Here is a 110,650-nt window from a genome sequence, read left to right on the forward strand (position 1 = left end):
CCCCGAGGGGTCGGTGGCGACCGGGCGCGGGCGGTCGAGCGGCAGGTCGATGAGCCCGGGCAGTCCGGCGAGCGCGGTGTGCCAGTGGTCCAGCTGCTCGCGCAGCACACTGCCGGGGGCGTCCGGGTCCCCCAGGACGGCCTGCTGCCACAGGGTGTAGTCGGCGTACTGGAGTCCGTGGCCGGCCTCGGGCTCCCGCCCGGCGAGGCGCGCCCGGTAGGCGTCGCCCAGGTGGCGGGCGAGCGGGGCGAGGGACCAGCCGTCGCCCGCGATGTGGTGCAGGACCAGGACGAGGACGTGGCGGCCGGGCGCGGTGCGCAGCAGCCTGACCCGCAGCGGCGGATCCCCGGCCACGTCGAACGGCTCGTCCACGGCGGCCGTGACGGCCGCGTCCAGCCAGGCCGGGGCCGTGCTCTCGACGGGCAGCCGGGGCGCGACGGCATCGGCGGGCAGCACCAACTGTCGCGGCACACCGTCCCGTTCGGGGAAGACGGTGCGCAGCGCCTCGTGCCGCTCCACGACGTCCCGGAGGGCGGCGCGCAGGGCGTCGGTGTCCAGCGGCCCGGCGATGTCGAGCACCAGCGGGATGTGGTACGAGGAGCTGGGCCCGTCGAGCCGGTTCAGGAACCAGAGGCGTTGCTGCGCGTACGACAGGGGCATCGGGTCGGGCCGCTCGGCCACGGGCAGCACCGGCGGGCGGGAGCGCCCCCGGGGGTCCAGAGCCCGGGCGAGCCCGGCGACGGTCGGGTGCTCGAACAGGGTGCGTACGGCGAGGTCGGCGCCGAGGACCGTGCGGACCCGGCTGACGACGCGCATCGCGAGGAGCGAGTGCCCGCCCAGGTCGAAGAAGCTGTCGTGCGGTCCGACGCCGGGGCGGCCCAGCACTTCGGCGAAGATCCCGGCGAGCAGGTCCTCGCGGGGGCCGAGCGCGCCTGCGCTGTCCCCCGTTTCCTCCTCCGGCCGGGGCAGGGCGCGCCGGTCGGTCTTGCCGTTGGGCAGGAGCGGCAGCTCGTCCAGGACGACGATCGCGGCGGGCACCATGTAGTGCGGCAGCGCCTCGGCGAGGGCGTCGCGCAGGGCGGCCGGGCGCGGGCCCTGGTCCGTGGTGACGGCGTAGGCGACGAGCCGGCGCTCCCCCGGCGCGTCTTCCCGGATCACCGCGCAGGCGGCGGTGACCCCGGGGCGGGCGAGCAGCGCGGCCTCGATCTCGCCGGGTTCGATGCGGAAGCCCCGCAGCTTGACCTGGTCGTCGGCGCGGGACACGTAGTCGAGCAGCCCGGCCGCGTTCCATCGGACGAGGTCGCCGGTCCGGTACATGCGGACGCCGGTGCCCCCGAAAGGGTCGGCGACGAAGCGGGCGGCGGTCAGCCCGGGCCGGTCCAGGTAGCCGCGGGCGAGGTTGGGGCCCGAGAGGTAGAGCTCACCGGTGACCCCGGGCGGCACGGGCCGCAGCCGGTGGTCCAGGACGTAGGCGCGCATGGTGTCGACGGGCCGGCCGATCGGCACCGTCTCGTACGGGGTGTCGGGCGTGGCGGGGACGCGGTGGGCGGTCGCGTCGATGGTGGCCTCGGTCGGTCCGTAGAGGTTGTGCACCTCCGTCCGCCACAGGGCGGCCGTCTCCTCGGCGAGGGCGCGCGGCAGGGGCTCCCCGCCGCACAGGACGGCGCGCAGAGCGGGCACGGGCGCGGCGTGGGCCGCCTCGGACAGGACGAGGGCGAGGTGCGAGGGCACGAACTGGGCGACGGTGACGCCGAATCGGCTCATCCAGGAGACCAGCGCGTCCGGCTCCGTGTTGGCGCCGGAGGGCAGTACGCACACCTCGGCGCCGTACATCAGCGGAAGCCACACCTCCCACACGGAGGCGTCGAAGCTGGTTGAGGTCCGGGCGAGGACCCGGTCCTCCTGAGTGATCGTCAGGTGTCCGGCCATCCAGGCCATGTGGTTGGCCAGGGCGCCGTGGGTGACGACCACGCCCTTGGGGCGGCCGGTGGACCCGGAGGTGTGGATGATGTACGCGGGATCCGCCGGGTGGGGTGTGTACGGCAGCGGAGTGGCGGGGTTCACGTGCGGGGCGTCGACGGCCAGCCGGGGGATGTCCCCGGTGGGCACGTCCCCGGCGGTGAGGACGAGGACGGGGCGGGCGTCGTCCAGCATGTGGCGGATGCGGGCGTGCGGGTAGGCCGGGTCGACCGGCAGGTACGCGGCGCCGGACCGCAGCACGGCCAGCATGGCGACGACGGTGTGCACGGAGGGCGGCGCGGCGATGGCGACCCAGGTCTCCCGGCCCGCACCGCGCTCGCGCAGCGCGTGGGCGAGCGCGTCGGCCCGGGCGTCGAGCTCGGCGTAGGTGAGGTGGGTGTGCGCGTCGCGCACGGCGACGGCTCCCGGCGTACGCAGGGCCTGTTCCCGGACCGCTTCGGGGGCGGTGAGCACCGGCAGGGGCCAGGGCTCGCCGTGCCCCCGGGCGAGGAGGCCGTCCCGCTCGGCCGGGGTGAGGGGGTCCAGGTCGCCGATGGGGCGGCCGGGGTCGCCGACGGCCTGGGTGAGGATGCGGGCGAAGCGGGCGCAGAGGGCGCGGGCGGTGCCGGCGTCGAAGAGGTCGGTGGCGTACTCCAGATAGCCGCCGATGCCCCCGGGGCCTTCCGGGCCCCCCTCGGTCTCGGTCAGCGAGAAGGTGAGGTCGAACTTGCTGCCGCCCTGGTGCCGGGACCGGTCGCGGACGGTGATGCCGGGCAGCTCCGGTTCGGCCCGGTCCTGGTTCTGGAGGACCAGCATCGTCTGGAAGAGGGGGTGGTGGTCGCCGGACCGCTCCGGGTTGACGGCCTCCACGATCCGTTCGAACGGCAGGTCGCTGTGGCCGAAGGCGGCGATGTCGGACTGCTTGACCCGGTCGAGGAGTTCGCGGAACGTCGGCTCGCCGGAGAGGTCGGTGCGCAGGACGACGGTGTTGACGAAGAAGCCGACCAGCTCGTCGAGTACCTCGTCGGTGCGCCCGGCCACCGCCGTGCCCAGCGGGATGTCGCTGCCCGCGCCATGGGCGCCGAGCGTCACGGCGAGGGCCGCCTGGAGCACCATGAACGGCGTGCACCCGGCGGTGCGGGCGAGCCGGACGAGGGCGGCGTGCGCCGGGGCGGGCAGGTCGAAGGGGACGGACGCGCCCCGGTGGCTGGGCACGGCGGGGCGCGGCCGGTCGAGGGGCAGGGCGAGCAGGCCGGGGGCGCCGCGCAGGGCCTCCTGCCAGAAGGCGGTCTGCCGGGCGGCGAGGCTGTCCGGATCGCCGTCGTCGCCGAGCAGCCGGTGCTGCCAGAGGGTGTAGTCGGCGTACTGCACGCGCAGCGGCGCCCAGTCCGGGGCGCCGGTGCCCTCGGTCCTGGCCACGTAGGCGGCGGAGAGGTCGCGGCAGAGCGGCGCGAGGGACCAGCCGTCGGCGACGATGTGGTGCAGGACGAGGACCAGGACGTGCCGGGCGGGCCCGTGCCGGAGCAGGTGGGCGCGGACGGCGGGGTCCCGGCTCAGGTCGAAGGGGGCGGTGCTCAGCCGGCGTACCGTCTCCGCCTCCCAGGCGTCCGTGTCCCCGTCCGCCGGGGGCTGTTCGACGGTGAGCGGGACGAGCGACGCGGCGGCGTCCGCCGCGATGATCCGCTGGCGGGGGACGCCGTCGCGCTCGGCGAACGTGGTGCGCAGGCTCTCGTGCCGGACGGCCACATCGGCGAGGGCGCCGCGCAGTGCCCCGGTGTCCAGGGGGCCGTCGAGCTCCAGGACGAGCGGGACGTTGTAGGTGTCGCCGGGCGCCTCGGACCGGTTGAGGAACCAGAGGCGCTGCTGCGCGAAGGACAGCGGCAGCTCCTCGGGCCGGGTCTGCGGTACGAGGACGGGGCGGGCGGCGCCCGCGGTGTCCAGGGCGGCGGCCAGGGCGGCGACCGTGGGGTGGTCGAAGAGCGTGGCCAGGGCGAGTTCGACGCCGAGGGCGGCCCTGACCCGGCCGGTGAGCCGGGTGGCGAGCAGCGAGTGACCGCCGAGGGCGAAGAAGCTGTCGTCCACCCCGACCGCGTCCGTGCCCAGCACGTCGGCGAACAGCCCGGCGAGCACTTCCTCGTACGCGGTGCGCGGCGCCCGGCCGGTGCCGGTGGCGGTCCGGGGCGCGGGCAGGGCGCGGCGGTCGACCTTGCCGTTGGGGTTGAGGGGCAGGGCGTCGAGGACGACGAAGGCGGACGGCACCATGTACGCGGGCAGCGTGCGCCCGACGCGGCGGGCCAGTGCGGCGGTGTCCGTGCGGGCTCCGGGGGCGGGCACCACATAGGCGACGAGCCGGCGGTCACCGGGGGTGTCCTCGCGGACCATGACGCAGGCGCCGCGCACGTCCGGGTCGGTGAGCAGGGCGTGCTCGGTCTCGGCCGGTTCGATGCGGAAGCCGCGCAGCTTGACCTGGCCGTCGGCGCGCCCGACGTACTCGATGTCTCCTGCGGCGGTCCAGCGCACGAGGTCGCCGGTGCGGTACATCCGGCTGCCGGGCGGACCGTACGGGTCGGCGACGAAGCGGGCGGCGGTGAGCGCGGGACGGCCCTGATAGCCGCGGGCGACGCCGTGCCCGCTCACGTACAGCTCCCCCACCACGCCGGGCGGCACCAGGTCCAGGGTGCCGTCGAGCACGTACAGGCCCATGCCGTCCAGCGGGCGGCCGATGGGCGGCACACCGGAGGTCTCGGCGGTGACGGGGTGGCGGGTGGCGAAGGTGGTGGTCTCGGTGGGGCCGTACACGTGCAGGACGCGTGTGCGGGGCGAGGCGGCGGCCACCCGTTGCATGAGGTCGGGGCTCGCGGCCTCGCCGCCGACGGCGACCACGCGCAGCCCGGCGAAGACCGCCGGGTCCGCCTCGGCCATCACGTTGAACAGGGCCGTCGTGAGGAACAGCGCGGTGGCGCTGTGCCGTTCCACCGCCTCGCGGACGACGCGCGCCTCCAGGACGCCGCCGGGGGCGACGACCACCCGGCCGCCGTTCAGGAGCGGCACCCAGAGCTCGAAGGTGGAGGCGTCGAAGACGTACGCGGAGTGCATGAGGACCGCGTCGGACACCCCGTCGGTCCAGGTGCTGTCGGCGGCGAGGGCCAGGACGTCGGCGTGGGTGACGCCGACGCCCTTGGGCAGACCGGTGGAGCCGGAGGTGAACATGACGTACGCGAGCCGGTCGGGTCTGCTGATCCGGGGCAGCGGTCCGGGCCGTTCCGGCGCACCGTCGAGCACCCGGCCGCCCCCGTCCACCACGAGGAGCGGCAGGTGGGCGGCGGCCTCGCGGACCCAGGGTTCGCGGGCGGTCCTCTCGTCGGCGATCAGGGCGCGGACGCGGGCGGATTCGGCGACGCGGCCGAGCCGTTCGGCGGGCCAGGCCGCGTCCATCGGGACGTAGGCGGCGCCCGCTGCGACGCTTGCGAGGGTGGCGGCCGGCACGGCGGCCGAGCGCCCGAGGAGCACCCCGACGCCGTCCTCGGCGCCGATCCCCCAGCCGGTCAGCGCGCTCGCGAGGTCATCGGCCACCCGGTCCAGCTGCCGGTACGAGAGGGTGTGCGCGCCGTCCACGACGGCCGGGGCGTCCGGGGTCCGGCGCACCTGCTCCCGGAACGCCTCCGGCAGGGTCCGCGCGAGGGCCTTCTCGGGCAGCTCGGTGCCGAGCCCCTGGGCGTGCAGGGCGGGGGCGGTGGCTCCGTCCACGAGCGGCAGGCCGCGCAGAGGGAGGCCGGGGTCGGCGGCGGCGAGGGCGGAGACGAAGGACACGACGGCCTGCTCGTGGAGCCGCACGTCCTCGGGGCGGTAGAGGTCGGGCCGGGCGTCGAAGCCGATCAACGGGCCCTTGCCCTCGGCCCGTTCGGAGACGAAGAGGGACACGTCGTCCACCTGGCCGACCGACAGCACCCGGGAGGGCGCGGGGATTCCGGCGAAGTCCCGGTCGTAGTCGTAGCCCATGATGTTGACGACGATGCCGGTGAGGCGGTCCGCGTCGTCGCCGGTGTTCAGTTCGCGGGCGAGCTGTTCGCGCGAGAAGCGGCGGTGGCGCAGGGCGCCGCGCATCTCGGCCGCGGCCTCGCGGACGAGGTCGCCGACGGACATGGTGTCGGTGAGGGTCAGGCGCAGGGGCAGGATGTTGGCGGTCATGCCGACGATGTGCCGCAGCCCGCCGTGCCGGCCGTTGGAGGCGAGGCCCACGGTGACCTCGCGGGTGCCGGTGACCCGGGCGGTGTACGCGGCGACCGCGGCGACGAGGACGGCGCTCCATGTGGTGCGGTGGGCGGCGGCGAGCCGGCGCAGGTCCTCGAAGACCTCGGCGGACAGGGATTCGCCGTTGTGCAGCCGCATGCCGGATGTGCCGGTGGCGGCCGGTGCGTCGGGGCCGGCCGGTGCAGGGAGGTCGGTGCGGCGGCGGATGAGCGTCCGGCCGCCGTGCGCGTCGTCGTCCCCGGTCTCGGGGGCCGGGTCGGCGAACTTGTCGGTCCAGTAGGCGCGGTCGGCCTCGTGGCGGCCGGATTCCCGGTAGGCCGTCTCGTCGGCGACGAGTTCGCGCAGGGGCGCGGCGGGCAGCGTGGCCCCGGCGAGGTCCTCGCCCCGCACCGCGCGTCCGTAGAGGTCGGCCACGGCGCGGGTGAAGACGGCGCCGCCGAGGCCGTCGACGGCTATGTGGTGGAAGCGGACGTACCAGTAGGACAGGCCTTCGCCGGCGCGGAGCAGGGCCATGTGGTGGCGGGGGCGGTGCAGGGTGTCGGGCGTGGCCATGTCCGTCGCGAGGTAGCGCTCGACCTCGGCGGCGGGGTCGGCGGCCCGGGACACGTCCACGATCCGGAGCCGGCGGGCGCCGGGCTCGCGGACGATGCGCTGGAGGAGGGTGTCGCCCTCCGTGACGAACTCGAGGTTGAGGCTGTCGCACAGTTCGCAGGCCCGGTCGACGGCGGCGGCGAATAGAGCCTCGTCCAGGTCGCCCCGGATCTCGAAGCATTCACCGATGTTGTATTTCGGGCTGTCGGGGTCGACCAGTTGCCCGTACCAGACGCCCTGCTGGGCTGCGGTCGTCCCGAAGAACTCTTCGGGAGCGGATTCCGGGGTGACAGAGCCGTTTTCGCGCATGCCGGGACACACCTTTGGGGAGAGCTTTCGGGGGGACGAAGAGGGCAGGACGAAGCCGGCCGTGCCGGTGCGGCGTCCATGGCCGACTACGGGCGGGTAAAAGCGAGGAGAACGTCACCGGGCCGGGTCATCGGGCACCACGGGACCGGCTTCCCGGTCCGAAAACCGGGAGCGGGCTCGGTTTTTTCGCTTATCGAGGACAGGCCGATGCGCGGTCCATCAATGCAGTCCATCAATGAGGAAATAAAGCCGCGTGACAGCAGCATGAACATTTCTCACCGTAGCGTGATCGATCACCACTCCGGACTGATCGACTTTGCCCGGATGGGAACGACACCGATCGAATGGGACGCGCAGGCGGGCCGCGGGCCGAGGCGGCCCGCGGGCCCGCGCGCCGCTCTACCCGGCGTCGGCCTCCATCGCCCGCACCAGGCCGGCGGGCCGCATGTCCGTCCACGCGGCCTCGATGGCATCGAGACACTCCTGTCGCGAACCCTCCGGACCGCCGACGCTCCAGCCGCCCGGAATCTCGATGTGCGCCGGCCACAGCGAATACTGGCCCTCGCCGTTCACCAGCGTCACGAACCGGCCCGACTCGTCATCGAAAGGATTGGTCACGACTGTCCCCCCACTTGTTTTCCCACATGCCACCGCATGTTCTTCAGATATATGCGGGCCCGCCGCACGGATTCACCGCTCCCCCGCCACCGGACCGCCCATCCCTACCGCGCAAGTCCGGCCGCACGGGCCGGAGATACGTTACGCCTCGGGATACCGGCGTGACGCCGATGGCCGGCCGGTCATCCGGCTTCGCCCGTTCACGCCAATCACCATAGAGGACCACCGACAGCCCAAGAGTCGAATTCGACCCATTACTTATCAGCCCGTACGGCCACGACATGCGGGAAGGCCGGCCGGAGACATATGCCAGGCCCGCTCCCCCGGAAATTTTCAGCCACTCGATGTCCCGATTGTGCGCATTTCACTGAATACGACCCGCGCACATTCGGATAACCGCCGGCGTACACCCCCTCATCCACGGGCACGCGCCGAACGCATCGCGCTCCCGTGCGCCGGGTGCGCGCCCCATTCGAGATCAATGGCCATTCCTCTCACCCTGCGTGATGCTCTGGTCCGTGACGCGGGCGGCCACCCGGCGGGAGCGGCCGTCCCCGCATGCGATACGAATGCCGGGTGACCGAAGAGACCCCGCCCGCGACAGAGGCCCCGCCCGCGACCGTGCGCGTGTTCATCGCCCTCGCTCCGCCCGACCCGGCGAAGGACGAGCTGGGCCGGGAGCTGCGCCCCGCCTACGCGTCGCACCCGCAGGTGCGGTGGAACCGGGTGGAGGACTGGCACATCACCCTGGCGTTCCTGGGCGCCCTCCCGGTGGACACCGTTCCGCTGCTGCGTCCGCCGCTCGCCGCTCTCGCCGCGTCCCACCCCGCTCCGCGCCTGGCACTGCACGGCGGCGGCACGTTCGACGAGCGGGTGGCGTGGAGCGGGATCGCCGGCGACCTCGACGGACTGCACCAGCTCGCCGACGGTGTGCGAACCGTGGTCCGGGACTGCGGAATCGCCCTGGAGGACCGGCCGCTGCGCCCCCACCTGACCCTCGCCCGGGTGCGCCGGGGCGACCACACGTCGGCCGGGGAGATCGCCGCGCTGCTCACGGAGTTCCGGGGCCGGCCGTGGCCCGCCGAACGGCTGCATCTGGTCGGCAGCAACGCGGGGAACGGCCCCGGGCGGATCCGCTACCGCGACATCGAGGCGTGGCCGCTCGGCACGGCTTGCGGTGTCACCGCGCCGCCCGCACATCCCTGAGGGCGGGGTCCGCCGGGCCGTTACGCCAGCCTGACCGGAGTGGGGCGTGGCTCCGTGTGTTGGTGGGGTTCGGGGGTACCGCTGTGGAACGGTGGGCTGACTTGGGCTCGCACCACACAAGCGGAGAGGGTTGCACTCATGGGACACGGCGGGAACGTGATCGCGGAGCTCACCACGGACCACCGCGAGGTCGACGAACTGTTCGCGAAGATCGAGGCCCAGCCGGTCGGCGACGAGCAGCGCAGGAAGCTCGCCGACGAGCTGACGATCGAGCTGGTCCGGCACTCCGTGGCGGAGGAGATGCACCTCTACCCGGTGGTCCGGCGGTTCGTCGACGACGGCGACGACATGGCCGACGAGGAGCTGGAGGACCACGCGAAGGTGGAGCAGCACCTCAAGGAGCTGGAGGGGCTGCCGGCGGACGACCCGCAGTTCGACCGCCTGGTGGCGCAGCTCAAGCTCGAAGTGACCAAGCATGTGCGTGACGAGGAGAACCGGCTCTTCCCGCTCCTGGCGGCGGCCGTCTCCCCGGAGACCCTGGACCAGCTGGGCGAGAAGGTGCGCGCGGCGAAGAAGACCGCCCCGACGCGTCCGCACCCCTCGATGCCCGACACCCCGCCCGGCAACAAGCTCCTCGGCCCCGGCGCGGGCCTGGTCGACCGGGCCCGCGACCTGCTGAGCGGTCGCGGCAAGGGCTGAAGCACCTACGAGGCGCCGCGAAATCTCAGCAGGCGCGGGCCGGGCCGAGGCGCAGTCGGTCGAGCAGGTCCGCGTGGTGGAGGCGGGCTATCGGCTCCAGCAGGTCGGGGTGGCGCAGCAGTGCGGTGGCGGCCAGGTCGTGCGCGCTGGGCTCGGTGAGCCTGCGGAACTCGGCGGGTCCGGTCACACCGTGCTCGGTCTCTTCGAGCGCCCGCACCGCTTCCCTCGCCGCGTCGGGCGCCGTGAGCAGATGCGCGGCCCAGCTGGCGACGACCTCGTCCACCCAGCTGCGCCAGGCCAGGTCGGCCGGGCCGGCCGCCTCATGGCCCCGTCCGCCGGTGACCTCGTCCAGGCGGGCGGATCCGCCCGGGCCGGTCAGCACCACGAGGGCGGCGTCCAGGTCGGTCGGGTAGCGCAGCCAGGTGGCGACCGTGACGGCCTGCCGGGCCTGCGCCTCGGCGAGGGCGGCGGTGAGCGGGCCCCCGCCGGCCGGGAACGCGCGCGTCAGCCACTGGGTGGTGGCGGCGATGAGCGGGGCAAGGTCTGCGGGCATCGGGGCGTCCCCTCGGGTGCTGGATCGCCGCAGCGTACTGCGCCCCGCCCCGGCCCCCGTATGACGCAGAGCACCTTCCGGCCGTGGTGTGCGTCATGACCGGCGGACATCCCAGGCTCCGAACGATTGGGAGAGCACACGATGAACCACCCCCGCCCTCTTCCGGGGCTGGACGAGTCCTTCTGGATGGACAGCACCGACGCCCCCGAGCACCCGCCGCTGGCGTCGGACACCGATGCGGACGTCGTCGTGATCGGCGGCGGCATCGCGGGCCTGAGCACGGCGTGGGAGCTCAGCCGGGCGGGCCGGAACGTCGTGGTCCTGGAGGCGGACCGCATCGCCTCCGGGGTGACCGGCTATACGACGGCCAAGGTCTCGGCCCTCCAGTCGCTGGTGTACGACCGGCTGCGGCGGACCCGGGGCCTGGACGCGACCCTGCTGTACGCGGCGTCGCAGCTGGACGCGGTGGACCGGGTGGCCGGCATCGTGGAGGAGCTGGGGATCGCGTGCGACCTGGAGCGGGTGAGCGCGTACAGCTACGCGGCCGGGGCGGAGTCCCGGCACCTGATCGAGGCCGAGGCGCGGGCCGCCGCCGACGCGGGGCTCGATGTCGCGTACGTCTCCGAGACGGAACTGCCGTTCGCGATCGGCGGGGCGGTCCGGGCGGACGGCCAGGCCCAGTTCCACCCCCGCAAGTACCTGCTGGCGCTGGCCCGGGATCTGATCGCGCAGGGGGGCCGTGTCTTCGAGCGCAGCCGGGTGACCGGCCTGTCGGAGGGGACGCCGTGCCGGGTGACCGTCGAGTCGGGGCGGAGTGTGACGGCCCGGGACCTGGTCGTCGCCACGCATTACCCGGTCTTCGACCGCGCGATGCTGTTCGCCCGGCTCTCACCCCGCCGGGAGCTGGTCGTCGCCGCGCCCATCCCGGCGGACCTGGCCCCTAAGGGCATGTACATCACGGAGGACGAGGGGAAGCGCTCGGTGCGCTCCACCCCGCTCGATGACGGCCGGCGCCTGCTGATCGTCACCGGGGAGAGTTTCACCCCGGGCACCGGGGACCCCGGCGAGCGGTTCCGGCGGCTGGACGCGTGGATGCACGAGAGGTTCCCGGCGGCGGGTCCGACCGCGTACCGGTGGGCGGCGCAGGACAACGATCCCAGCGATACGGTCCCGCTGATCGGGCCGTTCCACATCGGGGCCCGGCACACCTATGTGGCGACCGGGTTCGGCGGCTGGGGGATGACCGGCGGGGTGCTCGCGGGCCGGCTGCTGACCTCGCTCATCGCGGACGGCGTCCCGCCGCTGCCGTGGGCGGCGTTGTACGACCCCCGGCGGCTCGGGAGCGCGGTGCGCGAGGCGGGGTCGCTGCTGGGTGCGCAGGCGGAGGTGGCGAAGCACTTCGTCGGCGACCGGCTGCGCGTCAGCCACCTGGACGCGGTGAGCCAGGTGGTGCCGGGCACGGGCGCGGTGGTCCGGGTGAAGGGCCGCCGCTGCGCCGTGTACCGGGCGCCGGACGGCTCGGTGCGGGCGGTGTCCGCGCGGTGCACGCATCTGGGGTGCCTGGTGGCGTTCAACGAGGCGGAGACGGCGTGGGAGTGCCCGTGCCACGGTTCGCGTTTCGGGGTCGACGGCTCGGTGCTCCAGGGCCCGGCGGTACGGCCGTTGGAGGCGCTGGACCTGGACGACGAGGGGTGAGAGCTACCGCCGCGCCATGTAGAGGCTGAACGCCTTGTGCAGCACCTTGTTGAGCGGGTAGTCCCACTCGCCGACGTACTCGGCGGCCTGTCCTCCGGTGCCGACCTTGAAGCGGAGCAGCCCGAGCAGGTGGTTGGACTCGTCGAGGGTGTCGGTGGTGCCCCGGAAGTCGTAGACGTGTGCGCCCATGGCGTGGGCGTCGCGGATCATCTGCCACTGGATGGCGTTGTTGGGCTGGACCTCGCGCCTGCGGCCGGTGGACGCCCCGTACGAGTACCAGACGTGCCCGCCGACGGTGAGCATGGTGGCGGCGGCCAGGACCTCGCCGTCGTGCGCGGCGAGGTAGAGCCGCATCCGGTCGGGGTGTTCGGCGGTGAGCGCCTTCCACATGCGCTGGAAGTACGCCAGGGGGCGGGGGATGAACCGGTCGCGCTCGGCGGTCTCGGTGTAGAGCGCGTAGAAGGTGTCCAGGTCGGCGTAGTCGCCCTGGACGACCTTGACTCCGGCCTTCTCCGCCTTCTTGACGTTGCGCCGCCACAGCTGGTTGAACCCGGCCAGGAGGTCGTCGGGCGAGCGGCCGGCGAGGGGGAGCTGGAACACGTAACGCGGCTGTCCGGCGGCGAATCCGTCCTCGCCGTCGCCTCCGGACCGCTGCCAGCCCGTGGTTCGCAGACGTTCCGTCAGCACGAGGGCGCGGGGGTCCTGTTCGGTGGGCGGGACCTCTCCGAGGCGGTGGGCGCCGGGGTCGGCGATGGCTTCCTTGACGGTGGCCGCGTCCCAGCGGCGGGCGATGACGGGCGGGCCCATCTTCACGGTGAACGCGCCCTGCCCCTTGAGGTGTTCCAGGAGCGGGTTCAGCCACCGGTCGAGGTCGTTGTCGTACCAGTCGATGACGGGGCCCTCGGGGAGGTAGGCGAGGTGACGCCTGATCTTCGGCAGCGGCCGGTACAGGACCAGGGCGGTGCCGGTGATCCTGCCCGCGACGTCGAACCAGCCGAGGCTCTCCGCCCGCCAGTCGGGTTTCACGTCGCCCCAGGACGGGACCTGCATGTGGCTCGCGGACGGGAGAGTGCCGACGTACGCCAGGTGCTCTTCCCGGCTGATCGTCCTCAGGCGGAGGTCCATCGGTCTGCTCCTCGTCCACGGGTCGTGATCCTCCGGCAGCCTACTGGCGCTCGCCGCACCCCACGACGCGAGCGGGCGTTCGAGCGAGAGCCCGGCGCCGGGGCAGCAGCGACGCCGGGATCAGCCCGAGTGCGGCGAGCGCCGCCACCGCGGGCAGCGCCTGGCCCAGGGCGGCATCCGTTACGGGGAGGAGCCGGCTCCCCGGGCCGGCGGCGGCCGACGGGGTGAGCGGCATCAGGCCGGCGGCGACGGCGATCCCGAGGGCGGGGCCCACGTTCATGGCGGTCTGTTTGAGGCCGCCGACCACTCCGGCGTACCCGGGTGGCGCGTCCCCGACGACGGTCCCGGTGGCGGTGACCATGACGGCGGTGAAGCCCGCCCCCAGCACCGCGAGGACGAGGCCGGTCTCCCACGCGGGGCCTGGCCGGGAGAGGCCGAGGACGGCGAGGACGACGCACAACTGGCCGGTGACGGCGGTGCGGCGCGGGCCGAACCGGCCGAGCGCGGCCGAGGCCACGGGCGCCCCGGCGATCATGAGCAGGGTCAGCGGCAGGCAGCGCAGCCCGGTGGTGAGCGGATCGAGTCCGAGCCCCTGCTGAAGGAAGAACGTGACGACGAACAGCGCGCCGAACAGGCCGCCGGAGGTGGTGAGGAGCAGCACCATGGACGCCGTCACGGGCACCGAACGCGTCACGGCCGGCGGCACGACCGGCCGGGCGCTGCGGCGTTCGTACGCGACGAGCGCCGCCCCGAGGAGCACGCTCGCCAGCAGCCCGAGCCCCGTCCGGGCGCCGGTCCACCCCTCCTCGGGGATGCCGGCCAGGGTGTGGACGAGGGCGCCGAGCGCGGCGGCGAGGAGGGCGCCGGCGGTGAGGTCGAACCGCCGGTCCGCGGCGGGCGGCACGTCCGGGGTCCGCACGGCGAGGGTGAGCGCGGCGATGGCCAGGGCGGCCGGGATGTTGATCAGGAAGACGGCACGCCAGCCCCAGTGGGTGACGAGGACTCCCCCGAGCACCGGACCGGCCGCCGCGGCCAGCCCGATCGCGCTGGTCCGGAAGGCGACGGCCCGGCCGAGGCGGTCGGCCGGGTAGACCAGCCTGAGCAGGGCGAGTGTCGCCGGTTGCAGGAGCGCCCCGAACACCCCTTGTACGGCGCGCAGGGCGATCACGAGGCCGATGCCCGGGGCGAGGGCGATACCGGCCGACGCGGCGCCGAAGCCGAGCACCCCGACGAAGAGCAGCCGCCGGTGCCCGTACCGGTCCCCGAGCCGGCCGGCGATCACGAGGAGGGCGGCGACCGCGAGGAGGTAGGCGGTGCTCGTCCACTGCACCTCGGTGACGGTCGCCCCGAGGTCGTCGCGCAGGTCCGGCTGGGCGACGAGCAGCACGGTGCCGTCCAGGGCGACGATCATCGCGCCCGCCACCGAGGCAAGGAGCGCGGCGCGGGGCCTTACGGCGGCGAGGGTCATGCGTCCGCCCGGCCGAGGTGGGCGTCGAGCGCCGCCGTGAGGAGTGGGCCGGGCCCTTCACTCGCGCCGGGAAAGGCGAGTTGGAGGCTGCCGTTCGCCCGGAGGACGGCGATGCCGTGCAGGTTGGTCCAGAGGGCGGCGGCGGTCAGGGCCGGTGACGGGGCGGAGTCGTACGAGGGTCCGGTGCCGTGGTCCGTGCGGTGGACGCGGTCCTGGGCGACGAGCTCGACGAGCCGCGCGAACAGCGGGAGGCTCGACTCGCGCAGGCGCGGCCCGGGGGCGTCCGCGTCACTCGCGTGGACCTCGCTGTCGAGCAGGTCGTGGCGGAACATCAGCTCGAACATGCCGCCGTGCTCCGCCGCGTAGTCCAGGAACGCGTCGGCGAGGCTCCGCAGCTGGTCGCGCGGTGTCCCGGCGCCTTCGGTCGCCGCCGCGAACCGGGCGGCGAGACCGGTGAAGCCGCGCCGGGCGATGGCGGAGAGCAGGGCGTGGTGGGTGGGGAAATAGCGGCGCGGGGCGCCGTGGGAGACCCCGGCGCGACGGGCGATCTCGCGAAGGCCGAGCGACGCGGACCCTTCGGTCATGACGAGCTCGACACCTGCGTCGATCAGGCGTTCCCGCACGGAGCCGGCTTGGTGTGCTTGATCCATGGACACTGTCTACCAGCTCTGCGTAGACAGTGTCTACGTCCTGTGTGCGCGGCCACCGCGAGGCACGCACCCCGATGCCCTCGCCCAAGATGCGGGGGCGGCGGGAGTGAGCAGACTGGGTCCCATGGCAGATCAGCGGCGCTCCCAGGCGGGAACCACGAAAACGGCGACCAAGCGGCGCGCCCCGTCCGCACGGGGCCCCGAGCATGCGGCCCGCGCTGCCATCCAGAGCCTGGAGGGTCTCATCGACCACCACGCGGAGGGCGTGTCCGCCGTCCGGCGCACCGACGACGGCTGGTGCGTTGTCGTGGACGTTCTCGAAGTGCCCCGGATTCCGGACACCACGAGCCTCCTCGCCTCCTACGAGGTGCAGCTCGACCGGTCCGGTGAGCTCCTGGAGTACCGCAGGGTCCGCCGGTACCGCCGGGGCGCCGCCGACGAGTGAGCGGCGTCCACTCCCCTGCCGGAAGGACATTCCATGACCGCGACCACCTACTCCGACGAAGTCGTCGCCTGCCCGCCGCGCGCCGGCACCCTGTACGACGTCCTGGAGCTGATCCTCGACCGGGGCATGGTGATCGATGTCTTCATCAGGGTCTCCCTGGTCGGCATCGAGATCCTGAAGATAGACGCGCGCATCGTCGTCGCGAGCGTGGACACGTATCTGCGCTTCGCCGAGGCGTGCAACCGGCTGGACCTCGAACGGGACTCCGGCAGCACCACGGTTCCGGAGCTGATCGGCGGCGGCGCCGCCAAGTCCATCGGCAAGCGGAAGGTGCGCAGGGCCGCCGAGTCGGTGGGCGACACCGTGCGCAAGGCGGTGGGCGGGGACGACGAGGAGGAGCCGGAGGAGCGGCCGAGGAAGCGGCGCGCTCCGGCGCGCGACAGCGAGAGCCGGCGCCGCCGTGTGGAGGCGTGAGCGGTGACAGGCGACGGTGTCTACGTGTACGCGATCACCCCTGCCGGGACCGCGCTCCCGGCCGGGCAGGGCGGTGTGGGCAGCCCGCCCGCACGGCTGCGGACCGTCCGGCGGGGCCGGCTCGCCGCGGTCGTCAGCGACGCTCCCCCGGACCTCCGGGCGCGCCGCCGCGATCTGCTGGCCCACCAGGATCTGCTGCTGCGCCTGATGGACGAGGGGCCCGTGCTGCCCATGCGGTTCGGCATGGTGGCCCCCGACCGGGACACCGTGGAGCGGCAGCTCGCCGCCGGTGAGGAGGGTCATGCGGCGGCCCTGAAGCGGCTCGCCGGATGCCACGAGATCAACGTGAAGGCCCTCGCCGCCGAGGACGCGCTCGCCGATGTGGTCACCGAGGACGGCACCGTACGCAAGTTGCGGGAGGCCGCGCGCCGGCGTCCGGGCTACGAGGCCAGTCTGCGGCTGGGCGAGGCGGTGGCCGCCGCCCTGGCGCGGCGGGCCGCCGAGGCGGGGCGGCGGGTGCTGCGGGAGCTGACGCCGAGGGCCCGGGCGGTGGCGGCGGGCCCGGAGGTCCAGGGGTGCGCGCTCAATGTGTCGTTCCTGGTGGAGCGGGAGGCCGGTGACGCGTTCCTGGCCGAGGCGCGCCGGTTCGCGGGCGAGCACCGCGCTCATGTGGAGCTCCGCCTTGCCGGGCCGCTGCCGTGCTACAGCTTCGTCTCCGCCGAGGCCCGGCCGGTCCCCGTGGGCGGTGGCTGAGATGGGCCTCATCACCGGTCTGCTGACGCTGCCCATCGCACCCGTGCGGGGGGTGGTGTGGGTGGCCGAGAAGCTGAACGACGCCGCCGAGCGGGAACTGCACGACCCCCGCGTGCTGCGGACCCAACTGGCCGTACTCAACCAGGAGTTGGAGGCCGGAGACATCACGATCGAGGAATTCGAACGGGAAGAGGACCGTCTGCTCGACCGGCTGCACGCCGTTCGGGCGGGCCGAGTGCCAAACGATCGAAGGTGACGTGCTCATGGATGACGAGGCCAAGGTAGCGCTCGCAGCCGCGGTGGTCGGCGGCTACGTGCTGGGCCGGACCAAGAAGGGCCGCATGGCCCTGACCGTCGCGACGTATCTGGCGGGCCGGAGATTCGGACTCGAACCCCGCCAGCTCGCCGCCGAGGGCATGCGCCGCCTCGGCGGTGTCCCCCAGGTCGCGGAGCTGCAGGAACAGCTGCGCGGCGAGGTGATGGACGCGGGCCGCAAGGCCGTGACGGCTGCGGCGAACCGCAGCATCGCCTCGCTGGCCGATTCGATCGGCGACCGCACCGCCCGGCTGAGCGCGGGCCGGCGCGAGGAGGACGAGGACCAGGGCGAGTACGACGACGAACCGTACGAGGACGAGTACGAGGACGAGGACGACGCGTACGAAGAGGAGGAGGAACCGGAGGAGGAAGAGGAACCGTACGAGGACGAGGCCTGGGACGAGGCCGAAGGCGAGGAGGACGAGGACGAGGGCGAGGAAGAGCCCCCCGAGCCGCCCGCCAAGAAGGCCCCGCCGAAGAAGGCACCGTCCAAGAAGGCAGCCGCCAAGAAGGCCCCGGCGAAGAAGCAGGCCGCCAAGAAGTCCGCCCCGGCCAAGAAGGCGGCCCCCGCCAGGAAGAGCGCGGAGAAGAAGCCCGCGGCGAAGAAGGCCGCACCCGCGAAGAAGGCCGCCCGGGCCGAGAAGGCGACGCCGAAGAAGTCGGCTCCCGCGAAGAAGGCCGCGGCCAAGAAGACCGCCCCGGCGAAGAAGTCCGCGTCGAAGAAGACGTCGGCGTCCAAGTCGGCGTCCAAGCGGACCGCTTCCAAGCGCACCGACCGTCGGAGGTAGCGAGTCATGGCCAGGACAGATCAGGACGAGTCCGGGACGCAGGAGTCGGGTCTCGACCGGCTCCGCGAGGAGCTGTCGGGCTTCCTCAGCGCGAAGGTGGAGGACCTCGCGGGCAAGGCGAGCGGCAAGCTGACGGATGTCGCGCAGCAGCTCACCGACTCCGCGGGGGACGGCGGCTCCCTGCCCGCCGTGGCCTCCCGGGTCCTCCAGGGCGAATCGCCGCTGAAGTCGTTCGTCTCGGAGAAGGCCAAGGGCGTGAAGGACAACGTCACGGAGAAGGCCAAGGAGGCGTTCGGCGGTGGCAAGGACAAGAGCAAGTCGAGCGGTGGCGGCAAGTCGATGAACATCGTGGAAGTCCTCGACGTCGGCGTGCCCCTGCGTACGGCGTACGACTACTGGACCCAGTACGACCGCTTCAGCAGCTTCGCGAAGGGCGTCCAGGACGTCTCGACGGAGGACGAGGTCACGAGCGACTGGAAGGTCAAGATCGGGCCGTCCTCCCGCAGCTTCAAGGCGACCGTCCAGGAACAGGTCCCCGACGAACGCATCGTCTGGACCTCGGAGGGCTCCAAGGGCACCACGCGCGGTGTCGTCAGCTTCCACGAGCTGACAGCGAATCTGACCCGCATCATGCTGGTGGTCGAGTACTACCCGTCCGGATTCTTCGAGAAGACGGGCAACCTCTGGCGGGCCCAGGGCCGCCGCATCCGCCTGGACTTCAAGCACTTCCAGCGCTACGTCAGCCTCACCGACGAGGAACCCGACGGCTGGCGCGGCGAGATCCGCGACGGCGAGGTCGTCGTCTCCCACGAGGACGCCGTGGCCGAGGAGGAGGAGTCCGAGGGCGACGAGGAACAGCCGGAGGACGAGGAGTACGAGGACGAGGGCGAGGACGAGGAAGGCGACGAGGACGAGTGGGAGGACGACGAGGAACCGGAAGAGGAACCGGAGGAAGAAGAGGGCGAGGACGAGGACGAGGAAGAAGAGGACGACGAGGAGGAGCCCGCCCCGAGCAGGCGGCGCGGGCGGAGGTCCCGTCGTGACTGATCTCGACTTCCGGCAGGACGCCGCCTACGCACCCGCCGGCCCGCACACGACCAACCTCGCCGACATCCTCGAACGCGTCCTGGACAAGGGCATCGTCATCGCCGGTGACATCAAGATCGATCTGCTGGACATCGAGCTGCTCACCATCCGGCTGCGCCTGTTCGTCGCCTCGGTCGACACGGCGAAGAAGGCCGGGATCGACTGGTGGGAGACCGATCCCGCGCTCAGTTCGCACGCGGCGCGCAACGCGCTTCAGGACGAGAACCGGGAGCTGCGGGCCCGCCTCGACGCCCTTGAGTCACAGGCCTCCGAGTCATGACCGAGGAGACCCGCTCGTCCGCGGATGCCCGTGCCGTGTACGTCTACGCCGTGTGCCGCACCGATGGGCGGCCGGACCTCACCGGTCCGGCAGGTGTCACGCGCGAGAGCCCGCTGCGGGCCCTGCCCCTCGGCCCCGCGCTCACCGCGGTCGTCCAGACCGTACGGGCCGCGGACTTCACCGACGAGGCGTGGCAGGCCCGGCTGGCCGACGAGCCCGAACTCGAACGGTACGCACGCGCCCATCACGACGTCGTGTGCGCGATGGCCGCCCGGCACCCGACGGTGCCCCTCCCCCTGGCCACGCTGTACCACGACGAGGAACGGGCCCGGGCGGCGCTGAACAAGGAGGCCCGGCGCCTCCACGCCGCGCTGGAACGTACGGCGCACCACTCCGAGTGGGGTGTGAAGGTGTACGTGGCCGACGCACCGGCCCGGGAGGCGCCCGAGGCCGCCCCGCAGCGGCCCGCGCCCGGCGTCGGCCGCGCCTACCTCGACCGGAAGCGGAATCTGCGGGACCGGCGCGAACGGCACCGGACGGACGGCCTGCGGATCGCCGACGTGGTGGACGCGGACGTGAGCGGCCTGGCCACCGCCTCGCGCCGGCTGCCCTCCCACGGCCCCCGGATGCCGGACGAGCGGCGCACCCAGGTGCTCAACGCCACGTATCTGGTGGCCGAGGACCGGGCGGCGGAGCTGGCGCGGCTGGCGAAGAGCCTCCGCGAGCGGACCGGGGCGCAGGTCGAGCTGTCGGGGCCCTGGGTCCCGTACTCCTTCGTCGGAGAGGTGTAGAGGTGGAGCGCTCCGTCGTTCCGTGGGACGAACCGGAACCGCTGAGCGGGCCGATCGGGGTGCCCCTGGTCGATCTGCTGGACCGGGTGCTTGCAACCGGGGTGGTCATCAGCGGGGACCTGGTCATCGCGATCGCCGATGTGCCTCTCGTACGCCTTTCGCTGCACGCGCTGTTGTCGTCGGTGAGCGAGCGGGTGCCGGCGCCCTGGGCGGACGGGGGGCCGCTGTGACGGACGCGCGGGTCGATCTGGACTCCGGCAAGGTGGGCCAGGACCTCGTCACGCTGGTGCTCACCGTGGTGGAGCTGCTGCGCCAGCTGATGGAACGCCAGGCGATCCGGCGCATCGACGAGGGGGATCTCAGCGACGAGCAGACCGAGGAGATCGGCACGACGCTGATGCTCCTGGAGCAGCGGATGACGGAACTGTGCGCGCAGCACGGGGTGCGGCCCGAGGACCTCAATCTGGACCTCGGACCGCTGGGGTCGCTACTGCCGCGCGACTGAGCCGCCGGGGGTATCGCCGGGTGCGGCGATCACCCGAATGGCGGGGGCGCGGGAGCCGGAGGAGAGTGGGATGAGGGGCGGCACGGCTTCCGCCGGGCAGCCCCTGTCCCACCCCAGCTCTTTCCATGCGAGGAACTCATGGCGACCAACGAAAGCGGCGGCACCCAGTTGGACGGCGGTGCGGCGGGCGGCACACGAGGGACGACGACCATCGCGGACAGCGTGGTCTCGACCATCGCCGGTATCGCGGTACGGGAGACCGACGGGATCTATTCCGTCGGCAAGGGCCCTTCGCGAGCGATCGGAGCCGTCAAGGACAAGGTCTCCCGCTCCAGTGACCCGGGGCGGGGCGTCAAGGTGGAGGTCGGCGAGAAGCAGACCGCCATCGACGTCGACATCGTCGTGGAGTACGGCGCCCCCATCCTGGACACCGCTCGCAGCCTCCGTACCAATGTCACGGACGCCGTCGAGACGATGACCGGTCTCGACGTGGTCGAGATCAACATCAACGTCACCGACGTCCATGTGCCGGGTTCGGACGACGACGAGGACGAGGACGAGTCGTCCACGCGTACGTCGCGCGTCCAGTAGGACAGGTCCCGGTCCGCCGGGACCTGTCTCAGTTCTCGGTGAGGATGCCCTCGCGGAGCTTGCCCAGTATGCGGGCGATCAGCCGTGAGACATGCATCTGGGACAGACCGAGACGTTCACCTATCTGGGACTGTGTCATCTCCTGCCCGAAGCGCATCTGGACGATGGCCCGTTCCCGTTCGTCCAGGGTCTCCAGCAGGGGCGCCAGGGCGTGCAGGTTCTCGACCAGCTCGATCCCCGGGTCGCATTCGCCGGTGATGTCCGCGTGGGTGCGGCTCACCCCGCTGGGGCTGTCGGACTCCGCCCCGTCGAGGGGCACGTCCAGCGAGTGCGCGGTGTAGCCGTTGGAGGCGACCAGACCCTCAATGACGTCCTCCTCGCTGATGCCGAGGCGTTCGGCGAGTTCGGCGACGGTGGCCTCCCGGCCCAGCGAGGTGGCCAGTTCCTCCTTGGCCTTGGCGAGGGTGACCCGGAGTTCCTGGAGCCGGCGGGGCACGTGGACGGACCAGGTGGTGTCCCGGAAGAAACGCTTGATCTCACCGACGATATAGGGAATGGCGAATGAGGTGAATTCGACTTCCCTGCTGAGTTCGAAGCGGTCGATGGCCTTGATCAGGCCGATGGTGCCCACCTGGATGATGTCCTCCATCTGCCCGTTGCCGCGGTTGCGGTACCGGGCCGCGGCGAAGTGGACCAGGGTGAGGTTCATCTCGATGAGCGTATTGCGGGCGTACTGATACTCCGGCGTGCCTTCTTCGAGGGTCTGCAACCGGTCGAAGAACAGCTTGCTGAGTGCCCGGGCGTCCTTGGGTGCGACCTTCAGCGGGTCGGCGATCTCCGGGAGTTCGGCCGGCGCACCTGTCGTGGTCCCCGGCACCTGCGCAGATACGGATGTCGGCATGGCGATCATTCCCTTCCGTCGGACAGCGGCTGCTTACACAGGCGCGAAGCTGCGACTACCCGGAGCCATGCGTTCCACACACGCGTGCGACAAGATCCTTGGCAGGTCTGTCACCTGACACGGTGTCCGCGGCACCCGGGCACCGGCATCGTGGAATCTTCTTCCCGCTCTTCCCCGAGAAAGTCGGGAGTTCTTCAGGAGTACAGGCGGAGGGCCGGGGCATCTGATGCTTCGGAGGTTGATACCCATGGTTCCCGTGATTCTGGTTCTTCTGCTTGCGCTCATTCTCTTCGGGGCGGGTTTCGCCCTGAAGGCCCTGTGGTGGATAGCCATCGCCGTACTGGTGGTGTGGCTGCTGGGGTTCGTCGTCCGCCCGGCGGGCGGCGGTGGAAAGCGAGGCCGCTGGTACCGCTGGTAGATCTGGCCGGGCGATACGTCGCAGCGGCACATAAAGTGAGGGTCGGCCGGGAATTTCCCGGCCGACCCTCACTTTTTCGTATGGCTATGGCTTTCTCTTCAGTGCGCATACATCTGCCGGACGGGTGACAGCCCCCATGACACACTCCCCCACCAGTGACGGCGAACGGCTGATGCACGAGTTCCTGGCGGAGGTGCACGCCACCGCGCCGACCGACCTGCCGGCGCTGGTCAACCGGTATGCCGGTCTGCTGGGTCTGCGCCGGGTGGAGATCTACATCGTCGACCTCCAGCAGCAGCGCCTCTCCCCGCTCTCGGGCGAGGCGCAACTCCATGTCGACGCGTCCCTGGCCGGTTCGGCCTTCCGCTCGCTCGCGCTGCGCGTCGAGACGACGGACACCGAGACCCTGATCGCCTGGCTGCCGCTGGTGGACGGGGTGGAGCGGTTGGGGGTCATCGGCGTGCAGGTGGACGCGCTGGACCGGACGCTTCTCGAACGGTGCGCGAGTCTGGCGTCCGTCCTGGCGATGGCGATCACGTCGAAGCGCGCGTTCAGCGACCGGTTCGTGCAGCGGGCGCGTACGGAGACGATGACGCTGCCCGCCGAGATGGTGCGGGCCCTGCTCCCGCCGCGCGCGGTCGGTGAGGACCGGGCGCTGTCCACGGCGGTGCTGGAACCGGCGTACGAACTGGGCGGCGACGCCTTCGACCACTCGCTGACGGAGTCGACGCTGCACGCGGTCATCCTCGACGCGATGGGCCACAACCTGGCGTCCGGGCTGACCAGTGCGATCGCGGTGGCCGGCTGCCGCAGCGCCCGGCGCAAGGGGTCGGGGCTGCGGGAGCTCGTCAGGACGGTGGACGATGCGCTGGCCGAGTGGCTGCCCGACCAGTTCTGCACGGGTATCGCCCTGCAACTGGACATGTCCAGCGGCATCCTGAGCTGGATCAACTGCGGCCACCCGCCGCCGCTGCTGATCCGCGAGAACCGTGTCCTGGACAACGCCCTCGACCGCCCCAGCGAACCACCGCTCGGCACCCCGGGCATGCTCTCCCAGGCGGAGCGGGTGGTCCACGAGGTGCCCCTGCTGCCCGGTGACCGGATCCTGCTGTACACGGACGGGGTGACCGAGGCCCGCATGGCGGACGGCACCCAGTTCGGCCTGAACCGCTTCACGGCCTCGATCATCCGCGCCACGGCCGCCGGGGAGCCCGCATCGGAGGCCCTGCGGCAGCTCATCCACTCCATCCGCGAGTACCAGCACGACCGGCTGAGCGACGACGCCACGATCATGATGCTGGAGTGGCGCCCCAACCCCCGGGAGTCCTAGGACGTCACGGGGTCAGAGATTCGACCTCGGCACGCTCTCGTTCCAGGTGCGCGAGAAGACCCGCCGGCCGTCCTCGTAGCCGTCGAGCGTGGCGTCCACGTGGAACGCGGTGTCGTCCGAGGTCAGCAGGGTGCGAGTCTCCACGCGTACGTCCCAGTCGGTACGCCGGAACCGCATGGTCCACGCGGACTCGCCGCTCACCGAGCCGAAGTCGTCCGCGACGGAGGTGTACTTCTCGCAGGCCCGCAGCCCCACCTCGATGCCGTTCTCCTCGAACCGCTGGATGCCCCGGTCCTTCACGATGTCGAGCGCGGAGTGGTAGTCGACCAGGTTCCTGGACACGGTCCACGCCTGTTCGGGTTCGGTGAGCTGGGTGACCTCGGGCGGCGCGCACCCCTCCGGCTCGCCGAAGGGCACCTCGGGCATCCCGTCCGGTGCCCCGGCCGGGCGGACGGGCAGCGTGAGGCGGCTGCCGCTCTCGTACACGCTCAGGCAGGACGGTGCGGCGGCCGGCCAGACCAGCGGCCAGTACGAGGTGGAGAGCGAGAGGCGGATGCGGTGGCCCGCCGGGAAGACCTGGGCGACCCCGTTGAGCGGGACCCGTACGGGGTATGCCTCGCCGGGCTCCAGGGGTTCGGGCCGGTCCGCGCCGGAGCGGTGGGCGAGGTTGAGCACCCCGTAGGTGACCCGTGTCGCCCGGCCGTCCGGAGCCACGTCGGAGAGCCGCACCGCGACCTGCCCGGTCTCGCGGGACGAGGAGACGAGCAGGTCCACCGAGGGCGCGCCCAGGATCTCGACGCGTTCGGGCAGCGGCGCGGTCTCGAAGACCAGGGAGCCGCCGTCCTCCTCGCGCTGGTCGTAGGGCAGGTCCGGCGGGGCGTTGTACGAGGCCCACTTGCCGGCGAACTGGCCCACGGACAGCGGGGACTGCACGGTGTGGACGCGCTCCTGCGCCCCGGTCGCCGGGGCCTCGTCGCCGCGGACGATGCCGCGGTCGCGGAGCGCGTACGGCACCTCCTCGATGTGCGGGGACGGCCAGCTCGGCTCCCCCACCCAGCGGCCGGGCCGTTCCTGGTAGGAGGTGGAGGGGGGCACGCTCTCCTGCATCCAGGCGCGGATCATGGGCCCGTCCATGACGCCGTTCTCTACGCCCTTGAGCCAGTGGTCCCACCACCGCACGACCTCCTGGAGGTAGCCGATGGCCGGTCCCGGCTCGCCGAGGTGGGGCAGCTTGTGCGACCAGGGCCCGATGAGGCCCTTGCGCGGGACGTCGACGCGGCTCAGGAGCCGGGTGACGGCGTTGGAGTAGCCGTCCGCCCAGCCGCTGGAGGCCAGTACCGGGCATTGCAGCGCCTGGTAGTCCTCGCTGAGCGAGGCGTGCCGCCAGTAGTCGTCGCGTTCCTGGTGGCGCAGCCATTCGAGGACCCAGGGGCGAGCGGAGTCCAGCCGTTCGTGCCACATGTCCCGCCAGCGGTCACCGACGGCCTCGGGGTCGGGCGGGCAGGTGGAGTAGGCGAACATGGTGCCCGCCTCGGCCAGGTTGTCGGAGAGCATCGCGCCGCCGACGTAATGCATGTCGTCCGCGTACCGGTCGTCGGTGAAGGACGCGATGACGATGGCGCCGAGGCTCGGCGGGCGGCGGGCGGCGGCCTGGAGCGCGGCGAACCCGCCCCAGGAGATGCCCATCATGCCGGTCTTGCCGTCGCACCAGGGCTGCTCGGCGAGCCAGGCAAGGACCTCCTCGGCGTCGCGCTGTTCGCGTTCCAGGTATTCGTCCAGCAGGACGCCCTCGGACTCGCCGGTGCCCCGCACGTCCACGCGTACGCAGGCGTAGCCGTGGCCCGCGATGTAGGGGTGGTGGATCGCGTCGCGGGTGGAGGTCAGGTCGTTCTTGCGGTACGGGACGGCCTCCAGGATCGCCGGGACCGGTTGGCGGTCGGAGGTGACGGGGCGCCAGATCCGCGCCGACAGCCGGACCCCGTCCGACATGGTGATGGTGACGTGGTCCTGCTGGCTGACCTCGTACGGCAGTCGGTCGACGTGTCGCATACCTGTGCTCTGCTCCTTCCTCTTCGCGGCCCTGTTCACGACGCCTTGGCGTCGCGGCCGCCCGGTTCGGTGTCCTCGAAGGTGAGGCCGAGCGCGGCGACGCACCGGTCGAACTTGCGCCGCAGGCCCTCCTCGTCGTCCGCTCCGGTGAAGATGTGGGCGATCTCGTAGCTGTAGCTGTCCTGTCCGGGCACGGTGGACAGCTTCTGCCCCTCCGCGGGGACCATGTCGATGCGTACGCCGGGTATCTCGCGCTCGATGGCCGCGATCCGCTCCGGGGTGGGGACCTCGTGGACCGTTCCCTCGCCGAACCAGCGGTAGTACCACTTGGCGGCCATGCGGTACGGGCCGTCGCCGCCGGGCACCACGGGGTCCTCGCCCAGGGCGAGGCGGATCATCCGGTGGTGGTTGGGGACGCCGTCGACGTAGTGGAAGAGTTCCGCGTGGGACTGGGAGTGGCGCGGGTTGATCTCCAGCAGGCTGACCCGGCCGGTCTTCGGGTCGTAGAAGTACTCGATGCTGAAGGTGGCGGCATCCATGCCGATCTGACGGATGGTCCGCTCACTGACCTCGTGGAGCTGGTGGACCACCGCGGGGGGCAGGGTGCTCGGGTACTGGTGGCGCAGGAAGCACGGGGAGTCGGGGTAGTTGATGGAGTCGAGCACCCCGTAGACGGTGACCTCGCCGTTGTTGGCGTAGCCCTCGACGGCGACCTGGATGCCGGTCATGGCCTCCTCGGCGAGGCAGACCTGTCCGCCGATCCCCTCCATCTCCGGCGGCAGGTCGAGAAGTTCCAGCACCTCGTCGAAGGGTTTGCCGACCCGGCCGATGCCCTCGCGTATGGTCTCGACAGCCGCCCGGAACTCCGCCATGTCCTTGACGCCGTAGGCGAGTTCCGAGGAGTAGGCGAGGGCGGGCTTGAGCCACATGGGGAAGCCGACGCCCTCGGGCGGCTGCGGGTCGGTGCTGTCGAGGTCGACCCGGCCGAAGCCGGGCAGGGCGTCGGTGGCCTTCTTCTGCTCCAGCCGGCTCCAGTACTTGTGCTCGCACTTGACGACGGATTCCAGGCTGGTGGTGCGGGTGCCGTACTCACGGCCGAGCATCGGCACGAGCGTGCTGACGGGGAAGTCCCAGTAGCCGACGATCGCGTCGACGGTGCCCTCGTGCGCGTCGAGCACGGCGCGGGCCCGGTCCATCAGGTCCGCGACCGACACCTCTCCCCCCTGCAACTCCTCGATGGTCAGCAGGGGGTGGAACCGGTAGCCGACGGCGTCGGGGACGGCGTTCAGGGTCGGCAGGTTCGCCTCGTCCAGGCCGAGTACGAAGATGTTCTTCCGCTGTGGGGACACGCGTCGTCCTTTCGTGGGGTCCCCGGCGCGTACCCCCCATCGGCAGGATCAATGGCCACCCCCGGCTATCCCCTGGCCGCCCGCCGCAGCATCCGGGTGAAGACCGCGTGGCCGAGTGCCACCGTGCTCAGGCCGAACATCAGGACGCCCAGGGGGACATGCCACGCGACCGCGTGGGCGATGCCCAGCACGACCTGTACCGAGGCGAGTACGAGGAAGCCGGTCGCGTACAGGATGGGGCGGGGCGATCCGCCGCCTCGCGGGCGTGGTCCTGCTCGGTGCTGCCATCGTCGGTGCGGCCATGACGCGGTCCTCTCTTCTGCCTCGCGGCGGTGGATCGGTACTGTCTCGACGGTCCGACGACGACCAGGGGCGGTCACCCACATGAGCACACCTTCCGAGCCGGACCTGAGCGCCGTCATCGGCGAGCGGCGTCAGCTGATGAACCTCGCCTACCGGATGCTCGGTTCGGTCGCCGAGGCGGAGGACGCCGTACAGGAGACGTACGCCCGGTGGTACGGGATGTCGCCGGAGCAGCGGGACGCCATCGTGTCGCCCGGGGCGTGGCTGACGACGGTGGCCAGCCGGGTCTGCCTCGATGTGCTGGGCTCGGCGCGGGTCAGGCGGGAGCGTTACGTCGGCGAGTGGATACCGGAGCCGCTGCCGGACCGCTCCGAGTGGGCCGGCGGTCGCGGCGACGGCGGCCGCGAGGACCGTGCGGACCCCGCGGACCGGGTCACCCTGGACGAGTCAGTGAACATGGCGTTCCTGGTGGTCCTGGAGGCCATGACCCCGGCCGAGCGGGTGACGTTCGTCCTGCACGACGTGTTCCGGTACCCCTTCGCGGAGGTGGCGGACATCGTCGGCCGGAGCGCCCCGGCCTGCCGGCAGCTCGCCGCTTCGGCCCGCCGGCGCCTCCGGGACGCCCGCGCCGAGGCGGTCCCGGCGACCGGACAGGCGGCCCTGGTGCGGGCGTTCAGGGACGCCTGGGAGGCGAAGGACATCGGGGCGCTCATCGGCCTCCTCGACCCGGAGGCGGCGATGATCACCGATGGCGGCGGGCTGGCCGGGGCCGCCCTGCGCCCGGTCGAGGGTGCCGAGCGGGTCGCCCAGTACCTGGTCCACTTCGCGGACAGGGTCCCCGAGCTCCTGCTGCTGGAACGCACGGTGAACGGTCGGCCCGGCCTGGTCGCCCAGCACGCCGGGATCACGGTCACCGTGGCCGCGTTCGGCCTGGCCGGGGAGCGGGTGCACCGCATCTGGGCGGTACGCAACCCGGAGAAGCTGCGGACCTGGCCCGGGCACGGCGGATCCGGGGCGGCGCCTCAGTCGTGGGGCGGGTAGGCCGGCCGTTCCCGCTGGGTACGCTCGTTTCGATGAGCGATGACTACCCCGTACGGGCCGCCGCCCGCTCCCGGACGCTGTCCGAGCTGGACGGGCGACTCGTCGCGTGCCGCGCCTGTCCCCGCCTGGTGGAGTGGCGGGAGGAGGCCGCCCGTATCAAGCGCCCCGCGTTCCGCGACTGGGAGTACTGGGCGCGTCCCGTACCGGGCTTCGGGCCCCCCGACGCCGCCCTGGCCATCACGGGCCTGGCGCCGGCCGCGCACGGCGGGAACCGGACCGGTCGGATGTTCACCGGCGACCGGGCCGGGGACCTGCTGTACGCCACGCTGTACGAGCTGGGGCTGGCCTCCCGGTCCACGGTGACGGACCTGGCGGACGGGCTCGAACTGTACGGGGTCAGGGTGACGTCCCCCGTGCACTGCGCGCCGCCCGCCAACCGCCCCACGCCGGGCGAGCGGGACACGTGCCGGCCGTGGCTGGCCCGGGAGCTCCAGTTGCTGCGGCCCACGGTGCGGTCGGTCGTCGTGCTCGGCGGCTTCGGCTGGCAGGCGACCCTGGCCGCCCTGGAACGGGCCGGGCGGCGGATCCCCCGCCCCAGGCCGGTGTTCGGCCACGGCGCCCGTACGGTGCTGGAACCGGCCGACGGGGCGGACGACCCGCTGACGGTGTTCGGCTGCTACCACGTCAGCCAGCGCAACGTCTTCACCGGCCGACTCACCCCGGGGATGCTCCGCGAGGTGCTGGCCGAGGCGGCGGAGACGGCGGGGCTGCCGGTGGTCCGGCCGGATGCGGAGTGACCGGGTCGCGCCGGAGGCGGTGAGCGGCCTTTTTCGGGGCTGTTGACCGGTCCACGGGATTTTTTGCCAGATCATCAGATTGGCATCACAGAAATTCGAGCAGGCGCCCGTTATGGGCACACTTTCTCGCACCACCACTCGTACGCTCCACCGCCGCCTCCTCGTGCCCGTCGCGATGATGTCGTTCGCCCTCGTCGCGGCGGGCTGCAACGACGACGGCTCCGGATCGAAGGACGCGGCCTCGCCCGCGGCCCACGCCGGGACGACGGGCCCCGCGCAGACCTCGTCGCAGCCGTCCGACCCGGCCGCCTCGCCCCCGGCGAAGGCGCCGTCCTCCGCCGCCGCGCCCAGCGAGTCCGGCGCGTCGTCCGGGGCCGACGCCGCCGGTCCGGCGCGGTGCACGGCCGACGGGCTGGGCATGAGCGTGAAGCAGGGCGACGGGGGCGCCGGGCAGGTCTACTACGAGGTCACGTTCGTGAACAAGTCCGGGCACTCCTGCACCCTGAACGGCTTCCCCGGCGTGTCCCTGATCCAGCGTGACGGCCAGGTCATCGGCGCCCCGGCCAAGCGCGACGGCGCCTCGCACGGGGCGACGGAGCTGGCCGCCGGCAAGACGGCGCACGTCGTGCTGCACACGCTGAACCAGGGCATCGCGGACGGCGGCTGCTGGAAGCAGGGCGCCTACCTGCGGGTGTACCCGCCGGGCTCCAAGGAGGCGCTGACCCTGCGGGACCCGCAGATCCGCGTCTGCGGCGACCGCTTCACCACCACGTCGGTCGAGCGCTGACCTCCGCGCCCGGCGGCCGTCGCCGTCAGGCCGGGATGTCGTCCACCGTGGGGGCGACGGGGGCGAACAGGTCCCCTATGGCGGTGAGGGCGGCGGTCTTCAGCACGCCGGCCGCCACCACCGTGCTGTCGGGCGCGGGCAGGCTGCGGGTCGCCGTGGCCTCCGCGACGACGGCGGGCCGGTAGCCGAGGTTGAACGCGCCCTGCGCGGTGTGCGTGACGCACATGTGGGCCATGAACCCGGCGAGCACCAGGTCCTTGCCGCTGCCGGGCTCCGCGCCCAGGGCGGTGAGGGTCTTCTCCAGCTCCGTGCGGTGGAAGGAGTTCGGGAACTGCTTGACCACCACCGCCTCGCCCTCCCGGGGCGCCACTTCGTCGCTGAGGGCGCCGATGTGCTCGCGGATGTCGTACGGGGAGCCCTCGCCGCCGTCGTGGATGACATGGATCACCGGGGCGCCGGCGGCCCTGGCCCGCTCCAGCAGCCGCGCGCAGGCCGCGACGGCCTCCTCGGCGCCGTCCAGGGCCATGACGCCGGTGCGGTAGGTGTTCTGGACGTCGATGAGGATCAGGACGGATTCGCTCAGCCGGGGCAGGCGGGCGTCCAGGCCGGAGACCTCGCGGAGGGTCGCGGAGGGCTGGTTCGTGGTCATGGTGGTGCCTTTCTCGGGGTGGTGGGCAGGGTTAGCGGGCATGGCGAAGCCGTACGCCGTGCCGGGTAAGAGGTGTGGGGGCGAAGCGGTCAGGCCGCGTGGGTGCGGAAGCGGCGGCGGTAGGCGGCCGGTGTGGTGGCGATCTGCCGCCGGAACACGCGGTGCAGGGTCTCCGCCGACCCGAGCCCGGCGGCGGATGCCACCCGGTCGAGCGGATCGTCGGTCGTCTCCAGCAGCCGGCGCGCCGCCTCGACGCGGGCGGACTCCACATAGGCGGCCGGCGAGACACCGGTCTCCTGTTTGAAGACCCGGGCGAAGTGGCGCTCGCTCAGGCACATCCGCGCCGCGAGCACCGGTGCGGACAGGTCCTGGTCCAGGTGGTCCGCGATCCACAGCCGCAGCGCGTCGATCTCGCGCCGGGAGGCGGCCGGTCTGCTCAGGGGCACGGAGAACTGGCTCTGTCCGCCCTGCCGCTTGAGGTACATCACCAGCTGGCGTGCCACGGCGAGCGCGGTGTCCTCGCCCAGGTCCTCGGCCACCAGGGCGAGCGCGAGGTCCAGGCAGGCGCTGATGCCCGCGCCGGTCCACACCCTGCCCCGGTCGGCGCGTACGAAGATCGGGTCCGCGTCCACCGTGACCTCCGGGTGCGCGGCGGCGAGCTGGGCGGCGGTCGACCAGTGGGTGGTCGCCGTCCTGCCGTCCAGGAGCCCGGCGGCGGCCAGCAGATGGGCGCCGACACACACGGACGCCACCCGGCGGGCGTGCGGGGCGGTCTCCTTCACCCAGGCCACGATGTCCGGGTCGATCCGGGCGACGGGCCCGTCGTCGGTGATGTCCACCGCGCCGGGCACCAGCAGGGTGTCGACCTCCCGGCCCACCTCGCCGAAGGTGAGGTCGGCCAGCAGCCGCACGCCCGCCGAGGTGCGGACCTCGCCCGCCTCGGGCCCGGCGAGCCGGACCTCGTAGCGGTCCTGGCCCTCGGACACCCGGTTGGCCAGGGCGAAGACCTCGGCGGGGCCGGAGACGTCGAGGAGGTCGACGCCTGGGAAGACCGCGATGACGACGCGGTGTGCGGTGGACATGGCTCCATCCTCGTCAACCGCACCGGTGGCCGCAATGACGGTTCCCTGTCACATTCGGACACCGCTGGGGCCGGGTCCCGCGTTCGGGATGCGGGCGTGCGGGCGCCCTGGTTCGCTGAGATGGACGGCTCTCCACCGAGAACCTGGAGTGATCATGAGCGTTGCGGACGAGACCGGCGGCCGGGCCGAGCGCATCCGGGCGAAGGCCGAGGAGATGCGGGAGACCGCCGAACGCACATCGGACCCGCAGGAGCGGCAGCGCCTCCAGGACAAGGCCCGCCGGCTCCAGGAGCGGAGCGACCAGGTGACCACCAGGGGCGACCACGGGACGAAAGCGCTCTGAGCCGGCGGGCCTCCCGCCTACTGGGTGAACCGGGGCAGCCACTTCACCAGGTAGTCCGGGTGGCCCGCGTTCTCGGCGGCCAGCTGCCGGACCACGAAGCCCAGGCCGAAGGCCCGGCCGGACGCGAAGTCGCGCTCCGGGCGGTCCACGTCGAGCGCGGCGACCTCGGCGTACTCGTCCAGGAGGACCCGGTGGGTCTCGATGCGCTGGAGCGTCCGGGCCGGGTCCTGGCGGACGATGTGCCGGTCGTAGGCGTGGCCGTGGGTGCGCAGGGTGAAGGCGATCGCGCCGCCCCGGTCGTGGATCTCGCCGGGTGTCTCGGCCGGGCACCGCCAGGCGTCGCCGCCGGCCGCACGTGCGAGGTCCTCTTCCTCGTCGAGGCGCGCCCTGACGAAGGCGACGAGGTCGGCGTTGTCTTTCGTCATCTGGTTTCGCATCCTTCCGCTCGGCCCCACCCCCTGGGGGCCGAGCTGGACACTATCCCGAGGCGCCTCAGTGGCCTCCGTCCACCGGCTCCAGTACGAACACGGGGATCTGCCGGTCCGTCTTCTTCTGGTAGTCGGCGTAGTCGGGGAACGCGTCGACCGCGCGCTCCCACCACTGCTCCTTCTCCGCGCCGGTGACCTCACGTGCCGTCATGTCGCGGCGCGCCGGGCCGTCCTGGAGCTCGGCGCGCGGTTCGGCCTTGAGGTTGTGGTACCAGACGGGGTGGGTCGGGGCGCCGCCCTGGGAGGCGACCACGGCGTACCGGCCGTCGTGCTCGACGCGCATGAGGGGGGTCTTGCGGATCTTGCCGCTCTTGGCGCCCACGGTCGTCAGGACGATGACGGGCATGCCGCGCATCGTCGTGCCTTCCGTGCCGCCCGAGCTCTCGTACTGCTCGACCTGGTCGCGAACCCACTGGGAGGGGCTCGGCTCGTACTCGCCCTGGAGAGGCATGCGTTCATTCCCGTCGTCGGTCTGTCCGGCCGTGGCGCAGGGGCGCCCGCGGCATCTCATCATGGCTTCAACGACTTCTGCCGCCGGGGTAATCCGCCCCCGCCGTCGTGTCGCGGTCAGGAACGGCCGGTGTCCTCGGTGCCGTAGCGGACCGTGACCTGCTCGAAGCCCAGGGATTCCAGCAGTCCCTTGAGCATCGCGGTGGTGTTCTTCTCGGCGCGCGCCGCGAGGCCGCTCTCCTTGGCGGCGTCGCCGATGTGGAGTGCGGCCAGCTTGTTGACGGCCTGCTCGCTGCCGGGGTTGTCGGAGAAGAAGTCGCCGAGCCGGTCGAGGAGACCGCGCTGCTTGGACACCGCGTAGGAGCGGTCGGGGTCGAGCGCCGGCTTGCCCAGGACCGCGTGCGGGAGGCGGATTTCGGCGGTGGTGCGGTCCTTGTTCACGACCACTCCCCCGCTCGTCACCCGTCCGAGGTCGACGTACGCGGACACCGTGCCGGCGCCGACGTACAGCGTGCGGCTGCCCCGGATCACGTCCGGGACGTACTTGGTGTCCTTCTCCAGGTCGACCACGACCTGGAAGTTGCCGGCCGCGGCCTCGTACCTGCTCATGTCCTGGATCGACTTGAGCACCGCGGGGCCCGAGCGGTCGTGGGTCTCCTCGCCGAAGATGTCGCCCAGGCCGGGCAGCAGGCTGAGGCGGGTTCCGAGGAGCAGCAGGGCGAGCGCGGCCGCCGCCAGGGCGGCCGCACGGCCCCAGCGACGGCGGCGCCGGCCGTCGTCGGCCGGGCCGGGCTTCGTGGACGGTTCTGTCGCCGAGTCGGTGGAGGTCATACGGTTCGTATGACCCGGCCCGCCGGGTTCACGCAGGGCGGACCGCCCCGAGCCCGCCCCCAGAGGCCCCTCAGGCCCCGGTGACCCCGTCCAGCCGCTCGCGCACCAGGTCGGCGTGGCCGATGTGGCGGGCGTACTCCCCGATCATGTGGACGTGGACGAGCCGCAGCGAGAACACCTCCCCGTCGTGGGTGAAGGTGTCGTCCAGCGAGGCGCCGGCGACGATCTCGTCGGCGAGCCTGCACTCCTCGACCAGCCGGGCGTAGTCCTCGGCGGCCGTGGCGGGGTCCAGGTCCTCGAAGTCCGCGTCCTTGCCCTTGGCCGGGTCGTACAGGGGCTCCAGGTCCTGCCCGGCGAACCGCTGCCGGAACCAGGTGCGTTCGACCTTGGCCATATGGCGTACGAGCCCCAGCAGGGACAGGTTCGACGGCTCCACCGTCCGTTCGGCGAGCTGTTCACCGGTGAGCCCGGCGCACTTCTGGAGGAGGGTCGAACGGAACCAGCCGAGAAAGCCGGTGAGCATCTCCCGTTCGGCGGCGACGAGCGAGCCGGGCGTACGGATGGCTGAGGGTGCGGTCCAAGTCATCCGGCGATCATGCACCCTGAACAGCTTTTCGTGCGAGTCGTTTTACGCGCCCATGCCGTAGTCGTCGCCGTCAGAGGCGGAGCGGGTCACGGATGTCGTGGCACCGCTGACGAGCCCGAGGACCAGGAAGAGGACCACCAGCGCCTTGCCCGCGCTGCTCATGACCAGCGGCCTGGTGGCGGAGCGCGGCTGTCCCCTCGGTACGGAGAGGTCGTCGTCGCCGAAGAGTCCCTTGGGGTAGGCGGGGCTGAGCAGGGAGAAGTAGGCGGAGACCCGCATCTCGTAACGCAGGGTGGCCGCCGTGGCCTCGAACAGCGGGCGGGGCATGCGGCCCAGGATCAGGGTGATGAGCCACCACAGGACCGCCAGGACGGACCAGCCGGACGTGGCGAGGCCCTGCACGATCGCGGCGGGGATGACCAGGATCAGCCGGAAGAAGACAGCGAGCCGGTTCAGTCGCGTCGGGCGGACGTCGATGCGGACCGGGTGGTCCGGCGGCTGCGACAGACTGAACGGCGGGTAGCGGTCGACGAGGAGCATGGCGCTCGCGCCGACCCGGGTCCGGTAGGCCAGGACCTGGGCGAGGAAGCGGTAGACGGGTCCGGGCAGTCGGCCGAGCGCCAGAGCGGCGAACCAGCCGAACACGACGGTGAAGAAGGCCGCGATCTCCAGGAAGAACAGCACGACGAAGTGCGGGATCAGCAGGAGCAGCCGGAAGAAAACGGTGAGCCGCCGCTGACGGGCGGGTTCCACGACGTCCAGCACGGGCCGGAACTCGTCGGCGTCCCCGGCGCGCGGCCCCGGGCTCCACTGGGCGTCGGTCATGTCGCTCCTCCTCGGCGGTGACCGCGCGCCGGGCCCGCGATCCTGGCCACCGGGGCGCCGGTACGCGGCACTCCCGGTGGCCTTCCACCGTCGGCCCCCCGGACACGGTCCGCAATCGGCCACGGGCCGATCGGGTAGCCGTGCCGCCGCAGGTCAGCGCTTGCGGGACCGGCCGCGCGCGGCCTTGCGGCGGACGCCGTGGCGCAGCCGCGACCAGGCGGACGCGGACCGCCCGGTGCGTGCGGTCGCGGCCTTCGGGCGGGGAGCGGTCCTGGTACCGGGCGCGGTCTTCGTACGGGGCTTCGCCTTCGCACGCGAGGCCGCCTTCGTACGGGGCGCGGGCTCCGGGCGGTCCTCCGGCGCGGGCTCCGGGTCCTCGGCCAGGACGTGGTAACGGTGGCTCAGGCGCCGCCCCACGAACAGATAGGCCAGCAGGGCACCCGCCGTGTTGAGGATGACGTCGTCCACGTCGAAGGCGCGGCCCCGTACGATCGCCCCCTGCACCAGCTCCACGAGGACGATGACCCCCACGGTCAGCACGAACATGCGGAGCATCCGGAGCCGTCGCGGGACGAGGATGGGCAGCAGGATGCCGAAGGGCATGCCGAGCACCAGGTTGCCGCCGGCCTGCTTGCACGCCGCGAGGAACGTGTAGTCCTCGGCGTACTGCCGCAGGGAGCGGCCCGGGTGCAGGTTCGACTTCACGAGATCCTCGGAGGCGGGCGACGGGGTGAGCGTCACCTTCGCCAGCACCACCGAGAATCCGACCATGGCCACGAAGGCCAGTACGAGGATGGAGACGCGCAGCAGGAGCCGCCCCCATCCCTTCCGCCGGGCCGTACCGCTCCTGGGTCTTGCCGCCGCTGCGTCCATGGGCGACGGATGCCCCGCGAGCGCCGGACCACACCCGTGCCGTGCGGGGCGGGCCTCCCGGCGTCAGACTGGTCGCGACGGGCCGGTCGCGCGGGGCCCGGCGCATCCGGACCCGATGCGGAGGTCTCATGACGGGCGATCACGCCAACGCACCCCTGAACTGCCTGGTCACCGGCGCCAGCGGCTATATCGGCGGCCGCCTGGTCCCGGAGCTGCTGGCGGCCGGGCACCGGGTGCGGTGTCTGGCCCGCACCCCGGAGAAGCTGCGCGACCAGCCATGGGCCGGCGACGTCGAGACCGTACGCGGCGATGTCACGGACGCGGCCTCGCTCGCCCCGGCGATGGACGGCATCGACGTGGCGTACTACCTGGTGCACGCGCTGACGACCGGGGCCGGTTTCGAGGAGACCGACCGGCGGGCCGCCACCGCCTTCGCGGAGCGGGCGCGGGCCGCCGGGGTCGGCCGCATCGTCTATCTGGGCGGCCTCACCCCCGAGGGCGTGTCCGAGCGGGAGCTGTCGCCGCATCTGCGCTCCCGGGCCGAGGTCGGGCACATCCTGCTGGCCTCCGGTGTGCCGACGACCGCGCTGCGGGCGGCCGTCATCATCGGCTCGGGCTCCGCCTCCTTCGAGATGCTGCGCTATCTCACGGAGCGGCTGCCGGTGATGGTGACGCCGAGCTGGGTGTCGACGCGCATCCAGCCGATCGCCGTGCGCGATGTGCTGCGCTATCTGGTGGGCAGCGCCCGCATGCCCCGGGACGTGAACCGCACCTTCGACATCGGCGGCCCCGACGTCCTCACGTACCGCGACATGATGCAGCGGTACGCGGAGGTGGCGGAGCTGCCGCACCGGCTGATCCTGCCCGTGCCGATGCTGTCACCGGGCCTTTCCAGCCACTGGGTCGGGCTCATCACGCCCGTGCCCGCGTCGATCGCCCGGCCGCTCGCCGAGTCCCTGCGGTACGAGGTGGTGTGCCGGGAGCACGACATCGCGGGGTACGTCCCCGACGGCGCGGGGCAGCCGTTCGCCTTCGACACGGCGCTGCGCCTGGCGCTGCAACGGATCCGGGAGGCCCGGGTCACCACCCGGTGGTCCTCCGCCTCGGTGCCGGGTGTGCCCAGCGATCCGCTGCCCACGGACCCCGACTGGGCGGGCGGCAGCCTGTACGAGGATGTGCGGGAGCGCGAGGTGAACGCGTCGCCGGAGGCCCTGTGGCGGGTGGTGGAGGGCATCGGCGGGGAGCACGGCTGGTATTCGTTCCCGCTGGCCTGGGCGGTGCGCGGCTGGCTGGACCGGCTGGTGGGCGGGGTCGGCCTGCGGCGCGGCCGGCGCGACACGGACCGGCTGCGGGTGGGCGACTCGCTGGACTTCTGGCGGGTCGAGGAGATCGAACCGGGGCGCCTGCTGCGGCTGCGCGCCGAGATGCGGCTGCCGGGCCCGGCCTGGCTGGAGATGTACGTGGAGCGGGACGGGGAGGGCCGGTCGCGCTACCGGCAGCGGGCCCTGTTCCATCCGCGCGGGCTGCTCGGGCACGCGTACTGGTGGAGTGTGTCGCCGTTCCACGCCGTGGTGTTCGGCGGGATGGCGCGCAACATCGCCCGGGCGGCGGAGAACCGGACGTCACCCGAACGGGCGGTACCGGCGGTGTCGCCCTGATCGGTGCGTTCCGGGGCGGCGGGGGGACGGCAGCATGGCTGTCCCCGCCCCCATCTGGAGTCACGCCATGACCGTTGCGGTCGTCCTGTTCACCGCCGACCTCCGTCTGCACGACCATCCGCCGCTGCACGCCGCGCTCGCGTCCGCCGACGAGATCGTGCCCCTGTTCGTCCGGGACAGCGCCATCGGGGCGGCCGGCTTCGACGCCCCGAACCGGCGCGCGTTCCTCGCGGACTGTCTGCGCGACCTGGACGCCGGACTGCGTGACCGGGGCGGCCGGCTGGTCATCCGGTCCGGGGACGTGTCCGCCGAGGTGTGCGCGGTGGCCTCGGAGACCGGCGCCGACGAGGTGCACGTGGCGGCGGGCGTCAGCGCGTACGCCCGCCGGCGCGAGGAGCGGCTGCGCGAGGCGCTGGAGGCGGACGGGCGCCGGCTGCGCGTCCACGACGGGGTGGTCACGGCGGTGGCGCCCGGTGAGGTGACGCCCGCCTCCTCGGACCACTTCGCCGTGTTCACGCCGTACTTCCGGCGCTGGTCGCAGGAGCGGCTGCGCGAGGTGTTCGGCGCGCCGCGCACCGTGCGGGTGCCCAAGGGGCCGCGCTCCGAGAAGGTGCCCTCCCGCGGCGATGTCCGCGGTGTGTCGGAAGGGCTCGCGGAGGGCGGCGAGGAGGCGGGGCGCAAGGCGTTCACGGCCTGGCGGCGGCGCGGGCTCGCCTCGTACGAGGATCGGCACGACGATCTGGCGGCCGACGGCACCTCGCGGCTCTCGCCGCATCTGCACTTCGGCACCCTGTCCCCCGTCGAGCTGGTGCACCGGTCCCGGGAGGCGGGCGGCGCGGGGGCCGAGGCGTTCGTACGGCAGCTGTGCTGGCGGGAGTTCCACTACCAGGTCCTCGCGGCCCGGCCCGCCTCGTCGCACGCGAACTACCGGGACAAGCACGACCGGTGGCGGTCCGAGGCGGACGCGGCCGACGAGGTCGAGGCATGGCGGCAGGGGTGCACCGGCTACCCGATGGTCGACGCCGCGATGCGCCAGCTGCGCCACGAGGGCTGGATGCACAACCGGGGCCGGCTGCTCACCGCCTCCTTCCTGACCAAGACGCTGTACGTGGACTGGCGGGTCGGGGCACGCCACTTCCTGGACCTCCTGGTGGACGGCGACATCCCCAACAACCAGATGAACTGGCAGTGGATGGCGGGCACGGGCACCGACAGCCGCCCCAACCGGGTGCTCAACCCGGTCGTGCAGGGCAAGCGGCTCGACCCGGACGGGGAGTACGTCCGGCGCTGGGTGCCGGAGCTGTCGCCGGTGTCCGGGTCCGCCGTGCACGAGCCGTGGAAGCTGCCGGACGAGGAGCGGGAGCGGCTGGGCTATCCGGAGCCGGTGGTGGAGCTGGCCGAGGGCCTGGCCAGGTTCCGGCAGGCGCGTGGGCTGGAGTGAGGGCGCGGGAGCGCGTCGCGCTGTTGCTGCTGTCGGCGGCCTCGGGGGCGGCGGACGCTTTCGTCTTCATCTGTGTCGGCCAGGTCTTCGCCGGGGTGATGACGGGCAATCTGGTGCTGCTGGGCGCCTCGGCCGCCGGGGCGGGCGAGGAGGGCGTCGCGCTGCGGGTGGTCACCGCGCTGGTCTCGTACGGCTGCGGGGTGGCCGGTGCCGCGCTGGTGGGCGAGCGGATGTGGCGCCGGGTGCCGTTGATGCTGCTGGCCGAGGTGGTGCTGCTCGCGGCGGGGGCGGGGCTGTGGGCGGCCCGGCCGGCGGCGTCGGACGCGGACCGGCTGGGTCTGCTGGTGCTCATGGGGCTGGCGATGGGGGTCCAGGGCCGGGTGCGGGCGACGCCCACGAACTACTTCACCGGCACGATGACCTCGCTCGTCGGCCGCCTCGCGGTGGGGGCGTGGCGGGGCGACGACGGCTGGACCGCCGGGCGGCTGGCCGCCGTGGTGGCGGGGGCCGCGCTCGCCGCGCTGACGGTGCGGCTGTGGCCGGCGGGCGGTGCGGTGGTGGCCGCGGCGCTGGCGGTGGCCGCGCTGCTGGTGGAGGTTTCGGCGGGGCCGGGGCGGGCGGCGGGCGGGCCGGGAAAGGGGAAGCCCCGGCCGGATCGGGGGAATCCAGCCGGGGCGGCTTGATTGCGGGCGCTCAGTGCGTCATCCACATATAGGTGAACGATAAACCACCACTGTCTGTTCCCCGCAATCCCGTCCCCGGACTGTGATCCAGGGCACGGGGCGGGCGGCCCGCAGGGTCTCCCGCTCACCGTGCGGCGGACTCCCCGGTGTCGTAACGGCGGTGGAACCGCTCGATCCGGCCCGCCGTGTCCAGCACCTGCCGGCCGCCCGTGTAGAAGGGGTGGCTCGCCGACGAGGTCTCCACGTCGATGACCGGATAGCTGTTGCCGTCCTCCCACGTCACGCGCCGCTCGGAATCGGCGGTGGAGCGGGTGAGGAAGGCGGTCCCGGCGGCGCGGTCACGGAAGACCACCGGACGGGAGACGGGGTGGATACGGGACTTCATAAGGCGTTCCTTCCTGGACGCGGACGGTCGTACGCGATGACGATCACGAACTCGGGACCCTTATGGGAACGGGATTCGTTTTCGTTCTGCCCGTACAACACGGCACCCCTCCCCCGCATTCCCGCCCGGCCGCCACCCGCCGCCCACCTCGCGACTTGCGCCAACCGCCGCCGACAGCAAGGTTGTTCGAAAAGAGATGGGTTACAGTCAGCCGCTGGCATATGCCGGATGCAAGAACGCATCGAGTGTTGCCAAACCACTTACGGGCCTCTTCCGGCTGTGCGAAAGTCGTATCCGGTCCACCCTTCGTCACTGGTTGTGCCGCCCTGTATCGGAGTACGACATGCCGTCCCCCCTCTCCGCGGACCGCTCCGCCCCGCAACCGCCCGAGCGCGGTGCGGTCGACGCGCTGATCCACCGCACGCGCCGGCTGCGCGGCGACGTGGACGCGGTGCGGCGCGACGCCGTGCGCGTGGACGAGGACGATCCGCGGACGCGCTGGCAGCGGGCGCTGTGCGAGCTGGCGGTGCACCACCTGGACGACCTCGGCGCCCATCTGGGGCAGCTCCGGGACGGCCTGCCCGCGGAGCCCTCCGAGCAGCCCGCGGACACCGCCGACGAGCCCGTCGGCTCCCTGATCGGCCGGGTCGGCAGCGCCGAGTGGAATCTGCTCACCGACGAGGTCAGCTGGTCCGACGAGCTGTTCCGGATCTTCGGCCGCGACCCGGAGGCGGGCGGGCTCTCGCTCGACGCCCTGCCCTCCCGCCTGCTCCCAGAGGACCAGCCCTTACTCACCGCGCTCGTCACGGACTGCCTGGTGGACGGCAAGCCGATAGACGGCGAGTTCCGCATCCGGCACACCGACGGGCGCGTCCGGACCCTGCACATGATGGGCGAGCCCGTCCTGGACACGGACGGCTGCACCGCCTCCATGTGGGCCGTCCTGCGCGATGTCAGCGCGCTCCGGCGCAGCCAGCAGGTGGTGCGCCGCACCCATGACTCGCTGCGCCGCGAACAGCCCGACGCCGGCCCCGCACACCGGGCCGCGGCGGATCCGGAGGAAGCGGTCCTCCCGCCGTGGCAGACCTCCCTCCGGCTCCCCGAGCACGGTCCCGGCGCCCTGGACCTCGCCGCGCACTACCTGCCGTCCGAGACGAGCGCCCTGGTCGGCGGCGGCTGGTACGACGCCATGGAGCTGCCCGACGGCAGGACGATGCTCACCGTCGGCGATCTCACCGGCCACGGCGTCCAGGCCACCTCCGCCATGGCGGTGGTCATGGGCGCGGTGCGCGGCATGGCGATGGCCGGCATCGAGCCCGGCGCCCTGCTCGGGCACCTCAACCAGTTGCTGGAGACCTCCATTCAGCCGGCGCTGGGCAGTGCCGTGTGCGCCAGGTTCGACCCGGCGACGCGCACCCTGGACTGGGCGCAGGCCGGACACCCCGCACCCCTGCTCTTCCGCGACGGCAACGGACGCCCGCTGCCGCTGCCGGACGGGGTGCTGCTCGGAGCCTCCTCCGGGGTCGCCTACGAGCAGGTCGAGGCGCGCCTGCTGCCCGGCGACGTACTGGTGCTGCACACGGACGGACTGGCCCGCGACGACACGGCCGGGCACGGTGGTGCGCGCCCGGGCACGGACACGCTGCTGGGGCTGGCCCCGCGCTTCGCCGAGGCCCGCTCGGCGCAGGAGTGCGTACGGATCGTCGTCGAGGCGTTCGGCACGGCCGAGCGACTGGACGACGCGTGCGTGCTGATCGCCCGCGTCGGGGCATAGGGAAGCGACAGCCCCCTTCGGTGGAGCCCGGTGCTCCCATCGCGTCCCGGGCTCGTCAGATCGCTGCGCTCCCCGGCTTCTTGCGCTGGTTCGGCGGCACGGCGAGCTGGATCTGCTCGCGCAGGTCCTCGATCTTCCCGTAGCCGGAGAACTGCCCGGTCAGCCGGTACATCTCGCGCAGCCGGTCCCAGGTCCGGTGCGAGGAGGTCTCCCCCATCGTGACCAGGGCGAGCCGGGCGTAGCGGTCGGCCTGTTCCGGGTCGTCGGCGATGAAGCACGCCGAGGCGAGCGAGATGTAGTCGAAGATCTTGGACCGCTCGCGGCCGTTGACCCGCAGCTCCAGGGCCTGCCTCGCATGCCGCTGGGCGATGACCGCCGCCGAGGGGTCGTGTTCGGCGAGCGTGCGGAACGCCAGGGCCTGCATGCCGTGCATGTCGGCCTCGTCGAACATCTGCATCCAGCTGGGCGGGGGCACATCGGCCTTGTCCGAGACGAAGAGCTCCTCGGCCCGGCCCAGCGTGCGCCGCATCGCCTGACCCCGGCCCATGGACGCCTGCGCCCACGCCTCGATGGTGCAGAGCATGGCCTGGGTGCGCGGCAGGACGGCGTCGCCGGAGCCGGACTTGGCGAGCTTCATCAGGTCCAGCGCGTCGTCGGGACGGCCGAGGTGGACCATCTGGCGGGCCGCGCGGGACAGGGCCTCGCCGGCGCGCGGGCGGTCGCCGCCCTCGCGTGCCGCGTGGGCGGCGATGACGAAGTACTTCTGCGCGGTGGGTTCGAGGCCCACATCGTGCGACATCCACCCCGCCAGGACGGCGAGGTTGGCGGCGACACCCCACAACCGCTTCTGGAGGTGGGCGGGGTGATGGTAGGCGAGCATGCCGCCCACCTCGTTGAGCTGGCCCACCACGGCCTTGCGCTGGAGGCCGCCGCCACGGGAGGCGTCCCAGGCGCGGAACACCTCGACGGACCGCTCCAGCGCCTCGATCTCCTCGGAGCCGATGGGGGCGGCCTCGTACCGGTCGAAGCCGGCCGTGTCCGCGTGCAGGGGGTCGCCGGCGCGCGGGGGCTGTGCCGCCAGTGCGGGGTCGGTGTGCAGCCAGTCGTACATGGGGCCGGCGATGGCGGAGCCGGCGGCGAGCACCGCGCCCGCGCTCATCAAGCCGCGTCGGTTGAGCATGAGGTCCATTCCCGTGAATTCGGTGAGGACCGCTGCCGTCCGTTCGGGCGGCCACGGGAGTTGCTCGGGATTGTCCTGCGTCCCGGCCTCTCGCCGCTTCCCCGCACGCCCGCGCCGGCCGAACCCGAGGTCCTCGATGGTCACGACACGACCGAGCCGCTCGGTGAACAGAGCCGCCAGCACCTTCGGCACGGGATCGCGGGGGGACTCCCCCATGTCGATCCAGCGCCTCACGCGCGAGGTGTCGGTGGCCAGTTGCGGATGGCCCATGGCCGCCGCCTTCCGGTTCACCATTCTCGCGAGTTCGCCCTTGGACCAGCCGGCAAGGCCGAACAGGTCCGACAGGCGGGTGTTGGGTTCTCCGGTCACGTCAAGCCCCCAGGTTCTCGGCTGTGTTGACAGTAACCCCGTGTCAGATGCCTTGCGACTATTCGCCAGGGTTCGCCAGGGTGCGCTATGTCGAGAGACACCCGCGCGCCGGTGTCAGGTAGGAAAGCGCAACCCCGCCCGGCAGCCCTAGGTACTCCCCAGGGTGCCGAACGGCCGCCGGCCGGGGTGGCGCACGCAACTTGTCGGCGCACGAAGGGATCTGTATCGCCCATGTACACAGCATCGTCCTCCGTGTCCGCCCCGCCCCGGCCGCTGCGTCCCCTCCAGGCGGGCGGCGGACCGTATCTCGACCCACGCGCCACCGTCCCGGCCCCCGGCCTCGGGCGGCCCCGGCGGCCGGGAGGGCCCGGTGCCCCCTCGCTCGGCGGACGGCTGGACCTGTCGGGCCCCCAGGGCGCCCAGCTGAGGATGGTGATCGCGTCCGTGCACCGGATCTGCCCGGAGTTCAATCCGGTGCAGGTGCTGCGGCGCAGCGGGCGTTCGGTGCTGCTGGTCGGCTCCACGGGGCGGGCGACGGCCGTGGCGAAGTGTTTACTGGACCACTCCCCCGCGTGGTCGGAGCGGTTCCGGCACGAAATAGCGGCATACCGGGCGTTCGTCCGGCACCGCCCGCCGGTCCGGGTGCCCCGGCTCATCGCGGCCGACCCGGAGAACTGCACGCTGGTCATCGAGCGGATGCCGGGCCGGGTGGCCGCCCTGACGCGCCACCCGGCCGAGGCGCCGCCCCGCGCCGACCTGCGCGCCGTGCTCGGGGCGGTGGCCCGGGTGAACGCCTGGCGTCCGCCGGCGGGCCTGTTCGAGGCGCCGCTGGACTACGCGGCGCGGATCGCCCGCTACCACGAGCTGGGTCTCTTCACCGACCGGGACCTGGGCGACCTGCAGAAGCTGCTGCACGGGATCGCCCACTCCGGGGGGCGCGGCGCGATGGGGCAGTTCTGCCACGGGGACGCCCTGCTGTCCAACATCCTGCTGTCGCCCACGGGTCCGGTGCTGGTGGACTGGGAGCACGCGGGCTGGTATCTGCCGGGGTACGACCTGGCGACGCTGTGGACCGTGCTGGGTGACGCCCCGGTGGCGCGGCGCGAGATCAGCAAGCTGGCGCAGGTCGCGGGTCCGGCGGCGCGCGACGCGTTCCTGGTCAACCTGATGCTCGTACTCACGCGGGAGATCCGCCGGTACGAGACGGCCGTGCAGCGGGCGATGCGGGAGGCCGGGCCCGCGCGGGCGGTGCAGGACCGGGCGGGCGCGCTCGCCCCGGGCGAGGAGCAGCGGCTGCTGCTGCGCCGGCTGCACGACGACTGCGCGATGGCCCGGAACGCCGTGCGGGCGGCGGTCGGCACGCGCTGACCGGTCGGCCCACGGGGCGCGCCGCGGGTCCGGTGCCGACACACCGGGCCCGCGGCGCGCTGTTGTGTGTGCCGGCGCCGGGCTTCAGCGGGCGCGGACGATGTCCACGTCGGACGCCTTGACGAAGGCGACGCGGTGGCCGATCTGGACTGTCACGTACTTCTCCTTGCCCTTGAAGTACGCGTGGTCCAGCGGGAGGGAGGCGTCGATCGTCGGTGCGTAGAAGAAGCCGGTGGGCGCCTCGCCGCCGCCGGGGTAGGACTGGCCGGCCTTGATCGTGTACTGGAGCGGTGCGCCGACCCGCTGGTCCGCGAAGTCCGCCGGGTACTCCGACTTCTCCGGGTAGGCCACCCCGTACACCGGCACCTCCGCCTTGCCGGCCTTCGGGCGGACGACGTAGCCGGAGGTGGGAACGGTGGTGTGGGTGAAGGCCGGGGTACGGAACCACGCCTTCTCGCCGTACCACCAGATCGCCGTCCAGCCGGGGGCGCGGCCGGCGACGACGGCCTGCTGGGTGGCGCTGATCTTGCTGCCCCAGTCGGCGGCGCAGTTGGTGCCGGGCGAGCCGTCCGTGTGGATGCCGGGATCGGAGAAGAGGGGCGCGTCGTCGGAGGGCGCGGTGTGCAGCGGGACGGCGCTGGAGCTCTGGACGGGCAGGTCCACGTTCTTCTCGCAGTCGCGGAACGCCTGCTTGTTCTTCTTGAAGCTCGGGCTGACGGTGACCAGTTGGCTGCCGGGGAGAGCGGTCGGCAGGGTGGGCCTGCCGAGCAGCGTCATGAAGTAGTTCCAGTCCCAGTAGGTGCCCGGGTCCCAGTGCATGCCCTTGGTGCCGGCGGCGCTGGTGGGCGGGACGCCGTCGTGGCCGATGATGTGCTGGCGGTCGAGCGGGATGTCGTACTTGGCGGCGAGGTAGCGCACGAGGGTGGCGGTCGAGCGGTACATCTCGGGGGTGTACCACTGGGCGCCGTCGACGGCGACGCCTTCCTGCTCGATGCCGATGGAGTGGCTGTTGACGTACCAGTTGCCGGCCTGCCAGGCGACGTCCTTGTTCTTGACCATCTGGGTGACGTGGCCGTCGGCGGAGCGTACGACGTAGTGGGCCGAGGTCTGCTTCAGCGGGTTCTGGAAGATCTTCAACGTGGTGTCGAAGTCCTCCTCCGTGTCGTGCAGCACGATGAACTTGATCTTGTTGGTGTGCGGCCGGTCGGCGGTGTCGTAGTTGCCGTACGTCTCCTTGTCGGCCGGGTCGCCGGTCTGCTGGTAGGCGGCCGGGACCCAGTCGCAGGCGAGACCGCGCGGGCACTCGGGCCGGACCCCGTCGGCGCCGGCCTGGGCGGCCGGGCTGAGCAGCGCGAGGCTCAGTGCCCCGGCGGTGGTGAAGGCGAGTGCGAGCCTGGTCCTCTGCTTGGACGTCATGACAACCCTTCGTAGAGCCGGGTGGAGCCGTTGCGGGCGTGCGCGCACACTCTGTGACCTGAGATGAAGGGGCGTCAAGAGTGCTGGATGGGCTGCGCGTTGAGCCACTGGACCAGACCACTGACAGGGCCTGTGACCTGCGAAGGGCGGGAAACGGCGGGGGTGTGGCGGTGGCGCGTTACCAGGGTTTTACGCGTCCGGACCGGCACGGGTGTCCCTCGAACGGGCGCTCTGCGGTGTGACTAATCGCGGGGGTGCGTGCCCCGAACGGACCAAGGGTAGTGCTGGCGCCGACAGGACCGATGCGCGTGGGACTCACGCGATGGCTCTCGGAAAGGCCGGACGCACATGGCTCAGCCGTTCACCCTGCCGGACTTCTATGTTCCGTATCCGGCGCGTCTCAACCCCCATGTGGAGGAGGCCCGGCAGCACACGAAGACGTGGGCGCGGGCCATGGGGATGCTGGAGGGGTCCGGTATCTGGGAGGAGAAGGACCTCGACGCGCACGACTACGCGCTGCTGTGCGCGTACACCCATCCCGACTGCTCGGCGGAGGCGCTGTCGCTGGTCACCGACTGGTACGTGTGGGTCTTCTTCTTCGACGACCACTTCCTGGAGCTGTTCAAGCGGACCCCGGACCGCGAGGGCGGGAAGCGGTATCTGGACCGGCTGCCCGCGTTCATGCCGATGGAGCGGGGTACGCCGGTGCCGGAGCCGGAGAACCCGGTGGAGGCGGGGCTCGCGGATCTGTGGGCGCGAACGGTGCCCGCGATGTCGGACGCGTGGCGGGTACGGTTCGCGGAGTCGACGCGCAACCTCCTCAACGAGTCGCTGTGGGAGCTCGCCAACATCAACGAGGGCCGCATCGCGAACCCCGTCGAGTACATCGAGATGCGCCGCAAGGTGGGCGGGGCCCCCTGGTCGGCCGGTCTGGTGGAGTACGCGGCCGGGGCCGAGGTGCCCGAGGCGGTCGCCGGTGAACGCGCGCTGCGGGTGCTGCGCGACGCGTTCTCGGACGGGGTCCATCTGCGCAACGACCTCTTCTCGTACCAGCGCGAGGTGGAGGACGAGGGCGAGAACAGCAACGGGGTCCTGGTCCTTGAGCGTTTCCTCGGCTGCTCGACGCAGGAGGCGGCCGAGGCGGTGAACGACCTCCTGACGTCCCGGCTCCAGCAGTTCGAGAACACCGCGCTGACCGAGGTGGGCCCGCTCTGCGCGGCCAAGGGGCTCGACGCGGTGCAGACCGCCGCCGTCGGGGCGTATGTGAAGGGTTTGCAGGACTGGCAGTCCGGCGGCCATGAGTGGCACATGCGCTCCAGCCGCTACATGAACGACGGCGGGGCCGGTCAGGCCGAGCCGGGCTTCGGGATGTCCGCCGCGTCGATCCGGTTCACCCCGCGCTCCGAGTCGGCCCGGCTGCGCGGCCACAGCCATGTGCTCTTCCAGCACGTGGGCCCGTCCCTGCTGCCCGACTTCGACCTGCCGTTCGACACGACGCTGAGCCCGCACCTGGAGGGCGCCCGGGAACGGCTGGTGGTCTGGGCGGACCGGATGGGCATCCTGGGCCCGCAGCCCGGGGTGCCGGGTTCGCACATCTGGGACGAGGAGCGGCTGCGGGCGATCGACCTGCCGTTGTGCGCGGCCGGTATCCACCCGGACGCGACGCCGGACGGGCTCGACCTGTCCTCGGGGTGGCTGGCGTGGGGGACGTACGGCGACGACTGGTTCCCGGTGGTGCACGGCCGGTCGCGCGATCTTGCGGGGGCCCGGCTGGCCAACGAGCGGCTGTCGCTGTTCATGCCGCTGGACGGGAGCCCGGTGCCGGAGCCGGTCAACGCGCTGGAGCGGGGGCTCGGCGACCTCTGGGAGCGTACGGCGGGGCCGATGGACGACGCCGGGCGGCGCGCGTTCCGCAAGGCCGTGGAGGACATGACGGAGAGCTGGCTGTGGGAGCTGGCGAACCAGGCGCAGCACCGGATCCCCGACCCGGTGGACTACGTAGAGATGCGGCGGATGACGTTCGGCTCGGACCTGACGATGAGCCTGTGCCGGATCGGGCACGGCCGGAAGGTGCCGCAGGAGATCTACGAGAGCGGCCCGCTGCGCTCCCTGGAGAACGCGGCCGCCGACTACGCGGCGCTGCTCAACGACCTGTTCTCGTACCAGAAGGAGATCGAGTACGAGGGTGAGGTGCACAACGGGGTCCTGGTCGTGCAGAACTTCTTCGGGGTGGACTACCCGACGGGGATGGCGATCCTCTACGACCTGATGAAGTCGCGGCTGCGGCAGTTCCTCCATGTCGCCGAGCACGAACTGCCCGTGTTGTACGACGACTTCGGGCTGGACGCGGAGGCGCGGGAGACCCTCGCGGGCTATGTGCAGGAGCTGAAGCACTGGCTGGCGGGGATTCTGATCTGGCACCGGGGCTGCCGGCGCTACCGCGAGGAGGATCTGCGGCGGGGCACCGGTGCCCCCTGGCACCTCAACGGTCCTACGGGGCTGGGAACTTCGGCGGCGCAGGTGGCGGCGCTGTTCGGCCGGCCGGCGGCGGTGAAGGTGTAGCTCCGGCCGGCGCACCTCGGTCACCGGGCGACGCCGCCCGGTGACCGTGGTGTGTGCTCAGCCCTGCTGGAAGAGCTCGGCGGGCAGTGGCTTGAGGAGCGCGTACAGGTCGTCGGTGATGGGCCGGTCCCAGCTGGCGATGGTGACGAGCACACCGTCGCTGCGGTCGAACTGCACACAGGAGATACGGCTCTCGGAGAGCTTCACCCGGCGCACGATCATGAGGTTGTCGCCCTGCATGACCGGCATGTCCTCGGTGCCGGTGACCTCGACCGGCTCGTCGTTCTCCAGCGCCAGCAGCAACTGGGCCACCTCGAAGGGGACCTGCCCCTCCTCGGTCTCGCGCGCGGGCGAGCCCTCCGGCAGGTTGCCGATGATCATCGCGGGGCCGCGCCCGCCGAACAGGTCGTACCGGAGGAACACACCCTGGCAGCTGCCGTCGGGTGCGGGGAGCAGACCGGCGCCGAGGTTGCCGGGCCAGTCACCGGGGTCCATGGCCAGGACATCGAAGTCGGGGCCCGCGGGTGTGGCGGCGCTGCGGCGGCGGAGGAAGGACATGCACATATGTTACGTGTCCCAGCTCACCTCGCCGAGCCGGGCCCGGACCGGCATATGCCCAGGCCCGGGGGCACACCTCCGTACACCGCACATCCCCCCGTGCGTATACCCCTCACCCGGTACGCGACTCCGTGGCCAGCCGTTTCAGCACGGCGACGGCCTCATCCACCCGCTCGTACGGCACGAAGAGGTGGTCGTGGTGGAACCCCGCCACCACGTTGCAGCTGATACCCGCGTCGGTGAGCGCGAGGGACACCGCGGCGGTCAGCCCCACCGCCTCCAGCGCCGAGTGCACCCGCAGGGTGATCCAGCCCGCGACATAGGTGTACTCCAGCCCGGCCGCCGCGGCCTCGGCCTCGGGGAGCACCAGGGTGAGCCCCTCGCTCTCGCGGACCGTGACGACGGGTGCGACTCCGCCGGGCAGGGTGCCGTCGGGCACCGTGGCGTAGACGTACCGGCCGGGGTGGGGTTCGGGGCTCAGGTCGCTCAGCAGGACTCGGAGATCACGTTCGGCTGTCACCGTCACCACGCTACCGAGGGGACGCGGGCGTGAGCCATTCGGGCACGTCCCGCGCCCAACCGGTCACCGTGCGTGGCACCGGGCCGGGATCGCCCATAGCTTCGGCTCATGAGGAATCGACACATCACACGCCTCGTGAGCATCGCAGCCGCATCGGCCGCCGGACTGGTCGCGGCGGCGCCGTCCGCACCGGCCGCCGCGACCGGTGCGCGCGTGGTGTCACCGGGGCAGTCCATCCAGGCGGCGGTGGACGCCGCACGGCCCGGGGACACCATCGTCGTCCGGCCCGGGACCTACCGCGAGAGCGTCCGGATCAGCACACCGGGCCTGACCCTGCGCGGCTCCGGTGACGACACGGTCATCATGCCCGCGGCCGGCCGGGCCGCCTCCGGCGACGACTGCGCCGGTGCGGGCAACGGGATCTGCGTCCTGGGGACGAAGGACGGCACCGTGGACGGGGTGACCGTCAGGTCCCTGCGCGTCACCGGGTTCGCCCGCAGCGGCCTGTGGGCGTCCTGGACGGACCGGCTGTCGGTCCGCTCGGTGACCGCCGACGCCAACGGTGTCTGGGGCATCGCGCAGCAGCGGTCCACCCGCTCCGACATCCGGGACAGCACCGCCCGCTCCAACGGGGACGCGGGCATCTTCGTCGCCAACAGCGTCGACGAGGAGGGCGGCGCCACCGACACCGGCGGCACCCGGGTCCGGGGCAACACGCTGACCGACAACCGGATCGGGTTCACCGCGCGGCGGGTGCGCAATCTGTCGGTGCGCGACAACACCTTCACCGCGAATTGCAGCGGGGTGTTCGTCGTGGGCGACGAGGGCACTCCGCAGGCCGGTGCCATGTCGGTCAGGTCCAACCGGATCACCGGCAACAACAAGTTCTGCTCCGCCACCGACCGGCTGCCCGCGATCCAGGGTTCCGGGATCGTGCTGACCGGTACCGCGTCCACCGAGGTGCGGAACAACGTGATCCGCGACAACGTCGGCGCGACCCCGCTGTCCGGCGGCGTCGTGCTGTTCAAGAGCTTCGTGGGCGCGAAGAACACCGACAACACGGTCAGCGGCAACGTCGTCCTCGGCAATCAGCCGGCGGACCTGGCGAACCGGGACACCGGCACGGGCAACCGGTTCACCGGCAATGTCTGCACGACCTCCGCACCGGCCGGGATGTGCTGACCGGTGACCCCCCGCACGAGGAGAAGCGAGACGGCATGACCACCGTGAGCACCACCCCCGGCACCACCCCCGTCCAGCCCCTTCCCACCCCGCAGCCGGCGATGCGGCTGCGCGAGCTCGTGTTCGGCGCGGCCCGTTCCGCCGCCGTGCGCGCCGTCGCCCGGCTGGGTGTCGCCGACGCGCTCGGCGACACCCCGGAGACCCCGGAGCGGCTCGCCGAGGCGGTGGGCACCGAGCCCGGGCCGCTGCGGCGGCTGCTGCGGGCGCTCGCCTGCTACGGCGTCTTCACGGAGAACGCCGACGGCACCTTCGCGCACACCGACATGTCCCGGCTGCTGCGGGAGGACGCCCCGGACAGCCTGCGGTCGATCTCGCTGTGGTGCACCGAGCCCTGGACCTGGGAGGTGTGGCCCCGCCTGGAGGACGCGGTGCGCTCCGGCGGCAATGTCTTCGAGGACGTGTTCGGCAAGGAGTTCTTCGACTACCTCCACCAGGACGCCCACGAGTCGGCGCAGGTGTTCAACGCGGCGATGACCACCTCCAGCGTGCAGTCGGCGCTGGACGTCGCCGCCCTGCTCGACCTCACCGGTGTCGCGTCGGTGGCCGACATCGGCGGCGGCCAGGGGCACGTACTGGCGAGCCTGCTGGAGAAGCACCCGTCGGTGAACGGCACCCTGATGGACCTGCCGGGGGTGATCGCCCGGGCCGACGAGCGGCTGCGGGACGGCGGCGCGCTGGCCGGGCGGGCGTCGATCGTGGCCGGGGACTGCCGGGAGGGCATCCCGGTCGCCGCCGACCTCTACATCATCAAGAACATCCTGGAGTGGGACGACGGGTCCACCCGCCGGGCGCTCGCCGCCGTCGTCCGGGCGGCCCGCCCCGGCGCCCGGGTGGTCGTCATCGAGAACCTGGTGGACGACACCCCGTCCATGCGGTTCACGACCGCCATGGACCTGCTGCTGCTCCTGAACGTGGGCGGCGCCAAGCACACCCGGCAGAGCCTGGTGGACCGGCTCTCCGAGGCGGGGCTGCGAATCGACGGTGTCCGCCCGGTCAATCCGTATCTGCACGCCTTCGAGTGCGTGGTCCCGGACTGACCCTCCGGGCGTACGCGAAACCGCCCCGGTCCCGGCCTCTGTGGCCGGGACCGGGGCGGTGCTCGTCGCTCAGGCGGGGGCGCCGCGCTCCCAGCGGTAGAACTCCTGGGCCATCGCGTCCTTCGGCCCACGCCAGGTCTCGGGGTCGTACGGGCTGACGAAGGCGGTGAGCCGTTCGCTGATGGCCCGGAACTCCGGGTGCTCGGTCACCTTGGCGATCTCCGGGCCGGGCGGGTGCTCGGACTCGATCATGTGCAGGTAGACGTCGCCGAACTGGAAGAGCTTGCGGCGGGTGACGCCGACCAGGTGCGGCAGTTCGCTGTTGTCGGACGCGGCGAACAGTTCCGCGATGTCCTGGGCGGAACCCGGCGCCATCCGGGCGACGATCAGTGCGTGGTGCATGGGCGGTGCCTCTCTGCCGGTCAGTTGGCCGGGACGGCGGCGGAGCGGCGCTCGCGGTCGCGCTGCTCGATCCTGTCCCGGATCAGCTCCATCTGGACCTTGGAGTTCCGGTTGATGTTGTCGGTCATCCAGGCGTCGTCGACCGGCGCGTCGGGGCGCATCGCGAAGTCCTGCTGCCAGTGCATCCGCGTACCGCCGGGCACCTCGGCGTACTCCCACCGGATGTCCATGTGCTGGAACGGCCCGGGCTCGACGCGGCGGGCCCGGACGTTGCGGCCCGGCCGGTCGGTGGTGCGCTCGGAGACCCAGCTCCACACCTTGCCGTTCTCGTCGGGGTGCATGGTCAGGCGGAAGGTGGTGCGCTCGCCGTCCCGTTCCAGGACCTCGACGGCCGCGTACTCGCTGAAGAGCTGGGGCCAGTTCTCCAGGTCGTTCGTCATGTCCCAGACGAGGTCCAGGGGGGCGGCGATGACGATCTCGTTCTCGGTGTGTCCGGACACGTCAGGCTCCTGTCATGAGGCTGTTGTTGACGAGGTCGAGGAACTCGCGGGGCGTCTTGCACCGGTCCGCGTCGGCCGGCAGCGGCTGCCCGTGCCGGTTCTCGAGTACGCCGACGATGCCGAGCAGGCCGAGGGAGTCGAGGCCGTACTCGTCGAAGGCGGCGTCGGAGCGGTTCTCCATCTCCTTGGGGTCGACGGAGAGGCCGGCGCCCTTCTTCATGAGGGCGGCGAGCTCTTCGTACGTCAGTCGTTCGGTCATGAGGGACTTCTCCTTCTCACGAGGGGTGGGGACGGGCTCACACCGGGCGCCGGAGCACCAGGGCCGCGTTCGAGCCCATGAGGCCGCGGCTGAGCACGAGCGCGGTGCGCAGTTCGGCGGGGCGGGCCCGCTCGGTGACGACGTCGAGGTCGTGGCAGACGTCGAACACGTTGGGCGTGGGCGGGACGAGGCCGTTCTCCATGGCCAGGACGGCCGCCGCCGCGTCCAGCACCGGACCCCCGCAGTACGCCCGGCCGATGCCGGTCTTGGGGGCGGTGACCGGGACGCGCCGGCTGTGCGGGCCGAGCGCGTCGGCCAGGGCCAGCGCCTCGGCCCGGTCGGCGGCCGGCGAGCCGAGCGCGTCCGCGAAGACGACGTCGACCTCGTCGGGGGCGCAGCCGGCTTCCCGCAGCGCGCCCGCGATGGCGTGGGCGAGGCCCTCGCGGGACTCCTCCCAGTGGGCGGCCGTGGTGAAGGTGGCGGCGTGGCCCGCGATCTCCGCCCGGACCCGGGCACCGCGTTCGCGGGCCGACTCCTCCTCCTCGACCACGAACATCGCGCCGCCCTCGGCGGGCACGAAGCCGCAGGCGTCCGAGGTGAACGGGCGGTAGGCGCGCGTCGGGTCCTCGGCCGCGCTCAGGTCGCGGTAGCCGAGCTGGCAGACCACGGAGTAGGGCGCGAGCGGGGCCTCTGCGGCGCCGACGACGACCGCGTCGGTGCCGCGCCGCACGGAGCGGTCGGCGTGCGCGAGCGCGTCCAGGCCGCCCGCCTCATCGCTGGCCACCACCGCGCACGGGCCCTTGAAGCCGCCGCGGATGGAGATCTGGCCGGTGCTCGCCGCGTAGAACCAGGCGATCGACTGGTAGGGGCCGACGTATGTGGAACCCTGGCCCCACAGCCGTTGCAGCTCGCGCTGGCCGAACTCGCCGCCGCCGGAGCCGGCCGCGGTGACCACGCCGACGCCGAACGGCCGGTCCTCGTAGTCGGCGCGGCCGAGCCGGGCGTCGTCCAGCGCCATGTCGGCGGCGGCCATCGCGAAGTGCGTGAACCGGTCGGTCTGGACGAGGTAGCGCTCCTCGATGAGCGCGACCGGGTCGAAGCCGCGGACCTCGCCCGCGATGTGCAGCGGCAGGTCCTCGCACCCTTCACGGGTGACCCGGTCCAGGACGCTCATGCCTTCCTGGGTGCGCTTCCAGAAGGCTTCGGTGCTGGTGCCGTTGGGGGCGACGACGCCGATGCCGGTGACAACGGTGCGCCGGGCCTTTCGGGTGCTCATCATGTCCTCCCTCGGGTCAGGGCCACCGCGGACTGGAAGCCGCCGAAGCCGCTGCCGACCGAGAGGACGCTGCGCAGCTTCAGGGGGCGGGCGGTGCGCGGCACGTAGTCGAGGTCGCACTCCGGGTCCGGGGACTCGTAGTTGGCCGTCGGCGGCACCGTCTGGTTGACCAGGGCCAGGACGCAGGCGGCGATCTCGATCGCCCCGATCGCGCCGAGGGAGTGGCCCACCATCGACTTGATGGAGCTCATAGGCACCTTGTGGGCGTGCGCACCGAGGGCCCGTTTGACGGCGGCGGTCTCGTGCCGGTCGTTCTGCTTGGTGCCCGAACCGTGCGCGTTGACGTAGTCGATGTCCTGCGGGGAGATCCGGGCGTGGCCGAGCGCGCTGTTGATGGCCTCGGCCATCTCCAGTCCCTCGGGGGTGAGCCCGGTCATGTGGTACGCGTTGCCGAAGGTGGCGTAGCCGGCGATCTCGCAGTACACCGTCGCCCCGCGGGCCCGGGCGTGTTCGAGTTCCTCCAGGACGAGTACGGCTCCGCCCTCGCCCATGACGAAGCCGTCGCGGCGTGCGTCGAAGGGGCGGGAGGCGTGTTCCGGGTCGTCGTTGTTGGGGGAGGTCGCCTTGATCGCGTCGAAGCAGGCCACGGTGATCGGGGTGATCGGCGAGTCCGACGCACCGGCTATGCAGACGTCGACCCGGCCCTCCTCGATGGAGTGGAAGGCGTAGCCGATGGCGTCCAGGCCCGAGGTGCAGCCGGTGGAGACGGTCTGTACGGGACCGTGGGCGCCGACCTGCTCGGCGACGGCGGAGGCCAGCGAGCTGGGCGAGAAGGCCCGTTCCAGATGGGTGCCGGCCCGGCGGTGGTCCACGTCCCAGCGCGCGCCCTTCTCGCTGACGGCGACGTAGTCGTGTTCGAGGCGGGTGGTCCCGCCGACCGCGGTGCCGAGGGAGACGCCCATCCGCCAGGGGTCGGTGTGCTCCGGGTCGAGACCGGCGTCGGCCAGCGCCTCGCGGGCGGCGACCATCGCGAACTGCACATAGCGGTCCGCGCGTGCGATGTCCTCGTCGTCCAGTCCGTGGGCGGCCGGGTCGAAGTCGCACTCGGCGGCGATCCGGGAGCGGAAGCCCGCCGGGTCGAAGAGGGTGATGCCCCGGGTCGCGGTGCGGCCGTTGGAGAGCAGGTCCCAGAAGGCCGGGGCCCCGATGCCGCCCGGGGCGACGACGCCGACCCCGGTGACCGCCACGCGCCGGGTCATGAGGCGGCCTCGGTTCGTTCTGGCGGGGCACCCCGCTCGGCGGTCTCGGTCACCTCGGTGTCGACGTGGCCGAGTTCGGGGCGGGGGGCGAGCGGGCCGAGGTGGAAGACCATGCGGGCCTCGGTGTCGCCGACGTTGCGGAAGCGGTGGCGGACGTGCGGAGGGATCAGCAGGCCCTGGTCGGGGCGCATGGTGTGCGTCTCCCCGTCCAGGTCGACCTCCAGGTGGCCCTGGACGACGTACACGAACTCCTCGGAGTACGGGTGGTAGTGCTCGCCGATGCGGTCGCCGGGCTCGACGAGGGCGAGGCCCATGAAGCCGCTGGTGGCGCCCACCGCGGTGGGGGTGAGCAGGGCGCGCAGGTCGCCTCCGCGCCTGGTGTTGGGCTGGGTCTCACTGAGGTCCACGATGCGTGGCCGGTGGGTGGTCATCTCTGCTTCTCCTCCTGGGCGCTGGGCGCGTGGTGGTGACGGGTCGGGCGAGGGCCCGGGGTGCCGGAGCGCGGTTCAGGAATCCGCGGCGCGCCGGTCGGTGATCAGCCGCATCTCGGACCGGGCGAGGAAGCGCGCGGCGTCCTGGTCGGTGGCGGGGACGGTGGTCGCCTCGCCGTCGAGGAGGCGGGCCAGGCGGGCCGCCTTGTCGGGGCCGTGGATGCCGAGGGCCTGGGCGGGGTGCGCGTCGAGCGGACCGCTCGCCTCCAGGAGGCGTACGACGACGTCGTCGCGCTGGAAGATGGTGCTGCTGTCGATGGGGCTGCCGGTGTCGTCGGCGGCCTCCTCGTCGTGGCCGGCCAGGAGGCGGGCCAGGGCCATGCCGCAGCCCTCCTTCGCCTGGTAGAACACGGCGTGCCGGCGCAGGCTCTCGGGGGCGTGGCGGCCGGCCGAGACGTGGTGCACGGTGGGCAGCGCCGCGCGGGTGAAGAACATCCGGGCGGAGTCGGGGTCGGCGAGGTCCCGGTCCTGTTCGAGGTAGGGGTTGATGGCCTCCTCGACGGCGCGGATCTCGGGCTGCCGGGAGACGTGCCGCAGGGCGGCCATCAGGTCGCCCTCGACCTCCACGGCGCGCACCACGCGGTTGCCGTGCATGAACAACGAGGTGCGGCGCAGCCGGGTCTGGTCGTCGACGCGGGAGCGGGGCGACTCGTAGTCGGCGAGGAGCTTGGCCACGATGTCCTCGGTGCCGGGCTTCACCGTGAAGGTGAGCGCGTGGCGTACGACGCCGTCACCGAGGCGCGGGGAGGTCTGGAGGCTGCCCCTGACCGGGTCGGGGACGGCCTCGAAGCCCTTGCCGGTCTCGCGCAGCACGCTGAACCGCAGCGACCTGGTGTCGCGTACGCAGCTGTGCAGGGGCTGCACGGTGGCGACGTGTTCCTCGCTGTTCACCCAGGCGAGGAAGGGCGGGGCGCTCTCCCACTCGCTGGTGATCAGCCACTGCGAGGGGTTCTCGATGGACTGGCACAGCTGGTCGCTGATGTGCCCGGGGATGGACGCGACCTGGTTGCGCATGTGCTCGTACGCCTCCAGGAACTGCTTCTGGGCGCCGTCGTGCAGGTCCAGCAGCAGCACGACGCGCAGCCGGGATCCGTCGAAGGCGGACTGTGAGATCCGTTCCGAGAGGGTGGTGGTCATCTGGTGAACTCCTTCGACGGTGGGAGGCAGGAATGCGGGGAGACCCGGCCGTCTCCGTGACCGATCGTGAAACGCTGGTCCGCCCGACGCGAGATTTATGAACCGTTCAGGTGAGCAGGCGTCCGAAGGGCTCCGACCCGGCCCCGGCCCGGGCATGGACAGAGCATCTGTACGGCGTCGGAGCTGGAGCAACTGATGAACGAGAACGTCGACCTCCATGTACCGGTCCTCATCGTGGGCGGTTCGCTGGTGGGTCTGTCCGCGTCCCTTTTCCTCGGCCGGCTCGGCGTCGAGCACCTGCTGGTCGAGAAGCACGCGGCCACCTCGACGCATCCGCGTGGCCGCGGCAACAACGTCCGCACGATGGAGGTGTTCCGCCGTGCGGGTGTCGAGGAGGAGATCCGGGCGGCCGCTTCGGTGCTGGCGGACAACCACGGCATCCTCCAGGCGGGCTCGCTGACCGGCGAGGACCAGGAGTGGCTGTTCAAGGAGATCGACCCGGGCGGGGCGCTGGCCCGGTTCAGCCCGACGGGCTGGTGCCTGTGCAGCCAGAACGACCTGGAGCCGGTCCTGCTGGAGCGGGCCCGGGAGCAGGGCGGTGACCTGCGCTTCTCCACGGAGCTCATGTCGTTCGACCCGGATGCCTCGGGGGTCACGGCGACCCTGAAGAACCGGGAGACCGGAGAGCACACGACGGTGCGGGCGGACTACCTGATCGCGGCGGACGGGCCGCGCAGCCCGGTCCGCGAGCAGCTGCGCATCGGCCAGTCGGGGACCGGCGACCTGTTCCACAACGTGAGCATCACCTTCCGGTCGCGCGGGCTGGCGGAGGTGCTGGGCGAGCGGCGCTTCATCGTGTGCTACCTGACGAACCCGGAGGCGGAGGGCGCCCTGCTGCCGGTGGACAACGAGAGCGAGTGGGTGTTCCACGCCCCGTGGCAGCCGGAGCGGGGCGAGACGCTGGAGGACTTCACGGACGAGCGGTGCGCCCGCCACATCCGTACCGCCGTCGGCGCGCCGGACATCGATGTGGAGATCACCGGAAAGGCGCCGTGGCACGCGGCGGAGCGGGTGGCCGAGCGGTATGCGCGGGGGCGGGTGTTCCTGGCGGGCGACTCGGCGCACGAGATGTCGCCGACCGGGGCCTTCGGCTCGAACACCGGCATCCAGGACGCGCACAACCTGGCGTGGAAGCTGGCCGCGGTGCTGCGGGGCGAGGCGGGCCGGGGGCTGCTGGAGACGTACGGGCAGGAGCGGCTGGCGGTGGCCCGGGCGACGAGTGAGCGGGCGTCGGCGCGGTCCGAGGAGCACAGCCACCCCGGCTACGCTCCCCCGCCCTCGGTGGGCGGCGGCAAGCGGGGCGGGATGCTGAACGTGGCGCTGGGCTACCGCTACCCGGCGGGCGCGGTGCTGGGTGTGGCGCCGGACGCGCCGGTGGTCCCGGAGGGGATGCGGCTGACGGGCGAGCCGGGCAGCCGGGCGCCGCACCTCTGGGTGCGCCGGGCCGGGGAGCGGATCTCGACCCTGGATCTGTACGAGCGCTCGTTCGTGCTGCTGGCGGACGGCTCGGACCCGGTGTGGCGGCGGGCCGCGGACCGGGTGGCGGAGCAACTGGGGGTGCGGCTCGACGCGTTCGGGATCGGTGCGGGCGCCGAACTGGAACCGGAGGACGGGGCGGATTGGGCCGAGGCGCACGGAACGGGCCGGGACGGCGCGGTCCTGGTGCGCCCCGACGGCTTCGTCGCCTGGCGTACGGAGTCGCGCTCCGAGGACGCCGAGGCGACGCTGCACGACGTCCTGGTGACGCTCCTGCACCGTGACTGACGACCCGTCAGTTAAGTGATCGGACACCGAACGACCGGAGGGCGGTGAGGAATTCCTCCGGTCGTTCGGTGTGTACGAGGTGGCCCGCGTCGATGGTGACGAGCTCCGCGCCGGGGATGGCGCGGGCCATCTCGGCCAGGTCCTCCTGGGCGAGATGGCTGCTCGGGCCGCCGCCGATGAGGAGCGTGGGGGCGGTGATCTCACCGAGGAGTTCGCGTGCCGCCGGGTCCGGGTCGTTGAGCTGGGCGTCGATGGCCGGCACGAGCGGCCAGTCGAAGTCCAGTTCCTCGTCGGGCCGTTGGGGCACCGGGCGGGGCGGGTCGAGCGGGATGAGCGGGGGCGCCTCCTCGATGACCAGGCGGCCGATCAGCCCGGGGTGCCGTTCGGCGAGCAGATAGGCGGCGGCCCCGCCCATGGAGTGCCCGATGACGGTGGCACCGGCGAGGTTGCGGGCCTCCAGGAAGCCGTGCAGGTCGTCGCGGAACAGCTCGAAGCTGTAGCGGCCGGGCCAGTCGCTGAGGCCGTGGCCCCGGAAGTCGAAGGCGTACACCCGGTGAGTGGCGGCCAGTCGGGCGGCGATGACGGCCCAGTCGCGGCTGCTGCCGCAGCGGCCGTGGGCCAGGACGACCGGCGGCGCGGCCGGGTCGCCCCACACCCGGTACGCGAGCCGCGTCCCGCCCGCCCGGACGCTGTGCACCTCCGGGTCGAGGAACGCCTCGACGGTACGGGCGAACGCCCCCGCGTCGTCGATCCACGGGAAGTGCGCGGCGCCGCGCTGCACGGCGAACTCGGCATGCGGGAAGAGCGCGGCCAGCCCGGCGGCCAGGTCGGGCGTGACGAGGGTGTCGTACTCCCCGGCGAGCACGAGGACCGGTGCCTCCAGCGTGCGCAGGACGGGGACCGTCGCGGCCGGGTCGAAGGTGTCTCCCCCGGCGTACCGCGCGGCGGCCTCGGCGTTGATCTGCGCGGGCGAGGCGGCGGCGTGCTCCTGGGCGGCGGCGTCCCAGCGGGCGTACATGAACGGCCTTGTCCTGGCGCGCAGTTCGTCGGTCAGCCGGCCCGCCCAGACCTCTTCCAGGGCGGCGTGCGCGTCCTCGTACCACGGTTCCGAGGCGCGCAGGGCGGCCGCCTCGCGGGATTCGCGCGCGGAGGAGGTGAGGCCGACGGCCCGGGTGGTGGGGGTGACGAGGACCAGGTTGCGCAGCCGGTGCGGATGGCGGGCGGCGTAGAGCGCGGCGAGTTCGCCGGCCGCGGAGTGGGCGAGGAGGTCGACGCGTTCGAGGCCGAGGTGGGCGCGCAGTGCCTCGACGTCCTCGGCCTGCCGGTCGCAGCGGTAGGTGGCGGGGTCGTCGGGGGCGGCGGAGTCGCCGGTGCCGCGCAGATCGAGGAGGACCAGCTGCCGGTGGGCGGAGAGTCCGCCGAGGGTGCCGAGGTAGGCGCTCGCCCGCATGGGACCGCCGGGCAGGCAGATCAGCGGTGTCCCCTCCCCCACGAGGTGATAGGCGAGCTCGGTTCCGTCGTACGTATGGAAGGTCGGCATGCACCCATCCAAACAGGGCCGTCCGGGTGACGCAGCCGTGTTCGGTACGGGCGTATTCGCGGCCCGGTCCGGATGCGTCACCCCTCTTGCCAGGGGGTGCAAGATCCTGAATTACTGCTCCCGGAGGAAACGACCGAATGATCGGTCGTCCGCACGGCGCGCACGGACGAGGGAGGCCCGACATGACGGCTCTGCTGGACTCGGCGGAACGGATGAGCCGCACCGAGCTGGAGGCGCTTCAGCTCGAACGGCTGCGGGCCACCCTGCGTCACGCCTACGAGAACGTGGCGCACTACCGGGCCGCGTTCGACCGGGCGGGGCTGAAGCCGGAGGACTGCCGCTCGCTCACCGATCTGGCCCGCTTCCCGTTCACCACCAAGGCGGACCTGCGGGACAACTACCCGTTCGGGATGTTCGCGGTCCCCGAGGAGCGGGTGCGCCGGGTCCACGCCTCCAGCGGGACGACGGGCCGTCCGACCGTCGTCGGTTACACCGAGAGGGACCTGGAGACGTGGGCCGATGTGGTCGCCCGGTCCATCAGGGCGGCGGGCGGCCGGCCGGGGCAGAAAATCCATGTGGCGTACGGGTACGGGCTGTTCACCGGCGGCCTCGGGGCGCATTACGGGGCGGAGCGGCTGGGCTGCACGGTGATTCCGGCATCCGGCGGCATGACGGCACGTCAGGTCCAGCTCATCCAGGACTTCCGGCCCGACATCATCATGGTGACGCCCTCGTACATGCTGACCCTCCTGGACGAGTTCGAGCGGCAGGGCGTCGATCCGCGGACGACCTCGCTGAAGACGGGGATCTTCGGGGCGGAGCCGTGGACGGAGGAGATGCGGCGGGAGATCGAGGAGCGGTTCGCGATCGACGCGGTCGACATCTACGGCCTGTCCGAGGTGATGGGTCCCGGCGTGGCCCAGGAGTGCGTGGAGACCAAGGACGGGCTGCACATCTGGGAGGACCACTTCTATCCGGAGGTGGTCGACCCCCTCACGGGCGAGGTGCTGCCCGACGGGGAGCGGGGTGAGCTGGTGTTCACCTCGCTGACCAAGGAGGCCATGCCGGTCGTCCGGTACCGGACGCGGGACCTGACCCGGCTGCTGCCCGGCACGGCCAGGGTGTTCCGGCGGATGGAGAAGGTCACCGGACGCAGCGACGACCTGGTGATCCTGCGCGGGGTGAACCTCTTCCCGACGCAGATCGAGGAGATCGTGCTCCGTACCCCGGGGGTGTCGCCGCACTTCCAGCTGCGGCTGACCCGGGAGGGCCGGCTCGATGTGCTGACGGTGCGGGCGGAGGCCAGGACCGGGGCGACGCCGGAGCAGCGGGCGGCGGCCGCCGCGTCGGTCGCGGCGGCGGTCAAGGACGGGATCGGGGTGTCGGTGGGCGTCGAGATCGTGGACCCGGAGACGCTGGAGCGGTCGGTGGGGAAGTTCCGCCGGATCGTGGACGAGCGGCCGTAACTTCCGCGCAGGCCAGTGGGGTTGCTGTGGCAGGATGGGCCGGAGTGACCGTCGTCCGCAGGGGGACTCGTGTTCTCCCGCCGAGGGATTGGGGAGCACACCATGACGGCAGGCCCGTCCGGCACACCGGTCGACACCAGCAGGCCGCACCCGGCCCGTGTCTACGACTACCTCCTCGGCGGCAAGGACCACTACCCCGTCGACCAGGCGCTCGGCGAGCAGATGCCGGAGCTGGCGAAGGTGGGGGTCGCGCAGAACCGGGCGTTCATGCACCGGTCGGCCGCCTGGGCGGCGCGGGCGGGCATCGACCAGTTCCTGGACATCGGGACCGGCATCCCGACCCGGCCGAACCTCCACCAGATCGTCCAGGGGGTGAACCCGGCGGCCCGGATCGTCTACACGGACAACGATCCGATCGTCCTGCGGCACGCGGAGGCGCTGCTCGTCAGCACCCCCGAGGGGGCCACGGACTATCTGGAAGCGGATGTGCGCGACCCGGAGAAGATCCTCGCCCACGCCCGTACGGTGCTGGACTTCGAACGGCCGGTGGCGCTCTCGATGATCGCCCTGATGCACTTCCTGGCCGATGAGGACGATCCGTACGGCATCGCCGCCACGCTGGTGGGCGCGCTGCCTCCGGGCAGCTGCCTGGCGCTCTCCCACTTCACCGTGGACTTCCTCGTCGTCGATGAGGAGGCGCTCGGCCGCTACCGGTCGAGCGGCATCACGCTTCAGCCCCGCGACCGTGCGGAGGTGGCCCGCTTCTTCGACGGGCTCGACATGGTCGACCCGGGCCTGGTGCCCGCGCCGCGGTGGTACAACGGGACGCCCGCGCCGGAGCGGCAGGAGGCCACCGACACCATCTACACGGGGGTCGGCCGCGTGCGGTGATACGCGGCCTGCCGGCCGTCAGGCGAGGCGGTCGCGCAGTTCCCGCTTGAGGATCTTGCCGCTGGCGTTGCGCGGGAGGGCGTCCGTGAACACGACGCGCTTGGGCGCCTTGAAGTGGGCGAGGCGTTCGCGGGCGTGCGCGATCAGCTCGTCCTCGGTGGCCTCGCCCTTCAGGACGACGACCGCGGTGACCGCCTCGATCCAGCGCTCGTCGGGCAGCCCGACGACGGCGGTCTCGGCGACGGCGGGGTGGGTGTAGAGGGCGTCCTCGACCTGCCGGGAGGCGACGAGGACCCCGCCGGAGTTGATGACGTCCTTCACCCGGTCGACCACCGTGAAGTAGCCGTCCGCGTCCCGGACGGCGAGGTCCCCGGAGTGGAACCAGCCGTCGCGGAACGCCTCCGCGCTCTCCTCCGGCTTGTCCCAGTAGCCGGTGCACAGCTGGGGTGAGCGGTAGACCACCTCGCCCTGGGTGCCGTCGGAAACCTCCTTGCCGTGCTCGTCCACGACCCGGGCCTCCACGAAGAGGACGGGCCTGCCGCAGGAGTCCATCCGGCCCTCGTGCTCGTCCGGGCCGAGCACGGTGGCCAGCGGGCCGATCTCGCTCTGCCCGAAGCAGTTGTAGAAGGCCAGCCCGGGCAGCCGGTCGCGGAGGCGTTCCAGCACGGGGACGGGCATGATCGACGCCCCGTAGTACGCCTTGCGCAGGCCGCCGAGGTCGCGGGCGGCGAAGTCCGGGTGGTTGGCGAGGCCGATCCAGACGGTGGGCGGGGCGAAGAGGCTGTCGGCCCGCCCCGACTCGACCAGGTCGAAGATCCGGGCCGCGTCCGGTGCGTCCAGGACCGTGTTCTCGGCGCCCACCGCGAGGTAGGGCAGCAGGAACACATGCATCTGCGCCGAGTGGTAGAGGGGCAGTGCGTGGACGGGCCGGTCCCCGGCGCGCAGGTCGAGCGCGGTGATCGCGCTGACGTACTCGTGGACGAGGGCGCCGTGCGTCATCATCGCGCCCTTGGGGAGCGCGGTGGTCCCGGAGGTGTAGAGCAGCTGGACCAGGTCGTCGGCGGCCGGTTCGCGGACAGGGGTGAACGGGCGCGGGGTGTCCAGCTCGGCCAGCAGCGACCCCTCGTCGTCGCGCAGCGCTCGTACGGCGAAGCCCTCGGGGACGCGGTCCGCGAGGGCCGGGTCGGTGAGGACCAGGGAGCTGGCGGACTGGCGCAGGATGTACGCCAGGTCGTCGCCGGTGAGGTTCTGGTTGACGGGCACATGGACGAGCCCGGCCCGGGCGCAGGCGAGGAAGGCGATGAGGTACGCGTCGGAGTTGTGGGCGTAGGCGGCGACCCGGTCCCCCGGGTTCAGGGCGTGGCCCCCGGTGAGGGCGGCGGCCGCGGTGCTGACGGCCTCGTCCAGCTCGCGATAGGTCCAGGCCCGGCCGGCGTACCGCAGGGCGGTCCGTTCGGGGGTGCGCCGTGCGCTGCGGGTCAGGACGCCGTCGACTGTGCTGCTGCGTACACCGGTCATGGCGTGATCCTGTGCGGCCGGGGGCCGGTGGTCAAGGGTTCCGGACCCCGCCGATGCCGGTGAGCCAGAGGTCGACGCCTGCGAGGAACTGCTCGCGGTCGTCGTGGTCGCGCAGTTGCGGCGCGACCTTCCGCAGGAACGGGTACTCCGTGTCGGCGAGCCGCGACCACTGGGTGGCGAAGCCGTCGAGGAAGGCCGTGCGCTCCGTCCCGGGGGCCAGGCGGCGGGCGGCGGCGGCGTACTGTCCGGCGAGGCCGAGGATGTAGCTCACGAGCGCGGACGCGCAGTCGAACTGCGCCCGTTCGGGGACGCCGAGCGCGTCGAGCCGCTGTCCCACCGCTTCGAAGATCCGCAGGGCGGCGGAGTGCCACGGCTCGATGGAGAGCTGGGTGCCCACCCACGGGTGGGCGTCGATCGCGTCGAACGCCCCGAGCGCGATGGCCCGGATCGCCTCGCGCGGCTCCGCGCCCGCGGCCACCTCGGACAGGGCGCGGGCGACGACGGCGTCGGCGGCGGCCGCCAGCAGTTCCTCCTTGTTGGCGACGTGGTGGTAGATCGCGCCGCTCCCCGTGGCCAGGCGCGCGGTGAGCGCGCGGAACGTCAGCGCGCGCTCGCCCTCCGCGTCGAGGATCCCGATCGCCGCATCCATGATGCGTTCCTTCGAGAGCGCGTCCGTGCGTCGCGGGGCCCGCTGTTTCCTGGTCGCCATGAGCACCATTTTGACATGGATGGATCGGTGTTCCACAGTGGGATTGGAACAACGATCCAAAGCAATGCACCACACCAGCGCGGGAGGACCCCATGCACACCGAAACGACGCCGGTCACGATCATCGGCGCGGGCCTCGGCGGCCTCGTGCTCGCCCGCGTGCTCCATGTCCACGGCATCCCGGCGACGGTCTACGAGTCGGACGCCTCACCCGAGGCCCGTACCCAGGGCGGCCAGCTCGACATCCACGAGGGCGACGGACAGCGGGCCCTCGCGGACGCCGGCCTCACCGAGGAGTTCCGGGCGATCATCCACGAGGGCGCCGAGGCCCTGCGCATGCTCGATCCGGACGGCGCGGTGCTGCTGGACGACCCCGCCGACGACACGGCCGGGCGCCCGGAGGTGCTCCGCGGCGACCTGCGCCGGATCCTGCTCGACTCGCTCCCGGACGGGGTGGTCCGGTGGGGGCGCAAGGTCTCCGGGGTGCGCTCCCTCGGCGAGGGCCGCCACGAGGTCTCGTTCACCGACGGCTCCACCGTGACCAGCACGCTCCTCGTCGGCGCCGACGGTGCCTGGTCGAAGGTCAGGCCGCTGGTCTCCGACGCCGTACCCGCCTACATCGGCACGACTTTCATCGAGACCTATCTGTACGACGCGGACGAGCGGCACTCCGCGACGGCCGAGGCGGTCGGCCGGGGCGCGATGTACGCGCTGACGCCCGGGAAGGGCATCGTGGCGCACCGCGAGGCGGGCGGCGTCCTGCACACGTACGTGCAGCTGAACCGCTCCGCCGAGTGGATCGGCTCCGTCGATTTCACCGACACCGCCGCCGCGACCGCCCGTATCGCGGCCGAGTTCGACGGCTGGGCCCCGCACCTCACGGCGCTGGTCACCGACGGCGAGACCGCCCCGGTCGCCCGCATGATCCACACGCTCCCCGACGCCCACCACTGGGACCGCGTGCCCGGCGTGACGCTCATCGGCGACGCCGCGCACCTGATGCCCCCGTCCGGCGACGGCGCGAATCTGGCGATGTTCGACGGCTCGGAGCTCGGCAAGGCGATCGCCGCCCACCCCGGCGACACCGAAGCCGCGCTCGCGGCCTACGAGGCGGAGATGTTCCCGCGCAGCGCGTCCTTCTACGCGGACGCCCACGAGATCCTGGATCTCTGCCTGGGCAAGCGCGCCCCGTACGGGCTCATCGACTTCCTCGGGAGCGCCGCACCGGCCGGTGAGTGATTCCTGACGAGAAGTCAGATTCTCGACCCCGCCCCCCTCTACGGCACAGCGGGCCCTGACAGTACTCTCTGCTCGGCAGGAAGTTTCACGCCCGGAAGAGATTTCGAAAGTTACTTTCAGGCAGCGAGAAGGGGTTGCGCATGACGGAGGACACGGCGGCCGGGGAGATCAGCCGGCGGAGGCTCGGTGGTGGGATGCTGGCCCTGGGCGGGGCACTCGCCCTGGCGCCGATCCCGTTCGCGGGCACGGCGTCTGCCACGGAGTCGGGGGCGGGGTCGGCACAGATGCACGCGGGCGCGAAGCCGACGCTGCGGCGCGGATCGGCCGCCCGCGCCGGGCTGTTGCGGGAACCGCTCGACCAGCTGGTCACCGAGGCGGAGCGCTACCTGGAAGCCTCGCCGAAGCACCCGTGGTACGCGGGTGCGGTGCTGCTCGCGGGCCGGGGCGACACGGTGGCCCTGCACCACCCGATCGGCAAGGCGGTGCGCTACTCGGCGTACGACGAGACCACCGACACCGGCGTTGAGTTCCCCGAGGACCAGCAGATCGCGATGGCCGAGGACACGGTCTTCGACATGGCGTCGGTCTCGAAGCTGTTCACCTCGATCCTGGCCGTGCAGGAGATCGAGCACGGTTCGCTGGAGCTGGAGGCGACGGTAGCCTCCTATCTGCCGGACTTCGCCGGCGGCGGCAAGCAGGACATCACCATCCGTCAGCTGCTGACGCACACCTCGGGATTCCGCGCGACGATCGCGCTCTACAAGGCGCCGACCCGGGAGGCGAAGCTGGAGCTCATGTGGAACGAGGTGCCGGCCAACCCGCCCGGCACGGTCTATCTCTACTCCGACCTCAACCTGATCTCGCTCCAGCTGGTCCTGGAGAAGCTGACCGGGCAGACCCTGGACGTCCTGCTGCGCGAGCGGATCACCGGTCCGCTCGGGATGCGGCGCACCCGGTACAACCCGCCCGCCTCCTGGAAGCCGAAGATCGCCGCGACCGAGGACGCCCGGCTCCCCTGGTCCGGGCTCGACCGCGGCCTGGTCTGGGGCGAGGTGCACGACGAGAACGCCTTCAGCCTGGACGGGGTCGCCGGGCACGCCGGGGTGTTCTCCTGCGCCTGGGACCTGGCGGTCCTGGCGCGCACCCTGCTCAACGGCGGGGTGTACGGACGGGCCCGCATCCTCTCGGCGGACTCCGTCGATCTGCTGTTCACCGACTTCAACACGGCGTTCCCCGGTGACGCGCACGGCCTGGGCTTCGAGCTCTACCAGCACTGGTACATGGGCGCCATGGCCACGCCCCGGACGGCGGGGCACACCGGCTTCACCGGGACCAGCCTGGTCCTGGACCCGTCCACGGACTCCTTCCTGATCGTGCTGGGCAACTCGGTGCACCCGGTGCGCAACTGGCGGTCCGGCAGCGCGCCGCGTGTGGCCACCGCCAACCAGATGGCCCGGGCCGTCGCGGTCCGCCCGGCCCGGGGCCGTACCGCCTGGTTCTCCGGGATGGCGAGCGCGTCGACGGCCACCCTGTCGCTGCCCGCCCTGCCGCTCGCCTCCTCGCGGGCCCGGCTGAGCTGCGCGCTGTGGTGGGACACCGAACCGGCCTCCGACTTCCTGTACCTGGAGGCCTCGACGGACGCCGGTGGCACCTGGCAGCCGGTCCCGTTCACCACGACGCCGACCGGGCAGGGCGGGCGCCCCCGGCCCGAGGCGCACCCGGACGGCTCGCTCTCCGGCTGGTCGGGCCGGGTCTGGCACCGCCTGGACGCCGGCCTCGCCGGAGTGCGCGGCGCCGGGGTCCTGCTGAGGTGGCGCTACACCACGGATCAGCTGTACGTGGGCCGGGGCGTGTACGTGGACGCCATCAAGGTCGAGGACGGCGGCCGTACGGTCTTCGACGAGGGCCGTCCGTCGGACGCCCGGCGGATCGAGGCGACGGGCTGGGCCGCCTCGGCCGACTGACCGGCCCTCCGGGGCGCGGGGCGGGCGGGCCCGGCCGCCCGTCCCGCTCCGGCGCGGGTGGCCCGCGTCAGAGCGGTGCGTGGCCGCGTTGCCGGAGCGCCGCCACCTCGCGGTAGAGGTCGGCGGCCTCGCGGGCGCGGCCCAGCTGTTCGAGGCAGTGCGCCTCGTCGTCGCGGCCGGAGAGGGTGTCCGGGTGGGCGGGGCCGAGGAGCCGGGTCCGCGCCTCGGCGACCTGGCGGTACAGGGCGAGCGCGTCGGTCCAGCGGCCCAGCCAGCCGAGGGCGACGGCGACCTCGCGGCGGCTGACGAGGGTGTCGGGGTGGTCGGGGCCCAGGACGCGCTCCCGCCCCCCGGACACCGCCTGTGCCTCGGCCAGGGCCTCGTCCCAGCGGGCCAGCCGGCCGAGGTTGACGCCGAGTCCGTGGCGGGCGCGCAGGGTCTCCGGGTCGGTGGGGCCGTTGACCCGGGTGCGGTCGGCGACGAGCGCGCGGTACAGCTCCAGGGCGTCGGCGCTGCGGCCGAGTCGGCCGAGGCTGATGCCGACCTCGTAACGGGTGGCGAGGGTGTCCGCGTGGTCGGGGCCGAGCAGCCGGGTCCGCGCCTCGGCGACCCGGCGGTACGTGTGCAGGGCTTCCGTCCAGCGGCCGAGCCGGCCCAGCGTGTAGCCGACCTCGTAGAGCGTGACCAGGGTGTCCGGGTGGTCGGCCCCCAGCACCCGGGCGCGGGCGGCGGCCACGTCGCGGGCCATGCGGTACGCCTCCTCCAGGCGTCCCAGTCTGCTGAGGCTGAAGGCCAGGTTGTGGCGGCAGCGCAGGGTGTCGGGGTGGTCGGGGCCCATCGCGCGCTCCCGCGAGGCGAGCACGGCGGTGTGCAGTTCGTGGGCCTCGGTGTGCCGGCCGAGGCGGCCGAGCGCGTACGCCATCTGCTGCCGGGCGGCGAGCGTTTCGCTGTGCTCGGGGCCGAGGGCGCGGGCGCGGTCCTCGGCGATGCGGCCGAACTCGCGCAGCGCGTTCTCGGCCCGGTCCTTGCGGGCGGTGCCGGGGCTGAGGACCTGGCGGTCGGTCCGGGCGCCGGGCGGGGCGGTTCGGGTGGTCCAGGCGAGGGTGAGGCCCGCCGAGTGGTCGAGCGCCGCCGGCGGGGTCACCGCGCCCGTCGCCTTGTGGCCGCCGGTCATCGTGTGCGCCCACGCGGGCAGCGGCGCGGCGGGGATGGGGGCGGGCGTCCGGCCGGAGAGGGTGACGGGGGCGGGCGGGGCCTCGCCGGCCGGGCCGAGGGAGGGCTGCTCACCGGTGCGGCCGACGGCGATGCGGCGGCGCAGGTCGTGGGCGTCGGCCGGGCGCTCCTCGGGGGTCTTGGCGAGCAGGTCGAGGACGACCCGGTCGAAGAACCCGGGGAGTTCGGCGCGGTGGGAGCGCAGGGGCTCGGGCGGGGTGTCGCGGTGGCCGACGAGGATGCCCCAGGAGTCCTCCAGGTCGAAGGGCGGGGCCCCGGTCGCGATCTCGTACAGCACGCAGCCCAGCGAGTAGAGGTCGCTGCGGTGGTCGACCTGGCCGCCGCTGATCTGTTCCGGCGACATGTAGTGCGGGGTGCCCATGGCGATGCCGACGCCGGTGAGCCGGGAGGTGACCGGGATGCCGTGGCCCGGCCGGGCGATCCCGAAGTCGCAGATCTTCACCGTCCCGTCGGACAGCCGCATGATGTTGGCGGGCTTGAGGTCGCGGTGGACGATGCCCTGCTGGTGGGTGTAGCCGAGGGCGTCCGCGACCTGTTCGGCGATGTCCACGATGTCGTCCACGGGCAGCGGGTGCTGCGCGTTGTCCTCCAGGAGCTGGCTGAGGTTGCGCCCGTCCAGCAGCTCCATCACGAGGTAGAGCACGCCCTCGTACTCGCCGAAGTCGTGGACGACGGTGACGCCCCGGTGCTGGAGGGCGGCGGCCACCCGGGCCTCGCGGCGGAAGCGTTCGCGGACGATGCGGGTGTGGTCCTCGTCGCGCTGGGCGCTCATGGGCTTGAGGCATTTGACGGCGACCTGGCGGCCCAGCGCTTCGTCGCGGGCGCGCCACACCTCGCCCATGCCGCCGCGACCGATCAGGTCGAGCAGCCGGTACCGGCTCTGGATCAGCCTGGTTTCCGCCATCCCTGTTGCCGCCCCCGTCGTTCAGCCCGCTGTCGCCGCACCCTCCCAGGTCAGTCCAGTATGGCTGCCTGCCTCTTCAGTGTGTACGGGGTGGGGCGGCTGCCGGGTCCGAGCCGCGCCATCGCGTTCATGATGTGACCGGGCGGAAGCCGCCAGCGCAGCCGCGCGGGGACGGCCCGCAGGATCGCCCCGGCCGTGCGCAGCCGGCGGTCCACGGCGGCGGGCGGCGGCGCCGTCCGCCCGTACAGCTCATGGGCGAACGGCGGCAGCGACTGGTACGCGAGGGTGGCCACGCGCCGCCACAGCAGGGCGCGTGCGGGGACGAGGAGCGGGGGTACGGGCGGGCGGCGCAGGAAACTGTCGACGTCCAGCGCCTCCGGGGTGCGGGCGAGCCGGGAACGTACGCGGGCGAAGTAGTCGGCCATGTCGGCGGTCGTCGCGGGCACGTCCGCCGGGTCGAGACCGACGAGGCGGGCGCTGTGCCGGTGTTCGGCGAGGTACTGGTCGGCCTGCCGGGCGGTGAGCGGGTAGCCGGAGCGGCGCAGGACCTGGAGGTAGGAGTCGGCTTCGGCGCAGTGCACCCAGAGCAGCAGTTCGGGCTCGTCCACACCGTGGGTGGTCCCGGTCGCCGGGTCGGTGACCTTCAGGCGGGAGTGGATCCTCCGGACCCGGGCGCCCGCCTTCTCGGCGGCCTCGGTGGTGCCGTAGGTGATCGTGCCGACGAAGCCGGCCGTGCGCATGAGCCGGCCCCAGGCGTCCTCCCGGAAGTCGGAGTTCTGCGTCACGCCGCGCATGGCGAGGGGGTGGAGCGCCTGGAGATAGAGGGCCCGCACCCCGGCGATCCACATCATCGGGTCGCCGTGCAGCTGCCAGGTGACCGATGCGGGTCCGAAGAGGCCGGGGTCGGCTTCCGTCATGTGCGTGTCCCTCCCGCTCGGGGCGTTCCGGCCGGTGCGGGCCTCAGCGGGCGCCGGGCGCGGCGGCGACGCGTTCCAGCACGGTATCGAGGTCGGCGCGGGACCACCAGGAGCCCTCCCGCAGGACCCCGGCGATCCGGCGCAGCGCGGTGTGGTCCGCCAGCGGGTCCTCGTCGAGGAGCACCAGGTCGGCGGGCATGCCGGGGGCGATGCGGCCGGAGGCCCCCGCCTCGCCGAGGAACCGGGCGGGCTCGGTGGTCGTCATGCGCAGGATGGTCAGCGGGGCGAGACCGGCCTCGGCGAGCAGGTCGAACTCGTCGTGCAGGGAGAAGCCCGGGATGATGTGGGCCGCCCCGCAGGCGTCGGTGCCCGCGACCATGGGCACTCCGGCGTCGGCGAAGGTCCTGGTCAGCCTGAGCTGGGCGGCCCAGTGGTGGTGCAGGGCCTCGCGGGTGACGTCGGGGAGCCGGGCGAACTTCCGTACCGACTTGTCCCAGGCCCGCAGCTCCCCGGGCGCCATGTAGCGGCGCCTCGGGTCGCCGGTGTGTTCGGGCGCGTCGCCGAACTGCTGGGTGTGGACCCGGATCAGGGTGGGGCACTGCCAGGTGGTGTGCGCGGCGAAGAGGGCGGCCAGCTCCTCGGCCTTCTGCTGGTCGTACGAGCCGTCGGCGAGCGCGTACGCGTGGGCCTCGTGCTCGGAGGTGTGGGTGGCCGGGTTCACGACCATGCCCTTGATCAGCCTGGTCACGAGCCGGTCGGCGCCGGGGAACCTCAGCTTGGGGAGCGGCGGCAGCTTGCGGGTGGCGTTGCGGGCCCGTACCTCGGCCTCGCGGGAGGACGCGGCGGCGAAGACGGTGACGCCGGGGCCCAGGTGCTCGATCGACCAGACCCCGCCGCGTGCGGCGTCGCGCGGGTCGAGGTCGGCGGGGAGATGGCCGCCCAGGCGGATGCCGAGCCGGTTGGCCTCGCCGAGGGCGGCGAGGAAGGTCTCGCGGGTCGTCATGCCCGCCTTGACGAAGTCGGCGCCGTCCCGGTGCTGTTCCCGCACAACCCGCACCGCGTCGTCGGCGGTGCTCGCGTTGAACGGGGTGAGGAGGTCGCCGGCGGTCGCCTTCAGGTCCGGTGCGCCGGTGGGCCTGGGCAGGGTGCCCGCGCGCCGGGACTTCAGGAGCGCCCGGCTGCCGGACATCTGGCGGAAGCCGGCGATGCCGTTGGCGAGCAGGAGGGCGTAGGTGCCGTCGATGTCGTCCGGGGTGTTGAGGGCGTGCAGGTGCATGTCCATGTACGCCGGTACGGCGAATCTGCCCCGCCCGTCCACCACCGGGCGGCCGTCTGCCGGGGCGCCGGTGGCCGTCACGGCGGTGATCCGGCCGTTTTCGGTGAGCACGTCCTGTCCGGGCGTGGCCGTCCCGTCCAGCGGGTCCACCACGGTGACGTCGCTGACCAGCACCTGGCCGGTGACCGATGAGGGGTCGACGTACCTGCTCATGTCTCTCCTGGGGGTAGTGGTGCGGCCGTCCGTCAGACCGCGAACAGGCGGTGTGCGTTACGGGTGGTGAGGTCGCGCCAGGTGTCGGTGGCGGAGGGCGGGGCGGCGGCGTCGACGGAGGCGATCTGGGCGCGGGCCGCCTCGGCGGGGGTCCAGCAGTAGTCGCTGCCGTACAGCAGGCGCTCGGTGCCGAACGCGGCGTCGAGGGCCGGGATCTGACGGGGGAACGGCGTCCCGGCCATGTCGTACCAGAGGCGTCCGAGCTGTTCCACGGCGCCGGGCCCGTCCCCGCCGCCGGTGATCGTACGGAACAGGTCGATGCGGTCCGCGAGCAGCGGCAGCGCTCCCCCGCCGTGGGTCAGCACCCAGCGGATCCGGGGGTGGCGGGTGAACACACCGCGCAGGAGCAGGTCACTCGCGGCGCGGGCGGTGTCGAAGAGGAATTCCAGCATCGGGCGCGGCCGGCCGAGGGCGGTCTCGTCCGCGTGCGGCGCTGAGGTGGGGTGGACGAAGACGAGGGCGCCGCGCCGGTCCAGGGCCTCCCACAGCGGTTCGAGCAGGGGGTCGCCGAGGTAGAGGCCGTGGTGGTTGGTCTCGACGGCGACCCCGTCGGCGCCGAGCACGTCCAGCGCGTAGGCCGCCTCGGTGAGCGCGCCCTCCACATCGGGCAGCGGCAGCGAGGCGAACTGGCCGAACCGGTCCGGGTTCTCGGCGCGGACTCGGGCGCCGAACCCGTTGACCTCCCGGGCCAGGGCGCGGGCCGCGCGGTCGTCCCCGAAGTGCACTCCGGGCGAGGAGACGGACAGGTAGGACGTGGTGATTCCGGCGTCGTCCATCAGGGCGAGGTGCCGTTCGGCGCTCCACGAGGGCCAGCCGGGCATGCCGTCGGGGTGCTCGATCCCGGCGGACCGGGCGGCGTCGACATAGGCGTCGGTGACGAAGTGGGCGTGGACGTCGATGAGTCCGGTCGGGGTCATGGGGTGCTCCTTGCGGTGGGGGCGGGCGGTGTCAGCCGGCGAGCCACGTCAGTGTGTCGTCGTAGAAGGCGGCGGTCCGCTCCGGGCGGTCGTCGCCCAGCAGTTCGCCGGAGACGGTGTAGCCGCGCCGGGCCAGGTGCCACGCGAGGATCGCGTAGGGCGCCCGGTACGGCGCGAGGTCCCGTGCGGTGAGGGGCACGGGGGTGCCGGGCAGCACGGGCGCGAGGGTGTCCCGTTCGTAGACGCAGTCCAGCCGGGCGATGGCCCACCGCCCCTCGCGCCGCTCCAGCCGGTGCACGATCCGGGTGTACGAGACGAGGTCCACGGCCACCCCGTCCACCTCGGTGCGCACCTCGATGCCGGCGGGCAGTTCCGCGAACGCCCGGTCCGCCACAATCCGCACGACGGGCGGCGAGAGGCGGTGCACGCTCGCGTCGCCGCGCCCGGCCATGCGCGCGGAGGCGTCCACGAATCCGGGGCCGGAGCCCTGGTACCAGCTGAGGTTCACCACGGAGTCGGGCCAGTAGCAGGCGCGCATCCGCTCCCACCAGCCCCGGTCCCGCGCCTGGCGCTCGCGCAGCACGGTCTGTGTGACGCTCTCGGTGTCCGTCATGGGGCCTTCCTCGGGGGCGTCGCCGGCGGTCAGCGGTCCCACCAGCCGAAGGAGTGGGTGGGGGCGTGCACCGCGTGCGCGCGGTCGAGGCGGACCAGCCGGCCCCGGTGGAAGAGGAGCGGGCGGCGCGGCCCGTCGGCGGCGGCCAGGTCCAGGACGCGGCCGATCACCATCACATGGTCACCCGCCGGAACGCTTCCTTCCACATCACAGGTGAGCCAGGCCGCCGCACCGCCGAGCCGGGGCGGCCCGTCCGGCGGGTACTCCCAGTCGCCGGTGGCGAACCGGTCCGGGGTCCGCCGCGCGAAGGCGGCGCACACCTCCTGCTGGTCCTCGGCCAGGACGTTGACGCAGAAGCGTCCCGCGCCCGCGATGGCCTCCGCGCTGGCCGATGCGGCGCCCGCCCAGAACGCGACCAGGGGCGGTTCCAGGGACACGGAGGTGAAGCTGCCGACGGTGACGCCGACCGGGCCGGTGTCCGTCGTGGCGGTCACCACGCAGACCGAGGTCGGCACATGGCCCAGGACGTGGCGGAAGGCCGCGGGAGCGGGGGCGGTGAGGGGCGGGGGCGTCCCGGTCGGGGCGGACGTGGGCACAGCGGCCTCCTGCGGTGGATGGGGTCCGGGCTCTGTTCCAGTGATTCCACGGTCCTCGGCCGGCCGCACTGGGCCGGGAGGCCAATCCGGCCGGGCCCGTCCTGGCGGCGGGCCCAAAGGACCGCCGGACTGGTCCGGCAGCGCAGGAGACGGACCCGGATCTGTGCTCCGGGACCGGGGACAGCGGGGCGGACGAGGCGTGCAATCCCACCAAGCGGACCCCGCCGCGTCAGTCGCCCGGGGTGCGCCGTCTGAGCCGTACGACGCCCGGAGGACACCATGACCACGACCGCACCGACCTCGCGGACCGCGCTGAAGGCGCACGCGACGGAGCTGCTTCCGCTGCTGAGGGAGAACGCCGCCCGGACGGAGGCCGACCGCCGGGTCGCCGAGGAGAACATCGAGGCGCTGACCGACGCGGGGCTGTTCCGGCTGACGGTGCCGCGCCGGTTCGGCGGCCACGAGGCGGACTTCGGGACCTTCCTCGAGGTGACGTCCGAGCTGGCGCGCGGCTGCGGGTCCACGGCCTGGGTCGCGACCCTGGTCAACGTCTGCAACTGGATGGTCGGCCTGTATCCCGAGCGCGTCCAGCAGGAGGTGTTCGGCGAGAACCCCGACGCCCGGGTCTGCGGTGTCCTCGCGCCCAGCGCGACCTGCCGGGCGGTCGACGGCGGACTGGTCGTCAGCGGCCGGTGGGGCTTCGCGTCCGGCAGCCTGCACGCGCAGTGGGCCTCGCTCGGCATCCCCGTCGTGGACGCCGCCGGGCAGCAGACGGACCAGGGTGCCGCGCTGATCCCGATGGACGAGCTGACGATCGAGGACACCTGGTACGTCGCCGGGATGCGCGGCACGGGCAGCAACACGCTGGTCGCCGACGAGGTCTTCGTACCGGAGCACCGGATCCTGTCGGTGACGCGGGGCGTGCGGGGGGATTACCCGACGGAGCACACGGAGGAGGCGCTGTACCGCTCGGCGCTGGTGCCGGTGCTCGCGCTGGTCCTGGCGGGGCCGCAGGTGGGCCTCGCCCAGGCGGGGATGGACGTGGTCCGGGCCTCCCTGGCGAAGGGCAAGGGCATCTCGTACACCTTCTACGAGCGCGCCAGTGAGGCCCCGTCGACGCAGATCCAGCTAGCCGAGGCCGCGCAGCTGATCGACACCGCCCGGCTGCACCTGATGCGGGCCGCCGAGGACATCGACTCCTGGGCGGCGCGGGGTGAGTACATGCCGTTCGAGACACGGGCCCGGGTCCGGATGGACACCGGCTATGTGGCCCGGCGCTCCCGCGAGGCGCTGGATCTGCTGCTGAGCATCCAGGGCGCCGGCAGCTTCGCCGAGGCGAGCCCGCTCCAGCGGATCTGGCGGGACCAGGAGACCGGCAGCCGGCACGCGGTGATCAACCCGGCGATCGCCGGGGAGCTGTACGGGCGGGCGCTGCTCGGGATCGAGGAGCAGGTCACCCCGTTGATCTGAGCGGCCGGGTCAGGCGTCGTGGGCTTCGTTCTCGGGCCGGAGCACGGCCGGGCCCAGCACCCTGGCCGCTTCGAGGGCCGCCATCACCTCGGGCAGCCGGGCCGTCAGGTCGTGCCCGAGGAGTTCCTGGGCTCGTTTGACGCGGTACGTGACGGTGTTGCGCGCCACGTGCAGCTGGGCCGCGGCCGCCATCAGGCTGCGTTCGTTGCGCAGGTAGAGCCGCAGGGTGCGGCGCAGCTGCTCGGCGTGCGGGCTGTCCGCCGCCAGTGCCCCCAGTTCGTCGCCGGTGAAGCGGCGCAGGGCGGGGAGGTCGGCGGAGAGCAGGGCCGGGAGCTCGACGTCCGGGTAGTCCACGACGGGCCCGGTGCCGCCGGGGTTGAGCCGCATGACGCGGGCGGCGTGCTGGGCGTCCTCGTGCGACTGGCGGAATCCGGTGAGCCCGTGGCGTACGGAGCCGAAGGCGAAGGCGAAGCCCTCGGGATACGTGGCGCCCGCGGGCGCCTCGGCGGGGTGCGGGGCCTGCGGGTCGCCCCAGGCCCACAGCGTGGTCCGGCCGGTCGGCAGGATCAGGGCCGAGGAGCAGCCGCGCAGGTGCAGCAGGTCGGCCGCCGCGCGCTGGAGGTCCCCGGTGGCGCCGGCGGCCTGGCTCTCGCACCAGGCGACGAGCGCCAGATGGCGGCCCTCCAGGCGGTAGGCCAGGAGCTCCCGCGCCGTGTCCTCGCGTACGGGCCGGCCGTCGAGGATCGCGCGCACGGTCTCCTCGCGTGCGGCGGCACCGCTGGCGAGCCAGCGGTCGTGTTCGGTCAGGTATTCGGTGGTCATCCGGGAGGAGAACTCGTCCATGAAGCCGAAGAGCAGCTCGGAGATGCGCAGGAACTCCTCGGCGCGGTCGTCGGGCGCCGCCCGTTCCCGGCAGGCGGCCATCAGCGCCCCGGCCAGCGCGGCGTGCGCGACGCGGATGCCGCGCAGCACCTTGTCGAGGCCCACCCGGCGCCGGGCGAACTCGCGGTCCCCCAGGAGCGATTCCTCGGGCACGGTCCGGTCGGCCGCCGGGTCGGCCAGCAGGAGCAGGGCCCGCAGGACGGCCGCTTCGGTGCCCATCCGGAGGGTTTCGAAGGGGGCGGGCCCGCCGCCGAGTTCGGGCACCTCGCGGGTGATGACGCGGGCGAGTTCGGTGCCGACGAGCACGGCCCAGGCCACGGGTCCCTCGCCGAGCCGGGCGGTCGCCTCGGTCAGGGTGGGCGCCGAGCTGGCGGGCACGCCGGGCGCGTCCGCCGGGGCGGGGGCGAGCCGGTGGACCCAGCCGGAGAGGCCGGGGTCGTGGTGAGCCGTCATGACGTCGTCCTTGCCGTCGTGAGAGCAGCGGGCGCTGCGTTGCCGTACCGGTCGCCGGGCCGCTGCCTCGCAGGCTGCCACCGGAGGCCGGCTGCCGCATCCGGGCCGACCGCGCTATGCCACCGCCGCCGGGTCGTTCGCGATCACGGTGCGCAGCGCCTGGGAGGTGCGGTCGATGTGCCGGGCGAGGAGGGCGGTCGCGGTGTCGGCGTCCCTCGCGAGGACGGCGTCGACGATCGCCTGGTGCTCGCCGGCCACATCGCGTGCGGTGTCGTGGCCCACGGGCAGCGACCAGCGCCGGTAGAGCGTCGCGGCGTCGCGCAGGCCGAGCGTGGCGGCCAGCAGCCTGGCGTTGCCGCAGCCCTCCAGCAGGGCCTGGTGGAAGCGTTCGTGGACGGCGAACCACTCGGGGTTGGGCGTGCCGTCGCTCCGCATGCCCTCGGTGCCGGCCAGGTGGTGGTGGGCGGCGACGACGGCCGCCTCCCAGGTGATGCCCCCGCGCTCCATCGACCGGCGCAGGACCAGGGTCTCCATCTCGATGCGGGCCTCGGTCAGCTCGTTGAGGTCGGCGAGGGAGACGGTGACCACGCTGAAGCCCTGCTGCGGCGCGGCGTGGACGAGCCCCTGCTCGGAGAGGCGGGTGAGCGCTTCGCGGACGACCGACTGGCTGACCGAGAAACGCTGGGCCAGCTCGACCAGGCGCAGTCGCTGCCCGGGCTCGAAGACCCCCTGAAAGATGTCCTCGCGGATCCGCGCGTAGACGACGCCGCCTCGTGTTGCCTTCTCACCAGCCATGACCACACACCGTAGCAGCCGAACGACAGTCGTAGAAATTATCGTTAATCTCTTGCTTCATCGAGATTACGGGGCAAGACTGCGCAGCAGACACCCCCGCACGGCATGGAGGACCTCATGCGCCTGGCGCACATCGACGGACGGCTGGCCATCAAGGGCCCGCAGGGATTTCTCGACGCGGCGGAGGCGAGCGGCGGGCGCTTCGGACCCGATCCGCAGGGCGTGTTCACCGACTGGGAGGCGTTCTCCACCTGGTGCCGGGAGTTCCTGGCCTCGCCCGCCGCGGCCGAGGCGCCCGTGCTGGGCGCGGACGACGGCGCGGTGTGGGGGCCGCCGGTCCCCCGGCCCGCCCAGATCTTCGCGGTCGGCCTCAACTACCTCGACCACATCGCGGAGTCGAAGCTCGACGTGCCCGCCGAGCCGGCGGTCTTCACCAAGTTCCGGACCTCGCTGACCGGCCCCGAGTCGCCCGTCACCCTGCCCGAGGGGCTGGTGGACTGGGAGACCGAGCTGGTCGCCGTCATCGGCCGGCACTGCCACCACGCGACGCGCGAGACCGCCTGGTCGTACGTGGCGGGGCTGACGGTGGGCCAGGACCTCTCCGAGCGCCGGCTCCAGCTGACCGGTCCGGCGCCGCAGTTCTCGCTCGGCAAGTCCTACCCGGGCTTCGCGCCGACCGGCCCGGAGCTGGTCAGCACCGACGAGTTCGCGAACCCGGACGACCTCGAACTGGGCTGCCGGCTCGACGGGGGCGAGATCCTTCAGAAGAGCCGCACCTCGGAGATGGTCTTCGACATCCCGGAGCTCATCACCCGTCTTTCGGCCGTCTGCCCCCTGCTCCCGGGCGACCTGATCTTCACCGGCACCCCGGCCGGTGTCGGCGGCGCCCGCACTCCGCAGAAGTTCCTTGCCCCCGGTGACGTACTCGTGACCTGGATCGAAGGCATAGGAACGCTGCGCAACCCGATGCTCGCCCCCTGACCGGAAAGCCCTCCAGGTCTCCCCGGTCCAGCCCCGCCGACCCCGAAAGAGAGCCGTTCCATGTCACTGCACCGACTGACCCGGATCGTCATGGGCGTGCCGAACGTCGAACAGACGGCCGCCTACTACGCCGACTTCGGCCTCACCCCCGTGGGCGGCGCCCCCGGCCGGGCCGACGCGCCGCAGTCCTCGTACACCCTGTCCACAGTCGACGGCGGCGAGCAGCTGCGCATCGTGCACGCGCCCCGCCGCCGCCTGGTCGAACTCGGCGTCGGGGCCGAGGACCCGGACGACCTGGACCGGGTGGCCGCGTCGCTGGCCCGGCTCGGCGTGCCCGTCCACCGCGCGGAGCAGTCGGTGACAGCGGTCGACCCGGGCACCGAGGTCCTGGTCCGCGTCGAGATCGCCCCGCGCCTGCGGCAGACCCCCGTCGAGGCGCCGCCGTACAACGCGCCGGGTGCCGTCGCCCGTGCCGGGCACCGCGCCCCGGGCATCCTGCGCGAGGAGCCGGTGCGGCCGCGCAAGCTGGGGCACGTGGTCCTCGGCTCGACGGACCAGGAGACCTCCCAGCGCTTCTTCCGGGAGGGCATCGGCTTCAAGGTCAGCGACACGGTCAAAGGCCTGGCCGCGTTCATGCGCTGCTCCAGCGACCACCACAACGTCCTGGTGCAGCAGGCCCCCGTCGCCTTCCTGCACCACACCTCGTGGCAGGTGGACGACGTGGACGAGATCGGCCGGGGTGCCACCGCGATGCTGGAGGCGGACCCGGACCGGCACACCTGGGGGCTCGGCCGCCACTACATCGGCTCGAACTTCTTCTGGTACCTCAAGGACCCGGCCGGCACCTTCTCCGAGTACTACTCCGACCTCGACTGCATCGTGGACGACGCGCTGTGGAAGCCCGGCGTCTTCGAGGGCGCGAAGTCGCTGTACGCGTGGGGCCCGCCCCCTCCCCCGTCGTTCCTCGCCCCGGAGGACCTGGCGGCCCTGATGACCGGCGCCCACGCGCCGACCCAGTGAGGAAGCACGCCATGCAGCACACACACGGCCGCAGCGACGTCCTGGTCGTCGGAGCCGGCCCGGTCGGCCTGACCACCGCCCTGTTCCTGGCCCGGGACGGCCGGCGGGTCACCGTCCTCGAACAGTGGCCCACCCCGTACCCCCTGCCGCGCGCCGTCCACTTCGACGACGAGGCCGCCCGGCTGCTCGCCGACGCGGGCATCGGTGACCGGCTGGGCGCGCTCTCCGAACCGGCCGACACCTACGAGTGGCGCAACGCCTCGGGCACCCCGCTGCTGACCTTCGACTGGTCGGGACCCGGCCCGTCCGGCTGGCCGCGCGCCTCCATGACGTACCAGCCCGACCTGGAACGGGCGCTTGCCGAGGCCGTCGAGGCCCGCCCGGAGGTGACGGTCCTGCGCGGGTACGAGGCCGTGGCCCTGGTCCAGGGCGACGAGGACGTCACCGTGACCGCGCGGGACGCCGAGGGCCGGCAGCACGGGATCACCGCCGCCTGGGTCGTGGGCGCGGACGGCGCCAACAGCTTCGTACGCGGCCACATGCCGACCCGGATGGAGGACCTCGGGTTCTTCTACGACTGGCTCATCGTGGACGTACGCCCGCACGTCCCACGTGTCTGGGACCCCGTCAACCTCCAGATATGCGATCCGGAACGGCCGACGACCGTGGTGTCGGGCGGGCCGGGCCGGCGGCGCTGGGAGTTCATGCGCATGGCCGGCGAGACGGTGGCGGAGCTCGACACCGAGGCCACCGCCTGGCGGCTGCTCGAACCCTTCGGGATGACTCCGGACACCTGTGAGCTGGAACGGCACGCCGTCTACACCTTCCAGGCCCAGTGGGCGGACGTCTGGCGGTCCGGGCGGCTGCTGCTGGCCGGGGACGCGGCCCACCTGATGCCGCCGTTCGCGGGCCAGGGCATGTGCTCCGGCATCCGGGACGCCGCCAACCTCTCCTTCAAGCTCGATCTGGTCCTGCGCGGCGCCGCCGCCCCGGAGCTGCTCGACACCTACGGCACCGAGCGCGCCGCCCATGTGCAGCACGCGATCGGGATGTCGGTGGAGCTGGGCAAGGTCATCTGCGTCACGGACCCGGAGCAGGCGGCGGGGCGCGACGCGTACATGACCGGCCACGGCGCCGATCCGGACAAGGCCCTGCCGCCGCTGCCCCCGACCGTGCTGACGGACGGTCTCGTGGCCCGTGGCGGGGGCGGCGCCGCAGGGGTCCAGAGCAGGCAGGCCCGCATCGCGTACCGGGGCCGTACCGGACTGCTCAACGAGGTGACCGGACGCGGCTTCGTCGTCGCGTGCCTCACCGATCCGCGTACGGTGCTGTCGGCGCGGCAGCTGGCCTTCCTCGACGGGATCGGGGCGCGCCTGCTGCACCTCGTGTCCTCGCCGGCCGACGGCGGGGAGGACGTCGCCGCCGTCGACGTGGACGGCTTCTACCTCCCGCACCTCGCCGAGGAGGGGCAGGCGGCCGTCGTGATCCGCCCGGACCACTATCTCTTCGGCACCGCCACCGCGCCGGAGGGCCTCGCGGGGCTCGTGGACGACCTCGCGGAGCAGCTGGCCCCGGCGCCGGTCGTCACGGCGGGAGGCGCGCGATGAGCACGACGGCCCCCTCGGCCCCTGAGCCCGTCTGGCTGCCCGACCCGGCGGCGGCCGCGCACTCCCGGCTCGCCCGGTTCACGGACTTCGTCGCGGAACGGACCGGCACCGCGCACGCCGACTACTGGTCGCTGCACGCCTGGTCGGTCGAGGACCTGCCCGGCTTCTGGTCGGCCGTCGCCGACTTCTTCTCCCTCCGGACCACCGGCACCTGGGACCGGGTCATCGACGACACGCCGATGCCGGGCACACGCTGGTTCGCCGGCGCCCGGCTGAACTACGCGGAGCACGCGCTGCGTTCGGGCGAGCCGGACGCCGTGGCCCTGATCTCGGCGGACGAGAGCGGCGCCACCGCGCACCTCACCTGGGGCGAACTCCGGTCCCGGGTAGGGGCGTTGGCAGGCTGGCTGCGCCACCGGGGCGTGACGGCCGGCGACCGGGTCGTCGGCTACCTGCCGAACAGCGCGCACACCGTGCTGGCGTTCCTCGCCTGCGCGTCCATCGGGGCCATCTGGTCGGCCTGCGGCCAGGATTACGGTGCCGAGGGCGCCGCCGGCCGCTTCGCCCAGCTGGAACCGGTCGTCCTCTTCGCGGCCGACGGCTACCGGTGGAACGGCCGGGAGCACGACCGCCGCGCCGAGACCGCCGCGCTGCGCGAGGCGCTGCCGTCCGTCCGGGTCACCGTGGAGGTGCCCGTCCTCGGCCTGTCCCCGGCCGGGCACGCGGAAGCGGACACGGTGGGCTGGGCGGACGCCCTCGCCGAGCCCGCCGAGTGCGTGTTCGAGCAGCTGCCGTTCGACGCGCCGCTGTGGGTGCTGTTCTCCTCGGGCACCACGGGCACGCCCAAGGGCATCGTCCACGGCCACGGCGGGGTCCTGCTCGACCACCACAAGCTGCTCGGGCTCCATCTGGACCTCGGGCCTGGCGACCGCTTCCTCTGGTACACCACGCCCAACTGGATGATGTGGAACATGGTCGTCTCGGGGCTCCTGATGGGCGCCACCCCGGTGCTCTACGACGGCAGCCCGGCCCATCCCGGACCGGGGCGCCTGTGGGAGCTGGCCGCCGAACACCGGATCACCGTCCTGGGCGTCAGCCCCGGCTACCTCCAGGGCTCGGCCAAGGCGGGCCTGGAGCCGGGGCGCGATCTGGACCTGTCCGCCCTGCGCGTCCTCGGCTGCACCGGCGCGCCGCTGCCCGCCCAGTCGTACCACTGGGTCCGCGACCATGTGGGCCCCCGCGTCCAGGTGGCCTCGACCAGCGGCGGGACGGACATCGTCAGCGGTTTCGCGGGCGGCGCCCCCAGCGTCCCCGTGTGGCCGGGCGAGATGTCCGCACCGCTGCTCGGGGTCGCCCTGGAAGCCTTCGACCGGGACGGCCGCCCCGTCACCGGGGAGGTCGGCGAGCTGGTGGTCACCCGGCCCATGCCGTCGATGCCGCTCCGCTTCTGGAACGACCCCGACGGCACCCGGTACCGCGAGGCCTACTTCGGCGCCTACCCGGGGGTGTGGCGGCACGGCGACTGGATGACCCGCACCGCGCACGGCGGCGTCATCGTCTCCGGCCGCTCCGACGCCACGCTCAACCGGCACGGGGTGCGCCTCGGCAGCGCCGACGTCTACGCGGTGGTGGACGAGCTGCCCGGCATCCGGGAAAGCCTCGTCATCGGCGCCGAACTGCCCTACGGGGATTACTGGATGCCCCTGTTCGTGGTCCTGGAGCCCGGCCGGGCCCTGGACGAGGAGCTGCGCGACACCATCAGGACGGCGATCCGCACGCACGCCTCGCCGCGCCATGTCCCCGACACGGTGATCGAGGTGCCCGCGCTGCCGCACACCCGTACCGGCAAGAAGCTGGAGGTGCCGGTCAAACGGCTGCTCCAGGGCGCGGCGATCGACAAGGTCGCCGGCCGGGAGGCGGTGGACGACTTCTCGGCGCTGGAGTACTTCACCCGGTTCGCGCGCGGGGTCTAACGAGCGGGCGGTGTCCGGAGGCGGTCCAGGAGGGCCGCCTCCGCGGTGTCGGAGTGCGTGCCCTCCCAGCTGGCCAGGGGGACGGCGCGCAGGTGGCGGCCCTGTGGATCGAGGAGGTGCCCGGCGAGCTTCATCGGCCAGAGGGTGAGCGCCCGGTCGGCCACCATCAGTTCGGGGTGGCGGGCGGTGAGCCGGGACTCGAAGGCGCCGATGTCGTCCACCGAACGCAGCCAGGCGGCCAGGAGCAGGTTGTGCGGGCCGGTCAGCGAGGCGCAGAGCCGGATCTCGCGGATCTGGCTGATGCTCTTCGCGAGCTGCGGCGCCCGGCTCTGCGGCACCGCCGCCCAGTACGAGACCGAGACCGGCCAGCCGGAGAGCGACCGCGCCACCTCGCACCGGTAGGCGAGCGCCCGGTCGGCGTCCAGGCGATCGAGGCGGCGGCGGACGGTCGTGGGGCTGAGCCCGGTGCGTTCGGCGATGTGGGCGACGGGCCGGCGCGGGTCCTCTCCGAGGACGCGGACCAGTTCGAGGTCCCGCTCGGGAACGGTGTGGCCGGGCTGCCGGTTCGAGGCCGGTGGGGCGAGCTTGCGGCGCTGCTCCTCGGTGAGCCGGTCGAGCCGCCAGCGGCTGCCCTCGGTGTGCAGGGTGGTGGCGACCTGGGTACGGGAGGCCGCGACGCCGTCGAGGGCGCCGAGGCGGAAGCCGACGTACCGGGCGAGCTGGGCGTGGTCCGTGAAGACCGCGGTGACCACGAGGTCCCGGCTGCCGCTGACGTGCTCCAGGTTGAACACGTGCGGGTCGTCGGCGATGTGGCCGGCCACCTCGTGCAGCCGTCCGGGGACGCAGTCGACCTCGATGAACGCGACCAGGGTCCAGGTGTGCGGGCCGCTCGCCGCGACCGAGGGGTGGACGCCGATCCAGGCGTGCCCGGCCTGGGTCAGCCGGGCCCAGCGCCGGGCGACCGTCGAGGCGTCGATGTCGAGCACGTCCCCGATGGTCCGCCAGTCCGCGCGCGGCGCGATCTGGAGCGCGGTGACGAGGAGCAGATCGAGTTCGTCCAGCACAGGACCGCCCTCCGGGTGATGGTGGTTGTCGGCAAATGACCTGCCTGTTCCGGAGGATACGTGCAGCAGAGCCGGTCCGTTCGGCCGGATCGGCACCATACCAGGCATGTTCGCACGCACTGACGCCCTCGCCTTCGAAGACTCCCTGGTCCGGCTGCGCCACGCCCTGCACCGGCAGCCCGAGCTCGGCCTCGATCTCCCCCGCACCCAGCGGGCCGTCCTGGACGCCCTGTCCGGACTGCCCCTGGAGATCACGACCGGCAGCGGGCTCACCTCGGTGACCGCCGTCCTGCGCGGTGGCCGGCCCGGCCCCGCCGTGCTGCTGCGCGGGGACATGGACGCGCTCCCCGTACAGGAGGACAGCGGTGTGTCGTACGCCTCCGAGGTGCCCGGGCGGATGCACGCCTGTGGCCACGACGTGCACACCGCGGGGCTGGTCGGGGCGGCCATGCTGCTGGCCGCGCGGCGCGAGGAGCTGGCGGGCGACGTGGTGTTCATGTTCCAGCCCGGCGAGGAGGGCATGGGCGGGGCCCGGCTGATGATCGAGGAGGGCGTGCTCGACGCGGCCGGGACCCGGGTCGTCGCCGCGTACGCGCTGCACGTCACCTCGGCGGTGCTGCCCGTCGGCACCGCCGCCGTACGGCCGGGCCCGATGCTCGCCGCCTCCGACGAGGTCACCGTCACCGTCGTGGGCGCCGGGGGCCACGGATCGTCGCCGCACCTGGCCAAGGACCCGGTCCCGGCCGTCTGCGAGATGGTCACCGCGCTCCAGACCCTGGTCACGCGCACCGTCGACATCTTCGACCCGGCCGTGATCACCGTGGGCTCGCTGCACGCCGGCTCGGCCGGGAACGTCATCCCCGGGACCGCCGAGTTCACCGCCACCATCAGGACGTTCTCCGAGGAGACCCGGACCCGGGTCCGGGCCGCCCTGGAACGGACCGTGCGGGGGATCGCCGCCGCGCACGGCCTGACCGCCGGCACCGACTACCGCGAGGGCTACCCGGTCACCGTCAACGACGCCACCGAGGCCGCGTTCGCCCTGCGCACCGCCCGCGAAGTGCTCGGCGCCGGGCAGGTCTTCGAGGCGCCGCGCCCGATGGCCGGCTCCGAGGACTTCTCGTACGTGCTGCACGAGGTCCCGGGCGCGTACGTGGGCCTCGGCGCGTGCCCGTCCGGTCAGGACCCGTCGGCCGCCCCCATGAACCACTCCGCGCAGGCGGTCTACGACGACCGGGCGGTGGCGGATGCCGCCGCCCTGCTGGCCGGACTCGCGGCGCGGCGCCTCCAGGACGCCGAGCAGCCGTCATGAGCACGACCGAGTCCACCAGGTCCGCCCCGGAGTCCACATCGGTCGGCGCCGTCGTGGGCCTCCTCGTCCTCTTCGAGCTGACCAGCGGCTTCCTTCAGGGCGGGATCGCCCCGCTGCTGCCGGACATCGGCACGGAGCTCGGGATCGCGGACGCCGACCTCAACTGGGTGGTCGCCGCCCAGCTGCTCGCCGCCGCCGTGTCCGTGCCCGCGTTCGGCCGGCTAGGCGACGTGTACGGGCACCGCCTGATGCTGCGGGTCTCGCTGGTGTGCGTCGCCGTCGGCTCGCTGCTCGTGGCCTTCGCGCCCTCGCTGCCCGTGCTGCTGGCCGGGCGGGTGCTGCTGGGCCCGCTCGCGGCCCTGCTGCCGCTGGAGATCGCGCTCGTACGCGACCGGCTCTCGGTGGAACGCGCCCGGGGCGCCATCGCGCGGCTGGTCGGCGCGCTCACCCTCGGCACCCTGCTCGGCGGGGTGGTCATGGGCCTGGCGCACAAGGCGACGGGCGATGTCCGGATCACCCTGCTCCTCCCGGCCGTGCTGGCCCTGCTCTGCGTCCCGGTCTCGTTCCTCGCGATCCCGGAGTCCACCCGGACGCCGGGGGCGAGGCTCGACTGGCCGGGCGTGGGCCTGCTGAGCCTGGCGGTGCTTCTGCTGCTCGCGGGGATCTCGGCTGCGAAGACCGGCCCCCTGCTCTCCGGCGCGGTGCTGGTCCCGGTGCCGCTCGCTCTGGTGGCGGGCGCGGTCTGGGCGGTCCGCGAGCTGCGGGTGCCCGATCCGCTGGTGGACCTGCGGGCACTGGCCGACCGCAGTGTCGCCCCGTACTTCCTGTGCGCGGCGGCCTTCGGCGTGGTCTACTTCGGCAGCCTGGCCCCGGACTCCACGTTCCTGGCGGCGGACCCGGAGCGCACCGGTTACGGCTTCGGGCTCTCCGCCCTCGCCATCTCACTGATCGCCCTGCCCGCCGGGGTCGCCGCGGTCGTCGGCTCCTCGCTGACCGCCCTCGTCGCGCGGCGCGTCGGCTACCGCCCCGCGCTGATCGCCTCGTTCGCCCTGATCGCCGTGAGCTTCCTGTCCACCGCCGTGTTCCACACGGCGATCTGGCAGCTGGTGGCGGCCAAGGTGCTCGCCGGTGCCGGGATCGGCGTGGCGCTCGGCGCGCTGCCCACGGTGATCGCGGAGGCCGGCGCCCCGTCGCGTACGGGGATCACCACGGCCCTGTACAACAACGTCAAGACCCTGGGCGGGGCGGTCGCCGGCGCGGTCATCGCCGTCATCCTGGCGACCCCGGCGACGGAGACCGGGAGCACCGTCCCCGACACCCAGGAGGCGGCGGGCGAGTCCGGGTACGTCGCGGTCTGGCTGCTCTGCGCGCTGCTCTCGGCGGGCGCGGCCGTGGCAGCGGCCGCCGCGCGGCGCGGAACGGCGGAATGACCGGGCGGGCGGAATAGCCGGGCGGGCGGAGCGCCCGGCTTGTCATACTGCTCCGATGACCGCCGTACCCGCCCCCGCACTCGACTCACTGGCCGGGCTCGCCTTCGGTGACGCCTTCGGCGACCGCTGGTTCGGCATCCTGCGCCGCGAGGGCCCCGAGGCCCTGGAGGCGCGGACGCTGCCCGAGGAGCCCGTGTGGCGGTGGAGCGACGACACCGCCCAGGCGCTGGTCCTCGTCCGCGAACTCGCCGAGGGCGACGGCGCCGTGGACCAGGACCGGTTCGCCCGGCGCCTCGCCGAGGAGTACGCCGCCGACACGCACCGCGGCTACGGCGCCTCGATGCACGACGTCCTGCGCCGGATCGGCGCGGGCGAGCCCTGGCAGGAGCTGGTGACCGCGCAGTTCGACGGCATGGGCTCCTGGGGCAACGGGGCGGCGATGCGCGTCGCCCCGCTCGGTGCCTGGCACGCCGCCGATCTGGACACCGTCATCGGGCAGGCCGCCCGCCAGAGCGCGGTCTCGCACCACCACCCCGAGGCGGCCGCCGGGGCGGTGGCGGTCGCCGTCGCCGCGGCGCTGGCCGTGCGCGGCCGGGGCGGCCCGGCGCCCGAGCGCGGCGCGTTCCTCCGGGGGGTCGCCGCGCACCTGCCCGACAGCGATGTGCGCTCGGGCGTCCGCATCGCGTCCCGGATGCCCGCCCGCACCTCGGTCCGCCACGCGGCGGAGGTCCTGGGCTCCGGCTACCGGATGTCCGGGCCGGACACCGTCCCCTTCGCGCTGTGGTGTGCGGCGGGCCACCTGGACGACCTGGAGGAGGGGCTGTGGTGCACGGTCGCGGGACGCGGTGACATCGACACCACCTGCGCCATCGCGGGTGGCGTGATCGCCGCCCGTACCGGCGTCGCCGCCCTCCCGCCGGCCTGGCACACGGCCCGCGAACCGCTGCCGGAGTGGGCGGCGCTCAGCGCCTGACCGCGCGCAGTACGACGAACTTCGGGTCGCCCGCGACCGTCTCGCAGTTGCCGAAGACGCGGCGCAGGGTGGCGTGGTGGCCCAGGTGGCGGTTGGCGACCACCCAGAGCTCGCCGCCCGGCCGCAGCGCGCGCCGGGCCCCGTGGAACATGGTCCGGGCAGTCGCGTCGGTGGTGGCCTGGTGGGAGTGGAACGGCGGGTTGTTGAGGACCAGGTCCGCGCTGCCGGGCTCGGCCCCGGACAGGCCGTCCCCGACGACGAAGCGGGCCCGGGCGTCCGGCCCCGTGTTGTCGCGGAAGGTCGCCTCGGCCGAGGCCACGGCCTGGTACGACTCGTCGACGAAGGTGAGGGTGGCGTCGGAATTGGCGAGGGCGGCGGCGAGGCCGAGGACGCCGTTGCCGCAGCCGAGGTCCACGACCCGATCGGGCCCGCTGCGGTCCGGCAGGTGCTTGAGGAAGAAACGGGTGCCGATGTCGAGCCGGTCGGCGCAGAAGATCCCGGCGTGGTTGGTGACGGTGCGCCCGGCGGCCGGTCCGGCGTCCGGCGGTAGCGCGTAACGCAGCGGCCAGGGGCTGGGGGTGCGGGGCAGGGCCGGGTCCGGGGTGCAGTGGATGAGCCGGGCCTTGCGGACGGCGAGGGACGTCCGGGTCGGGCCGATGATCCGCTCGAAGAGGTTGAGCGTGGAGGTGTGGACCTCCTTGACCATCCCGGTGCCGACGACGACCGTGCCGGCGTGCACGGCGGGCGCGATGCGGTGGAGCTGGTCCTCCAGGAGCGCGAGGCTCTTCGGCACGCGTACGAGAAGGACGTCGACGCGGTCCGGCGGGGTGTCGCGCGGGGACAGCAGGCGCACCGCGTCGGCGGGCAGCCCGTTCCGCTCCAGGTTCGCGGCGGTGGCCCGCTGCCCGAGGTGGGAGTCGCTGATCTGTACGGGGCGGTGCGCGGCCAGGACCGTGCTCAGGGCGCCCCAGCGGTCGCCGATGACGACGACGTTCCCCGAGACGTCGACCGCCTCCTCCAGGTGCTGGAGCAGATAGGCGTCGGCCGCGTCCCAGGCACGGAACGGGTCGCGGGGGTCCTCGGGGAAGCGGGCGAGGTCGTAACCCGCCTCTGACGTCGTCAAACGGTTCATTGTGCGTTCAGGCTAACCGAGCGGCGCCCGGCGCCCGTACCTGCCAGGGGGCGCGACGGCCGGGCCGCCGCGCCGTACCGCCGGCTACGGCAGTCGCTTGTCCATGGCCGCCCGGCCCTCCCTGGCCAGGGTGCGCTCCGCCCATTCGAGGTTCGCCGGGGTCAGGTCCCGCCCGGACGCGAGCACCAGGTCCTCGGCGGACGGGTTGTCGGTGGCGCCGGTGTGCAAGAGGTCGTCCGGAGTCACGCCCCGGGTGCTGGATACGGAATCGGACTCGTCGCTCATGCCGCCTCCCTTGTCCTTCCCGTCATTCTCGCCCTCCCCCGGCGCTCCCGCATCCGAGACCGGAGGGGGGTCCCGGAACGGGTTCCCGGCCCTCACTTGACCTGCACATGATAGATACGCGGGGTTCACACATCGTGACGGTGCGCATGGAAGGCTCCCGCGTACACATAGCGGACACGACGCACCGCGGAGCCGCCCCCCACCCCGTGACGGCGCCGCGGTGCGCGTATTCCCGGAGAGGACACCCCACATGTCCCGTCGTCACCTTCCCGCGCGCCACGCCCTGCCCGCCGCGCTCGCCGCCCTCGCGGTGTTCAACGGCACGGCCGCCGCCGCGCCCGTCCCGACGCCACCGCCCACCGCCGCCTCCTCGCTCACCGCGCTCGACGACACGTACTACCAGGACGCGACCGGCAAGACCGGCACCGCGCTGAAGAGCGCCCTGCACACGATCATCAGCGACCAGAGCAAGCTCACCTACAGCCAGGTCTGGGACGCCCTGAAGGACACCGACGAGGACCCGGCCAACTCCTCGAACATCATCGAGCTGTACACCGGGCGCTCCGAGCCGAAGAGCGACAACGGCGGCAGTCCGGGCCAGTGGAACCGCGAGCACGTCTGGGCCAAGTCCCACGGCGACTTCGGCACGGCCACCGGCCCCGGCACGGACATCCACCATCTGCGCCCGTCCGACGTCCAGGTCAACTCCACGCGCGGCAACAAGGACTTCGACGACGGCGGTACGGAGCTGAGCGACGCCCCGGGCAATTACACGGACTCCGACTCCTTCGAACCGCGCGACGCCGTCAAGGGCGACGTGGCGCGGATGATCCTCTACATGGCCGTGCGCTACGAGGGCGACGACGCCTTCCCCGACCTGGAACCCAACGACAGCGTGTCCAACGGTTCCTCACCGCACATCGGCCGGCTCTCCGTACTCAAGACATGGAGCGAGCAGGACCCGCCGGACGCGTTCGAGAAGCGGCGCAACGACGTCATATACGAGGACTACCAGCACAACCGGAACCCGTTCGTGGACCACCCCGAGTGGGTGGACGCCATCTGGTGACGGTCCCGCACCGAATCACCGCGAGGCCGCCGGCCGTCAGCTCCGTTCCGCCTGGGCGATCCGGGGGAACGACTTGACGCCGGCGGCCTTGCGGCTGTTCGCGTGCTGGCTGACGGTCTTGTCGGTCGGCGCGTCCGGGAAGCCGAGCACCACGGAGTCCAGCACCTTGCCCGACGCGTCGACGAACTCGACGCGCACGGCGAAGAACGCCTGCTCGCCGCTCCGGTTGGTCACCCGCACCAGGGCGCTGCGGAACTTCTCCCCGGGCGCGACCGCGATGCCGTTGACGGAGACGTCGTCCATGGCGTTGCCCTTGCCTTCGACGCCCTTGAGAGTCGCCGCGGCCTTCTGCCGGTTGCGCTCGACGTCGGCGGAGACGGAGGAGGCGAACTCCTCCGGGGTGCGCTCGCTACGGGTCGGGCTCGGGCTCACCGTCGGTTCGGCGGAGAGCGTGCGGGTGCTGCTGGCCGTACCCGGCGACGAGGTGTCGGAGTCGCCGCAGGCGGCCGCTCCGGCGGCGAGCACCGCGACGAGTGCGGCTGGGGTCAGGCTGCGGATGACGCGGCCTCGGAAGGGGCGCCGCGCGGGGCCGGTCCGGTTCACAAACGCTCCGTCCACTGAAGCGGGCACGGGGAAGCAGCACTTCCCGCACCCGGGATGACCAACTCGCCCATATTAGGATCAAAAGGTATGAATTGACTCGTTGATTCACCCGCTCCGCACGCAGTGCGCGCGATTCCCCGGGAGGGAACTGATGGACACGGACGCCCTGACCGCCGGCCTGCTGCAGGAGCTCCGCCGGACCCGGCCCTATCCGGCCCTGTCCCTGACCATGCCGACCCACCGGCGCGCCCCGGACAACGCCCAGGACGCCGTACGGCTGCGCAACCTGCTGTCCGAGGCCCACAACCGGCTGGAAGCCGATCCGGAGGTCGCCCGGGAGGCATGCGCCGCGATCAAGCAGCAGCTCGACCGCGCGGCCGGCGAGCTCGACCAGCGCCGGGCCCTGGACGCTCTCGTGCTCCTCGCCACCGCCGACGAGTACCAGATCTGGCGGCTGCCGCGTACCGCACCCGAACGGGTGGTGCTGAGCGACAGCTACCTCACCCGCAACCTGGTCGCCGCGAAGGCCCAGGCCCGCCCCTTCTGGGCGCTGACCGTGGCCGCCGACCACGCCGCCCTCTTCAGCGGCACCACCGAGTCCGCCCAGGAGGCCCACGCCGGCGGCTTCCCGCTGGCCGCCCCGCGCGAGGAGTTCAACCCGCAGCGCATGGAGCGGATCGGCGACACGGCGAGCAACTTCGCCAGCGAAGACACCCGGAACTTCCTGCGCACGGTGGACGAGAAGCTGCGTACCGTCCTGGCCACCGACCCCCGCCCGCTGTACCTGGTGGGCATCGCGCCGGCGCTCGCCCTGTTCGACGAGGTCAGCGAGTGCGCCAAGGACGCGGTCGGCCGGGTCACCAAGGGCGCGCCCGCCGACAACGCGCCCCGCGACCTGCTCACCGAGCTGCGCCCGGCCCTGGACGCCCGGCGCGCGCACTTCGCCAAGGAGATCGACGGGCGGCTGGACGCGGCGCGCGGCCGCAAGGCGTTCGCCGGCGGTCTGGACGAGGTGTGGGCCGCGGTGCGCGAGGGCCGCGCCGGTCTGGTGGCCGTGGAGGAGCACTACCAGCAGACGGTACGGGTCGACCAGGAGCACCTGAAGCCGGTGACCGACGACGTGGTGGACCCGTCCGACGCGAGCGTCCGCGAGGACATCGTGGACGAGCTGGTCGAGGCGGCGCTGGACAGCGGCGCCGAGGTGTTCTTCGTCGCGGACGACTCGTTGAAGGGGCACGGCCGGATCGCGGCCGAACTGCGCTTCTGAGCCGGCCGCTCCGTGCCGGCCCACTCCCAGAGTCCGGCGCCGCGCCGGTTGGAGGCCGTCGCGTCGAGGTTCGGGGGCGTCGCGGGTGCGGTCACCGGGGTTCGGAGCCGTACCAGACGGTGGTGGCGTTGCAGAACTCGCGGATGCCGTGTCCGGCGAGCTCGCGCCCGTAGCCCGAGCGCTTCACCCCGCCGAAGGGCAGGGCGGGGTGGGAGGCGGTCATGCCGTTGAAGAAGACGCCGCCGGCCTGGAGGTCCCGGACGCAGCGTTCGGTCTCGCCGGCGTCGCTGGTCCAGACGTTGGAACTGAGCCCGAAGGAGGTGTCGTTGGCGACCTCGACGGCCTCGTCCAGGCTGTCCACGCGGTAGAGGGTGGCGACCGGGCCGAAGGTCTCCTCGCGGTGGATGCGCATCTCGGGTGTGATGCCGGCGAGGACGGTGGGCGCGTAGAACCAGCCGTTCTCCAGGCCGCCGCCCAGTCCCTCGGGACGTCCGCCGCCGCACAGCACCTCGGCACCCCGGTCCACCGCGTCGTCCACCAGCTCCTCCAGGTCCGCGCGGCCCTGTTCCATGGCGATCGGCCCGACGTCGGTGGACTCCTCCAGCGGGTCGCCCACGGTCAGCTGCCGCATGCCGACGGTGAAGCGCTCGGCGAACTCCTCGTACACCTGGGTGTGCACGATGAACCGCTTGGCGGCGATGCAGGACTGGCCGTTGTTCTGGGCGCGGGCGGTGACGGCGGTGCGGGCGGCCTTGGCGACGTCCGCCGAGGGCAGGACCAGGTACGGGTCGCTGCCGCCGAGTTCCAGGACGGTGTGCTTGACCTCGTCACCGGCGATGGCGGCGACGGACCGCCCGGCCGGTTCGCTGCCGGTGAGCGTCGCGGCGGCCACCCGGCGGTCGCGGAGGATGCCCTCGACGGCCTTGGAGCCGACCAGCAGGGTCTGGAAGCAGCCGGCCGGGAAGCCGGCGCGGTGGAAGAGGTCGCCGAGGTACAGCGCGGTCTGCGGCACGTTCGACGCGTGCTTCAGCAGGCCCGTGTTGCCGGCCATCAGGGCGGGGGCAGCGAAGCGCACGACCTGCCACAGCGGGAAGTTCCACGGCATCACGGCGAGGACCGGGCCGAGCGGCCGGTAGCGGACGTACGCGCGCACCGCGCCGGAGTCCTCCACATCGGCGGCGGCGGGGTGCTCGTCGGCGAGCAGGCCCTCGGCCCGTGCGGCGTACCAGCGCATCGCCTTGGCGCACTTCGCGGCCTCGGCGCGGGCGGCCTTGACGGGCTTGCCCATCTCCAGGGTCATGGTGCGCGCGATGTCCTGCTGGTCCTCGTCCAGGAGGTCGGCGGCCCGGTTGAGCAGCCGGGCCCGTTCGGCGAACGTGGTGGTGCGGTAGTCGCGGAAGGCGGCGTCGGCCGCGGCGATCCGCTTCTCGATCTCGTCGTCGTTCAGCGCGTCGAACGTCCTGAGCGTCTCGCCGTTCGCGGGATTGACCGTCGCGATGGGCATGACTGTGGCCTCCTTGCCTCGGTACTTCGACCGTGCCGCGCGGTGGGCCCGCCCGCAACGCGGGCCGTGACACGGCACTGCCCCCGCCACCGCATACCCGGCCGGCGCGGATCATGCATGCTCGGGACATGCGATCCGCGCCGGCCGGGGGCTGGGGCGTGTGTCTCAGACGAGCGCCGGGGCGGCGTCGGGGACGGGGACGGTCTCGTCGGCGGCGGCCGGGACCGGCTCGGGGATCTCCGCGACCGCGGCCGGCGGGCGGCGGAACTCGCGGACGCCGGGCAGCGGCGGCAGCGGCACCAGCTCGATGTGCTGCGGCTCCTGGGCGTACCGGGTGAACCAGACGACCTTGCCCTCGGCGGTCCGGCAGGTGCCCCAGCTGTCGCTGAGGGCCATGACCCGGCTCAGGCCGCCGCCCTCGTGGAGCAGTCGCGGCATCTCGGAGCCGTTGTCGGCGACGGAGACCGTGAGGTGCCGTCCGGACCACCGGAGTTCGACGACGCAGCGGTTGTCGTCACCGACGTGCCGGTGGACGTTGGTCAGCAGCTCCTCCACGGCACGGCACACGGGCCGTACGTGGAGTTCGAGACTCCAGTGGCGCAGGTGGGCCGCGACTATGCGTCGCAGCTGGTCCACACGGTCTGCGGAAACCTGGAGTTCGACCAGATAGTGCCGGTCGAGTGGAACGGTCATCGTCGAGGCTCCTCACATCGAGGCCCACATACTTCGCCCCGTTGAACCAACGACCCCCGAATACGAAGAGTGAGCAGATGTCTCTTCTGGGTCACTCCACAGGGTGACCCCGCTGGGCCGGTCGCGCAACATTTCGGTCAGGCCAGGTGGGTGAGCACCCGGTCGGGTGTGAGGGGCAGGGTGCGCACGCGGACGCCGGTCGCGTGCCGGAAGGCGTTCCCGACGGCAGCGGCGGCGCCGACGATGCCGATCTCGCCGATGCCCTTGCTGCCCATGGGGTTGAGGTGGGGGTCGTCCTCCTCGATCCAGTGCGCGTCGACGGCGGCCACGTCGGCGCAGACGGGGACGTGGTACGAGGCGAGGTCGCACTCGGTGAAGTCGCCGAAGACCGGGTCCAGGGTGGAGCCCTCGGTGAGCGCCATCCCGATGCCCATGGTCATGCCGCCGATGAACTGGGAGCGTGCGGTACGGGAGTTGAGGATGCGGCCGGCCGCGAAGACGCCGAGCATCCGGCGCACTCGGACCTCCCCGGTGCGGGTGTCGACGGCGACCTCCGCGAAGTGCGCCCCGAAGGCGTGGCGGGCGTACGCGGATGTCTCGGCGGTCTCCTCGGTGGTGTCGGCGCTGACGGTCACCCCTTCGGCGGGCAGCGGCGCGCTGCGCGCGGCGAGCTCCCCGGCGAGCCCGGCGGCCGCCTTGTGCACGGCCCAGCCCCAGGAGGCGGTGCCGGACGAGCCGCCGGCCAGCGGGGCGTCGGGCAGGTCGCTGTCGCCGATGTCGATGGCCACGTCGTCCAGCGGTGCGCCCAGCGCCTCGGCGGCGATCTGGGCGAGGACGGTACGGGCGCCGGTGCCGATGTCCGTGGCGTTGACGGCGATCCGGTAGGTGCCGTCGGGCGCGGCGTGCGCGGAGGCGTGGGCGGCACTGACGTAGACGGGGTACGTGGCCGAGGCGACGCCCGTCCCGAGCAGCAGGGCGCCCTCGCGGCGGATGCCGGGGGCGGGATCCCGGTCCGCCCAGCCGAAGCGTGCGGCACCCTCGCGCAGGCAGGCGGCCAGGCCCCGGCTGCTGAAGGGTTTGCCGGAGTCGGGTTCGTCGGCGGGGTCGTTGCGCAGCCGCAGTTCGACGGGGTCGACGCCGGTTTCCGCCGCGAGTTCGTCCATGGCGGATTCGAGGGCGTACATCCCGGGGGCCTCGCCCGGGGCGCGCATCCACGACGGGCTGGGCACATCGAGGGCGGTGACCCGGTGCGTGGTGCGGCTGTGCGGTGAGCCGTACATGACGCGGGCGGGCACGGCGGCCTGCTCCACGAACTCCTTGATCCGGGAGGTGTGGGTGATGATCTCCTGGGCGACCGCGGTGAGGGTGCCGTCGGCCTCGGCGCCGAGCCTGACGCGCTGCACGGTGGGTGCCCGGTGTCCGACGAGCGCGGGCATCTGGCGCCTGGGCAGGGCGAGTTCGACGGGGCGGCCGGTGTGCAGGGCGGCCATCGCGGCGAGCACGGTCTGCGGGCGCGGGGTGCCCTTGGAGCCGAAGCCGCCGCCGACGTGCTCGGAGACGGCGGTGACCCGGTCGGCCCCGATCCCGAAGGCGGCGGCGAGGCTGTCGCGCACCTTGGTGGCGCCCTGACTGGAGTCGTACACGGTGAGGTGTCCGTCGGGCGACCAGTGGGCGGTCGAGGCGTGCGGCTCCATGGGGTGGTTGTGCAGCGGCTCCAGGGTGTACGTGGCGTCGACGCGTACGGGCGAGGCGGCGAAGGCCCGGTCGAAGTCGCCGCGTTCGCGCACGGCCGGGTAGCCGCCGTTGGCCTCTTCCGGGGTGAAGAGGCCCGCGTGGTCCTCGGTGAGCACGACGTCGTGCGGGGTCGTCTCGTAGGTGATGTGCAGGGCGGCCGCTCCGGCCCGGGCGCTCGCGAGGCTGTCGGCGAGGACGAGGGCGACGGGCCAGCCCCGGTGGGGCACCCGGTCGTCCTGGAGGACGGCGAGGATCGGGTCGTCCGGTTCGGCCAGGCGCGGCGCGTTGTCGTGGGTGAGGACGGAGTGGACGCCGGGGTGGGCGAGGGCGTCGACGGTGCGGACGGCGGTGACCCGGCCGGACGGCACGGAGGCGGGTACCGGCCAGGCGTACAGGCAGCCGGGCAGGCCGCGTTCGGCGGCGTAGCGCGCGGCGCCGGTCACCTTGGCGCGGCCCTCGCGGCGGACGGCGGGCGCGCCGAGCGGCTGGGGGGCGTGGCTCATGGCGGGATCCTCGGCTCTTCAGGTGCGGGCGGTGAGTTCGGCGAGGGCGTCGACGGCCAGGTTCCGGGCCAGGCGGACCTTGAACGCGTTGTCGCGCAGCGGGCGGGCCTCGGCCAGCTCGGCGTCGGCGGCGCGGAGGAAGGTCGCGTCGGTCGCGGGTGCGCCGCGCAGGATCTCCTCGGCGGCGCGGGCCCGCCAGGGGCGGTGGGCGAGCCCGCCGAACGCGAGCGCCGCGTGCTCGATGTGCCCGTCGCGTACGCGCAGGACGGCGGCGACGGAGGCCAGCGCGAAGGCGTAGGACGCGCGGTCGCGGACCTTGCGGTAGAGGCAGACCGTGCCGTCGGCCCGGGGTGGCAGCAGCACTTCGGTGACGAGTTCGCCGGGCCGGACGACCGTGTCGGCGTCGGGGTTGTCGCCGGGCAGCCGGTGGAAGCCGGTCACCGGGACGGTCCGTTCGCCCTCCGGCCCGTGCAGCACGACGTCCGCGTCGAGCGCGGCGAGGGCCACGGCCATGTCGGAGGGGTGGGTGGCGACGCACTCCTCGGAGTGCCCGAGGACGGCGAGGTCGCGGTGGCTGCCCTCGCGGGCGGGGCAGCCGGTGCCGGGTTCGCGCTTGTTGCAGGGCTTGGAGGTGTCCTGGAAGTAGAGGCAGCGGGTGCGCTGGAGGAGATTGCCGCCGGTGGTCGCGATATTGCGGAGCTGCCCGGACGCGCCGGCCAGCAGCGCCTGGGACAGGCTGGGGTAGCGGGTGCGTACGGCGGGGTGGGCGGCCAGGTCGCTGTTGCGCACGGTGGCGCCGATGCGCAGGCCCCCCTCGGCGGTGTCCGTGACCTGGTCGAGCGGAAGCCGGCTGACGTCGACCAGCATGCCGGGGGTCTCCACGCCGAGCTTCATCAGGTCGACCAGATTGGTGCCGCCGCCGAGGAACTTGGCGCCCGGGTGGGCGGCGCAGGCGCGCACCGCGTCGGCGACGGTCTCGGCGCGCAGATAGGCGAAGGGCTTCACGACGCCACGTCCTCGATGGCCTCGACGATCCGCGGGTAGGCGCCGCACCGGCAGAGGTTGCCGCTCATCCGCTCCCGGATCTCCTCCGGGCCGAGCCGGGCGGGGACCGCTACGGGGGCGTCGTGCGGGGTGACGTGCGAGGGGTGGCCGTAGTCGGCCTCGGCGAGGACGCCGGCGGCGGAGCAGAGCTGGCCCGGGGTGCAGTAGCCGCACTGGAACGCGTCGCGTTCCAGGAACGCCTCCTGGAGGGGGTGCAGCCGGTCGCCGTCCGCCAGGCCCTCGACCGTGGTGATGCGTGAGCCGTCGTGGGCGACCGCCAGCAGGAGGCAGCTGTTGGCGCGGCGGCCGTCCACGAGGACGGTGCAGGCGCCGCACTGGCCGTGGTCGCAGCCCTTCTTCGCCCCGGTGAGGTCCAGGTGGTGGCGCAGGGCGTCCAGGAGGGTGGTGCGGTGATCGAGGGTGACGGTGCGCTCGGTGCCGTTGATGTGCAGGGTCAGGGTGGCGGAGGGGAGGTCGCCGGGCGCCGGGGATTCGTCGGCGCCGCCCTCCCAAGAACTGGACGGATCCACGCGCGACACCTTTCAGAGAAGTCACATTTGTCCGAGTTCTACCAGATGCGGGCGGCGCATCGGGGCCCCGGCGACCCCCGCACGGGGCGTTCGGCCTACTTGTTCTCCAGCCGCAGCCGCACTTCCTCCTCCTGGTCCCCGGACACCGTGCCCACCACCCGGACGGCGAAGGCGTCGGCCAGCCCGCCCCTGAGCCGGTCCACGGCGTGGTAGCCGCCCTGCACGTCGAGCGTGACGGGGGCGCCGAGGGTCACGGACCCCGAGACCACCCGGGCCTCGGACACGTCGACGGTCGCGGCCCAGGCCGTGGGCCGCCTGCCCGCGGTCTCGTGGGGCACGTCGGCCGAGGAGCGGTCGGTGGTGAAGGCGGCCCTCAGCACGTCGAAGACGATGCGCGCGTCCTCCTCGGGGCACTCGCCGAGGACGACCGACACCTCCTGGTCGTGGTGGTCCTCCGTGGCCTGCTTGTCCTGTGCGCTGTTCACCGGGGCTCCTTCCGAAAGGGCATTGCCGTACTTTCCAGGCTGACCCCGCACACGTCCGACTGCGACAGGAGCGGCCCGGAATCCCCCGCGTGCCCGGCGCGGCCGGGGCTCACACCGCCCGAAACATTTTCGGCGCCCATATCCACTTAAAACATGAATTCGATCGCCGCACCGAGTGACGCCTGTGTCCTGGGGTATCCGGCAAGCATGGACGTTTCGGATGGAGCCCTGAATTCCCTGGCGGTCACTCTCGCGGACGGACGCGGCGCGACGGGCGTCGTGATGGGCGTGATCGGCGTGCTCCTGGTGATCATGCTGATCGGTGCCTTCCTGCTGGGCAAGCGACGGCACGACCAGGAGCTGCCCCCGCCCCGGCCGGACGAGCAGCCGGTCGGCCCCGACCACCGCAGCCACGAGGAGAAGCCGGACGTCCACGGTGACGACCGCTTCCCCGACGACGGCCGGGGCCTTTCGCCGTACGAGCTCGGTGAGCACGGAAACGAGCCGATCCGCCACGAGGACGACGACAAGCGCGACTGACCCGCGCCCCTCGGGGGTGCGGAGGGTGGGCGGCGGCGTCGCGTTTGCGGGAGCGGCCGCCCCCGGCGAGGCTGGTGACGGCCCCGAAGCCCGTCGGCACATCTGCCGCACCCCCGATGAAGGCAGTGGCACCATGACCCCAAGCACCTCCGGTACGGCGCCCGCGCGTGCGGCCCTGACCGGGTCCGCCGCGCCCTGCTGGGTCAATCTGATGACCCGCGATCTGGAGTCCGCCCAGAAATTCTACGGCCCGGTGATGGGCTGGAGCTTCCGCCCGGGCCGGCTCGGCGACGACTTCTCGGTGGCCCGCCGCGGCGATGTGCCGGTCGCCGGCATCGGGGCGGTGGCCACCGCCTTCCGGGTCGCGGTGGCCTGGACGCCCTACTTCGCCGTCCGGGACGCCGATGTGGCCGCCTCCCGCATCCGGGAGCGCAGCGGCACGGTGGCGGTGGGGCCCCTGTCGCTCGGCAAGGGGCGCGGCGCGCTGGCGGCCGACCGGGACGGGGCCGGCTTCGGCATCTGGGAGCGGACCGCTCCGGCGACCTCCCCGCCCGCCCCGGACGGCCACGCGCACGCCTGGCTGCGGCTGCGCACCCGGAGCGCCTTCGACGCCGCGATCTTCTACGGCGAGGTGCTGGACTGGGCGAGCGGGAAGCCGGGGGCCTGCGAGGTGTCGTACGCGAAGGACGAGGTGATCGTCCAGTGCGGGGGCCGCCAGCTGGCCCGGATCAGCTCCGGCGCGGTGGAGGCCGCCCCCGATCCGCTGGTCCGCCCGCACTGGCAGGTCAACTTCCCGGTGGACGACGTGACCCTCGCCGTGGAGCGGGCCCGCGAGCACGGGGGCTCCCTGGTGGAGGAGCTGTCGCACCCCGAGGGCCGGGAGGCGACGCTCCTGGACCCGGACGGCGGGCTCTTCACCGTCACGGACGTCCACCGCGCGTCGGACGCCGACGCGTCCTGACGGAGGTGGCTCAGGCGACCGGCAGCAGCAGCTCGGGCCGGTCCCACATCACCGCCGGGGGCGCCGCCCTGACGGTGCCGGTCCGTTCCGCGCCCATGGTCAGGTAGAAGCCCTCCGCCGGCGGATGCGAGACGACGCGGACGCCGGGCAGCCCCCGCGCCTCCGCCTCCGCCCTCAGGTGGCCGATCAGCAGCCGTCCGGTGCCGGTGCCCTGGGCGTCGTCCGCGACGAAGAGCAGGTCCAGCTCGGGCGGGTCCAGGACGAGCGCGTAGAAGCCGAGCACGCGGTCCGTCGCCTCCTGCACGGCCGCGAAGACCTCATGGGTCTCGATGTAGTCAGGACCCACCCGGTACCCGGCGACCATCGACGCGTAGGGGCCCTCGTAGGCGCGCGACGACCGGACGAGCCGGGTGAGCCGCTTGGCGTCGCGCGCGGTCGCCCGCCTGACGCGGACCGGGCCGCCGGATGCCCGGCGGCCCGTCGGCGTAACGCTTGATCTCATGGGGCGAGTATTACGCATCCCCTGCGGGGATCGGCCCGGGCCCTTCAGGAGGCGGCGCGTCCGGTGCGCCACTCCGCCACGAGGGCGTCCACGTCGAAGGGGCGCAGGTTCAGCAGCGGGCCCGGCGGCGGCCTGCGGACGGCCTCGCGGATCTTGTCGTTCACCTCGTCCAGCACCCGGCGCACTTCGGCCTCGGTCCGGATCTCCGGCAGGCCGGCGACGAGGTCCTCGGCCTCCTTGCGCAGCGCCAGGGCGGGCGGCAGCACGGACACCCCTTCGCGCTGCATCTTCGACTTGATCCACCACGCCTCGTCGTACGGGGCACTCAGCGCCTCGATCGGCTTACCGAACCCGGGCAGCCTGGAGACGTCGCCCTTCCGTTCGGACTCCCGGATCTGCTGGTCCACCCATGATTCGAAGCTGACACCCGCGGGTTTGCGCTCGGTCACCGTGATCCCCTCTCGGAGTACGCCTGCTGCTGCGTCTCCCACCCTACCGAGAGGTCCTCCGGGGCCCGTCGGCAGCGGATGTCGAAGCCGGCGCGTCTCGAACGCGTTCGCCGGGGTACACGAGCGTCACGCCCGGCCGGAAGGCACGCCGGGCAATGAACCCGAAGGGGTGGTGGGAGTGGAACACAGCGACCCGCGGACCGACTACCGCCGGGGGTGGTGACGATGACGACCCTCGTGATCATCCTCGCGGTCGTCGTGGTGGTGGCCGCCGGAGCGTTCCTCGTCTTCGGCCGGAAGAACACCGGCCACGGCCTGCGGCGGCGTTTCGGACCGGAGTACGAGCGTGCCCTGGCCCGGCACGACGGCGACACCAAGGCCGCCGAACACGAACTGAACGAACGGCTGAAGCGGCACGGCTCGCTGGACGAGCGTGCGCTGACGCCCGAGGAGCGGGAGCGCTACCTCGCCCGCTGGGCGCAGGTCCAGGACCGGTTCGTCGACTCGCCGCAGCAGGCGGTGGCCGAGGCCGACACGCTCCTCGCGGAGCTGGCCCGGGACATGGGCTTCCCCGACGGCAAGGACTTCGACGAGCAGAGCGACGCGCTCTCCGTCCACCACGCCAAGCACGTCCACGGCTACCGGCGCGTGCACGCCGCCAAGCGCGGCGAGGGCGACACGGAGCAGCTGCGGACGGCGCTGGTCGAGGCCCGGGGCCTCTTCGACGTCCTCGTGTCCAACGGCACGGACCGCCCGGTCCGCCGGGACAAGCAGCACCACACGGACAAGCACCATCACACGGAAGGAAGTGGCACGGCATGACCAAGGACACCGACCCCACCCCGCGGCCCACGGCCGCGCCCACGAGCCGTCCGGCCACCGAGGACCGGCCCGACCGCGGCGGCTCCCCGTCCTTCTCCGACGACACCTCGGCCCGCCCGCCCCGGACGGCGCCCTCCACTCCCCCGGCCGCCACCCCGGTCCCCCTCGCCGAGAAGGACCTCGGGCACAAGGACACGGGCGGCACGGACCTCGGGCACAAGGAGACCGGCGGTACGGACCTCGGGCACAAGGAGGCCGGCCGTACGGAACGGCCGCGCACCACGGACCACGACGGCCGGGCGCACACCGCGCACGACGGCGCCGAGCGCCTCCTCCCGGCCGGCGACCAGGACAAGCTGACCCAGCGGCTCCACCAGGCGGTGACCGACTTCGTGGAGAGCCCGCACCGGGCGGTGGAGGAGGCCGAGTCCACGTTCGACGCGGTGGTCGCCGGCCTCACGGAGGCGCTCAAGGCGCGCCGCAGCACCCTGCACGTCAGCGAGCGGGACGGAGGCGACCCCGGGACACGGACCGAGGAGCTCCGGATCACGCTCCAGCACTACCGCGACCTCACGGAACGCCTCCTGAAGGTCTGACCCGAGCGGAGACGAAGGCTGCCCCGGCACCGAGCGTGCCGGGGCAGCGTGCTGTGCGGGGAGAGCGACGGGCTACTGGCCGGTGTAGACGACAAGTTCGCTGCGCAGCCGGCGCAGCGTGGGGCCGGGCACGCGCAGGCAGTCGCGTACGTAGCCGTCCAGACCGCCCCAGCGCTCGTCCATGGCGGCCAGGGCCGTTTCGAGGTAGCGGGGGCGGACCTCGACGATCGCCGAGGCGATCTCCGGGTCGCCGCCGGCGTCGAGGAAGCCCCGCACGTACGGCCGTCCGACGACCCGCAGCACCGGGTTCACCGCGAGGAACTCCTGCCGCACGACCTCCCGCGAGGCGCCGAGGATCAGGAGCAGCAGGGCGGCGCCCCAGCCGGCGCGGTCCTTGCCGGTGGCGCAGTGGAAGAGCACCGGCCGCGCGGCGGGGTCGGCGGCCGTGTCGATGAAGGCGCGGTACGCGGCCGCGGCCCCCGGTGAGAGGACGAGCTGCCGGTACGACTGGGCGACCGCCTCCTCCGCCTTGCCGCTGCCCAGCAGCCGTTCGGCCTCGACGGGGTCGGCGAGCAGGGCGCGGAACCGGGCGGGGGTCACGCCCGGGTTGTCGCCCAGCACATCGGCGACGAAGAGCCGGGCGCCGGGCGGCAGGGAGTCGGGGGCCGAGCTCCGCTCGTCGGCGGTCCGCAGGTCGACGACCGTACGGATGCCGAGTGCGGCCACGGCCGCCGCGTCCACCGGGTCGAGGCCGCCGAGCCGGCCGGCGCGCAGCACCACGCCCGGCCGGACCTGCCGGCCCGGGCCCAGCGTGATGCCGCCGAGATCGCGCAGATTGAGGGCGGAAACGGTCGGGACGGCCCTGACGGTTTGCACGATGGATTTCCTCTTTTCCCGGCGCGCATCCGAAATGATTTCGGCCTGGCCGGATCAAAAATCGCATGATGTCGTCACATCGACAAAGTAAAACGCCGGAGATCATCGAACGGCCGGGCGTCGCCGTCATGCGCGCAGGCGGAAGCGGGGTTACGGGGCAGGCGCCCCGTAACCCTCGTGCTCACCCGGCCAGCAGTCGCGCCTTCTGGGCCTCGAATTCGGCCTCGGTCAGAATGCCCTGCTGCTTCAGCGCGGCCAGCCGCTCCAGCTGCCCGACCACGTCGCCGCCCGGGGCCGCCGGTGGTGCGGCGGGCTGCGGGGCGGGCGGCATCGGCTGCTGGGCCTCGTACTGCTCCGCCTCCTGCTGGGCGAACCTGTTCTGCTGGTGCTGCTGGACCCGTCCGGTGACGGCGGACGCGGTACCGGCGATGACGGCCGTGCGCGCGGCGGCCCCGATGAGGCCGGGTCCGCGGCGGTTCATTCCGGGTCCTCGGAAGATCGGCATGGCGTGTTCCCCTTCCCGTGCGGGCGTCAGCTGTCGTGGCCGGCGGCGGAGGCGGCGGCCTCCGCGACCTCGGCGGGAATCCGTTCGTGGGCGACGACCTGTCCGCCCGAGGCCCGGACGGCCTCGGCGAGCGGGACCGCCCAGAGGTCTTCCCACACGATGAGCGCGGCGGAGCTGCCCGGCGGCACGCGCTCACCGAGCAGCCGGATGTCCTCGCTGCTCAGCATGCCGCTGACCTCGCCCTCGACCGGCTCGAAGGAGACCAGGTCGTCGGGGTCCAGATCGTCCAGCTCGACGGCCTGGATCGTGCCGTCCTCGGCTCTCTGCACGAAGGTCAGGTCGAGGATGCGCACCGCCTTCGAGGCGACGGCGTCGGCCAGCGCCGGCGCGATGGCGCCGGTGAAACGGCTGCCGGGAAAGGCGACGACGAGGTATTCCACGGGTCCCACGGTCACGGGCGCGTCCTTTCCACATGAATGGATTGGCAGCAGCATAACTTCGGTCATTTCAGCCCGCATCGCGACGAAACCCCACACATCTCCGAGTGCGCGGCTACGCGACAGTACGTAAAGGATCAAGTGCGCTGGGGGAGGGCAAGGTCACAGGCCGACGCACTGCTCCTCCCCCGGGAGCTGCCCTAGCATCTGGGCCATGACGGTCCAGCCTGCTGACGGGCTTCCGCTGGCCGCCGGATTCCCCGACCCCGCCCATGAGCAGTGGCAGAGCCTTGTCGAAGGTGTGCTGCGCAAATCGGGCAAGGACGTGTCGGGACCGGCCGCCGAGGAAGCACTGTCCACCACGGTGGAGGACGGGCTCATCACCCGGCCCCTCTACACCTCGCGCGACGACGCGCCCGATGCCGGTCTCCCGGGCTTCGCCCCGTTCACCCGCGGCAGCAAGCCCGAAGGGTGTACGGCGGGCGGCTGGGGCGTACGCCAGCGGCACGCGTTCACCGATCCCGCCCGGCTCAACGAGGCCGTGCTCGCGGACCTGGAGAACGGCGTCACCTCGCTGTGGCTCGCCGTCGGGGGCACCGCTGGTGTGCCGGTCTCCGGTCTGGACCGGGCACTCGACGGCGTCCTGCTCGACCTGGCGCCGATCGTCCTGGACGCGGGCGCGGAACTGGACGCCGCCGCCACCGAGTTGCTGCGGCTCCACGCGGAGCGCGGTGTCCCGGCCGGGGAGGTACGGGGCAGCCTCGGCGCCGATCCGCTGGGGCGGGCCGCACGCGAGGGCACGGAGCCCGACCTGACGGAGGCCGTCCGCTGGGCGCGGCGGTGCGCCGAGGAGTACCCCGGGCTGCGCGCGGTCGTCGTGGACGCGATGCCGTACCACGAGGCGGGCGGTTCGGCGGCCCAGGAGCTGGGCGCCTCGCTGGCGACGGGCGTCGCTTATCTGCGGGCGCTGACCGAGGCCGGGCTCGGCGTCGAAGCGGCGTGCGGGCAGCTGGAGTTCCGCTACGCGGCGACCGCCGACCAGTTCCTGACGATCGCCAAGCTGCGGGCGGCGCGCCGGCTGTGGGCGCGGGTCGCCGAGGTCTGCGGGGCTCCCGGCGCCGGGGCGCAGCGGCAGCACGCGGTGACCTCGCCGGTCATGATGACGCGGCGCGATCCGTGGGTGAACATGCTGCGGACCACCCTCGCCAGCCTGGGCGCGGGCGTCGGCGGGGCGGACGCGGTGACCGTGCTGCCGTTCGATCACGCGCTGGGCCTGCCCGACGCCTTCGCCCGGCGCATCGCCCGTAACACCTCCACGATCCTGCTTGAGGAGTCGCACCTGGCGCGGGTCATCGACCCGGCGGGCGGTTCCTGGTACGTGGAGCGGCTGACCGACGAACTCGCCGAAGCGGCCTGGGCGTTCTTCCAGGAGATCGAGCGGGTGGGCGGCCAGGCCGCCGCCCTGGACTCGGGGCTGGTCGAGGAGCGGATCGCGGCGACCTGGGCGGCGCGCAGCAAGGATCTGGCGCGGCGCAAGGAGCCGGTGACCGGGGTGAGCGAGTTCCCGCTGCTGGCCGAACGGCCGGTGGAGCGCGAGCCGTTCCCGGCGGCCCCGGCCCGGGGCGGCCTCCCGGTCGTCCGGCGCGACGAGGCGTTCGAGGCGCTGCGGGTCCGCTCGGACGCCCATCTGGCGGCGACCGGGGGCAGGCCGCGCGTGTTCATCGCCGCGCTGGGCCCGGCGGCGGTGCACACCGCGCGGGTCTCCTTCGCGTCCAACCTGTTCCAGGCGGGCGGCATCGAGCCGGTGCACGAGCCGGTGCGGGTGGACGCGTCGTCGGTGGCCGAGGCGTTCGCCGCCTCGGGGGCGGACGTGGCGTGCCTGTGCTCCAGCGACGCGCTCTACGCCGAACAGGCGGCGGAGGTCGCCGCGGCGCTGGTCGCGGCGGGCGCGCGGCGCGTGTATCTGGCGGGGCGGCCCGGCGCGTACGACGGTGTGGACGAATACGTCTTCGCCGGCTGCGACGCGGTGGCCGTGCTCTCCTCCCTTCTCGACCGGATGGGTGTGGCGTAATGCGTATCCCCGACTTCTCCGACATCGGGCTCGGGCCGGACGGCTCCCCCGAGGTCACCGAGGACCAGTGGCGTGCCGCGGTCAAGGAGTCCTCCGGCAGCTCGGTGGGCGACCTGCTCTGGGAGACCCCCGAAGGCATCGCGGTCAAGCCGCTGTACACCGGGCACGACGTGGAGGGCCTGGACTTCCTCGGTACGTATCCGGGGATCGCGCCGTATCTGCGGGGCCCGTATCCGACGATGTACGTGAACCAGCCGTGGACGATCAGGCAGTACGCGGGTTTCTCGACGGCCGAGGAGTCCAACGCGTTCTACCGGCGCAATCTGGCGGCCGGTCAGAAGGGCCTGTCGGTCGCCTTCGACCTGCCCACACACCGCGGCTACGACAGCGACCACCCCCGGGTGACCGGCGACGTCGGCATGGCCGGGGTGGCGATCGACTCGATCTACGACATGCGCCAGCTCTTCGACGGCATCCCGCTCGACCGGATGTCCGTGTCGATGACCATGAACGGCGCGGTCCTGCCCGTCCTCGCCCTGTACATCGTGGCCGCCGAGGAACAGGGTGTGCCACCGGAGAAGCTGGCCGGGACCATTCAGAACGACATTCTGAAGGAGTTCATGGTCCGCAACACGTACATCTATCCGCCGAAGCCGTCGATGCGGATCATCTCCGACATCTTCTCGTACACCTCGCAGAAGATGCCGCGCTACAACTCGATCTCCATCTCCGGCTACCACATCCAGGAGGCCGGGGCGACGGCCGACCTGGAACTGGCCTACACCCTGGCGGACGGGGTGGAGTACCTGCGCGCCGGACGCGGCGCGGGGCTCGACGTCGACGCGTTCGCACCCCGGCTGTCCTTCTTCTGGGCGATCGGCATGAACTTCTTCATGGAGATCGCGAAACTGCGCGCAGCCCGGCTCCTCTGGGCCAAGCTCGTGCAGCAGTTTGAGCCGAAGAACGCGAAGTCGTTGTCGCTGCGGACGCACTCGCAGACGTCCGGGTGGTCGCTGACCGCTCAGGACGTCTTCAACAACGTCACGCGCACGTGTGTCGAGGCGATGGCGGCGACCCAGGGCCACACCCAGTCGCTGCACACCAATGCTCTGGACGAGGCGCTGGCCCTGCCCACCGACTTCTCCGCGCGCATCGCCCGCAACACCCAGCTCCTTCTCCAGCAGGAGTCCGGCACCGGCCGGGTCATCGACCCGTGGGGCGGCAGCGCCTACGTCGAGAAGCTGACCTACGACCTCGCGCGCCGGGCCTGGCAGCACATCGAAGAGGTCGAAGCCGCAGGTGGCATGGCCAAGGCCATCGACGCCGGCATCCCGAAGCTCCGCATCGAGGAGGCCGCCGCCCGCACCCAGGCCCGCATCGACTCCGGCCGCCAGCCCGTCATCGGCGTCAACAAATACCGGGTCGAGACCGACGAGCAGATCGACGTACTCAAAGTCGACAACTCCTCAGTGCGCACCCAGCAGATCGAGAAACTGCGCCGACTGCGCGAGGAGCGCGACGAGCAGGCGTGCCAGGACGCTCTGCGCGCGCTGACCACGGCCGCCGAGCGCGACCCGGGTCCCGGCCTGGAGGGCAATCTGCTGGCGCTGGCCGTGGACGCGGCGCGCGCGATGGCGACCGTGGGCGAGATCTCGGACGCCCTGGAGAAGGTCTATGGCCGGCACGCGGGCCAGATCCGTACGATCTCCGGTGTGTACCGCAACGAGGCAGGGGAGTCGCCGTCCGTGGACCGCACCCGCACACTGGTCGACGCGTTCGAAGAGGCGGAGGGGCGCCGTCCGCGCATCCTGGTCGCCAAGATGGGCCAGGACGGGCACGACCGCGGTCAGAAGGTGATCGCGACCGCCTTCGCCGACCTGGGCTTCGACGTGGACGTCGGCCCGCTGTTCCAGACGCCGGGCGAGGTCGCCCGGCAGGCGGTCGAGGCGGACGTGCACATCGTGGGCGTCTCGTCCCTGGCCGCCGGCCACCTCACGCTCGTCCCCGCGCTCCGCGAGGAGCTGGCCGCCGAGGGGCGCGAGGACATCATGATCGTGGTGGGCGGGGTGATCCCGCCGCAGGACGTGGACGCGCTCCTGGAGGCGGGCGCCGCGGCCGTGTTCCCGCCCGGGACGGTGATCCCGGAAGCGGCCCACGACCTGGTGACGCGGCTCGGTTCCGCGCTCGGCCACGAGCTGTGAGCCGCTGAGCCATGGCCCCGAGGATCGATCTCGACAGTTATGTGAAGGGCGTGCTCGACGGGAAGCGCGCGCACATCGCGCGCGCCATCACCCTCGTCGAGTCCACCCGGCCCGACCACCGGGCGCTCGCCCAGGAGCTGCTGCGGCGGCTGCTGCCGCACTCGGGCCACGCCCGGCGCGTCGGCATCAGCGGTGTGCCCGGGGTCGGCAAGTCGACGTTCATCGACGCGC

104 protein-coding genes and 2 pseudogenes (2 of these 106 only partly in view) are annotated in these 110,650 nt (G+C 72.9%); 50 read left to right on the forward strand and 56 right to left on the reverse strand.

The features are described from left to right. Positions 1 to 7,110, reverse strand: the 5' end (the start) of a protein-coding gene (locus tag ACIQZN_RS10165; protein ID WP_403990207.1) for an amino acid adenylation domain-containing protein. It extends 7,158 nt beyond the left edge of the window; 7,110 of the gene's 14,268 nt are visible here — the first part of the coding sequence; the start codon lies at positions 7,108 to 7,110; the stop codon falls past the left edge of the window. Between the two features lie 399 nt (positions 7,111 to 7,509). Next, a complete protein-coding gene (locus ACIQZN_RS10170; protein WP_403990209.1) occupies positions 7,510 to 7,728 on the reverse strand; it encodes an MbtH family protein in 219 nt (72 codons plus the stop codon). 558 nt (positions 7,729 to 8,286) lie between these two features. On the opposite strand from ACIQZN_RS10170, the gene thpR reads away from it, so the two are divergent. After that, positions 8,287 to 8,934: an RNA 2',3'-cyclic phosphodiesterase gene (thpR, locus tag ACIQZN_RS10175; RefSeq protein ID WP_403990211.1), complete on the forward strand. Its 648-nt coding sequence runs from the start codon at positions 8,287 to 8,289 to the stop codon at positions 8,932 to 8,934. A 138-nt stretch (positions 8,935 to 9,072) separates the two neighbouring features. Continuing rightward, positions 9,073 to 9,633 (forward strand): hemerythrin domain-containing protein, encoded by a 561-nt coding sequence (locus ACIQZN_RS10180; protein ID WP_403990213.1) that lies wholly within the window; start codon positions 9,073 to 9,075, stop codon positions 9,631 to 9,633. A gap of 25 nt (positions 9,634 to 9,658) precedes the next feature. On the opposite strand, the gene ACIQZN_RS10185 is transcribed toward ACIQZN_RS10180, so the two are convergent. Beyond that, complete coding sequence (locus tag ACIQZN_RS10185) at positions 9,659 to 10,186, reverse strand: hypothetical protein (RefSeq protein ID WP_403990215.1); 528 nt, start codon at positions 10,184 to 10,186, stop codon at positions 9,659 to 9,661. Between the two features lie 141 nt (positions 10,187 to 10,327). Between ACIQZN_RS10185 and ACIQZN_RS10190 the strand changes: the two genes are divergently transcribed. Then, positions 10,328 to 11,881 carry an FAD-dependent oxidoreductase gene (locus tag ACIQZN_RS10190; protein WP_403990217.1) on the forward strand — a complete coding sequence of 518 codons (1,554 nt, stop codon included), beginning with the start codon at positions 10,328 to 10,330 and terminating at the stop codon, positions 11,879 to 11,881. Between the two features lie 3 nt (positions 11,882 to 11,884). Here ACIQZN_RS10190 and ACIQZN_RS10195 read toward each other — a convergent pair whose 3' ends face one another. The 3 genes from ACIQZN_RS10195 to ACIQZN_RS10205 are packed head-to-tail and all read right to left on the reverse strand — an operon-like array spanning position 11,885 to position 15,124. Then, positions 11,885 to 13,006, reverse strand: a complete 1,122-nt coding sequence (locus tag ACIQZN_RS10195) for a lipid II:glycine glycyltransferase FemX (protein WP_403990219.1) — start codon at positions 13,004 to 13,006, stop codon at positions 11,885 to 11,887. Between the two features lie 40 nt (positions 13,007 to 13,046). Beyond that, positions 13,047 to 14,474: an MFS transporter gene (locus ACIQZN_RS10200; protein ID WP_403990221.1), complete on the reverse strand. Its 1,428-nt coding sequence runs from the start codon at positions 14,472 to 14,474 to the stop codon at positions 13,047 to 13,049. Then, positions 14,471 to 15,124, reverse strand: coding sequence for a TetR/AcrR family transcriptional regulator (locus ACIQZN_RS10205; protein ID WP_403990223.1), 654 nt, complete (start codon positions 15,122 to 15,124; stop codon positions 14,471 to 14,473). Before ACIQZN_RS10205 ends, ACIQZN_RS10200 begins: the two co-directional genes overlap by 4 nt. A gap of 124 nt (positions 15,125 to 15,248) precedes the next feature. Here ACIQZN_RS10205 and ACIQZN_RS10210 point away from each other — a divergent pair, with 124 nt between their 5' ends. The 11 genes from ACIQZN_RS10210 (at position 15,249) to ACIQZN_RS10260 (ending at position 21,152) form a co-directional block, all read left to right on the forward strand. Beyond that, a complete protein-coding gene (locus tag ACIQZN_RS10210; protein ID WP_164404631.1) occupies positions 15,249 to 15,569 on the forward strand; it encodes a gas vesicle protein in 321 nt (106 codons plus the stop codon). Between the two features lie 33 nt (positions 15,570 to 15,602). Then, positions 15,603 to 16,043, forward strand: a complete 441-nt coding sequence (gene gvpJ / locus ACIQZN_RS10215) for a gas vesicle protein GvpJ (protein ID WP_161207823.1) — start codon at positions 15,603 to 15,605, stop codon at positions 16,041 to 16,043. Positions 16,044 to 16,046: 3 nt separating this feature from the next. Next, entirely contained in the window at positions 16,047 to 16,796 is a 750-nt protein-coding gene (locus ACIQZN_RS10220; protein WP_403990225.1) for a GvpL/GvpF family gas vesicle protein, read from the forward strand. Between the two features lies 1 nt (position 16,797). Beyond that, positions 16,798 to 17,052, forward strand: a complete 255-nt coding sequence (locus ACIQZN_RS10225; RefSeq protein WP_403990227.1) for a gas vesicle protein GvpG — start codon at positions 16,798 to 16,800, stop codon at positions 17,050 to 17,052. 7 nt (positions 17,053 to 17,059) lie between these two features. Continuing rightward, complete coding sequence (locus ACIQZN_RS10230; RefSeq protein ID WP_403990229.1) at positions 17,060 to 17,899, forward strand: histone protein; 840 nt, start codon at positions 17,060 to 17,062, stop codon at positions 17,897 to 17,899. A 6-nt stretch (positions 17,900 to 17,905) separates the two neighbouring features. Then, complete coding sequence (locus ACIQZN_RS10235) at positions 17,906 to 18,946, forward strand: SRPBCC family protein (RefSeq protein ID WP_403990231.1); 1,041 nt, start codon at positions 17,906 to 17,908, stop codon at positions 18,944 to 18,946. After that, positions 18,939 to 19,265, forward strand: a complete 327-nt coding sequence (locus ACIQZN_RS10240; protein ID WP_391267061.1) for a gas vesicle protein GvpJ — start codon at positions 18,939 to 18,941, stop codon at positions 19,263 to 19,265. Before ACIQZN_RS10235 ends, ACIQZN_RS10240 begins: the two co-directional genes overlap by 8 nt. Further along, positions 19,262 to 20,056 (forward strand): GvpL/GvpF family gas vesicle protein, encoded by a 795-nt coding sequence (locus ACIQZN_RS10245; RefSeq protein ID WP_403990233.1) that lies wholly within the window; start codon positions 19,262 to 19,264, stop codon positions 20,054 to 20,056. The genes ACIQZN_RS10240 and ACIQZN_RS10245 overlap by 4 nt, the downstream gene beginning before the upstream one ends. A 2-nt stretch (positions 20,057 to 20,058) precedes the next feature. Further along, on the forward strand, positions 20,059 to 20,286 hold the full coding sequence (locus ACIQZN_RS10250; RefSeq protein WP_073865453.1) for a gas vesicle protein: 228 nt from the start codon (positions 20,059 to 20,061) through the stop codon (positions 20,284 to 20,286). Further along, the gene (locus ACIQZN_RS10255) at positions 20,283 to 20,561 is read left to right on the forward strand and encodes a gas vesicle protein K (RefSeq protein WP_403990235.1); all 279 of its coding nucleotides are present in this window, start codon (positions 20,283 to 20,285) and stop codon (positions 20,559 to 20,561) included. The genes ACIQZN_RS10250 and ACIQZN_RS10255 overlap by 4 nt, the downstream gene beginning before the upstream one ends. A gap of 138 nt (positions 20,562 to 20,699) precedes the next feature. Beyond that, on the forward strand, positions 20,700 to 21,152 hold the full coding sequence (locus tag ACIQZN_RS10260; RefSeq protein WP_403990237.1) for an Asp23/Gls24 family envelope stress response protein: 453 nt from the start codon (positions 20,700 to 20,702) through the stop codon (positions 21,150 to 21,152). A gap of 28 nt (positions 21,153 to 21,180) precedes the next feature. Here ACIQZN_RS10260 and ACIQZN_RS10265 read toward each other — a convergent pair whose 3' ends face one another. Then, positions 21,181 to 22,062: an RNA polymerase sigma factor SigF gene (locus ACIQZN_RS10265; RefSeq protein ID WP_403990239.1), complete on the reverse strand. Its 882-nt coding sequence runs from the start codon at positions 22,060 to 22,062 to the stop codon at positions 21,181 to 21,183. A 238-nt stretch (positions 22,063 to 22,300) separates the two neighbouring features. Here ACIQZN_RS10265 and ACIQZN_RS10270 point away from each other — a divergent pair, with 238 nt between their 5' ends. Both ACIQZN_RS10270 and ACIQZN_RS10275 read left to right on the forward strand, forming a co-directional pair. Then, positions 22,301 to 22,471, forward strand: a complete 171-nt coding sequence (locus ACIQZN_RS10270; protein WP_026171501.1) for a hypothetical protein — start codon at positions 22,301 to 22,303, stop codon at positions 22,469 to 22,471. Between the two features lie 136 nt (positions 22,472 to 22,607). Beyond that, on the forward strand, positions 22,608 to 23,801 hold the full coding sequence (locus ACIQZN_RS10275) for a PP2C family protein-serine/threonine phosphatase (RefSeq protein ID WP_403990241.1): 1,194 nt from the start codon (positions 22,608 to 22,610) through the stop codon (positions 23,799 to 23,801). 12 nt (positions 23,802 to 23,813) lie between these two features. Here the strand turns inward: ACIQZN_RS10275 and ACIQZN_RS10280 are convergent, their stop codons facing one another. The 3 genes and pseudogenes from ACIQZN_RS10280 to ACIQZN_RS10290 form a co-directional block, all read right to left on the reverse strand. Next, the gene (locus ACIQZN_RS10280; protein ID WP_403990243.1) at positions 23,814 to 25,850 is read right to left on the reverse strand and encodes a CocE/NonD family hydrolase; all 2,037 of its coding nucleotides are present in this window, start codon (positions 25,848 to 25,850) and stop codon (positions 23,814 to 23,816) included. Between the two features lie 35 nt (positions 25,851 to 25,885). Further along, the gene (locus ACIQZN_RS10285) at positions 25,886 to 27,199 is read right to left on the reverse strand and encodes an acetyl-CoA carboxylase biotin carboxylase subunit family protein (RefSeq protein ID WP_403990245.1); all 1,314 of its coding nucleotides are present in this window, start codon (positions 27,197 to 27,199) and stop codon (positions 25,886 to 25,888) included. Positions 27,200 to 27,264: 65 nt separating this feature from the next. After that, a pseudogene (locus tag ACIQZN_RS10290) lies at positions 27,265 to 27,456 on the reverse strand (hypothetical protein); the annotation flags it as partial. 127 nt (positions 27,457 to 27,583) lie between these two features. Here ACIQZN_RS10290 and sigJ point away from each other — a divergent pair. The 3 genes from sigJ (at position 27,584) to ACIQZN_RS10305 (ending at position 30,127) form a co-directional block, all read left to right on the forward strand. Continuing rightward, the gene (sigJ, locus tag ACIQZN_RS10295; protein WP_403990247.1) at positions 27,584 to 28,543 is read left to right on the forward strand and encodes an RNA polymerase sigma factor SigJ; all 960 of its coding nucleotides are present in this window, start codon (positions 27,584 to 27,586) and stop codon (positions 28,541 to 28,543) included. Positions 28,544 to 28,575: 32 nt separating this feature from the next. Then, complete coding sequence (locus ACIQZN_RS10300) at positions 28,576 to 29,340, forward strand: uracil-DNA glycosylase (protein WP_403990249.1); 765 nt, start codon at positions 28,576 to 28,578, stop codon at positions 29,338 to 29,340. Between the two features lie 112 nt (positions 29,341 to 29,452). Continuing rightward, the gene (locus tag ACIQZN_RS10305; RefSeq protein ID WP_403990251.1) at positions 29,453 to 30,127 is read left to right on the forward strand and encodes a DUF4232 domain-containing protein; all 675 of its coding nucleotides are present in this window, start codon (positions 29,453 to 29,455) and stop codon (positions 30,125 to 30,127) included. Between the two features lie 25 nt (positions 30,128 to 30,152). On the opposite strand, the gene ACIQZN_RS10310 is transcribed toward ACIQZN_RS10305, so the two are convergent. Both ACIQZN_RS10310 and ACIQZN_RS10315 read right to left on the reverse strand, forming a co-directional pair. Next, a complete protein-coding gene (locus ACIQZN_RS10310) occupies positions 30,153 to 30,776 on the reverse strand; it encodes a cysteine hydrolase family protein (protein ID WP_403990253.1) in 624 nt (207 codons plus the stop codon). 89 nt (positions 30,777 to 30,865) lie between these two features. Beyond that, positions 30,866 to 31,858 (reverse strand): GlxA family transcriptional regulator, encoded by a 993-nt coding sequence (locus tag ACIQZN_RS10315; protein WP_403990255.1) that lies wholly within the window; start codon positions 31,856 to 31,858, stop codon positions 30,866 to 30,868. Between the two features lie 154 nt (positions 31,859 to 32,012). Here ACIQZN_RS10315 and ACIQZN_RS10320 point away from each other — a divergent pair, with 154 nt between their 5' ends. After that, positions 32,013 to 32,201 carry a DUF6381 family protein gene (locus tag ACIQZN_RS10320; protein WP_403990257.1) on the forward strand — a complete coding sequence of 63 codons (189 nt, stop codon included), beginning with the start codon at positions 32,013 to 32,015 and terminating at the stop codon, positions 32,199 to 32,201. Between the two features lie 17 nt (positions 32,202 to 32,218). Here the strand turns inward: ACIQZN_RS10320 and ACIQZN_RS10325 are convergent, their stop codons facing one another. The 6 genes from ACIQZN_RS10325 to ACIQZN_RS10350 all read right to left on the reverse strand — a co-directional run bounded on the left by ACIQZN_RS10325 (position 32,219) and on the right by ACIQZN_RS10350 (position 36,254). Continuing rightward, entirely contained in the window at positions 32,219 to 32,626 is a 408-nt protein-coding gene (locus tag ACIQZN_RS10325; protein WP_403990259.1) for a DUF6221 family protein, read from the reverse strand. 67 nt (positions 32,627 to 32,693) lie between these two features. Continuing rightward, positions 32,694 to 33,140: a nitroreductase family deazaflavin-dependent oxidoreductase gene (locus tag ACIQZN_RS10330; protein ID WP_403990261.1), complete on the reverse strand. Its 447-nt coding sequence runs from the start codon at positions 33,138 to 33,140 to the stop codon at positions 32,694 to 32,696. Between the two features lie 116 nt (positions 33,141 to 33,256). After that, positions 33,257 to 33,970 (reverse strand): DUF4230 domain-containing protein, encoded by a 714-nt coding sequence (locus ACIQZN_RS10335; RefSeq protein WP_403990263.1) that lies wholly within the window; start codon positions 33,968 to 33,970, stop codon positions 33,257 to 33,259. A 70-nt stretch (positions 33,971 to 34,040) separates the two neighbouring features. After that, positions 34,041 to 34,556 carry a DinB family protein gene (locus ACIQZN_RS10340; protein WP_403990264.1) on the reverse strand — a complete coding sequence of 172 codons (516 nt, stop codon included), beginning with the start codon at positions 34,554 to 34,556 and terminating at the stop codon, positions 34,041 to 34,043. Positions 34,557 to 34,598: 42 nt separating this feature from the next. Then, positions 34,599 to 35,381, reverse strand: coding sequence for a DUF4389 domain-containing protein (locus tag ACIQZN_RS10345; protein WP_403990266.1), 783 nt, complete (start codon positions 35,379 to 35,381; stop codon positions 34,599 to 34,601). Between the two features lie 153 nt (positions 35,382 to 35,534). After that, positions 35,535 to 36,254, reverse strand: a complete 720-nt coding sequence (locus ACIQZN_RS10350) for a VanZ family protein (protein WP_403990268.1) — start codon at positions 36,252 to 36,254, stop codon at positions 35,535 to 35,537. Positions 36,255 to 36,382: 128 nt separating this feature from the next. Between ACIQZN_RS10350 and ACIQZN_RS10355 the strand changes: the two genes are divergently transcribed. From ACIQZN_RS10355 to ACIQZN_RS10365, 3 genes are all read left to right on the forward strand, one after another. After that, positions 36,383 to 37,912 carry an SDR family oxidoreductase gene (locus tag ACIQZN_RS10355; RefSeq protein ID WP_403990270.1) on the forward strand — a complete coding sequence of 510 codons (1,530 nt, stop codon included), beginning with the start codon at positions 36,383 to 36,385 and terminating at the stop codon, positions 37,910 to 37,912. A 67-nt stretch (positions 37,913 to 37,979) separates the two neighbouring features. Next, positions 37,980 to 39,353: a cryptochrome/photolyase family protein gene (locus ACIQZN_RS10360; protein ID WP_403990272.1), complete on the forward strand. Its 1,374-nt coding sequence runs from the start codon at positions 37,980 to 37,982 to the stop codon at positions 39,351 to 39,353. 23 nt (positions 39,354 to 39,376) lie between these two features. Continuing rightward, the gene (locus ACIQZN_RS10365) at positions 39,377 to 40,036 is read left to right on the forward strand and encodes a YoaK family protein (protein ID WP_403990863.1); all 660 of its coding nucleotides are present in this window, start codon (positions 39,377 to 39,379) and stop codon (positions 40,034 to 40,036) included. 124 nt (positions 40,037 to 40,160) lie between these two features. Here the strand turns inward: ACIQZN_RS10365 and ACIQZN_RS10370 are convergent, their stop codons facing one another. Then, entirely contained in the window at positions 40,161 to 40,421 is a 261-nt protein-coding gene (locus tag ACIQZN_RS10370; protein ID WP_403990274.1) for a type B 50S ribosomal protein L31, read from the reverse strand. A 343-nt stretch (positions 40,422 to 40,764) separates the two neighbouring features. On the opposite strand from ACIQZN_RS10370, the gene ACIQZN_RS10375 reads away from it, so the two are divergent. After that, the gene (locus ACIQZN_RS10375) at positions 40,765 to 42,195 is read left to right on the forward strand and encodes a PP2C family protein-serine/threonine phosphatase (protein WP_403990276.1); all 1,431 of its coding nucleotides are present in this window, start codon (positions 40,765 to 40,767) and stop codon (positions 42,193 to 42,195) included. Positions 42,196 to 42,250: 55 nt separating this feature from the next. Here ACIQZN_RS10375 and ACIQZN_RS10380 read toward each other — a convergent pair whose 3' ends face one another. After that, a complete protein-coding gene (locus ACIQZN_RS10380; protein ID WP_403990278.1) occupies positions 42,251 to 43,744 on the reverse strand; it encodes a hypothetical protein in 1,494 nt (497 codons plus the stop codon). 231 nt (positions 43,745 to 43,975) lie between these two features. On the opposite strand from ACIQZN_RS10380, the gene ACIQZN_RS10385 reads away from it, so the two are divergent. Beyond that, complete coding sequence (locus ACIQZN_RS10385; protein WP_403990280.1) at positions 43,976 to 45,112, forward strand: aminoglycoside phosphotransferase family protein; 1,137 nt, start codon at positions 43,976 to 43,978, stop codon at positions 45,110 to 45,112. 84 nt (positions 45,113 to 45,196) lie between these two features. On the opposite strand, the gene ACIQZN_RS10390 is transcribed toward ACIQZN_RS10385, so the two are convergent. Further along, on the reverse strand, positions 45,197 to 46,528 hold the full coding sequence (locus ACIQZN_RS10390; protein WP_403990282.1) for an N-acetylmuramoyl-L-alanine amidase: 1,332 nt from the start codon (positions 46,526 to 46,528) through the stop codon (positions 45,197 to 45,199). A gap of 348 nt (positions 46,529 to 46,876) precedes the next feature. Here ACIQZN_RS10390 and ACIQZN_RS10395 point away from each other — a divergent pair, with 348 nt between their 5' ends. Continuing rightward, positions 46,877 to 49,090, forward strand: a complete 2,214-nt coding sequence (locus ACIQZN_RS10395) for a germacradienol/geosmin synthase (RefSeq protein ID WP_403990284.1) — start codon at positions 46,877 to 46,879, stop codon at positions 49,088 to 49,090. A 57-nt stretch (positions 49,091 to 49,147) separates the two neighbouring features. Here the strand turns inward: ACIQZN_RS10395 and ACIQZN_RS10400 are convergent, their stop codons facing one another. Both ACIQZN_RS10400 and ACIQZN_RS10405 read right to left on the reverse strand, forming a co-directional pair. Then, positions 49,148 to 49,648 carry a hypothetical protein gene (locus tag ACIQZN_RS10400; RefSeq protein ID WP_026171499.1) on the reverse strand — a complete coding sequence of 167 codons (501 nt, stop codon included), beginning with the start codon at positions 49,646 to 49,648 and terminating at the stop codon, positions 49,148 to 49,150. 112 nt (positions 49,649 to 49,760) lie between these two features. Further along, positions 49,761 to 50,168 carry an ACT domain-containing protein gene (locus ACIQZN_RS10405; protein ID WP_403990287.1) on the reverse strand — a complete coding sequence of 136 codons (408 nt, stop codon included), beginning with the start codon at positions 50,166 to 50,168 and terminating at the stop codon, positions 49,761 to 49,763. A gap of 108 nt (positions 50,169 to 50,276) precedes the next feature. Here ACIQZN_RS10405 and ACIQZN_RS10410 point away from each other — a divergent pair, with 108 nt between their 5' ends. Continuing rightward, complete coding sequence (locus tag ACIQZN_RS10410; protein ID WP_403990289.1) at positions 50,277 to 51,350, forward strand: nitrous oxide reductase family maturation protein NosD; 1,074 nt, start codon at positions 50,277 to 50,279, stop codon at positions 51,348 to 51,350. Between the two features lie 35 nt (positions 51,351 to 51,385). Next, positions 51,386 to 52,447 carry a methyltransferase gene (locus tag ACIQZN_RS10415; RefSeq protein ID WP_403990291.1) on the forward strand — a complete coding sequence of 354 codons (1,062 nt, stop codon included), beginning with the start codon at positions 51,386 to 51,388 and terminating at the stop codon, positions 52,445 to 52,447. 69 nt (positions 52,448 to 52,516) lie between these two features. On the opposite strand, the gene ACIQZN_RS10420 is transcribed toward ACIQZN_RS10415, so the two are convergent. The 7 genes from ACIQZN_RS10420 to ACIQZN_RS10450 form a co-directional block, all read right to left on the reverse strand. Further along, complete coding sequence (locus ACIQZN_RS10420; RefSeq protein ID WP_403990293.1) at positions 52,517 to 52,849, reverse strand: TcmI family type II polyketide cyclase; 333 nt, start codon at positions 52,847 to 52,849, stop codon at positions 52,517 to 52,519. 20 nt (positions 52,850 to 52,869) lie between these two features. Then, positions 52,870 to 53,349, reverse strand: a complete 480-nt coding sequence (locus tag ACIQZN_RS10425; RefSeq protein WP_403990295.1) for an SRPBCC family protein — start codon at positions 53,347 to 53,349, stop codon at positions 52,870 to 52,872. A 1-nt stretch (position 53,350) separates the two neighbouring features. Continuing rightward, on the reverse strand, positions 53,351 to 53,608 hold the full coding sequence (locus ACIQZN_RS10430; RefSeq protein ID WP_073969087.1) for an acyl carrier protein: 258 nt from the start codon (positions 53,606 to 53,608) through the stop codon (positions 53,351 to 53,353). Between the two features lie 37 nt (positions 53,609 to 53,645). Beyond that, entirely contained in the window at positions 53,646 to 54,884 is a 1,239-nt protein-coding gene (locus ACIQZN_RS10435; protein WP_403990297.1) for a beta-ketoacyl synthase N-terminal-like domain-containing protein, read from the reverse strand. Continuing rightward, on the reverse strand, positions 54,884 to 56,143 hold the full coding sequence (locus tag ACIQZN_RS10440) for a beta-ketoacyl-[acyl-carrier-protein] synthase family protein (protein WP_403990299.1): 1,260 nt from the start codon (positions 56,141 to 56,143) through the stop codon (positions 54,884 to 54,886). The genes ACIQZN_RS10435 and ACIQZN_RS10440 overlap by 1 nt, the downstream gene beginning before the upstream one ends. Continuing rightward, positions 56,140 to 56,574 (reverse strand): cupin domain-containing protein, encoded by a 435-nt coding sequence (locus tag ACIQZN_RS10445; protein WP_403990301.1) that lies wholly within the window; start codon positions 56,572 to 56,574, stop codon positions 56,140 to 56,142. Before ACIQZN_RS10445 ends, ACIQZN_RS10440 begins: the two co-directional genes overlap by 4 nt. Before the next feature lie 75 nt (positions 56,575 to 56,649). Continuing rightward, positions 56,650 to 57,771 carry a SchA/CurD-like domain-containing protein gene (locus ACIQZN_RS10450; protein ID WP_403990303.1) on the reverse strand — a complete coding sequence of 374 codons (1,122 nt, stop codon included), beginning with the start codon at positions 57,769 to 57,771 and terminating at the stop codon, positions 56,650 to 56,652. Between the two features lie 195 nt (positions 57,772 to 57,966). Between ACIQZN_RS10450 and ACIQZN_RS10455 the strand changes: the two genes are divergently transcribed. Then, on the forward strand, positions 57,967 to 59,595 hold the full coding sequence (locus ACIQZN_RS10455; RefSeq protein WP_403990305.1) for an FAD-dependent oxidoreductase: 1,629 nt from the start codon (positions 57,967 to 57,969) through the stop codon (positions 59,593 to 59,595). 7 nt (positions 59,596 to 59,602) lie between these two features. Here the strand turns inward: ACIQZN_RS10455 and ACIQZN_RS10460 are convergent, their stop codons facing one another. Then, positions 59,603 to 61,135 (reverse strand): alpha/beta fold hydrolase, encoded by a 1,533-nt coding sequence (locus tag ACIQZN_RS10460; protein WP_403990307.1) that lies wholly within the window; start codon positions 61,133 to 61,135, stop codon positions 59,603 to 59,605. A gap of 182 nt (positions 61,136 to 61,317) precedes the next feature. On the opposite strand from ACIQZN_RS10460, the gene paaK reads away from it, so the two are divergent. Together paaK and ACIQZN_RS10470 are read left to right on the forward strand one after the other, a co-directional pair. Next, the gene (paaK, locus tag ACIQZN_RS10465) at positions 61,318 to 62,601 is read left to right on the forward strand and encodes a phenylacetate--CoA ligase PaaK (RefSeq protein ID WP_403990309.1); all 1,284 of its coding nucleotides are present in this window, start codon (positions 61,318 to 61,320) and stop codon (positions 62,599 to 62,601) included. Positions 62,602 to 62,703: 102 nt separating this feature from the next. Beyond that, a complete protein-coding gene (locus tag ACIQZN_RS10470; RefSeq protein WP_403990311.1) occupies positions 62,704 to 63,492 on the forward strand; it encodes an SAM-dependent methyltransferase in 789 nt (262 codons plus the stop codon). An 18-nt stretch (positions 63,493 to 63,510) separates the two neighbouring features. Here the strand turns inward: ACIQZN_RS10470 and ACIQZN_RS10475 are convergent, their stop codons facing one another. Both ACIQZN_RS10475 and ACIQZN_RS10480 read right to left on the reverse strand, forming a co-directional pair. Next, complete coding sequence (locus tag ACIQZN_RS10475; protein WP_403990313.1) at positions 63,511 to 65,010, reverse strand: acyl-CoA synthetase; 1,500 nt, start codon at positions 65,008 to 65,010, stop codon at positions 63,511 to 63,513. Between the two features lie 31 nt (positions 65,011 to 65,041). Further along, positions 65,042 to 65,719, reverse strand: a complete 678-nt coding sequence (locus ACIQZN_RS10480; protein WP_403990315.1) for a TetR/AcrR family transcriptional regulator — start codon at positions 65,717 to 65,719, stop codon at positions 65,042 to 65,044. Between the two features lie 92 nt (positions 65,720 to 65,811). On the opposite strand from ACIQZN_RS10480, the gene ACIQZN_RS10485 reads away from it, so the two are divergent. Next, a complete protein-coding gene (locus ACIQZN_RS10485) occupies positions 65,812 to 66,957 on the forward strand; it encodes an FAD-dependent oxidoreductase (RefSeq protein WP_403990317.1) in 1,146 nt (381 codons plus the stop codon). A gap of 140 nt (positions 66,958 to 67,097) precedes the next feature. Continuing rightward, the gene (locus ACIQZN_RS10490; RefSeq protein WP_403990320.1) at positions 67,098 to 68,921 is read left to right on the forward strand and encodes a serine hydrolase; all 1,824 of its coding nucleotides are present in this window, start codon (positions 67,098 to 67,100) and stop codon (positions 68,919 to 68,921) included. A 67-nt stretch (positions 68,922 to 68,988) separates the two neighbouring features. Here the strand turns inward: ACIQZN_RS10490 and ACIQZN_RS10495 are convergent, their stop codons facing one another. The 6 genes and pseudogenes from ACIQZN_RS10495 to ACIQZN_RS10520 form a co-directional block, all read right to left on the reverse strand. Then, entirely contained in the window at positions 68,989 to 71,058 is a 2,070-nt protein-coding gene (locus ACIQZN_RS10495) for a tetratricopeptide repeat protein (protein ID WP_403990323.1), read from the reverse strand. A gap of 53 nt (positions 71,059 to 71,111) precedes the next feature. Further along, positions 71,112 to 71,975, reverse strand: a pseudogene (locus tag ACIQZN_RS10500) (oxygenase MpaB family protein); the annotation flags it as partial. 43 nt (positions 71,976 to 72,018) lie between these two features. Beyond that, positions 72,019 to 73,464, reverse strand: a complete 1,446-nt coding sequence (locus ACIQZN_RS10505) for an amidohydrolase family protein (protein WP_403990326.1) — start codon at positions 73,462 to 73,464, stop codon at positions 72,019 to 72,021. 32 nt (positions 73,465 to 73,496) lie between these two features. Next, a complete protein-coding gene (locus ACIQZN_RS10510) occupies positions 73,497 to 74,441 on the reverse strand; it encodes an amidohydrolase family protein (protein ID WP_403990329.1) in 945 nt (314 codons plus the stop codon). Between the two features lie 31 nt (positions 74,442 to 74,472). Then, a complete protein-coding gene (locus ACIQZN_RS10515) occupies positions 74,473 to 75,054 on the reverse strand; it encodes a nuclear transport factor 2 family protein (protein ID WP_403990331.1) in 582 nt (193 codons plus the stop codon). Positions 75,055 to 75,083: 29 nt separating this feature from the next. After that, entirely contained in the window at positions 75,084 to 75,650 is a 567-nt protein-coding gene (locus ACIQZN_RS10520; RefSeq protein ID WP_403990334.1) for a flavin reductase family protein, read from the reverse strand. A gap of 279 nt (positions 75,651 to 75,929) precedes the next feature. On the opposite strand from ACIQZN_RS10520, the gene ACIQZN_RS10525 reads away from it, so the two are divergent. Further along, entirely contained in the window at positions 75,930 to 77,120 is a 1,191-nt protein-coding gene (locus ACIQZN_RS10525) for an acyl-CoA dehydrogenase family protein (protein WP_403990336.1), read from the forward strand. Between the two features lie 9 nt (positions 77,121 to 77,129). Here the strand turns inward: ACIQZN_RS10525 and ACIQZN_RS10530 are convergent, their stop codons facing one another. Together ACIQZN_RS10530 and ACIQZN_RS10535 are read right to left on the reverse strand one after the other, a co-directional pair. After that, a complete protein-coding gene (locus tag ACIQZN_RS10530) occupies positions 77,130 to 78,455 on the reverse strand; it encodes a PucR family transcriptional regulator (protein ID WP_403990339.1) in 1,326 nt (441 codons plus the stop codon). Positions 78,456 to 78,569: 114 nt separating this feature from the next. Then, entirely contained in the window at positions 78,570 to 79,250 is a 681-nt protein-coding gene (locus ACIQZN_RS10535) for a GntR family transcriptional regulator (RefSeq protein WP_403990342.1), read from the reverse strand. A gap of 117 nt (positions 79,251 to 79,367) precedes the next feature. On the opposite strand from ACIQZN_RS10535, the gene ACIQZN_RS10540 reads away from it, so the two are divergent. Genes ACIQZN_RS10540 through ACIQZN_RS10555 form a run of 4 tightly spaced genes read left to right on the forward strand, consistent with a single transcriptional unit; the run spans position 79,368 to position 84,831 of the window. Further along, the gene (locus tag ACIQZN_RS10540) at positions 79,368 to 80,231 is read left to right on the forward strand and encodes a fumarylacetoacetate hydrolase family protein (protein ID WP_403990345.1); all 864 of its coding nucleotides are present in this window, start codon (positions 79,368 to 79,370) and stop codon (positions 80,229 to 80,231) included. Positions 80,232 to 80,291: 60 nt separating this feature from the next. Then, a complete protein-coding gene (locus tag ACIQZN_RS10545; protein ID WP_403990348.1) occupies positions 80,292 to 81,251 on the forward strand; it encodes a VOC family protein in 960 nt (319 codons plus the stop codon). Between the two features lie 11 nt (positions 81,252 to 81,262). Next, positions 81,263 to 82,858 (forward strand): bifunctional 3-(3-hydroxy-phenyl)propionate/3-hydroxycinnamic acid hydroxylase, encoded by a 1,596-nt coding sequence (locus tag ACIQZN_RS10550; RefSeq protein WP_403990351.1) that lies wholly within the window; start codon positions 81,263 to 81,265, stop codon positions 82,856 to 82,858. Further along, positions 82,855 to 84,831: an acetoacetate--CoA ligase gene (locus tag ACIQZN_RS10555; RefSeq protein WP_403990354.1), complete on the forward strand. Its 1,977-nt coding sequence runs from the start codon at positions 82,855 to 82,857 to the stop codon at positions 84,829 to 84,831. Before ACIQZN_RS10550 ends, ACIQZN_RS10555 begins: the two co-directional genes overlap by 4 nt. Here the strand turns inward: ACIQZN_RS10555 and ACIQZN_RS10560 are convergent. Further along, a complete protein-coding gene (locus tag ACIQZN_RS10560; RefSeq protein WP_403990357.1) occupies positions 84,828 to 85,895 on the reverse strand; it encodes an Lrp/AsnC family transcriptional regulator in 1,068 nt (355 codons plus the stop codon). The two genes, ACIQZN_RS10555 and ACIQZN_RS10560, sit on opposite strands and share 4 nt — an antisense overlap. Positions 85,896 to 86,001: 106 nt before the next feature. On the opposite strand from ACIQZN_RS10560, the gene ACIQZN_RS10565 reads away from it, so the two are divergent. From ACIQZN_RS10565 to ACIQZN_RS10575, 3 genes are read left to right on the forward strand one after another with little or no spacing between them, the layout of a single operon-like run. Beyond that, positions 86,002 to 87,207, forward strand: coding sequence for a M20 family metallopeptidase (locus tag ACIQZN_RS10565; RefSeq protein WP_403990360.1), 1,206 nt, complete (start codon positions 86,002 to 86,004; stop codon positions 87,205 to 87,207). Beyond that, positions 87,204 to 88,637 carry an MFS transporter gene (locus ACIQZN_RS10570; RefSeq protein WP_403990363.1) on the forward strand — a complete coding sequence of 478 codons (1,434 nt, stop codon included), beginning with the start codon at positions 87,204 to 87,206 and terminating at the stop codon, positions 88,635 to 88,637. The genes ACIQZN_RS10565 and ACIQZN_RS10570 overlap by 4 nt, the downstream gene beginning before the upstream one ends. Before the next feature lie 55 nt (positions 88,638 to 88,692). Continuing rightward, positions 88,693 to 89,610, forward strand: coding sequence for an ADP-ribosylglycohydrolase family protein (locus tag ACIQZN_RS10575; protein WP_403990366.1), 918 nt, complete (start codon positions 88,693 to 88,695; stop codon positions 89,608 to 89,610). Here the strand turns inward: ACIQZN_RS10575 and ACIQZN_RS10580 are convergent. Both ACIQZN_RS10580 and ACIQZN_RS10585 read right to left on the reverse strand, forming a co-directional pair. Further along, positions 89,600 to 90,742: a methyltransferase gene (locus ACIQZN_RS10580; RefSeq protein WP_403990368.1), complete on the reverse strand. Its 1,143-nt coding sequence runs from the start codon at positions 90,740 to 90,742 to the stop codon at positions 89,600 to 89,602. The two genes, ACIQZN_RS10575 and ACIQZN_RS10580, sit on opposite strands and share 11 nt — an antisense overlap. An 84-nt stretch (positions 90,743 to 90,826) precedes the next feature. Beyond that, a complete protein-coding gene (locus tag ACIQZN_RS10585) occupies positions 90,827 to 91,027 on the reverse strand; it encodes a hypothetical protein (RefSeq protein ID WP_403990371.1) in 201 nt (66 codons plus the stop codon). Between the two features lie 250 nt (positions 91,028 to 91,277). Here ACIQZN_RS10585 and ACIQZN_RS10590 point away from each other — a divergent pair, with 250 nt between their 5' ends. Beyond that, positions 91,278 to 92,096, forward strand: coding sequence for an endonuclease I family protein (locus tag ACIQZN_RS10590; protein WP_403990374.1), 819 nt, complete (start codon positions 91,278 to 91,280; stop codon positions 92,094 to 92,096). Positions 92,097 to 92,132: 36 nt separating this feature from the next. Here ACIQZN_RS10590 and ACIQZN_RS10595 read toward each other — a convergent pair whose 3' ends face one another. Next, entirely contained in the window at positions 92,133 to 92,699 is a 567-nt protein-coding gene (locus tag ACIQZN_RS10595) for a hypothetical protein (protein ID WP_403990377.1), read from the reverse strand. A gap of 151 nt (positions 92,700 to 92,850) precedes the next feature. On the opposite strand from ACIQZN_RS10595, the gene ACIQZN_RS10600 reads away from it, so the two are divergent. Next, entirely contained in the window at positions 92,851 to 93,966 is a 1,116-nt protein-coding gene (locus ACIQZN_RS10600; RefSeq protein ID WP_403990380.1) for a chemotaxis protein, read from the forward strand. Between the two features lie 91 nt (positions 93,967 to 94,057). On the opposite strand, the gene ACIQZN_RS10605 is transcribed toward ACIQZN_RS10600, so the two are convergent. The 6 genes from ACIQZN_RS10605 to ACIQZN_RS10630 form a co-directional block, all read right to left on the reverse strand. Then, positions 94,058 to 95,470, reverse strand: coding sequence for an NADP-dependent succinic semialdehyde dehydrogenase (locus ACIQZN_RS10605; protein WP_403990383.1), 1,413 nt, complete (start codon positions 95,468 to 95,470; stop codon positions 94,058 to 94,060). A gap of 165 nt (positions 95,471 to 95,635) precedes the next feature. Beyond that, entirely contained in the window at positions 95,636 to 96,163 is a 528-nt protein-coding gene (locus tag ACIQZN_RS10610) for an ATP-binding protein (RefSeq protein WP_403990386.1), read from the reverse strand. 137 nt (positions 96,164 to 96,300) lie between these two features. Continuing rightward, positions 96,301 to 98,400: a xanthine dehydrogenase family protein molybdopterin-binding subunit gene (locus ACIQZN_RS10615; protein ID WP_403990389.1), complete on the reverse strand. Its 2,100-nt coding sequence runs from the start codon at positions 98,398 to 98,400 to the stop codon at positions 96,301 to 96,303. Between the two features lie 18 nt (positions 98,401 to 98,418). Next, complete coding sequence (locus tag ACIQZN_RS10620; protein ID WP_403990391.1) at positions 98,419 to 99,405, reverse strand: FAD binding domain-containing protein; 987 nt, start codon at positions 99,403 to 99,405, stop codon at positions 98,419 to 98,421. Next, positions 99,402 to 99,974: a 2Fe-2S iron-sulfur cluster-binding protein gene (locus ACIQZN_RS10625; RefSeq protein ID WP_403990393.1), complete on the reverse strand. Its 573-nt coding sequence runs from the start codon at positions 99,972 to 99,974 to the stop codon at positions 99,402 to 99,404. The genes ACIQZN_RS10620 and ACIQZN_RS10625 overlap by 4 nt, the downstream gene beginning before the upstream one ends. 95 nt (positions 99,975 to 100,069) lie before the next feature. Then, positions 100,070 to 100,459, reverse strand: coding sequence for a hypothetical protein (locus ACIQZN_RS10630; protein WP_403990395.1), 390 nt, complete (start codon positions 100,457 to 100,459; stop codon positions 100,070 to 100,072). A 207-nt stretch (positions 100,460 to 100,666) separates the two neighbouring features. On the opposite strand from ACIQZN_RS10630, the gene ACIQZN_RS10635 reads away from it, so the two are divergent. Together ACIQZN_RS10635 and ACIQZN_RS10640 are read left to right on the forward strand one after the other, a co-directional pair. Further along, positions 100,667 to 100,999, forward strand: coding sequence for a DUF6479 family protein (locus ACIQZN_RS10635; RefSeq protein ID WP_403990398.1), 333 nt, complete (start codon positions 100,667 to 100,669; stop codon positions 100,997 to 100,999). A gap of 133 nt (positions 101,000 to 101,132) precedes the next feature. Next, the gene (locus tag ACIQZN_RS10640) at positions 101,133 to 101,960 is read left to right on the forward strand and encodes a VOC family protein (protein WP_403990401.1); all 828 of its coding nucleotides are present in this window, start codon (positions 101,133 to 101,135) and stop codon (positions 101,958 to 101,960) included. Between the two features lie 10 nt (positions 101,961 to 101,970). Here ACIQZN_RS10640 and ACIQZN_RS10645 read toward each other — a convergent pair whose 3' ends face one another. Both ACIQZN_RS10645 and ACIQZN_RS10650 read right to left on the reverse strand, forming a co-directional pair. Continuing rightward, the gene (locus ACIQZN_RS10645; RefSeq protein WP_403990404.1) at positions 101,971 to 102,462 is read right to left on the reverse strand and encodes a GNAT family N-acetyltransferase; all 492 of its coding nucleotides are present in this window, start codon (positions 102,460 to 102,462) and stop codon (positions 101,971 to 101,973) included. A 44-nt stretch (positions 102,463 to 102,506) separates the two neighbouring features. Beyond that, positions 102,507 to 102,911, reverse strand: coding sequence for a DUF1992 domain-containing protein (locus tag ACIQZN_RS10650; protein ID WP_403990406.1), 405 nt, complete (start codon positions 102,909 to 102,911; stop codon positions 102,507 to 102,509). A 216-nt stretch (positions 102,912 to 103,127) separates the two neighbouring features. On the opposite strand from ACIQZN_RS10650, the gene ACIQZN_RS10655 reads away from it, so the two are divergent. Together ACIQZN_RS10655 and ACIQZN_RS10660 are read left to right on the forward strand one after the other, a co-directional pair. After that, positions 103,128 to 103,733, forward strand: coding sequence for a hypothetical protein (locus ACIQZN_RS10655; RefSeq protein ID WP_403990409.1), 606 nt, complete (start codon positions 103,128 to 103,130; stop codon positions 103,731 to 103,733). Next, positions 103,730 to 104,329, forward strand: coding sequence for a hypothetical protein (locus ACIQZN_RS10660; protein WP_403990412.1), 600 nt, complete (start codon positions 103,730 to 103,732; stop codon positions 104,327 to 104,329). Before ACIQZN_RS10655 ends, ACIQZN_RS10660 begins: the two co-directional genes overlap by 4 nt. A 72-nt stretch (positions 104,330 to 104,401) precedes the next feature. Here ACIQZN_RS10660 and ACIQZN_RS10665 read toward each other — a convergent pair whose 3' ends face one another. The 3 genes from ACIQZN_RS10665 to ACIQZN_RS10675 all read right to left on the reverse strand — a co-directional run bounded on the left by ACIQZN_RS10665 (position 104,402) and on the right by ACIQZN_RS10675 (position 106,150). Beyond that, complete coding sequence (locus tag ACIQZN_RS10665; protein ID WP_403990415.1) at positions 104,402 to 105,205, reverse strand: tyrosine-protein phosphatase; 804 nt, start codon at positions 105,203 to 105,205, stop codon at positions 104,402 to 104,404. A gap of 181 nt (positions 105,206 to 105,386) precedes the next feature. Next, positions 105,387 to 105,686 carry an SHOCT domain-containing protein gene (locus tag ACIQZN_RS10670; protein ID WP_403990418.1) on the reverse strand — a complete coding sequence of 100 codons (300 nt, stop codon included), beginning with the start codon at positions 105,684 to 105,686 and terminating at the stop codon, positions 105,387 to 105,389. 50 nt (positions 105,687 to 105,736) lie between these two features. Further along, positions 105,737 to 106,150 (reverse strand): DUF6325 family protein, encoded by a 414-nt coding sequence (locus ACIQZN_RS10675; protein WP_403990866.1) that lies wholly within the window; start codon positions 106,148 to 106,150, stop codon positions 105,737 to 105,739. Between the two features lie 211 nt (positions 106,151 to 106,361). Between ACIQZN_RS10675 and mutA the strand changes: the two genes are divergently transcribed. The 3 genes in view from mutA to meaB are tightly spaced (at most 11 nt apart) and all read left to right on the forward strand, a layout consistent with a single transcriptional unit that may run on beyond the window. Then, complete coding sequence (gene mutA / locus ACIQZN_RS10680) at positions 106,362 to 108,218, forward strand: methylmalonyl-CoA mutase small subunit (RefSeq protein WP_403990421.1); 1,857 nt, start codon at positions 106,362 to 106,364, stop codon at positions 108,216 to 108,218. Then, complete coding sequence (gene scpA, locus ACIQZN_RS10685) at positions 108,218 to 110,419, forward strand: methylmalonyl-CoA mutase (protein ID WP_403990424.1); 2,202 nt, start codon at positions 108,218 to 108,220, stop codon at positions 110,417 to 110,419. The genes mutA and scpA overlap by 1 nt, the downstream gene beginning before the upstream one ends. A gap of 11 nt (positions 110,420 to 110,430) precedes the next feature. After that, positions 110,431 to 110,650: the beginning of a methylmalonyl Co-A mutase-associated GTPase MeaB gene (gene meaB, locus ACIQZN_RS10690; protein WP_403990427.1), read on the forward strand. The gene runs 779 nt beyond the window's last position; the window shows 220 of its 999 coding nt (coding positions 1-220); the start codon lies at positions 110,431 to 110,433; its stop codon lies beyond the right edge, outside the window.

The organism is Streptomyces sp. NPDC097595 (genome assembly GCF_044761525.1).
Lineage (GTDB): Bacteria > Actinomycetota > Actinomycetes > Streptomycetales > Streptomycetaceae > Streptomyces > Streptomyces drozdowiczii_A.

Coding starts and splice junctions, on each gene's coding strand:
- ACIQZN_RS10440 (WP_403990299.1), bottom strand. CDS start 56,143: ATGACCCGGCGCGTGGCGGTCACCGGGGTCGGCGTCGTCGCCCCGGGC.
- ACIQZN_RS10245 (WP_403990233.1), top strand. CDS start 19,262: ATGACCGAGGAGACCCGCTCGTCCGCGGATGCCCGTGCCGTGTACGTC.
- ACIQZN_RS10360 (WP_403990272.1), top strand. CDS start 37,980: ATGACCGTTGCGGTCGTCCTGTTCACCGCCGACCTCCGTCTGCACGAC.
- ACIQZN_RS10345 (WP_403990266.1), bottom strand. CDS start 35,381: ATGACCGACGCCCAGTGGAGCCCGGGGCCGCGCGCCGGGGACGCCGAC.
- ACIQZN_RS10645 (WP_403990404.1), bottom strand. CDS start 102,462: ATGAGATCAAGCGTTACGCCGACGGGCCGCCGGGCATCCGGCGGCCCG.
- ACIQZN_RS10270 (WP_026171501.1), top strand. CDS start 22,301: ATGGTTCCCGTGATTCTGGTTCTTCTGCTTGCGCTCATTCTCTTCGGG.
- gvpJ (WP_161207823.1), top strand. CDS start 15,603: ATGACCGCGACCACCTACTCCGACGAAGTCGTCGCCTGCCCGCCGCGC.
- ACIQZN_RS10450 (WP_403990303.1), bottom strand. CDS start 57,771: ATGACCACCACCCTCTCGGAACGGATCTCACAGTCCGCCTTCGACGGA.
- ACIQZN_RS10570 (WP_403990363.1), top strand. CDS start 87,204: ATGAGCACGACCGAGTCCACCAGGTCCGCCCCGGAGTCCACATCGGTC.
- ACIQZN_RS10180 (WP_403990213.1), top strand. CDS start 9,073: ATGGGACACGGCGGGAACGTGATCGCGGAGCTCACCACGGACCACCGC.
- ACIQZN_RS10410 (WP_403990289.1), top strand. CDS start 50,277: ATGAGGAATCGACACATCACACGCCTCGTGAGCATCGCAGCCGCATCG.
- ACIQZN_RS10510 (WP_403990329.1), bottom strand. CDS start 74,441: ATGACCCCGACCGGACTCATCGACGTCCACGCCCACTTCGTCACCGAC.
- ACIQZN_RS10310 (WP_403990253.1), bottom strand. CDS start 30,776: ATGACCACGAACCAGCCCTCCGCGACCCTCCGCGAGGTCTCCGGCCTG.
- ACIQZN_RS10485 (WP_403990317.1), top strand. CDS start 65,812: ATGCACACCGAAACGACGCCGGTCACGATCATCGGCGCGGGCCTCGGC.
- sigJ (WP_403990247.1), top strand. CDS start 27,584: ATGAGCACACCTTCCGAGCCGGACCTGAGCGCCGTCATCGGCGAGCGG.
- ACIQZN_RS10230 (WP_403990229.1), top strand. CDS start 17,060: ATGGATGACGAGGCCAAGGTAGCGCTCGCAGCCGCGGTGGTCGGCGGC.
- ACIQZN_RS10355 (WP_403990270.1), top strand. CDS start 36,383: ATGACGGGCGATCACGCCAACGCACCCCTGAACTGCCTGGTCACCGGC.
- ACIQZN_RS10395 (WP_403990284.1), top strand. CDS start 46,877: ATGGCTCAGCCGTTCACCCTGCCGGACTTCTATGTTCCGTATCCGGCG.
- ACIQZN_RS10490 (WP_403990320.1), top strand. CDS start 67,098: ATGACGGAGGACACGGCGGCCGGGGAGATCAGCCGGCGGAGGCTCGGT.
- ACIQZN_RS10515 (WP_403990331.1), bottom strand. CDS start 75,054: ATGACGGACACCGAGAGCGTCACACAGACCGTGCTGCGCGAGCGCCAG.
- ACIQZN_RS10415 (WP_403990291.1), top strand. CDS start 51,386: ATGACCACCGTGAGCACCACCCCCGGCACCACCCCCGTCCAGCCCCTT.
- ACIQZN_RS10385 (WP_403990280.1), top strand. CDS start 43,976: ATGTACACAGCATCGTCCTCCGTGTCCGCCCCGCCCCGGCCGCTGCGT.
- ACIQZN_RS10195 (WP_403990219.1), bottom strand. CDS start 13,006: ATGGACCTCCGCCTGAGGACGATCAGCCGGGAAGAGCACCTGGCGTAC.
- ACIQZN_RS10340 (WP_403990264.1), bottom strand. CDS start 34,556: ATGACTTGGACCGCACCCTCAGCCATCCGTACGCCCGGCTCGCTCGTC.
- ACIQZN_RS10390 (WP_403990282.1), bottom strand. CDS start 46,528: ATGACGTCCAAGCAGAGGACCAGGCTCGCACTCGCCTTCACCACCGCC.
- ACIQZN_RS10375 (WP_403990276.1), top strand. CDS start 40,765: ATGCCGTCCCCCCTCTCCGCGGACCGCTCCGCCCCGCAACCGCCCGAG.
- ACIQZN_RS10585 (WP_403990371.1), bottom strand. CDS start 91,027: ATGAGCGACGAGTCCGATTCCGTATCCAGCACCCGGGGCGTGACTCCG.
- ACIQZN_RS10565 (WP_403990360.1), top strand. CDS start 86,002: ATGTTCGCACGCACTGACGCCCTCGCCTTCGAAGACTCCCTGGTCCGG.
- ACIQZN_RS10640 (WP_403990401.1), top strand. CDS start 101,133: ATGACCCCAAGCACCTCCGGTACGGCGCCCGCGCGTGCGGCCCTGACC.
- ACIQZN_RS10600 (WP_403990380.1), top strand. CDS start 92,851: ATGGACACGGACGCCCTGACCGCCGGCCTGCTGCAGGAGCTCCGCCGG.
- ACIQZN_RS10280 (WP_403990243.1), bottom strand. CDS start 25,850: ATGCGACACGTCGACCGACTGCCGTACGAGGTCAGCCAGCAGGACCAC.
- ACIQZN_RS10495 (WP_403990323.1), bottom strand. CDS start 71,058: ATGGCGGAAACCAGGCTGATCCAGAGCCGGTACCGGCTGCTCGACCTG.
- ACIQZN_RS10275 (WP_403990241.1), top strand. CDS start 22,608: ATGACACACTCCCCCACCAGTGACGGCGAACGGCTGATGCACGAGTTC.
- ACIQZN_RS10350 (WP_403990268.1), bottom strand. CDS start 36,254: ATGGACGCAGCGGCGGCAAGACCCAGGAGCGGTACGGCCCGGCGGAAG.
- ACIQZN_RS10200 (WP_403990221.1), bottom strand. CDS start 14,474: ATGACCCTCGCCGCCGTAAGGCCCCGCGCCGCGCTCCTTGCCTCGGTG.
- ACIQZN_RS10370 (WP_403990274.1), bottom strand. CDS start 40,421: ATGAAGTCCCGTATCCACCCCGTCTCCCGTCCGGTGGTCTTCCGTGAC.
- ACIQZN_RS10320 (WP_403990257.1), top strand. CDS start 32,013: ATGAGCGTTGCGGACGAGACCGGCGGCCGGGCCGAGCGCATCCGGGCG.
- ACIQZN_RS10545 (WP_403990348.1), top strand. CDS start 80,292: ATGTCACTGCACCGACTGACCCGGATCGTCATGGGCGTGCCGAACGTC.
- scpA (WP_403990424.1), top strand. CDS start 108,218: ATGCGTATCCCCGACTTCTCCGACATCGGGCTCGGGCCGGACGGCTCC.
- ACIQZN_RS10335 (WP_403990263.1), bottom strand. CDS start 33,970: ATGACCTCCACCGACTCGGCGACAGAACCGTCCACGAAGCCCGGCCCG.
- ACIQZN_RS10635 (WP_403990398.1), top strand. CDS start 100,667: ATGGACGTTTCGGATGGAGCCCTGAATTCCCTGGCGGTCACTCTCGCG.
- ACIQZN_RS10525 (WP_403990336.1), top strand. CDS start 75,930: ATGACCACGACCGCACCGACCTCGCGGACCGCGCTGAAGGCGCACGCG.
- ACIQZN_RS10530 (WP_403990339.1), bottom strand. CDS start 78,455: ATGACGGCTCACCACGACCCCGGCCTCTCCGGCTGGGTCCACCGGCTC.
- ACIQZN_RS10225 (WP_403990227.1), top strand. CDS start 16,798: ATGGGCCTCATCACCGGTCTGCTGACGCTGCCCATCGCACCCGTGCGG.
- ACIQZN_RS10575 (WP_403990366.1), top strand. CDS start 88,693: ATGACCGCCGTACCCGCCCCCGCACTCGACTCACTGGCCGGGCTCGCC.
- ACIQZN_RS10460 (WP_403990307.1), bottom strand. CDS start 61,135: ATGCCGACCTTCCATACGTACGACGGAACCGAGCTCGCCTATCACCTC.
- ACIQZN_RS10420 (WP_403990293.1), bottom strand. CDS start 52,849: ATGCACCACGCACTGATCGTCGCCCGGATGGCGCCGGGTTCCGCCCAG.
- ACIQZN_RS10535 (WP_403990342.1), bottom strand. CDS start 79,250: ATGGCTGGTGAGAAGGCAACACGAGGCGGCGTCGTCTACGCGCGGATC.
- ACIQZN_RS10400 (WP_026171499.1), bottom strand. CDS start 49,648: ATGTCCTTCCTCCGCCGCCGCAGCGCCGCCACACCCGCGGGCCCCGAC.
- ACIQZN_RS10470 (WP_403990311.1), top strand. CDS start 62,704: ATGACGGCAGGCCCGTCCGGCACACCGGTCGACACCAGCAGGCCGCAC.
- ACIQZN_RS10210 (WP_164404631.1), top strand. CDS start 15,249: ATGGCAGATCAGCGGCGCTCCCAGGCGGGAACCACGAAAACGGCGACC.
- mutA (WP_403990421.1), top strand. CDS start 106,362: ATGACGGTCCAGCCTGCTGACGGGCTTCCGCTGGCCGCCGGATTCCCC.
- ACIQZN_RS10265 (WP_403990239.1), bottom strand. CDS start 22,062: ATGATCGCCATGCCGACATCCGTATCTGCGCAGGTGCCGGGGACCACG.
- thpR (WP_403990211.1), top strand. CDS start 8,287: ATGCGATACGAATGCCGGGTGACCGAAGAGACCCCGCCCGCGACAGAG.
- paaK (WP_403990309.1), top strand. CDS start 61,318: ATGACGGCTCTGCTGGACTCGGCGGAACGGATGAGCCGCACCGAGCTG.
- ACIQZN_RS10670 (WP_403990418.1), bottom strand. CDS start 105,686: ATGAACCGCCGCGGACCCGGCCTCATCGGGGCCGCCGCGCGCACGGCC.
- ACIQZN_RS10300 (WP_403990249.1), top strand. CDS start 28,576: ATGAGCGATGACTACCCCGTACGGGCCGCCGCCCGCTCCCGGACGCTG.
- ACIQZN_RS10445 (WP_403990301.1), bottom strand. CDS start 56,574: ATGACCACCCACCGGCCACGCATCGTGGACCTCAGTGAGACCCAGCCC.
- ACIQZN_RS10430 (WP_073969087.1), bottom strand. CDS start 53,608: ATGACCGAACGACTGACGTACGAAGAGCTCGCCGCCCTCATGAAGAAG.
- ACIQZN_RS10260 (WP_403990237.1), top strand. CDS start 20,700: ATGGCGACCAACGAAAGCGGCGGCACCCAGTTGGACGGCGGTGCGGCG.
- ACIQZN_RS10205 (WP_403990223.1), bottom strand. CDS start 15,124: ATGGATCAAGCACACCAAGCCGGCTCCGTGCGGGAACGCCTGATCGAC.
- ACIQZN_RS10580 (WP_403990368.1), bottom strand. CDS start 90,742: ATGAACCGTTTGACGACGTCAGAGGCGGGTTACGACCTCGCCCGCTTC.
- ACIQZN_RS10505 (WP_403990326.1), bottom strand. CDS start 73,464: ATGAGCAGGTACGTCGACCCCTCATCGGTCACCGGCCAGGTGCTGGTC.
- ACIQZN_RS10555 (WP_403990354.1), top strand. CDS start 82,855: ATGAGCACGACGGCCCCCTCGGCCCCTGAGCCCGTCTGGCTGCCCGAC.
- ACIQZN_RS10550 (WP_403990351.1), top strand. CDS start 81,263: ATGCAGCACACACACGGCCGCAGCGACGTCCTGGTCGTCGGAGCCGGC.
- ACIQZN_RS10590 (WP_403990374.1), top strand. CDS start 91,278: ATGTCCCGTCGTCACCTTCCCGCGCGCCACGCCCTGCCCGCCGCGCTC.
- ACIQZN_RS10185 (WP_403990215.1), bottom strand. CDS start 10,186: ATGCCCGCAGACCTTGCCCCGCTCATCGCCGCCACCACCCAGTGGCTG.
- ACIQZN_RS10435 (WP_403990297.1), bottom strand. CDS start 54,884: ATGAGCACCCGAAAGGCCCGGCGCACCGTTGTCACCGGCATCGGCGTC.
- ACIQZN_RS10330 (WP_403990261.1), bottom strand. CDS start 33,140: ATGCCTCTCCAGGGCGAGTACGAGCCGAGCCCCTCCCAGTGGGTTCGC.
- ACIQZN_RS10610 (WP_403990386.1), bottom strand. CDS start 96,163: ATGACCGTTCCACTCGACCGGCACTATCTGGTCGAACTCCAGGTTTCC.
- ACIQZN_RS10660 (WP_403990412.1), top strand. CDS start 103,730: ATGACCAAGGACACCGACCCCACCCCGCGGCCCACGGCCGCGCCCACG.
- ACIQZN_RS10615 (WP_403990389.1), bottom strand. CDS start 98,400: ATGAGCCACGCCCCCCAGCCGCTCGGCGCGCCCGCCGTCCGCCGCGAG.
- ACIQZN_RS10480 (WP_403990315.1), bottom strand. CDS start 65,719: ATGGCGACCAGGAAACAGCGGGCCCCGCGACGCACGGACGCGCTCTCG.
- ACIQZN_RS10190 (WP_403990217.1), top strand. CDS start 10,328: ATGAACCACCCCCGCCCTCTTCCGGGGCTGGACGAGTCCTTCTGGATG.
- ACIQZN_RS10235 (WP_403990231.1), top strand. CDS start 17,906: ATGGCCAGGACAGATCAGGACGAGTCCGGGACGCAGGAGTCGGGTCTC.
- ACIQZN_RS10540 (WP_403990345.1), top strand. CDS start 79,368: ATGCGCCTGGCGCACATCGACGGACGGCTGGCCATCAAGGGCCCGCAG.
- ACIQZN_RS10325 (WP_403990259.1), bottom strand. CDS start 32,626: ATGACGAAAGACAACGCCGACCTCGTCGCCTTCGTCAGGGCGCGCCTC.
- ACIQZN_RS10475 (WP_403990313.1), bottom strand. CDS start 65,010: ATGACCGGTGTACGCAGCAGCACAGTCGACGGCGTCCTGACCCGCAGC.
- ACIQZN_RS10605 (WP_403990383.1), bottom strand. CDS start 95,470: ATGCCCATCGCGACGGTCAATCCCGCGAACGGCGAGACGCTCAGGACG.
- ACIQZN_RS10315 (WP_403990255.1), bottom strand. CDS start 31,858: ATGTCCACCGCACACCGCGTCGTCATCGCGGTCTTCCCAGGCGTCGAC.
- ACIQZN_RS10455 (WP_403990305.1), top strand. CDS start 57,967: ATGAACGAGAACGTCGACCTCCATGTACCGGTCCTCATCGTGGGCGGT.
- ACIQZN_RS10305 (WP_403990251.1), top strand. CDS start 29,453: ATGGGCACACTTTCTCGCACCACCACTCGTACGCTCCACCGCCGCCTC.